The organism is Actinomadura craniellae (genome assembly GCF_003289645.1).
Lineage (GTDB): Bacteria > Actinomycetota > Actinomycetes > Streptosporangiales > Streptosporangiaceae > Actinomadura_D > Actinomadura_D craniellae.
In genome coordinates this window covers 115344-224564 of record NZ_QLYX01000013.1, presented here as the reverse complement: position 1 = coordinate 224564, position 109221 = coordinate 115344, and the positions used below count along the sequence as shown (strand labels likewise).

Annotated in this window: 117 protein-coding genes and 3 tRNA genes (2 of these 120 running past the window's edge); 45 read left to right on the top strand and 75 right to left on the bottom strand. The window is 73.0% G+C overall.

The window, feature by feature from the left end; genetic code table 11:
- Positions 1–583: the 3' portion of a trypsin-like serine peptidase gene (locus DPM19_RS25620; RefSeq protein ID WP_233510751.1), read on the top strand. It extends 317 nt beyond the left edge of the window; the window shows 583 of its 900 coding nt (coding positions 318–900); the start codon falls outside the window, past its left edge; its stop codon occupies positions 581–583.
- Between the two features lie 51 nt (positions 584–634).
- Positions 635–1108, top strand: a complete 474-nt coding sequence (locus DPM19_RS25615) for a GNAT family N-acetyltransferase (RefSeq protein ID WP_233510750.1) — start codon at positions 635–637, stop codon at positions 1106–1108.
- A gap of 10 nt (positions 1109–1118) precedes the next feature.
- On the opposite strand, the gene DPM19_RS25610 is transcribed toward DPM19_RS25615, so the two are convergent.
- From DPM19_RS25610 to DPM19_RS25600, 3 genes are all read right to left on the bottom strand, one after another.
- A complete protein-coding gene (locus DPM19_RS25610) occupies positions 1119–2546 on the bottom strand; it encodes an aldehyde dehydrogenase family protein (protein WP_111870565.1) in 1428 nt (475 codons plus the stop codon).
- A gap of 490 nt (positions 2547–3036) precedes the next feature.
- Complete coding sequence (locus DPM19_RS25605) at positions 3037–4254, bottom strand: ABC transporter substrate-binding protein (protein WP_111870564.1); 1218 nt, start codon at positions 4252–4254, stop codon at positions 3037–3039.
- Positions 4255–4739: 485 nt separating this feature from the next.
- Complete coding sequence (locus tag DPM19_RS25600; RefSeq protein ID WP_233510749.1) at positions 4740–5078, bottom strand: hypothetical protein; 339 nt, start codon at positions 5076–5078, stop codon at positions 4740–4742.
- Positions 5079–5459: 381 nt separating this feature from the next.
- Here DPM19_RS25600 and DPM19_RS25595 point away from each other — a divergent pair, with 381 nt between their 5' ends.
- The 5 genes from DPM19_RS25595 to DPM19_RS25575 all read left to right on the top strand — a co-directional run bounded on the left by DPM19_RS25595 (position 5460) and on the right by DPM19_RS25575 (position 11196).
- Positions 5460–7061, top strand: coding sequence for a PucR family transcriptional regulator (locus DPM19_RS25595; RefSeq protein ID WP_111870563.1), 1602 nt, complete (start codon positions 5460–5462; stop codon positions 7059–7061).
- 85 nt (positions 7062–7146) lie between these two features.
- Complete coding sequence (locus tag DPM19_RS25590) at positions 7147–8289, top strand: glutathione-independent formaldehyde dehydrogenase (protein ID WP_111870562.1); 1143 nt, start codon at positions 7147–7149, stop codon at positions 8287–8289.
- Positions 8290–8429: 140 nt separating this feature from the next.
- The gene (locus DPM19_RS25585; protein ID WP_111870561.1) at positions 8430–8654 is read left to right on the top strand and encodes a hypothetical protein; all 225 of its coding nucleotides are present in this window, start codon (positions 8430–8432) and stop codon (positions 8652–8654) included.
- A gap of 105 nt (positions 8655–8759) precedes the next feature.
- The gene (locus tag DPM19_RS25580; protein ID WP_111870560.1) at positions 8760–10043 is read left to right on the top strand and encodes a citrate synthase; all 1284 of its coding nucleotides are present in this window, start codon (positions 8760–8762) and stop codon (positions 10041–10043) included.
- A 70-nt stretch (positions 10044–10113) separates the two neighbouring features.
- The gene (locus tag DPM19_RS25575; protein WP_199485277.1) at positions 10114–11196 is read left to right on the top strand and encodes a glutamate--cysteine ligase; all 1083 of its coding nucleotides are present in this window, start codon (positions 10114–10116) and stop codon (positions 11194–11196) included.
- A 172-nt stretch (positions 11197–11368) separates the two neighbouring features.
- Here the strand turns inward: DPM19_RS25575 and DPM19_RS25570 are convergent, their stop codons facing one another.
- Positions 11369–11857, bottom strand: a complete 489-nt coding sequence (locus tag DPM19_RS25570) for a helix-turn-helix transcriptional regulator (protein ID WP_111870559.1) — start codon at positions 11855–11857, stop codon at positions 11369–11371.
- 114 nt (positions 11858–11971) lie between these two features.
- Here DPM19_RS25570 and pgeF point away from each other — a divergent pair, with 114 nt between their 5' ends.
- Together pgeF and DPM19_RS35420 are read left to right on the top strand one after the other, a co-directional pair.
- Entirely contained in the window at positions 11972–12688 is a 717-nt protein-coding gene (gene pgeF / locus DPM19_RS25565) for a peptidoglycan editing factor PgeF (protein ID WP_111870558.1), read from the top strand.
- A gap of 165 nt (positions 12689–12853) precedes the next feature.
- A complete protein-coding gene (locus DPM19_RS35420) occupies positions 12854–13969 on the top strand; it encodes a hypothetical protein (RefSeq protein ID WP_158566889.1) in 1116 nt (371 codons plus the stop codon).
- 29 nt (positions 13970–13998) lie between these two features.
- Here DPM19_RS35420 and DPM19_RS25560 read toward each other — a convergent pair whose 3' ends face one another.
- Positions 13999–14586 carry a hypothetical protein gene (locus DPM19_RS25560; RefSeq protein WP_111870557.1) on the bottom strand — a complete coding sequence of 196 codons (588 nt, stop codon included), beginning with the start codon at positions 14584–14586 and terminating at the stop codon, positions 13999–14001.
- 418 nt (positions 14587–15004) lie between these two features.
- On the opposite strand from DPM19_RS25560, the gene DPM19_RS25555 reads away from it, so the two are divergent.
- The 5 genes from DPM19_RS25555 to DPM19_RS25535 all read left to right on the top strand — a co-directional run bounded on the left by DPM19_RS25555 (position 15005) and on the right by DPM19_RS25535 (position 19408).
- A complete protein-coding gene (locus DPM19_RS25555; protein WP_111870556.1) occupies positions 15005–17437 on the top strand; it encodes a sensor histidine kinase in 2433 nt (810 codons plus the stop codon).
- A gap of 32 nt (positions 17438–17469) precedes the next feature.
- A complete protein-coding gene (locus DPM19_RS25550; RefSeq protein ID WP_111870615.1) occupies positions 17470–17841 on the top strand; it encodes a roadblock/LC7 domain-containing protein in 372 nt (123 codons plus the stop codon).
- Between the two features lie 69 nt (positions 17842–17910).
- Entirely contained in the window at positions 17911–18228 is a 318-nt protein-coding gene (locus DPM19_RS25545; protein ID WP_233510748.1) for a DUF742 domain-containing protein, read from the top strand.
- Entirely contained in the window at positions 18209–18823 is a 615-nt protein-coding gene (locus DPM19_RS25540; protein ID WP_111870554.1) for a GTP-binding protein, read from the top strand. Before DPM19_RS25545 ends, DPM19_RS25540 begins: the two co-directional genes overlap by 20 nt.
- Before the next feature lie 69 nt (positions 18824–18892).
- On the top strand, positions 18893–19408 hold the full coding sequence (locus DPM19_RS25535) for a PH domain-containing protein (RefSeq protein ID WP_233510746.1): 516 nt from the start codon (positions 18893–18895) through the stop codon (positions 19406–19408).
- 24 nt (positions 19409–19432) lie between these two features.
- Here the strand turns inward: DPM19_RS25535 and DPM19_RS25530 are convergent, their stop codons facing one another.
- Positions 19433–20155 carry a GNAT family N-acetyltransferase gene (locus DPM19_RS25530; RefSeq protein ID WP_158566888.1) on the bottom strand — a complete coding sequence of 241 codons (723 nt, stop codon included), beginning with the start codon at positions 20153–20155 and terminating at the stop codon, positions 19433–19435.
- 160 nt (positions 20156–20315) lie between these two features.
- On the opposite strand from DPM19_RS25530, the gene DPM19_RS25525 reads away from it, so the two are divergent.
- Entirely contained in the window at positions 20316–20576 is a 261-nt protein-coding gene (locus DPM19_RS25525) for a type II toxin -antitoxin system TacA 1-like antitoxin (RefSeq protein WP_111870552.1), read from the top strand.
- Positions 20577–20598: 22 nt separating this feature from the next.
- Here DPM19_RS25525 and DPM19_RS25520 read toward each other — a convergent pair whose 3' ends face one another.
- The 4 genes from DPM19_RS25520 to rlmN all read right to left on the bottom strand — a co-directional run bounded on the left by DPM19_RS25520 (position 20599) and on the right by rlmN (position 23627).
- Positions 20599–21030 (bottom strand): HIT family protein, encoded by a 432-nt coding sequence (locus tag DPM19_RS25520; RefSeq protein ID WP_111870551.1) that lies wholly within the window; start codon positions 21028–21030, stop codon positions 20599–20601.
- 113 nt (positions 21031–21143) lie between these two features.
- Positions 21144–21887 (bottom strand): DUF1963 domain-containing protein, encoded by a 744-nt coding sequence (locus DPM19_RS25515; RefSeq protein WP_111870550.1) that lies wholly within the window; start codon positions 21885–21887, stop codon positions 21144–21146.
- A gap of 89 nt (positions 21888–21976) precedes the next feature.
- A complete protein-coding gene (locus tag DPM19_RS25510; RefSeq protein ID WP_111870549.1) occupies positions 21977–22480 on the bottom strand; it encodes a DivIVA domain-containing protein in 504 nt (167 codons plus the stop codon).
- Positions 22481–22529: 49 nt separating this feature from the next.
- Positions 22530–23627: a 23S rRNA (adenine(2503)-C(2))-methyltransferase RlmN gene (gene rlmN, locus DPM19_RS25505; protein WP_111870548.1), complete on the bottom strand. Its 1098-nt coding sequence runs from the start codon at positions 23625–23627 to the stop codon at positions 22530–22532.
- Positions 23628–23763: 136 nt separating this feature from the next.
- Here rlmN and DPM19_RS25500 point away from each other — a divergent pair, with 136 nt between their 5' ends.
- A complete protein-coding gene (locus DPM19_RS25500) occupies positions 23764–24837 on the top strand; it encodes a suppressor of fused domain protein (protein WP_325050284.1) in 1074 nt (357 codons plus the stop codon).
- Here DPM19_RS25500 and DPM19_RS25495 read toward each other — a convergent pair.
- The 5 genes from DPM19_RS25495 to rpsB form a co-directional block, all read right to left on the bottom strand.
- Positions 24830–25720 carry a phosphatidate cytidylyltransferase gene (locus tag DPM19_RS25495; protein WP_233510743.1) on the bottom strand — a complete coding sequence of 297 codons (891 nt, stop codon included), beginning with the start codon at positions 25718–25720 and terminating at the stop codon, positions 24830–24832. The genes DPM19_RS25500 and DPM19_RS25495 overlap by 8 nt on opposite strands.
- A gap of 3 nt (positions 25721–25723) precedes the next feature.
- Positions 25724–26281, bottom strand: coding sequence for a ribosome recycling factor (gene frr / locus DPM19_RS25490; RefSeq protein ID WP_111870546.1), 558 nt, complete (start codon positions 26279–26281; stop codon positions 25724–25726).
- Between the two features lie 69 nt (positions 26282–26350).
- Positions 26351–27118 carry a UMP kinase gene (gene pyrH, locus DPM19_RS25485; protein WP_111870545.1) on the bottom strand — a complete coding sequence of 256 codons (768 nt, stop codon included), beginning with the start codon at positions 27116–27118 and terminating at the stop codon, positions 26351–26353.
- 41 nt (positions 27119–27159) lie between these two features.
- Entirely contained in the window at positions 27160–27996 is an 837-nt protein-coding gene (tsf, locus tag DPM19_RS25480; RefSeq protein WP_111870544.1) for a translation elongation factor Ts, read from the bottom strand.
- 70 nt (positions 27997–28066) lie between these two features.
- The gene (gene rpsB, locus DPM19_RS25475) at positions 28067–29008 is read right to left on the bottom strand and encodes a 30S ribosomal protein S2 (RefSeq protein ID WP_111870543.1); all 942 of its coding nucleotides are present in this window, start codon (positions 29006–29008) and stop codon (positions 28067–28069) included.
- Between the two features lie 341 nt (positions 29009–29349).
- Between rpsB and DPM19_RS25470 the strand changes: the two genes are divergently transcribed.
- Positions 29350–30171 carry a murein hydrolase activator EnvC family protein gene (locus DPM19_RS25470; protein WP_199485276.1) on the top strand — a complete coding sequence of 274 codons (822 nt, stop codon included), beginning with the start codon at positions 29350–29352 and terminating at the stop codon, positions 30169–30171.
- 101 nt (positions 30172–30272) lie between these two features.
- Here DPM19_RS25470 and DPM19_RS25465 read toward each other — a convergent pair whose 3' ends face one another.
- Positions 30273–31193 (bottom strand): tyrosine recombinase XerC, encoded by a 921-nt coding sequence (locus DPM19_RS25465; RefSeq protein ID WP_111870542.1) that lies wholly within the window; start codon positions 31191–31193, stop codon positions 30273–30275.
- 436 nt (positions 31194–31629) lie between these two features.
- On the opposite strand from DPM19_RS25465, the gene DPM19_RS25460 reads away from it, so the two are divergent.
- From DPM19_RS25460 to dprA, 3 genes are read left to right on the top strand one after another with little or no spacing between them, the layout of a single operon-like run.
- Positions 31630–31989 carry a YraN family protein gene (locus DPM19_RS25460; protein WP_111870541.1) on the top strand — a complete coding sequence of 120 codons (360 nt, stop codon included), beginning with the start codon at positions 31630–31632 and terminating at the stop codon, positions 31987–31989.
- 1 nt (position 31990) lies between these two features.
- Positions 31991–33553 (top strand): YifB family Mg chelatase-like AAA ATPase, encoded by a 1563-nt coding sequence (locus tag DPM19_RS25455; RefSeq protein WP_111870540.1) that lies wholly within the window; start codon positions 31991–31993, stop codon positions 33551–33553.
- Complete coding sequence (gene dprA / locus DPM19_RS25450; RefSeq protein WP_111870539.1) at positions 33550–34770, top strand: DNA-processing protein DprA; 1221 nt, start codon at positions 33550–33552, stop codon at positions 34768–34770. Before DPM19_RS25455 ends, dprA begins: the two co-directional genes overlap by 4 nt.
- A gap of 88 nt (positions 34771–34858) precedes the next feature.
- Here dprA and DPM19_RS25445 read toward each other — a convergent pair whose 3' ends face one another.
- The 17 genes from DPM19_RS25445 to smc all read right to left on the bottom strand — a co-directional run bounded on the left by DPM19_RS25445 (position 34859) and on the right by smc (position 53371).
- Positions 34859–35170, bottom strand: a complete 312-nt coding sequence (locus tag DPM19_RS25445; RefSeq protein ID WP_111870538.1) for a DUF2469 domain-containing protein — start codon at positions 35168–35170, stop codon at positions 34859–34861.
- 21 nt (positions 35171–35191) lie between these two features.
- The gene (locus DPM19_RS25440; RefSeq protein ID WP_111870611.1) at positions 35192–35977 is read right to left on the bottom strand and encodes a ribonuclease HII; all 786 of its coding nucleotides are present in this window, start codon (positions 35975–35977) and stop codon (positions 35192–35194) included.
- Between the two features lie 363 nt (positions 35978–36340).
- A complete protein-coding gene (gene lepB / locus DPM19_RS25435) occupies positions 36341–37303 on the bottom strand; it encodes a signal peptidase I (RefSeq protein WP_111870537.1) in 963 nt (320 codons plus the stop codon).
- A 160-nt stretch (positions 37304–37463) separates the two neighbouring features.
- Positions 37464–37814: a 50S ribosomal protein L19 gene (rplS, locus tag DPM19_RS25430; RefSeq protein ID WP_111870536.1), complete on the bottom strand. Its 351-nt coding sequence runs from the start codon at positions 37812–37814 to the stop codon at positions 37464–37466.
- A gap of 166 nt (positions 37815–37980) precedes the next feature.
- Positions 37981–38754: a tRNA (guanosine(37)-N1)-methyltransferase TrmD gene (gene trmD / locus DPM19_RS25425; RefSeq protein WP_111870535.1), complete on the bottom strand. Its 774-nt coding sequence runs from the start codon at positions 38752–38754 to the stop codon at positions 37981–37983.
- Positions 38755–38758: 4 nt separating this feature from the next.
- Complete coding sequence (gene rimM / locus DPM19_RS25420; RefSeq protein ID WP_111870534.1) at positions 38759–39280, bottom strand: ribosome maturation factor RimM; 522 nt, start codon at positions 39278–39280, stop codon at positions 38759–38761.
- Positions 39281–39284: 4 nt separating this feature from the next.
- On the bottom strand, positions 39285–39527 hold the full coding sequence (locus DPM19_RS25415) for an RNA-binding protein (RefSeq protein WP_111870533.1): 243 nt from the start codon (positions 39525–39527) through the stop codon (positions 39285–39287).
- Between the two features lies 1 nt (position 39528).
- Positions 39529–39981 carry a 30S ribosomal protein S16 gene (rpsP, locus tag DPM19_RS25410; RefSeq protein ID WP_111870610.1) on the bottom strand — a complete coding sequence of 151 codons (453 nt, stop codon included), beginning with the start codon at positions 39979–39981 and terminating at the stop codon, positions 39529–39531.
- Between the two features lie 178 nt (positions 39982–40159).
- Positions 40160–41704 (bottom strand): signal recognition particle protein, encoded by a 1545-nt coding sequence (gene ffh, locus DPM19_RS25405; protein ID WP_111870532.1) that lies wholly within the window; start codon positions 41702–41704, stop codon positions 40160–40162.
- Between the two features lie 73 nt (positions 41705–41777).
- Positions 41778–44051 (bottom strand): [protein-PII] uridylyltransferase, encoded by a 2274-nt coding sequence (locus tag DPM19_RS25400; RefSeq protein ID WP_111870531.1) that lies wholly within the window; start codon positions 44049–44051, stop codon positions 41778–41780.
- Positions 44052–44178: 127 nt separating this feature from the next.
- Positions 44179–44517 (bottom strand): P-II family nitrogen regulator, encoded by a 339-nt coding sequence (locus DPM19_RS25395; RefSeq protein ID WP_111870530.1) that lies wholly within the window; start codon positions 44515–44517, stop codon positions 44179–44181.
- On the bottom strand, positions 44514–45848 hold the full coding sequence (locus DPM19_RS25390; protein ID WP_111870529.1) for an ammonium transporter: 1335 nt from the start codon (positions 45846–45848) through the stop codon (positions 44514–44516). Before DPM19_RS25390 ends, DPM19_RS25395 begins: the two co-directional genes overlap by 4 nt.
- 214 nt (positions 45849–46062) lie before the next feature.
- Positions 46063–47217, bottom strand: coding sequence for a signal recognition particle-docking protein FtsY (gene ftsY, locus DPM19_RS25385; protein WP_111870528.1), 1155 nt, complete (start codon positions 47215–47217; stop codon positions 46063–46065).
- Between the two features lie 167 nt (positions 47218–47384).
- Positions 47385–48056, bottom strand: coding sequence for a DivIVA domain-containing protein (locus DPM19_RS25380; RefSeq protein WP_111870527.1), 672 nt, complete (start codon positions 48054–48056; stop codon positions 47385–47387).
- Positions 48053–49168: a globin domain-containing protein gene (locus DPM19_RS25375; protein WP_111870526.1), complete on the bottom strand. Its 1116-nt coding sequence runs from the start codon at positions 49166–49168 to the stop codon at positions 48053–48055. The genes DPM19_RS25380 and DPM19_RS25375 overlap by 4 nt, the downstream gene beginning before the upstream one ends.
- An 8-nt stretch (positions 49169–49176) precedes the next feature.
- On the bottom strand, positions 49177–49578 hold the full coding sequence (locus tag DPM19_RS25370) for a globin family protein (RefSeq protein ID WP_111870525.1): 402 nt from the start codon (positions 49576–49578) through the stop codon (positions 49177–49179).
- Between the two features lie 139 nt (positions 49579–49717).
- A complete protein-coding gene (gene smc / locus DPM19_RS25365) occupies positions 49718–53371 on the bottom strand; it encodes a chromosome segregation protein SMC (RefSeq protein WP_111870609.1) in 3654 nt (1217 codons plus the stop codon).
- A 241-nt stretch (positions 53372–53612) separates the two neighbouring features.
- Between smc and DPM19_RS25360 the strand changes: the two genes are divergently transcribed.
- Positions 53613–54278 carry a YoaK family protein gene (locus tag DPM19_RS25360; protein ID WP_158566887.1) on the top strand — a complete coding sequence of 222 codons (666 nt, stop codon included), beginning with the start codon at positions 53613–53615 and terminating at the stop codon, positions 54276–54278.
- Between the two features lie 208 nt (positions 54279–54486).
- On the opposite strand, the gene DPM19_RS25355 is transcribed toward DPM19_RS25360, so the two are convergent.
- The 10 genes from DPM19_RS25355 to recG all read right to left on the bottom strand — a co-directional run bounded on the left by DPM19_RS25355 (position 54487) and on the right by recG (position 62423).
- Positions 54487–54684, bottom strand: a complete 198-nt coding sequence (locus tag DPM19_RS25355; protein WP_111870523.1) for a hypothetical protein — start codon at positions 54682–54684, stop codon at positions 54487–54489.
- Between the two features lie 178 nt (positions 54685–54862).
- Positions 54863–55159, bottom strand: coding sequence for an acylphosphatase (locus DPM19_RS25350; protein WP_111870608.1), 297 nt, complete (start codon positions 55157–55159; stop codon positions 54863–54865).
- A complete protein-coding gene (gene mutM / locus DPM19_RS25345; RefSeq protein ID WP_111870522.1) occupies positions 55156–56025 on the bottom strand; it encodes a bifunctional DNA-formamidopyrimidine glycosylase/DNA-(apurinic or apyrimidinic site) lyase in 870 nt (289 codons plus the stop codon). Before mutM ends, DPM19_RS25350 begins: the two co-directional genes overlap by 4 nt.
- A gap of 4 nt (positions 56026–56029) precedes the next feature.
- Positions 56030–56770 carry a ribonuclease III gene (gene rnc, locus DPM19_RS25340; RefSeq protein ID WP_111870521.1) on the bottom strand — a complete coding sequence of 247 codons (741 nt, stop codon included), beginning with the start codon at positions 56768–56770 and terminating at the stop codon, positions 56030–56032.
- Positions 56771–57043: 273 nt separating this feature from the next.
- Entirely contained in the window at positions 57044–57220 is a 177-nt protein-coding gene (gene rpmF / locus DPM19_RS25335; protein WP_111870520.1) for a 50S ribosomal protein L32, read from the bottom strand.
- Position 57221: 1 nt separating this feature from the next.
- Positions 57222–57809: a YceD family protein gene (locus DPM19_RS25330; RefSeq protein WP_111870607.1), complete on the bottom strand. Its 588-nt coding sequence runs from the start codon at positions 57807–57809 to the stop codon at positions 57222–57224.
- A gap of 93 nt (positions 57810–57902) precedes the next feature.
- On the bottom strand, positions 57903–58382 hold the full coding sequence (gene coaD, locus DPM19_RS25325; protein WP_111870519.1) for a pantetheine-phosphate adenylyltransferase: 480 nt from the start codon (positions 58380–58382) through the stop codon (positions 57903–57905).
- A gap of 117 nt (positions 58383–58499) precedes the next feature.
- Positions 58500–59063 (bottom strand): 16S rRNA (guanine(966)-N(2))-methyltransferase RsmD, encoded by a 564-nt coding sequence (gene rsmD / locus DPM19_RS25320; protein ID WP_111870518.1) that lies wholly within the window; start codon positions 59061–59063, stop codon positions 58500–58502.
- Positions 59064–59164: 101 nt separating this feature from the next.
- The gene (locus DPM19_RS25315) at positions 59165–60049 is read right to left on the bottom strand and encodes a HEAT repeat domain-containing protein (RefSeq protein ID WP_111870517.1); all 885 of its coding nucleotides are present in this window, start codon (positions 60047–60049) and stop codon (positions 59165–59167) included.
- Positions 60050–60221: 172 nt separating this feature from the next.
- Positions 60222–62423, bottom strand: coding sequence for an ATP-dependent DNA helicase RecG (recG, locus tag DPM19_RS25310; protein ID WP_111870516.1), 2202 nt, complete (start codon positions 62421–62423; stop codon positions 60222–60224).
- A gap of 181 nt (positions 62424–62604) precedes the next feature.
- On the opposite strand from recG, the gene DPM19_RS25305 reads away from it, so the two are divergent.
- Positions 62605–62886 carry a hypothetical protein gene (locus DPM19_RS25305; RefSeq protein ID WP_111870515.1) on the top strand — a complete coding sequence of 94 codons (282 nt, stop codon included), beginning with the start codon at positions 62605–62607 and terminating at the stop codon, positions 62884–62886.
- A 111-nt stretch (positions 62887–62997) separates the two neighbouring features.
- On the opposite strand, the gene DPM19_RS25300 is transcribed toward DPM19_RS25305, so the two are convergent.
- Positions 62998–64578 (bottom strand): DAK2 domain-containing protein, encoded by a 1581-nt coding sequence (locus tag DPM19_RS25300; protein ID WP_111870514.1) that lies wholly within the window; start codon positions 64576–64578, stop codon positions 62998–63000.
- A gap of 311 nt (positions 64579–64889) precedes the next feature.
- Between DPM19_RS25300 and rpmB the strand changes: the two genes are divergently transcribed.
- Positions 64890–65084, top strand: coding sequence for a 50S ribosomal protein L28 (gene rpmB, locus DPM19_RS25295; RefSeq protein ID WP_111870513.1), 195 nt, complete (start codon positions 64890–64892; stop codon positions 65082–65084).
- A gap of 55 nt (positions 65085–65139) precedes the next feature.
- On the opposite strand, the gene DPM19_RS25290 is transcribed toward rpmB, so the two are convergent.
- The 4 genes from DPM19_RS25290 to DPM19_RS25275 all read right to left on the bottom strand — a co-directional run bounded on the left by DPM19_RS25290 (position 65140) and on the right by DPM19_RS25275 (position 68690).
- On the bottom strand, positions 65140–66213 hold the full coding sequence (locus DPM19_RS25290; RefSeq protein WP_146778986.1) for an SCO2583/SCO2584 N-terminal domain-containing protein: 1074 nt from the start codon (positions 66211–66213) through the stop codon (positions 65140–65142).
- A gap of 60 nt (positions 66214–66273) precedes the next feature.
- Complete coding sequence (gene thiD / locus DPM19_RS25285) at positions 66274–67083, bottom strand: bifunctional hydroxymethylpyrimidine kinase/phosphomethylpyrimidine kinase (RefSeq protein WP_111870511.1); 810 nt, start codon at positions 67081–67083, stop codon at positions 66274–66276.
- Positions 67084–67108: 25 nt separating this feature from the next.
- Positions 67109–67684, bottom strand: a complete 576-nt coding sequence (locus DPM19_RS25280) for a cellulose binding domain-containing protein (RefSeq protein WP_146778985.1) — start codon at positions 67682–67684, stop codon at positions 67109–67111.
- A gap of 79 nt (positions 67685–67763) precedes the next feature.
- Positions 67764–68690, bottom strand: a complete 927-nt coding sequence (locus tag DPM19_RS25275) for a thiamine-phosphate kinase (RefSeq protein ID WP_111870606.1) — start codon at positions 68688–68690, stop codon at positions 67764–67766.
- 83 nt (positions 68691–68773) lie between these two features.
- On the opposite strand from DPM19_RS25275, the gene DPM19_RS25270 reads away from it, so the two are divergent.
- Complete coding sequence (locus tag DPM19_RS25270) at positions 68774–69007, top strand: Lrp/AsnC ligand binding domain-containing protein (RefSeq protein WP_111870509.1); 234 nt, start codon at positions 68774–68776, stop codon at positions 69005–69007.
- An 8-nt stretch (positions 69008–69015) separates the two neighbouring features.
- Positions 69016–69501 carry a DUF3515 domain-containing protein gene (locus tag DPM19_RS25265; protein ID WP_233510734.1) on the top strand — a complete coding sequence of 162 codons (486 nt, stop codon included), beginning with the start codon at positions 69016–69018 and terminating at the stop codon, positions 69499–69501.
- A 4-nt stretch (positions 69502–69505) separates the two neighbouring features.
- Here DPM19_RS25265 and DPM19_RS25260 read toward each other — a convergent pair whose 3' ends face one another.
- The 4 genes from DPM19_RS25260 to DPM19_RS25245 form a co-directional block, all read right to left on the bottom strand.
- Positions 69506–70534, bottom strand: a complete 1029-nt coding sequence (locus DPM19_RS25260; RefSeq protein WP_199485274.1) for a S1C family serine protease — start codon at positions 70532–70534, stop codon at positions 69506–69508.
- Positions 70531–70797: a WhiB family transcriptional regulator gene (locus DPM19_RS25255; protein WP_325050283.1), complete on the bottom strand. Its 267-nt coding sequence runs from the start codon at positions 70795–70797 to the stop codon at positions 70531–70533. Before DPM19_RS25255 ends, DPM19_RS25260 begins: the two co-directional genes overlap by 4 nt.
- 148 nt (positions 70798–70945) lie before the next feature.
- Positions 70946–71782 (bottom strand): SDR family oxidoreductase, encoded by an 837-nt coding sequence (locus tag DPM19_RS25250; RefSeq protein WP_111870508.1) that lies wholly within the window; start codon positions 71780–71782, stop codon positions 70946–70948.
- 92 nt (positions 71783–71874) lie between these two features.
- On the bottom strand, positions 71875–75621 hold the full coding sequence (locus DPM19_RS25245; RefSeq protein WP_267900915.1) for a caspase family protein: 3747 nt from the start codon (positions 75619–75621) through the stop codon (positions 71875–71877).
- 183 nt (positions 75622–75804) lie between these two features.
- Between DPM19_RS25245 and DPM19_RS25240 the strand changes: the two genes are divergently transcribed.
- Both DPM19_RS25240 and DPM19_RS25235 read left to right on the top strand, forming a co-directional pair.
- Positions 75805–76953 (top strand): M48 family metalloprotease, encoded by a 1149-nt coding sequence (locus DPM19_RS25240; RefSeq protein ID WP_158566885.1) that lies wholly within the window; start codon positions 75805–75807, stop codon positions 76951–76953.
- Positions 76954–77022: 69 nt separating this feature from the next.
- Complete coding sequence (locus DPM19_RS25235) at positions 77023–77208, top strand: hypothetical protein (protein ID WP_111870505.1); 186 nt, start codon at positions 77023–77025, stop codon at positions 77206–77208.
- A 21-nt stretch (positions 77209–77229) separates the two neighbouring features.
- Here DPM19_RS25235 and DPM19_RS25230 read toward each other — a convergent pair.
- The 3 genes from DPM19_RS25230 to DPM19_RS25220 all read right to left on the bottom strand — a co-directional run bounded on the left by DPM19_RS25230 (position 77230) and on the right by DPM19_RS25220 (position 77473).
- A tRNA-Tyr gene (locus DPM19_RS25230) sits at positions 77230–77315 on the bottom strand.
- 5 nt (positions 77316–77320) lie between these two features.
- Positions 77321–77395, bottom strand: a tRNA-Leu gene (locus tag DPM19_RS25225).
- Between the two features lie 4 nt (positions 77396–77399).
- Positions 77400–77473 (bottom strand) — tRNA-Leu (locus tag DPM19_RS25220).
- A gap of 239 nt (positions 77474–77712) precedes the next feature.
- Between DPM19_RS25220 and DPM19_RS25215 the strand changes: the two genes are divergently transcribed.
- A complete protein-coding gene (locus tag DPM19_RS25215; RefSeq protein ID WP_111870504.1) occupies positions 77713–78576 on the top strand; it encodes an NAD(P)-dependent oxidoreductase in 864 nt (287 codons plus the stop codon).
- Between the two features lie 11 nt (positions 78577–78587).
- Here DPM19_RS25215 and DPM19_RS25210 read toward each other — a convergent pair whose 3' ends face one another.
- Positions 78588–79244 (bottom strand): acetamidase/formamidase family protein, encoded by a 657-nt coding sequence (locus DPM19_RS25210; protein WP_233510732.1) that lies wholly within the window; start codon positions 79242–79244, stop codon positions 78588–78590.
- Between the two features lie 162 nt (positions 79245–79406).
- Here DPM19_RS25210 and DPM19_RS25205 point away from each other — a divergent pair, with 162 nt between their 5' ends.
- Positions 79407–81251, top strand: a complete 1845-nt coding sequence (locus DPM19_RS25205; RefSeq protein WP_111870502.1) for a beta-propeller domain-containing protein — start codon at positions 79407–79409, stop codon at positions 81249–81251.
- On the opposite strand, the gene DPM19_RS25200 is transcribed toward DPM19_RS25205, so the two are convergent.
- Complete coding sequence (locus DPM19_RS25200; protein ID WP_111870501.1) at positions 81241–82089, bottom strand: hypothetical protein; 849 nt, start codon at positions 82087–82089, stop codon at positions 81241–81243. The genes DPM19_RS25205 and DPM19_RS25200 overlap by 11 nt on opposite strands.
- A gap of 216 nt (positions 82090–82305) precedes the next feature.
- Between DPM19_RS25200 and DPM19_RS25195 the strand changes: the two genes are divergently transcribed.
- From DPM19_RS25195 to DPM19_RS25185, 3 genes are all read left to right on the top strand, one after another.
- Positions 82306–83316 (top strand): D-alanine--D-alanine ligase family protein, encoded by a 1011-nt coding sequence (locus tag DPM19_RS25195; RefSeq protein ID WP_111870500.1) that lies wholly within the window; start codon positions 82306–82308, stop codon positions 83314–83316.
- A gap of 147 nt (positions 83317–83463) precedes the next feature.
- Positions 83464–84381 (top strand): hypothetical protein, encoded by a 918-nt coding sequence (locus tag DPM19_RS25190; protein WP_111870499.1) that lies wholly within the window; start codon positions 83464–83466, stop codon positions 84379–84381.
- Positions 84382–84413: 32 nt separating this feature from the next.
- Positions 84414–85109: a M15 family metallopeptidase gene (locus DPM19_RS25185; protein WP_111870498.1), complete on the top strand. Its 696-nt coding sequence runs from the start codon at positions 84414–84416 to the stop codon at positions 85107–85109.
- A gap of 8 nt (positions 85110–85117) precedes the next feature.
- On the opposite strand, the gene DPM19_RS25180 is transcribed toward DPM19_RS25185, so the two are convergent.
- Positions 85118–86128 (bottom strand): NAD(P)H-dependent glycerol-3-phosphate dehydrogenase, encoded by a 1011-nt coding sequence (locus DPM19_RS25180; protein WP_267900913.1) that lies wholly within the window; start codon positions 86126–86128, stop codon positions 85118–85120.
- On the bottom strand, positions 86125–86835 hold the full coding sequence (locus DPM19_RS25175) for a lysophospholipid acyltransferase family protein (protein ID WP_111870496.1): 711 nt from the start codon (positions 86833–86835) through the stop codon (positions 86125–86127). Before DPM19_RS25175 ends, DPM19_RS25180 begins: the two co-directional genes overlap by 4 nt.
- A 75-nt stretch (positions 86836–86910) precedes the next feature.
- On the opposite strand from DPM19_RS25175, the gene cofC reads away from it, so the two are divergent.
- Both cofC and DPM19_RS25165 read left to right on the top strand, forming a co-directional pair.
- Entirely contained in the window at positions 86911–87579 is a 669-nt protein-coding gene (gene cofC / locus DPM19_RS25170) for a 2-phospho-L-lactate guanylyltransferase (protein ID WP_111870495.1), read from the top strand.
- Positions 87580–87589: 10 nt separating this feature from the next.
- Positions 87590–87793 carry a hypothetical protein gene (locus DPM19_RS25165; protein ID WP_111870494.1) on the top strand — a complete coding sequence of 68 codons (204 nt, stop codon included), beginning with the start codon at positions 87590–87592 and terminating at the stop codon, positions 87791–87793.
- Positions 87794–87860: 67 nt separating this feature from the next.
- On the opposite strand, the gene DPM19_RS25160 is transcribed toward DPM19_RS25165, so the two are convergent.
- The 4 genes from DPM19_RS25160 to leuC all read right to left on the bottom strand — a co-directional run bounded on the left by DPM19_RS25160 (position 87861) and on the right by leuC (position 90625).
- On the bottom strand, positions 87861–88139 hold the full coding sequence (locus tag DPM19_RS25160; RefSeq protein WP_111870493.1) for an HU family DNA-binding protein: 279 nt from the start codon (positions 88137–88139) through the stop codon (positions 87861–87863).
- Positions 88140–88292: 153 nt separating this feature from the next.
- Positions 88293–88532, bottom strand: a complete 240-nt coding sequence (locus DPM19_RS25155; protein WP_111870492.1) for an SCO5555 family protein — start codon at positions 88530–88532, stop codon at positions 88293–88295.
- Positions 88533–88623: 91 nt separating this feature from the next.
- On the bottom strand, positions 88624–89211 hold the full coding sequence (gene leuD, locus DPM19_RS25150) for a 3-isopropylmalate dehydratase small subunit (protein WP_111870491.1): 588 nt from the start codon (positions 89209–89211) through the stop codon (positions 88624–88626).
- Positions 89212–89227: 16 nt separating this feature from the next.
- The gene (leuC, locus tag DPM19_RS25145; RefSeq protein ID WP_111870490.1) at positions 89228–90625 is read right to left on the bottom strand and encodes a 3-isopropylmalate dehydratase large subunit; all 1398 of its coding nucleotides are present in this window, start codon (positions 90623–90625) and stop codon (positions 89228–89230) included.
- A gap of 104 nt (positions 90626–90729) precedes the next feature.
- Here leuC and DPM19_RS25140 point away from each other — a divergent pair, with 104 nt between their 5' ends.
- Entirely contained in the window at positions 90730–91449 is a 720-nt protein-coding gene (locus DPM19_RS25140) for an IclR family transcriptional regulator (RefSeq protein WP_111870489.1), read from the top strand.
- Positions 91450–91604: 155 nt separating this feature from the next.
- Here DPM19_RS25140 and DPM19_RS25135 read toward each other — a convergent pair whose 3' ends face one another.
- Together DPM19_RS25135 and DPM19_RS25130 are read right to left on the bottom strand one after the other, a co-directional pair.
- Positions 91605–92513, bottom strand: a complete 909-nt coding sequence (locus DPM19_RS25135; protein ID WP_233510730.1) for an oxygenase MpaB family protein — start codon at positions 92511–92513, stop codon at positions 91605–91607.
- Between the two features lie 100 nt (positions 92514–92613).
- A complete protein-coding gene (locus DPM19_RS25130) occupies positions 92614–93627 on the bottom strand; it encodes a TlpA disulfide reductase family protein (protein ID WP_111870487.1) in 1014 nt (337 codons plus the stop codon).
- A gap of 69 nt (positions 93628–93696) precedes the next feature.
- Here DPM19_RS25130 and DPM19_RS25125 point away from each other — a divergent pair, with 69 nt between their 5' ends.
- Positions 93697–94329: a MerR family transcriptional regulator gene (locus DPM19_RS25125; protein WP_111870486.1), complete on the top strand. Its 633-nt coding sequence runs from the start codon at positions 93697–93699 to the stop codon at positions 94327–94329.
- 100 nt (positions 94330–94429) lie between these two features.
- On the opposite strand, the gene DPM19_RS25120 is transcribed toward DPM19_RS25125, so the two are convergent.
- Positions 94430–95131 carry a DJ-1/PfpI family protein gene (locus tag DPM19_RS25120; RefSeq protein ID WP_111870485.1) on the bottom strand — a complete coding sequence of 234 codons (702 nt, stop codon included), beginning with the start codon at positions 95129–95131 and terminating at the stop codon, positions 94430–94432.
- A 98-nt stretch (positions 95132–95229) separates the two neighbouring features.
- On the opposite strand from DPM19_RS25120, the gene DPM19_RS25115 reads away from it, so the two are divergent.
- The gene (locus DPM19_RS25115) at positions 95230–96198 is read left to right on the top strand and encodes a GlxA family transcriptional regulator (RefSeq protein ID WP_111870484.1); all 969 of its coding nucleotides are present in this window, start codon (positions 95230–95232) and stop codon (positions 96196–96198) included.
- Between the two features lie 55 nt (positions 96199–96253).
- On the top strand, positions 96254–96916 hold the full coding sequence (locus tag DPM19_RS25110; protein WP_111870483.1) for a hypothetical protein: 663 nt from the start codon (positions 96254–96256) through the stop codon (positions 96914–96916).
- A gap of 13 nt (positions 96917–96929) precedes the next feature.
- Here DPM19_RS25110 and DPM19_RS25105 read toward each other — a convergent pair whose 3' ends face one another.
- Entirely contained in the window at positions 96930–97322 is a 393-nt protein-coding gene (locus DPM19_RS25105; protein ID WP_111870482.1) for an ACT domain-containing protein, read from the bottom strand.
- Between the two features lie 193 nt (positions 97323–97515).
- Between DPM19_RS25105 and DPM19_RS25100 the strand changes: the two genes are divergently transcribed.
- Positions 97516–99543, top strand: a complete 2028-nt coding sequence (locus DPM19_RS25100; RefSeq protein WP_111870481.1) for a SpoIIE family protein phosphatase — start codon at positions 97516–97518, stop codon at positions 99541–99543.
- 38 nt (positions 99544–99581) lie between these two features.
- On the opposite strand, the gene DPM19_RS25095 is transcribed toward DPM19_RS25100, so the two are convergent.
- Entirely contained in the window at positions 99582–100139 is a 558-nt protein-coding gene (locus tag DPM19_RS25095) for a M15 family metallopeptidase (RefSeq protein WP_233510728.1), read from the bottom strand.
- Between the two features lie 196 nt (positions 100140–100335).
- On the opposite strand from DPM19_RS25095, the gene DPM19_RS25090 reads away from it, so the two are divergent.
- The gene (locus tag DPM19_RS25090; RefSeq protein ID WP_111870479.1) at positions 100336–101007 is read left to right on the top strand and encodes a response regulator transcription factor; all 672 of its coding nucleotides are present in this window, start codon (positions 100336–100338) and stop codon (positions 101005–101007) included.
- The gene (locus DPM19_RS25085) at positions 101004–102140 is read left to right on the top strand and encodes a sensor histidine kinase (RefSeq protein ID WP_233510725.1); all 1137 of its coding nucleotides are present in this window, start codon (positions 101004–101006) and stop codon (positions 102138–102140) included. The genes DPM19_RS25090 and DPM19_RS25085 overlap by 4 nt, the downstream gene beginning before the upstream one ends.
- A 24-nt stretch (positions 102141–102164) precedes the next feature.
- On the opposite strand, the gene DPM19_RS25080 is transcribed toward DPM19_RS25085, so the two are convergent.
- Both DPM19_RS25080 and DPM19_RS25075 read right to left on the bottom strand, forming a co-directional pair.
- Complete coding sequence (locus DPM19_RS25080) at positions 102165–103742, bottom strand: peptide chain release factor 3 (protein WP_233510724.1); 1578 nt, start codon at positions 103740–103742, stop codon at positions 102165–102167.
- 90 nt (positions 103743–103832) lie between these two features.
- On the bottom strand, positions 103833–104225 hold the full coding sequence (locus DPM19_RS25075) for an ATP-binding protein (protein ID WP_111870477.1): 393 nt from the start codon (positions 104223–104225) through the stop codon (positions 103833–103835).
- Between the two features lie 76 nt (positions 104226–104301).
- Between DPM19_RS25075 and DPM19_RS25070 the strand changes: the two genes are divergently transcribed.
- The 4 genes from DPM19_RS25070 to DPM19_RS25055 all read left to right on the top strand — a co-directional run bounded on the left by DPM19_RS25070 (position 104302) and on the right by DPM19_RS25055 (position 105835).
- On the top strand, positions 104302–105171 hold the full coding sequence (locus tag DPM19_RS25070; protein WP_111870476.1) for a helix-turn-helix domain-containing protein: 870 nt from the start codon (positions 104302–104304) through the stop codon (positions 105169–105171).
- On the top strand, positions 105162–105347 hold the full coding sequence (locus DPM19_RS25065) for a DUF397 domain-containing protein (RefSeq protein ID WP_111870475.1): 186 nt from the start codon (positions 105162–105164) through the stop codon (positions 105345–105347). The genes DPM19_RS25070 and DPM19_RS25065 overlap by 10 nt, the downstream gene beginning before the upstream one ends.
- Positions 105348–105369: 22 nt before the next feature.
- Positions 105370–105558 (top strand): DUF397 domain-containing protein, encoded by a 189-nt coding sequence (locus DPM19_RS25060; RefSeq protein ID WP_111870474.1) that lies wholly within the window; start codon positions 105370–105372, stop codon positions 105556–105558.
- A gap of 91 nt (positions 105559–105649) precedes the next feature.
- Complete coding sequence (locus DPM19_RS25055) at positions 105650–105835, top strand: DUF397 domain-containing protein (protein WP_111870473.1); 186 nt, start codon at positions 105650–105652, stop codon at positions 105833–105835.
- A gap of 204 nt (positions 105836–106039) precedes the next feature.
- Here DPM19_RS25055 and DPM19_RS25050 read toward each other — a convergent pair whose 3' ends face one another.
- The 5 genes from DPM19_RS25050 to DPM19_RS25030 form a co-directional block, all read right to left on the bottom strand.
- Complete coding sequence (locus tag DPM19_RS25050; protein ID WP_111870472.1) at positions 106040–106630, bottom strand: DUF6879 family protein; 591 nt, start codon at positions 106628–106630, stop codon at positions 106040–106042.
- Positions 106623–106892: a hypothetical protein gene (locus DPM19_RS25045; protein ID WP_111870471.1), complete on the bottom strand. Its 270-nt coding sequence runs from the start codon at positions 106890–106892 to the stop codon at positions 106623–106625. Before DPM19_RS25045 ends, DPM19_RS25050 begins: the two co-directional genes overlap by 8 nt.
- Before the next feature lie 289 nt (positions 106893–107181).
- Positions 107182–107721, bottom strand: a complete 540-nt coding sequence (locus tag DPM19_RS25040; RefSeq protein WP_199485273.1) for a DUF6879 family protein — start codon at positions 107719–107721, stop codon at positions 107182–107184.
- A 227-nt stretch (positions 107722–107948) separates the two neighbouring features.
- Positions 107949–108707: a hypothetical protein gene (locus DPM19_RS25035; protein WP_111870470.1), complete on the bottom strand. Its 759-nt coding sequence runs from the start codon at positions 108705–108707 to the stop codon at positions 107949–107951.
- Positions 108708–108821: 114 nt separating this feature from the next.
- Positions 108822–109221, bottom strand: the final stretch of a protein-coding gene (locus DPM19_RS25030) for a Cmx/CmrA family chloramphenicol efflux MFS transporter (protein WP_111870469.1). Its footprint extends 776 nt past the window's final position; 400 of the gene's 1176 nt are visible here — the last part of the coding sequence; its start codon lies off the right edge, out of view; the stop codon is at positions 108822–108824.

The following is a 109221-nucleotide window of genomic DNA, read 5'->3' as shown; positions in this document are numbered from 1 at the left end:
CACGGTGCGCAGCGCCAACCGCGACGTGGTCGTCACCGCGGGGCACTGCGTCAAGGACGGCACCGGAGCCTGGGCCGAAAACTGGATCTTCGTGCCGGGCTACCAGGACGGCGGCGGCCCGTATGGGGGCTTCACTGCGCGGCGGATGTTCGTGTCCGGCCGGTGGTCGCACCGCGCCGACGACAACTTCGACGTCGCCATGGTGGCGCTGGCCCCCGCCGACGGCCGGCACGTGACCGACGCCGTCGGCGCCCCGCGGATCGTGTTCGGCTGGCGCCGGGAGCGACGCGTCCACGTCTTCGGCTACCCGGCGGTGGGGCGCTACGACGGCGAGCGGCTCGCCTACTGCGCGGGCCGGACCCGCCGCGACCCGCACAGCTCCGCCGGCGGCCAGGGGCTGGCGTGCGACATGACCCGGGGGGCCAGCGGCGGGCCGTGGCTGACCCGGTTCGACTCCGCCACCGGAACGGGCCTGCTCGTCTCGATCAGCAGCTTCAAGTACGCCGGCGACTCCCGGACGATGTACGCACCCCGGTTCGGCCTCATCGCCCGCCGCCTTTACCTGCGAGCCCAGCGTGCTTAACGGACACGCCTCATTAACATCGCTCTAACACCGCCGACGTAACGTCGAAGCGTGAAGCAGATCAGCGTGTCCATCGAGGTCAGCCCCGCTTCGTACTACGACCCGGCCGTGGTGGCGCTGTGCGCCGAGCAGCAGACGGAACTGGAAGAGCGCTACGCGGGCACCGACGAGGCACCGCAAGGGATCGACCCGGAGGCCACCTTCCTGGTCGCCCGGATCGGTCGCGAGCCGGTCGGCTGCGCGGGCCTGCTTCCGCTCGGGCCGCGCATGGCCGAGGTCACCCGCATGTACGTCCGGCCCATCCACCGCGGCCAGGGGATCTCCCGGCTGCTGCTGGCCAGGGTGGAGGACCTGGCCCGGGAGCGGGAAGTGCGGCGGCTACGGCTGGAGACCGGCGACCTCCAGCCCGAGTCGATCGGGCTGTACCAGTCGGCCGGCTACACCCGGGTCCCCGCCTACGGCCGCTACGTCGGCTCGCCGCTGAGCCTCTGCTTCGAAAAGCACCTGTGGCCGGTCCGGTCCTGACCGACACGCCTCACAGTGGCAGGTCGGTGAGAATCAGCACCTTCTCGGCGGTGAAGTCGAACATCGCCGAGCGCAGCCCCTCCCGGCCCACGCCCGACTCCTTGACCCCGCCATAGGGCATCTGGTCGGCGCGGTAGGAGGGGACGTCGCCGATCACGACACCGCCCACCTCCAGTTCCCGGTTGGCCCGGAACGCCACGTCGAGCGAGCGGGTGAACACGCCCGCCTGCAGGCCGTACCGGGAGGCGTTGACCCGGCCGAACGCGTCGTCGAGCCCGTCGACCGGCGAGACGATCATGACCGGGCCGAAGACCTCCTCGCACTCCACCAGGGCTCCCTCGGGCACCTCGGTCAGGACGGTCGGGGCGAAGGTCGCGCCGTCCCGGGTGCCTCCGGTGCGGACCGTCGCTCCCCCGGCCACCGCCTCCTTCACCCAGGCCGCCACCCGCTCGGCCGCGTCCTCGCTGATCATCGGGCCGACCTGCGTCGTCTCGTCCCACGGGTCGCCGGTGACCAGCGCCTCGACGGCGCCGACCAGCTTCGGCAGGAAGGTCTCGTAGCCGGCGCGCTCCACGTACACCCGCTGGACGGCGATGCAGCTCTGCCCGGCCTGGTAGTTGGAGAACAACGCGATCCGCCCGGCCGCCCGGTCGAGGTCGGCGTCGGCGCAGACCACCACCGCCGCGTTGCCGCCGAGTTCCAGCGTGACGTGCTTGCGCGGCACGGCGTCCCGGATCATCCAGCCCACCGGGCCGGACCCGGTGAACGACACCACCGGCAGCCGGGGGTCCTCGGTCAGCGCGGCGGCCCGGTCGTTGGGCACCGGGAGCACCGAGAACATCCCGGCGGGCAGGTCCGTCTCGGCCAGCAGCTCGCCCAGCAGCAGCGCCGACAGCGGGGTCGCCGGAGCGGGCTTGACCACCACCGGGGCGCCCACCGCGATCGCCGGGGCGACCTTGTGCGCGGTCAGGTTGAGCGGGAAGTTGAACGGCGTGATCGCCAGCACCGGCCCGCGCGGCACCCGGGAGACATAGGCCAGCCGGCCCGCCGCCGCCGGCTCGGTGTCCAGCCGCTGCGTCTCCCCGCTCCAGCGCCGGGTCTCTTCAGCCGCAAACCGGAAGGTGGAGACCGCGCGGGCCACCTCGCCGCGCGCCCACAGCAGCGGCTTGCCGTTCTCGCCGGTGATCAGCCGGGCGATCTCCTCGGCGCGCTCGGCCAGCCGCCGGGAGACCTGGGCCAGCGCCTCGGCCCGGACGTGCAGGGGCAGCGCCGCCGCCTCGGCCCGCACGGCGTGGGCCGCGGCCACCGCCTCCGCCACCTGGGCCGGGGTGGCCACCGCCGCCGTCCCGACGACCCGGCCGTCGTACGGGTGGGTCACCGTGATCGTCTCGTCGCCGGTCGCGGGCCGTCCGGCCAGCCAGAAGGGGTGCACGCTCATGCGGATACGGTAGTGCGGCCCGTCCGCGTGGAACGTGCCGCCCCGTCCGCTGCGCAGCGTGACCGAACCTTGAGCAAGATCACCACAAGACAGAGGTTTTGCCGTGCTTTGCACCATCACTGAGCGCGACCACACCTGACTCCGCCTATAAAGGAATCACGTGGAGTCGACTCCGACCGGGTGAGGTGAGCGATCTCAGGGTGTTCGCGTGCGCCGATGGCGCACCCGCCCTGCCGGGCCCGCCGGGCCTGGAGCCGGCCACGGCCGCCGGAGCACTGGTACACAGACCGGTGCCGCCGGCGGGAGCGGTCACCGACCGCTGATCTCTCCACCGAGGAGGGGTGTCCTGGGCCATCGGGGGGAGGCCCGGGACGCCCGTCGGGCGCCGGGCCGGCCCGCTCCGCTCGCGGAGCGGCGAGCCGGCCAGCGCCCGCCCTGAAGGCGCGCCCGACGGGGGCGGTCGGGCGCGCCGGGGAGAGGTCCTCCGGGTTCAGGAGGGCGTCGGGTTGACGGCCTTCCGCCACGCCTGCGTCCATTCCGCATAGCCGGCGCACCCGCTCCCGCCGTCCTCGCCGCAGTCCCGTGCCGGGGTCCGGGCGAACACCACCTTGCCGATGTAGGACCGGTCGCCGACGTGGTAGGCGTTGCAGAACTCGGCCCGCAGCCGGTCGCGAGCGCACGCCTCGGGGTTGGCCGGCGCCACCCCGGTCCACTCGGCCACCTGCTGCTGGACGTCGGGCGACGACGTCCACTTGAGCCACTGGTACATGCAGCTGGGGTGCTGCGCCCGGGCGCCGACCATCCACGCGTCCTGCCAGCCGGTCACCCCCTCCTTGGGGGTCGCCGCGGCCACCGACCGGCCCGCCCGACCCAGCACGTCGACGTGGTAGGGCCAGCCCTGGCCGAGCACCGCGGCGCCACCGGCGAGGGCGCTGACCGCGTCCGCCGGATCCTGCCAGTGGCTCTGCACGTGCGGCCGCTGCCGGGCCAGCACCTGGCCGGCGGCCGCGAGCTGGTCCGGGGTGAGGGCGAACGGGTCGTCGATCTTCAGCTTCTTGTTGCGCGACTTCAGGTAGAGGGCCGCGTCGCCGAGGGTCAGCGGGGTGTCGCGGACGATCAGCCGGCGGCCGTACCGGCCGGCCTGCGCCGGGTCGAACACCGCCGCCCAGCTCGTCGGGGCAGGCTGGACGACCTTCGGGTCGTACACCAGCAGGTTGACGCCCCAGGCGAACGGGACCCCGTAGACGGTGTCGTCCCGCCGCAGCAGCGAGCGCAGCCGGGGTTCGAGGTCCTTGTAGCCGCCGACCAGGTCGGGGTTGACCGGCGCCACGTGCTTGCCGTCGATCAGCCGCCCGGCAGCCTCCGGCGGGACCGTCGCTCCGTCGTAGCGGCGCCCCGGGTCGGTCATCATGTCGACCAGATCCTCGACGGTGGGCGCCGTCCTGACGGTCACCTTGCACTTGGTGCGCTCTTCGAACGGGGTGACCCAGTCGACCCGCGGGTCGCTGGAACCGTTCTCGACGTAGCCGGGCAGCGCCACCAGGTTGAGCGTTCCCTCGCTCGCACCGATCGCGCGCGTCATCCCCACCGGGGCGACGGGCTTCTCCTCGCCGCGGAACGCGACGAGGACCACGGCGAGGACCGCGACGAGCGCCGCTCCGGCGGCGGCCCACCGCACGAGCGTGCTCCGCCCGCCAAGCTGCTTCATTCTGCTCCTGAAGTAACCGTTCCCCCGGGCCGTCCCGCCGCCGCTCCGCTTCCGGCGGACGAACATCCCATGCGCTTCCCGCGCGCGGCCCGGACCGTGGCAGCGTACCGGCACCTCCGCCGCCGGGTACCGCGCACCGCACATGCGCCGGCCCGACGGGTGCCCCGAACCGGCCGGCGGCTCCTTTTCGGTTTTGTTGCGGAAGTGGCGCGAGCAATTCGCCGGGCGCACCGCGGTGGGACTTCCCTCCGAGCGGTGCGAGGGGCAGCGCACCGACGTCTGCGACAGATATCGAGCGGGGGAACATTTATATTACCGTCGCGCATATTCTCAGCGGTCGAAGTCGCGGCAGAACACCGGAAATGCGACGAGACCCCGGCCGGGCAGAGGGGTGCCGCCGGCCGCACCACTCACGGGATCGCTGGAGAGGCTGGTGGTGCGGCCTTCTGCTCGGACCGGGGCCCCGAGGCTCCGGCGGGATGCGGTCAAGCGGGGGGGACAGCGATCACCTGGTGATGCCGCCTGGCCACGCGGCCGCCGGTACCCGGCCGGTCTGCGCCGCCCGGCTCCCATCGAGACGGAGGAAGGTTCGAAGGGTGCCGGGGGTCCGCCGGCCAGGGATCTGGGTGGATCGGGGCGCGCTGGATCATCTCGATGCGGGCGACGAGGCGCTGGGGGGTCTCGGCCTCTACGAAGTCGCCGATGTCGCGTTCTCGCGGTGGGAGCGCCCACCAGCGCCGGGTGAACAGCCCGAACCAGATGGACCAGTTCGGGTAGCACTCCCTGAGCTCTGCGACCTCGGCGGCGTGATCGTCAGCAGGCATTTCGCTGCTCCCTGCGACAGAAACCCTTTTCTATTCACCTCGTTTAAATGGAGGTAATGCGATTGTGTCGTATGACACAGATGGGGTCAACGCCCGTGGCTATTGTTTGTCGGATCGCCGGCGCAGGAAACCGACGGCGGAAACCTGCGGCTGGCAGAAGGTTCCTGCACCCGCGAAGAGCAGGGCCTGCGAAGATTCACAGATGGCATCGGCCGTGCACCGATCCGTCACCATCCCACGAGCGACTTTACCTTTATCGCACGATTTGTACGGTTACAGCAACTATTCTGCCCAACGCCTTTTTTGTCACCTCAAGGTGAGTCGAGCATCGCAACCTTCACTCTGTAATATTTTACTTTCAAAGCGTGACATGATGAAGGAGTGCTCCCCACCCTGGCCGAAGTGCTCGAACTGGACGCGGTGCGCCGCGGGCAGCCACGTGTGGTCGCCGGCCACGACCGGCTCGGCGCCCGGGTGCGCTGGGTGCACAGCGCCGAGGTGACCGACATCGCGCACCTGCTGCACGGCGGCGAACTGGTGCTGACGACCGGCATCGCACTGCCCGAGCAGCCGGCCCGACTGCGCGACTACGTCGCCGACCTGGCCGCGGTCGGCGCCAGCGGGCTCATGGTCGAGCTGGGCCGGCGCTGGGCCGGCGCTCTCCCACCCGCGCTGATCTCCGCGGCCGAGGAGCACGGCCTGGCGGTGGTCGTGCTGGCCCGCGAGACGATCTTCATCGACATCACCGAGTCGGTGCACGCTTACATCCTCGACGCCCAGCTGGCCGAGCTGCGCGCCTCCGAGCAGCTGCACGAGATCTTCACCCGGCTGTCGGTGGAGGGCGCATCGGCCGACGAAGTCGTACGCCAGACGGCGGTGCTCGGCGGACACCCGGTGGTGCTGGAGAACCTCGCGCACCAGGTGCTCGCCGCCGACGCGGCCGGCACCGACCCCACCGCGCTGCTGACCGGCTGGGAGACCCGGTCCCGGGCCGTCCGGCCCGCCGGGCGCACCGCCCACGACGCGACGTCCGGCTGGCTGGTCACCGTCGTCGGGGCGCGCGGCCAGGACTGGGGGCGGCTGATCCTGCGCTGCGCGGGCGCCCCCGCACCGCGCGACGTGGTGCTGGTCGAGCGCGCCGCGACCACCCTGGCGCTGGGGCGGCTGCTCGACCGGCACGCCGAGAGCCTGGAGCGCCGGGCGCACGGCACGATCATCGCGGGGATCCTCGCGCACGCCTACTCCGATCCGCGGGAGGCCGCCGCCCGGGCCCGGGCGCTGGGCGTGCCGCTGTCGGGGCGGCGGCTGATGGGCGTGGTCCTCCGGTCCCGCGTGGAGTCCGGATCGCTCGCCGAGCTCGCCGAGGCCGCCTCTGCGGCCTGCCGGGAAGGCGGCCTGTCGGCCCTGGTCGGGCTGCTCGACGAGGACGCCCCCCAGGCCCGGGTCGGCGTGCTGGTCTCGCTGCCCGCCCGGGCCGAGGCCGAGAGCGGGCTCGTGGAGCTGGCGGGCCGGCTGCGCAAGCACTGCGACCCGGCCCCGGTGGTGGCGGCCGGGTCGGTGGTCGAGTCGGTGCAGGACGTGCGCCGCTCGTTCCTGGAGGCCGAGCACGTCGCCGACGTGGCCGTCCGGGGCTCCGGCGACCGGCCCTTCTACCGGCTGCCCGACCTGCGGTTGCGCGGGCTGCTGCACCTGCTGCGCGACGACGCCCGGCTGCAGACCTTCGTGGAGCGGGAGCTCGGCTCGCTGCTGGAGTACGACGACCGGCACGGTACCGACCTCGTCCGCGCTCTGGGGTGCTACCTGGACGCCGGGCGCAACAAGGCGCTCGCCGCCCAGCGGTCCCATCTCTCCCGCCCGGCCTTCTACGAGCGGCTGCGCCGGGTCGAGCGGGTGCTCGGCGTCGGCCTGGACTCCCCCGAGTCCTGCACTTCCCTGCACGTCGCCCTGCTGGCCCTCGCCTCCATTCGCCCCGGCACCCCGTAAGAACTTTCTACACTTTTGTCCGATTTATGGCGATTTGGATGGGTAGGCAATTCACGGACGTCGTTCGGCGTGGAAGGGGGACACGGTGAAAGCGGTCGTTTACAAGGGGCCCTACACGGTGGCCGTGGAACAGGTCGAGGACCCACGGATCGAACAGCCCACCGATGCGATCGTGAAGGTCACCTCCTCGGCGATCTGCGGGTCGGACCTGCACATGTACGAGGGACGGACCGGCGCGGAGCCGGGCATCGTGTTCGGCCACGAGAACCTGGGGATCGTGCAGGAGGTCGGTGCCGGGGTCGTCGGCGTGCGGAAGGGCGACCGGGTCGTCATGCCGTTCAACGTGGCCTGCGGCTTCTGCAAGAACTGCACGGCCGGGCACACCGGCTTCTGCCTGACCGTGAACCCGGGCTTCGCCGGCGGGGCGTACGGCTACGTGGCGATGGGCCCCTACCGCGGCGGGCAGGCCGAGTACCTGCGGGTGCCGTTCGCGGACTTCAACTGCCTGCGGTTGCCCAGGGGCGACGAGCACGAGGACGACTTCGCCCTCCTGGCCGACATCTTCCCCACCGGATACCACGCGACGGAGCTGGCGCAGGTCGGCCGCGGTGAGACGGTGAGCGTGTTCGGTGCCGGGCCGGTCGGCCTGATGGCGGCCTACTCGGCGATGATCCGGGGTGCGGCACGGGTGTTCGTGATCGACCGGGTGCCCGACCGGCTGAAGCTCGCCGAGCACATCGGTGCGGTCCCCCTCGACTTCGGCCGTGGGGACGTCGTCGAGCTGATCAAGGACCAGACCGAGGGAGAGGGCACCGACAAGGGCATCGACGCGGTCGGCTACCAGGCGACCGTGCGCGAGGGTGGAGAGCAGCCCGCGGTGGTGCTCAACACGCTGGTGGAGGCCGTCCGCGCGACTGGAATGCTCGGTGTGGTCGGGCTGTACGTGCCGACGGACCCCGGCGGGCCGACGGAGGCCGCCCGGCACGGCGAACTGCTGTTCAAGATGGGCCGTTTCTTCGAGAAGGGCCAGCGGATGGGCACCGGCCAGGCCGACGTCAAGGCCTACAACCGGCAGCTGCGCGACCTGATCGTCGCCGGCCGGGCGCGGCCGAGCTTCGTGGTGTCCCACCGGCTGCCGCTCGATCTCGCCCCCGACGCCTACCAGCGGTTCGACAAGCGGGAGAGCGGCTGGACCAAGGTCCTGCTCAAGCCCGGGCAGCGCGCCTGAAGCGAGCGGAGTGGATCGCTCGTCCCGCGCGATCCACTCCGCCACGATGCGTCCAGATCGCCGTAACCGTCGGGCCTCCGGCAGGTATGAACATGTTGACACCGGTTCTTACCTTTTCCGTCCCCCCGGAGGTCCCTCCTGTGAGCGATGTCACCACGGTCAAGTCCCTCCTGCCGACCCGCAAGTGGTGGGCCGCGTTCGTCACCGCGTTCTCCGCCTTCCTGATCAGCTGGATCACGGCCGGGGAGTTCAGCAAGGAGATCCTGGTCATGCTGATCGGCGTGCTGGCGCAGGCGGCCGTCTCCTACCTGGTGCCCAACTCCGACGCCCCAGGTGGAGTACCCGTGAAGGTCAAGAAGACCTGAGGGGCGCCGGTGCCCGCCGAATCGGCACAGGGGAAAATCGAACGGCACACAACCACGATCTTGTCCGCCGGCCCCGACCGGGCGGGCGGAGACCAGGGAGGCCCCATGTCCGACATCGAGCTTCACCACGCCGACCGGCGACTGCCCCTCGATGTCACCCCCGCGTCGGAGGGACCGGCCGGTCTCGGCATCGGCAGCCTGCTCAAGGAGACGGGGTACGTCACCCTCGACCCGGGCTTCGTCAACACCGCCTCGTGCGCCTCCGCGATCACCTACATCGACGGCGACGCGGGGATCCTGCGCTACCGCGGTTACCCGATCGAGGAGCTGGCCGAGCATTCGTCGTTCATCGAGGTCTGCTACCTGCTGATCTACGGGGAGCTGCCGACCGCCGAGCAGCTCGGCTCCTTCTGGGAGAAGGTCTCCCAGCACACGATGCTGCACGAGGACTTCAAGTCGTTCTTCTCCGGCTTCCCGCGCGACGCCCATCCGATGGCGGTGCTGGCGTCCGCGGTCGGCGCGCTGTCGACCTTCTACCAGGACTCCCTGGACCCGTTCGACCCCGAGCAGGTCGACATCTCGAGCATCCGGTTGATCTCCAAACTGCCCACGATCGCGGCGTACGCGTACAAGACCTCGATCGGGCAGCCGCTGCTGTACCCGGACAACTCGCTCGGCTACACCGAGAACTTCCTGCGCATGACGTTCGGCGTCCCCACCCAGCCGTACGAGATCGACCCCGAGATCGCCCGGGTGCTCGACATGCTGTTCATCCTGCACGCCGACCACGAGCAGAACTGCTCGACCTCGACCGTGCGGCTGGTCGGGTCCAGCCAGGCCAACCTGTTCTCTTCCATCTCGGCCGGGGTGAACGCGCTGTGGGGCCCGCTGCACGGCGGCGCCAACCAGGCGGTGCTGGAGATGCTCCAGAACATCCACGACAGCGGTGACGACGTCGACACGTTCGTCCGCCGGGTGAAGGCCAAGGAGCCCGGGCTGAAGCTGATGGGCTTCGGGCACCGCGTCTACCGCAACTACGACCCGCGGGCCACGGTGGTCAAGCAGGCGACCCGCAAGGTGCTCGACCGGCTGGGCAGGCCGGACCCCCTGCTGGACGTGGCGATGCGCCTGGAGGAGGTGGCGCTGAGCGACGATTACTTCGTCGAGCGGAAGCTGTACCCCAACGTCGACTTCTACACCGGGGTGATCTACAAGGCGCTGGGCTTCCCCACCAACGCCTTCACCGTGCTGTTCGCGCTGGGCCGCCTGCCCGGCTGGATCGCCCAGTGGCGCGAGATGATGAGCGACTCCACCACCAAGATCGGACGCCCCCGCCAGGTCTACGTCGGTCCCCCCGAGCGGTCTTACGTGGAGGTCGCCGAGCGCTGACCCCCCGCCCGCACAGCGATAGACAGCCCGCAATTGTCATATATGTCGCAAATTGGGCAGGACATCAGGCGTGGGAGGGCGCAACCTCGGGGTGGAAGAGGAGCTGCTGCTGGTCGACCCGGACCGCGGTGAGCCCCGGGCGGTGGCACCCGCCGCGCTGCGGTTCGCCCACCCCGGGGAGCGCCTGGAAACCGAGCTGCAGCGGGAGCAGCTGGAGACGACCACCCGGCCGTGCCATGCGCTGGCCGACCTCGGCGAGCAGATCCGGGACGCCCGGCTGGCGGCCTCCCGGGCCGCCCGGAGCACCGGCGCCGAGGTCGCCGCGCTGGCCACCTCACCGGTGCGGGTACAGCCCTCCCTCACCCCGTCGGTCCGGTACCGCCGGATGGCCGCGGCGTACGCCCGCACCGCCGCCGAGCAGCTGACCTGTGGCTGCCATGTGCACGTGGAGGTGTCGTCGCCGGACGAGGGCATCGGTGTGCTCGACCGGATCCGGTCCTGGCTGGCGCCGCTGCTGGCGCTCAGCGCCAACTCCCCGTTCTGGCAGAGCCGGGACACCGGGTACGCCAGCTTCCGGCAGCAGGTCTGGGTGCGCTGGCCGTCCGCCGGGCCCACCGGGCTGTTCGGGTCGTTCCGGCGCTACCGGGCGGTGGTCGAGGACATGGTCGGCTCGGGGGTGCTGCTCGACGAGGGGATGATCTACTTCGACGCCCGGCTGTCCCGGCACTACCCCACGGTGGAGGTGCGGATCGCCGACGTGTGCCTGCGGGCCGACGACACGGTGCTGATCGCCGGCCTGGTCCGGGCACTGGTGGAGACCGCCGCCCGGCAGTGGCGGGCGGGCGAGCCCCCCGACCCGGTCCGCACCGAACTGCTCCGCCTGGCCGCCTGGCGGGCCAGCCGCTCGGCCCTGCACGGCGATCTCCTGCACCCCGTCACCCACCACCCCGTTCCCGCCCACCGGGTCGTCCGGGCGCTCCTGGCCCACGTGCGCCCCGCCCTGGCCGCGGCCGGCGACCTCAACACCGTGGAACACCTGCTCTGCGCCCTGCTGTGCCGGGGCAGCGGCGCCGACCTTCAGCGCGCCGCCCACCGCCGCACCCGCGACGTCGCCCAGGTCGTCTCCGACGCCATCACCTGCACCCTCTCTTGAGCCGGACGGCCCCATGGGCGTGCCGCCCGGCGGCCGTGGGGGTCGGCACGGCCGCCGGGCGGCGGGGCGGGCCCGCGTCGAGGACGGGCCGCCGGGGAGGGAGGCCGGCCGGTCCCCGCTCGCTCCGGCCGGCCTCCTGGTTCGGGGGGTGCGGGGCACCGCCCCGCCCGGTTCATGCGGCGCGCTGCCAGGGGAGGTAGTGGTCGGCGCGGTGCGGCGAGGCGGGGACGGTGGTGGACTCGACGGCCGCGATCCGGTCGAAGCGGAAGGCGCGGACGCCGCTGCGCAGGCGGCACCAGGCGACCAGGTACCAGTGGTCGCCGTGGACCAGGCAGGTGACCGGCTCGACCTCGCGCACGGTGGTCCGGGCGCCCGCGTCGCGGTAGTGCAGGCGGACGACCATGCGGTCGGTGATCGCGGCGGCGATCACCCGGGCCCGGTCGGCGGTGGTGCCGTCCAGCGGCTCGGTGAGGGTGGAGAGGGTGTCGGCGATGACGGCGTCGGCCGGGTGGACCTCGTCGATCAGGTGGCGGATCGCCCGGCGGGCGACGGTGGCCTGCGGGCCGGTGCCCAGGTGGGCGAGGGAGAGCGCCAGGGCGGCGATCTCGGCGGGCGTCAGGCTCGGCTGCGTACGGCTGGAGGACGTCACGACGTTAGCCATACTTCGATAATACGTTCGAACACTGACATTTTCGCCCCCTGTGCCGGCCCTCTTGACCTGCCCGTTAGATTCGGTCTCGCCACAGGTGACGGCAGGGGAACGGGAGGAGTGCCGATGCGTCTCGCCGAGGGGGTACGGGGGGTCTTCACCGACCGGCGGGGCGGGGTGAGCGCGGCTCCCTACGACGGCCGCAACCTCGGCGGCATGGTCGGCGACGACCCCGAAGCGGTACGGCGCAACCGGGCCGCGACCGCCGCCGAACTGGGTCTGGCTCCGGACCGGGTCGTCTACATGCGGCAGGTGCACGGCACCGGCGTCGCCTACGTCACCGAACCGTTCGACGGCGACCCGCCACCGCTGGACGCGGTCTTCACCGACCGGCCGGGGCTCGGGCTCGGCGTGCTGGTCGCCGACTGCGCACCGGTACTGCTCGCCGACCCCGTGGCGGGGGTGGTCGGCGCCGCCCACTCCGGGCGGGCCGGAACGGTCGCCGGGGTGGTGCCCGCGCTGGTGGCGGCGATGGCCGGGCGCGGCGCCGACCCGGGCCGGATGGTCGCGGCCATCGGCCCGCTGGCCTGCGGCCGGTGCTACGAGGTGCCCGCCGCGATGTGCGACGAGGTCGCCGCCACGATGCCCGCCGCCCGCTCGACCACCGCGCACGGCACCCCCGCGCTGGACCTGCGGGCGGGCATCTCCGCCCAGCTCGCGGCCGCGGGCGTCGCCGACGTCCGGCACGACGCGCGCTGCACGATCGAGAGCCCCGAGTTGTACTCCTACCGGCGGGAGCGGACCACCGGGCGGTTCGCGGGTTACGTCTGGCTGGAGGATTGAACCCGCCACCGATTCGGGGGTGTCCGAAAAGACAGGGTTTCACTACCGCGGTTGGGGCGCTCCACCGACTTTCGTAGGTTATCGTCGCGATCTAGAAAGCCTGCGTACAAAAGAACTCCCGTACCGTGCTCAACCCGGTCACCGCGCCGGATCGCGAGGAGCCCGATGACCCTCGTCCTGGTCGTGATGTGCATCGTCGTCGGCGTCATGGAGCTGTACGCCGGCCGGCAGAGCAAGCAGCAGGCCGCCGCCTTCGTCCGCCGGATCGAGGAGCTCAACGACCAGGTCAGCAAGCAGAACGGCGTCCTGACCACGGTCGGCGAGCGGCTGACGGCGGAGCTGGCCCGGGTCAAGAGCGAGGTCCTGCCGGGCATCGACTCCCGGCTGCGCGCCACCACCGGGCAGATCGACGAGCTCACCACGCTGCTGCGGCAGAACGACACCTACATCAAGGCGCAGGCCAACCGGCTGCACGACCTGGAGAACCAGCGGGTGACCCTGGCGGCGCTGCGGCGCAAGCTGGCCGAGCTGGAGACCTCGGTCCGCTCCGGCCCGCCGGTCGCGGACGAGAACCCGGCGACGGGCGGCCGGGTCGAGGCCGCCCTGTCACGGATCACCGACCTGGAGCGCAACGGCGACCGGATCCTCGAACTGCAGCGCGCCCTCACCCGCACCCTGGAGGACGTGGAGGACGTCGTCTCCGACCTGCTGGAGTTCACCACGGGAGAGCTCGACGAGTCGATGTCGGTCTCGCGCAACGGGCTGGCTCCCGCGATGCTGTCCGGCCGGCTGTGGAACCGCGACCCGCGGCTGCACGACGTGCTCACCGACGTCTACGAGCGCTGCGTCAAGGCGCACCGGCTCACCGTCCGCTTCCGGACCTCCGACGAGGAGCGCGGCCGGCTGCGCTACTTCCTCACCGGCCGCAACTCCGAGGAACTGGGCGGCGGCATCGCCGCGCTGCTGATCTCCATCGGCATGGACGTCACGCACGGCGGGCCGCGCGAGGTCCCCGCCGACGAGGCCGCCCTCCAGGCGCTGCTGCGCGCGGTGCACGAGAGCTCCGGCGCCACGGTCCAGCTCGGCCCGCTGGTCGTGGCGCGGACCCGCGAGGAACTGGTCTGCGCGGTGCTGACGCTCGCGCAGAGCCGCGAACTGGAGGACGACGAGCTGCTGTGGGACCCGGCCGGCGCGGTGGCCCGGCTCCGCCTCCTGCCCGGCCACCAGGTCTGGGACCTCACCGCCTGGGCCGCCGCTCCCCCCGCCGCCCCCTCCTCCTGAGGAGCCGGCGCACACCCGGTCCCCTCGGTTCAGGAGGCGGCGTAGGCGCGGACCGTGCGGGTGGCGCGGTCGTCGAAGCTGACCAGTAGCGGACAGCCGGCCGCTCCGGTGCGGGCGTCGAACTGGGCGCAGATCCCCAGTTCCGCCGCGGGGTCGAGAAGAACGACGTTCTCGACGGCGCGGGCCGCCTGGGCCGCCGGGGTCGCCGAGGCGGCGTCGGCCCCGTCGTAGAGCGTCTCGAAGGTGATCCGGCGGGCGTACCGGAGCAGTTCCACCGCGTCCACCACCCGGCTGCCGATGGCGGACGCCGAGCCCATCAGCACGACGCCGATGGACTGGACCTCCCGGCCCCGGACGTAGATCTCCCGATCGGGGGCGGGGACCGGCCCGCGGTCGCTCAGGTGCAACCCGAAGCCGGATTCCGGGGTCAGGAAGGCCGGCAGGCCGACCGAACCGGGCCCCCGGGGCACCCGCACGGACTCGGGCGTCATCCGCCAGCCGGGCAGGAAGACCCCGAGCCCGCGGAGCAGCAGCCGCCAGACCGTGGTGCCCGTGACATCGGTGACGACGCCCTCCGGCGACGGCGCGTCCACCTCTTGATCGTTCCCGGCGGCCATGCGGCCATCCTCCGCTGCGGTTTCCTCCCAGGCAAGGGCAATGCCCTGAAACCCCGACGACATAGGGGTTTTCAATGATCCATCCGATATTGGAACGTACTTGCACGTGCATTTGAGCATGCAGAGGCTCTTGCACACGGCCGGGAAGAGCGGCAACATGACCTCTCATCGGAGCATCGCTGTGACCGATGTAACAGGACTGCGCAGGTTTCCATGACGGTACTCAGGCCCACCCGGGCCTCCGCCCGCTGTCACGCGACCGCCGACGGAAACCGTGGCAGGCGCGCCACGGCCACACCGACGCGGTGACCCTGGTGTCCTACCAGCTGCGGCTGGCCGTGCCGGAGCGGGGCGGCGAGCCCACGTGACGAGCCCGCCGCGGCCCGAGCCGCGAACCGATCAAAGGAGCGTGACCCGCATGTCCCTGGCCCGGATCCGCCGTGGCTCCGCGCCGGCCCTGCCCCCCGCCGGGCCGCCCCGCCAACGGCGCGGGAGGGTCCGCTCGATCAGGCTCCGCATCGTGGGGCTCCTGGTGATCCCGCTGGTCTCCCTGCTGGCGCTGTGGGCGTTCGCGGCCTCCCTCACCCTCGACGCGGCCCTCGACAAGCGCTCCATCGACCGCATCATCGAGCGGTTCGGCAACCCGGCCCGGCAGATGACCGCCAGCCTGCAGGTGGAACGCTCACTGTCCGCCCTCGTCCTCGGCACCAGGGGCCGGATGGGCACCCGGGAGCTCGAACAGCAGCGCGCCAAGTCCGACGCGGCCCTGGCGGCCTTCCGCCGGACCGCGCTGACCGGCGAGAACAAGGAACACCTGGGCGGCATCCCCCCGTCCCACATCGACGATCTGGTCCCGCTGCTCGACCGGGTGCCCACGCTCCGGTCCGCGGTGGACGCCCGCCAGCTGACCCCGCTGGCCGCCATCAACGGCTACAACGCGGCCGTCGACGGCCTGAACCAGCTCTTCCGCAGCATCACGGTCTCCACCGACGTGCGGCTCCAGAAGCAGGGGTCGGCGCTCGTCACCCTGGGCTTCGCCTTCGACCACCTGCAACGCGAGAACGCGCTGATCACTGCCATCCAGGCCGGTGGCGGCCGGATGACCGTCGCCGACCACAGCGCCCTCGTGCAGTGGGTCGGCACGCAGCGGCTGCTGTTCTCCGCCGCCCTCGGCGAGCTGGGTTCCGAGCAGGGCGTCCTGGCACGGCAGCTGAGCCAGTCGCCCGACCTGGCGCGGCTGCGGGCGATCGAGGACGCCATCGTGAACACGCCGCGCCAGAGCCGGCTGCCCCTCGAGGCGGCGGGCTGGCAGCCGGCCTCGCTCAAGCTCACCACCGCCTGGGCGAACATCTCCCGGCAGTCGATCGTCAGCCAGCAGAAGGAGACCGAGCCCGTCGCGCAGCGGGTCCAGTACGAGCTCATCGCGGCCGCCGGGTTCGGGCTGCTGGCGGTCGTCATGTCGGTCCTGCTGTCGGTGCTGTTCGGCCGGCGGCTGATCCGCGAGCTGACCGGTCTCCAGGGGGCCGCCCGCGACCTGGCCGAGAACCGGCTGCCCGGGGTCGTCGCCCGGCTCCGCGGCGGCGAGGCCGTCGACGTCCAAGCCGAGGCGCCCCGGCTCGAGGTCGGCGGCACCACCGAGATCGCCCGGGTCGCCGACGCGTTCTCCCAGGTGCAGCGCACCGCGGTCGAGACCGCCGTCGGCGAGGCACACCTGCGCCGGGGCATCAGCCGGATCTTCCTCAACCTGGCCTGGCGCAGCCAGTCGCTGCTGCACCGCCAGCTCCGCATGCTCGACTCGATGGAACGCCGCACCACCGACCCGGAGGCGCTGGAGGACCTGTTCCGGCTCGACCACCTCACCACCCGCATGCGGCGGCACGCCGAGGGCCTGGTCATCCTCTCCGGCGCCCCGTCCAGCCGGAGCTGGAGCAAGCCGGTCCTGCTCGTCGACGTACTGCGCGGCGCGGTCGCGGAAGTCGAGGACTACACCCGGGTGGAGGTGGCCTCCTCCTCCCGAGCCGCGCTGGAGGGCTCGGCGGTCGCCGACGTCATCCACCTGCTCGCCGAGCTGGTCGAGAACGCCACCGCCTTCTCGCCGCCGCCCACCGAGGTCCTCGTCCGCGGCGAGACAGTCGCCAACGGGTTCGCGATCGACGTGATCGACCGGGGCATCGGGCTGACCCCCGAGGACCTCGCCGAGCTGAACGCCCGGCTCATCCGCCCGCCGGAGTTCGACCTGGCCGACAGCGACCGGCTGGGCCTGTTCGTGGTGGCCCAGCTCGCCTCCCGGCACGGTATCCAGGTGTCGCTCCAGCCGTCGGCGTACGGTGGCACCACCGCGGTCGTGCTGATCCCGAGCCGGCTCGTGGCGCAGATAGAGGACTTCGAGCTCGACCGGACCGCCTCCCGGCCCGCGGACTTCGAGCCCGACCGGACGGCCTCCGGGCCGCCCCTGCCCCACCAGTCCGACCGGCGGCCCTGGTTCCAACCTCAGGAGGACCCGTCCGCCGGGTCCGGGAACGGCCCCCACCCGGTCGGCGAGTTCCGGGAAGCTGCCCCGGTCACCCCGATCTTCGGCCCCGGCACCGCCCCGGAGCGCACCGCTCCGGCGTCCGTGCAGGCGCCCGAACCGACGGAGGGCGGGTTGCCGCGCCGGGTCCGGCAGGCCAACCTGGCCCCCCAGCTCCGCGAGTCCCCGTCCGCCCAGGAGGAGACCGGGCCGCAGGAGCGCCCGGCCGAAGAGAGCCAGAACCTGATGGCCGCACTGCAGAACGGGTGGCTGCGCGGCCGCGAAGACGAGAACGACGACGAGATCCCGCATGGACCGGGACGAGAATGGGGTGACTCGTGACGCAGTCGCGGGCAGTGAACGAGCTCAGCTGGATGCTGGACGACCTGATCGACCGGGTCGGCGAGGTCCGCAAGGCCGTGGTGTTGTCCAGGGACGGGCTGGTGATGGGCGCGTCCAGCGGCGTCGAGCGTAACGACGCCGAGTACCTGGCCGCCCTCGCCGCCGGGTTCTTCAGCCTGGCCAACGGCGCCCGGGAGCACTTCGAGTCCGGAGAGGTGCGCCAGACGCTCGTCGAGATGGAGAGCGGGCTGTTCTTCGTGGTGCCCGCCGGCTCCGGCAGCTGCCTGGCCCTGCTGAGTGACTCGGGGGCCAACGCCGGCCTGGTCGCCTACGAGATGGCCAGGCTGGTCACACGGGTCCGGCGGCATCTGTCCGCTGCTCCGCGTCCCGCCGGCGCCGAATGACCGATCATGAACCGTCGAGAGGAACGTTGGGTAGACGACGCGGCAGGGCCCGTCGTCCGGCCTTATGCAATGACGCGTGGCCGGACCCGGCCCACCACCGGCGTCCAGCTCGATGTCGTCGCCATCGTCGTAGGGACCGGCCTCGCAGTCACGGACACCACCCGCACGACACCCGAACGGCAGCGCCTGCTGGCCCTGTGCGGCCGGCCACAAGCCCTCGCCGACCTCGCCTCCGACCTGGACCTGCCGATCGGTGTGGTCCGCGTCCTGGTCGGTGACCTGATCGACCAGGGGCTGCTCCGGATCCAGCCCCAGCCGACCTCGTCCACCGCCCACCCTGACCAGCGCCTGCTCAGGAGAGTGCTCGATGACCTCCGCGCCCTATGACCCTGCCACCGACGGCCCCCGCGTCACCCTGAAGATCCTGGTGGCCGGCGGGTTCGGGGTGGGCAAGACCACCCTCGTCGGGACGGTCAGCGAGATCCGCCCGCTGCGCACCGAGGAGGTACTCACCGACGCGGGGGTCGGGATCGACGACCTCGACGGGGTGGAGGACAAGGCGACCACGACCGTCGCCATGGACTTCGGCCGCATCACCTTCCGGGACGGCGTCGCGCTCTACCTGTTCGGCACGCCGGGACAGAAACGCTTCTGGTTCATGTGGGACGAGCTGTCGCTGGGGGCGATCGGCGCGGTCGTGCTGGCCGACACCCGCCGGCTCAACGACAGCTTCGCCTCGATCGACTACTTCGAGCGGCGCGGCACGCCGTTCATCGTGGCGGTGAACTGCTTCGACGGCGCCCGCCGGTACCGGCTGGAGGAGATCCGCTCGGCGCTGGACGTCGACGTCCACGTGCCCGTGGTCCTGTGCGACGTGCGGCGGCGCGAGTCGGCCAAGGAGGTGCTCATCACGCTGGTCGAGCACTCGATCCGGTCGGGCGGCACGGCCGCCGCACGGGGTGACTCCCTTCCCATCGGGTGACGCCCCAGCCGGAGCCGGGTGGGCTACGGTGGAGGCGGCCCGACCATGCCGTCCCGAGGGCGCGTGCACATGAACATGCAGGACATGATGGTGGTCCGCGACTCCACGTCGCGGGCACTCGACCGGTACCTGATGTCGCACGAGGAGCACGTCATCGCCGTCCGCCGGCATCCGGCGGTGCTGCTGGCCCCGGTCGCCGAGGTCGTCGGCGGGCTGATCCTGGCGGGCGTCATCGGCTCCATGGGTTTCCCGTACATCTGGTGGCTCTGGCTGATCCTGGTGGGCCGGCTGCTGTGGCGGGTGATCGTCTGGTCGATCGAGTTCTTCGTGGTCACCGACCAGCGGGTGATGCTGCTCAGCGGCGTGCTCAACCGCCGGGTGGCGATGATGCCGCTGGGCAAGGTCGACGACATCCTGTTGCAGCGCTCCCTGGCCGGCCGGACGCTCGGCTACGGCGAGTTCGTCGTGGAGTCGGCCGGGCAGGACCAGGCGTTGCGGAACGTGAACTTCATGCCCTACCCCGAGCAGCTGTACCTGGAGGTCTCCTCGATGATCTTCGGTGCCGAGGATCTCTCCCCGGACTGACCGCACTCCCTGGTCACTCGCCGGTCACTCGCCGGTCGCGGAAGGCACCTCCCCGGCCCGGGCGAGGGGCCACAGGGGGACCTCCACCGGCCCGCCGGACAGCTGGTCGCGCAACCTTCCGTACTCGGGGTCGGAGCGCACCGCCTCGGGTCCCTCGCACTGCTCCACGTACTCGTCCAAGAAGCGGAGCAGGGCGTCTGCGGGCACCGCCGTCTGCTCGGGGTCCAGGCAGATCAGGAGCATCCCGCGGACCCTCGGCAAACCGGCGCCCAGCGACGGCTGGAAGTACGGCAGCGGCAGCACCCTGGCGCCGTGCCGCTCGTAGAACCGCACCCGGGCGGTCGGGTCGCCATGCCCCTCGCTTCCTCGGTGGAAGCGCGGGTCTTCGATCTCGGCGAGGGTCACGACCGGCTTCGTCGCCTCGCGCCAGCACGGCAGCGCGCGGCCGAGCAACCGGCCGCCCAGCCCGCCGCCGCGGATCCCTGGCCGGATCGCCAGGTAGGCCAGCAGCAGCACGCCGCTGGACGCCGAGTACTCGCCCAGCGCGCCGCCGATCGGCTCGCCATCGTTTAACGCGACCATGCCGAAGCAGCCCGGCAGCGGCAGCCTGAAGGCGGCCCGCATCTCCTCCAGGCCGCTCAGCTCAGCGGGCGGGAACGCCGGTTCCAGCACTTCCCGGTAGAAACGGTCGAAGGTGTCGTCATCAATCTCGGTGCACTCGGCAAACACAACGCCGTCATCGGTCATAAAGACATCGTCGTCGGGTAGAGCGGGCTTGGCCAGTCCCTGGTACGACCCGAACATCTCGGGCATCACTCTGGGGAGTGGCCACACATTCCTTCTCAGTGGGGATGCCGGGGCACACCGCCCGACGTAGCTTGAAGTTTCTGTCAGGAAGGAGACCGGCGTGTCCGTGTCTGCTCACCAGAACCTTCCCCCGTCCGCTCACCTCGCGTTCGAGTTGACCGAAGAGCAGGAGTTCATCGTCCGGAGGGCGGCCGAACTGCTGGGCTGGTCGGTGACCGAGTACATCCTCTGCACCGTCCTGGACCGGGCCGAACGAGACCTGTACGAGCACGCGGCCCAGCTCCATCACTCCGCCGCCACCACCCCGCCGCCGCTGACCGAGGGCGCCGCCGAAGCCCTCACCGCCGTCCTCGGCGCCTGACCGCACCCGGCCCGTTCCGCGCTCAGTGGGCGAGTGCGGCGCGCAGCCGTGCGGCGTAGCCGGCGGCCTCGGCGCCGTCGGCGTAGCGGTGCCGGGGCCAGAAGAAGCCCCGCAGGCCGTCCTTGCGTTCCCGCGGCACGATGTGGACGTGCAGGTGCGGGACGCTCTGGCTGACCCGGTTGTTCATCGCCACGAAGGAGCCGGCCGCCCCGAGGGTGTCCTCCATCGCCCGGGACAGCCGCTGGGCGTGCTGGAAGAACGGGCCGACCCGGTCCGGCGGCAGGTCGGGCAGCGTCTCGTGATGTTCCCTGGGGACCAGCAACGTGTGCCCCTTGAACAGCGGCCGGGCGTCCAGGAAGGCCACCGCGTCGGGCGCTTCCAGCACCAGGTGCGCGGGCCGCTCGCCCGCGATGATTTCGCAGAACACGCACGGTGCCGTCTCGTCCCGTCCCATGGCCGTCATTCTTCCGGGTCACGCGCGCGCTCCGTACCCTGCATTCCCTGCGTTCCCGGCCGGCCCCGGCCGTCTCGCGCGGCCAGAGCGACCGGGGCGGCCAGAGCGACCGGTCAGCGGGCCTGGAGGGTGAGCCAGGCGTGATCGACGGGCTCGTTCTCGCGGATGCGGAAGAAGATCCGGCCAGGGTCGCCCCAATGCCAGCCGAGCCGTTCGTCGGAGTCGAGTTGGAGCAGCGGGCTACGATCGTCCTCGGTCATCGGGGGCAGCACCAGCGCGGGCCAGCCGCCCACCTGGTGCATCGGCTCGTCCGGCCAGACGAACTGCGCCCAGGCCGCGTACAACTGCTCGTACACCGGCAGGACACCCGCGTAGTCGGCTTCCAGCCGGGCGAGCACCGGCTCCTGCGGCGCGGGCAGGGAGAGAAAGGGCTCGGCGCTCAGCGGCAACACGGGCCCGGCCGCGCTCCCGGTGCGCTCCAGCCCGCCGCCGACGACGACCCGCCAGCCGTCGCGCTGGGCCGGATCGTCGCCCCACGGCCGCGGCGTCCCGGCGGCGTAGTAGAACGCCGCCGAGCCCGCGGCGGGCAGTTCCGGCAGCCGGAGCACCGCCGCCAGTTCGGCGAAGTCGATCACTCCGAGGAAATCGAGGGGCCGGCCCGCCCAACTCGGCCAGTCGGCGCCGGCGGGCAGCACGGGGTCGCCGCCCAGTCTGGTGCCGGTGAGCGGCGCGGCACGGGCCGCCGTCAGCCGCAGGGCGGGGCGGGCGAGTTCCAGGACGGCGGTGACGACCTCGGGACCGAAGAAGGAACCGAACAGGGAGCGCAGTCGGTGGCGCTGAGCGACGATCCATTCCATACGCGGTAGCGTCCCCCGTGGAACCCGCCGTGACCAGACCCCGTGACCTTCTGTGGACAACCGTCCGCGGACTGTTGGCAACGAGGCGTTCAGTGTCCGTGCAGCCGCAGTTCATCGAGGGCCGCGGCGAGCCGGTCGAGGAAGTGGTCGACCTCCTGCTCGTCGTAGCCGTAGCCGAACCTCACCCGCCGGAACACGCATCCGGACACCTCGTGCGCAGCCACCGGCGGCCCCCCGGCGGAAAGCCCCGCCAGCACCCGGTCGAGCAAGTCGTCCACCTCGCGCGGGTCGTAACCGGGGCGCATCCCCGACCCGGAGAACCGGATGCCCTCGACCCAGGCCGCCAGCGAGCGGATCTGCGTCCGTCCGGGCGGCCGCGGAGGTCCGGCCGACCGCAGCCGCAGCTCCCACTCGCGCAGGCAGTCGTCCACCGATCGCTGGTCGTAGCCGCGTACCGCGACGTCGAAGCGGACCCGGCCGATCTGGTCCGCCGTGATCGCCCCGCCATCGCGCACCGAGCGCTCGATGAAGTCGAGCGCCGCGTCGACCTGACCGCGGTCGTAACCTCGCAGCACCACCGGGAAGCGGGGCATCAGCGGGCGGCCTCGGCTTCCGGGTCGGGGTGCGCGGCCACGTGGCTCCTCACTTCTCGGTGGCGGCCAGCTGACCGCAGGCGCCGTCGATCTCCCTCCCCCGGGTGTCGCGGACCGTCACCGGCACGCCCTGGGCTTCCAGCCGCGCGACGAACTCCTGCTCGTCCTGCGGCCGTGAGGCGGTCCACTTCGAACCCGGCGTCGGATTCAACGGAATGAGGTTGACATGCACGAGATGTCCGCGCAATAGCCGCCCAAGAAGGTCTGCGCGCCACGCTTGATCATTGATGTCACGAATCAGGGCGTACTCGATCGACACCCGCCGCCCGGTACGGTCCGCGTACGCCCAGGCGGCGTCGAGCACCTCGCGGACCTTCCAGCGGTTGTTCACCGGCACCAGTTCATCGCGCAACTCGTCGTCGGGGGCGTGCAACGACACCGCCAGCCGGACCGACAACCCCTCCGCCGCCAGCTTCTCGATCGCCGGAACCAGGCCGACCGTCGAGACCGTCACCGACCGCTGGGAGATGCCCAGCCCGTCCGGGGACGGGTCGGTGATGCGGCGCACCGCACCGAGCACGGCCCGGTAGTTGGCCAGCGGCTCCCCCATCCCCATGAAGACGATGTTGGAAACCCGGCCCGGACCGCCCGCGACCTCGCCGCGGGCCAGCACCCGGGCCCCGGCGGCGACCTGCTCGACGATCTCGGCGGTGGACAGGTTGCGGGTCAGCCCGGCCTGGCCGGTCGCGCAGAACGGGCAGTTCATCCCGCAGCCCGCCTGGGACGACACGCACATGGTCGCCCGGTCGGGGTAGCGCATCAGCACCGACTCGATCAGGGTGCCGTCGAAGGCCTTCCACAGCATCTTGCGCGTCATGCCACGGTCGCTGGTGAGCTCCCGGACGGAGGTGAGCAACCGCGGCAGCAGCTCCGCGGTGAGGCGGTCGCGCACCGCGGCCGGCAGGTCGGTCATCTCCGCCGGGTCGTCCACCAGCCGGGCGAAGTAGTGCCGGGACAGCTGGTCGGCGCGGAACGGTTTCTCCCCCAGCCCGGCCACCACCTCCCGGCGCTCGGCGGAGGTGAGGTCGGCGAGATGGCGCGGCGGCTTGGCGCGGCGCGGGGCGACGAAGGTGAGCGGAGCAGACATGGTCCTCCCAGTGTCGCGCACCGCGGGACATGCCGTCGCCGTGCGCCCGGGCGCCGGGCCCACTAGGGTCTCGCTCATGCCGGTTCTGCGTCGGGGATCACCTTCATCACAGGTCGCACCGAAGGTTCTGCTCAATGTGACCAGCCCGTACCGGAGCCGCCGGCTCGTGGTCGAGAGCGACGGCGTCACCACCGCGGCGTACCTGCGGGACGCGCGCGACACCGTGCTCGGCGCGGTCTGGATCGCCAACCACCGGTCCGCCCTGCCCGGGCTCGACCTGGCCCGGCTGAACGCCGGTCTCGCGCCGACGATGCCGGTGACCCGCACCAAGCACCCCCAGGGGCGGCCTCCCCTCGACCCCAAGACCCTCGAAGTGGTCTGGTTCGAGGAGGGCGACGGCGTCGCCGTGCTGGAGTCGGGTGAGCCGCTGTGCGTGCTCCCATGCTGGTCCGACATGGCCCGGGGCATCCCCGGCTACAGCCGTGACGCCACCGCGCAGACCCCGTTCGCGTTCCCGCTGGACGAGGACCTGGAGGAGTTCGAGCAGCGCATCCGCCAGTCGCGGGAGTACTGGGGGTGGCGGGCCGACCAGGCGGCCTGGGGCGGGTTCCAGCAGTCGGCGCTGGGGCACCTGCTGGGCCGGCTGGGGCCCGGCGGCTACTACTGGCACGACGTCGGGCGCGGTTTCGACGGGGGCGACGCGGCGCCGGTGCCGGTGGTCGGCGTCTCGGAGCGGCCGCCCCGCGGCGACCGCGACTTCACCGTGCTCAGCACCATCGGCATGAGCTGCCAGCGGATGCCCACCGTGGAGCTGTACGAGGACGACGTTTCGCCGCACGCGCGGGTCGAGCTGGCGGTGGCCGTCCGGCTGCCCAGCCAGCGCGCGGGAAGCATCTTCCCGTGGCTGGCGCAGTACCCCTGGCGGTCGGTGACCTGGTTCGCCCCGGGCGACGTCGTCCAGTGGTACCACGAGCCGCGGACGTTCCCGCTCGGCTCCGACTGGGCGGGCGTGCTGCTGCTCGACGAACCCGGCCGGCTGGCCGGCCCGCTGGGGCCCGACCTGACCGGGTTCACCGTGGGCGGCGATCCGGTCCGCTGGCTCTGGCTGGTGCCGATCACCGACGAGGAACGCCGCTACGCCAAGGCCGAGGGTTCGGACGCCCTGATCCGCAGGCTGGCCCGGCAGGGCCGCGAATGGGTGGTCAGCTGACCGCGGGGACGAACAGTTCCAGCAACAGCCACACCACCGGGGCGGTGGCGAGCAACGAGTCCAGGCGGTCCATCACCCCGCCGTGCTCGGGGAGCAGCGTGCCCATGTCCTTGATGCCGAGGTCCCGCTTGAGCATCGACTCGATCAGGTCGCCGAGCGTCGCCGAGCAGACCACCGCCGCACCGACGATCACGCCCTGCCAGACCTCGCCGCCGTCGAGCAGCCAGGGCACGAGGATCGCCCCGACCAGCATGCAGGAGAAGGCGGAGCCCGCGAAGCCCTCCCAGGTCTTCTTCGGGCTGATGGTGGGCGCCATCTTGTGCCGCCCCAGGAAGGCCCCGGCGAAGAACCCGCCGATGTCGCTGAACACCGTCACCGCAATGAAGATCACAATGCGGTCGGCGCCGTCCGCGGGGGCGAGCAGCAGCGCGACGACGCCCGCCATGAAGGCGATGTAGGTGACCGCGAACACGGTCGCGGTGGAGTCGCGCACATAGCCCTCGGCACCGGCCGGCATCCGCCAGACCAGCGCGACGAGCACCGTCAGCGCGAACGCGCCGACCAGCCCGGCGGGGCCGAGGAGGTACGCGCAGACGACGGTGGCGACCAGGCCCGCGCCGACCGGGGCCAGCGGCACCCGGATGTCACGGGCGGCGAAGCCCCGGGTCAGCTCCTGCAGGCCGATGCCCAGGAAGAGCACCATGACGGCCAGGAAGATCTGTTCGACGGTGTAGACGGTGACCAGCACCAGGGCGCCCAGGCCCGCCCCGACGCCGATGGCGACGGGCAGGTTGCGACCCCCGCGCTTGGTCACGGCGTCCGGCCTCGTCTCATCGGCCGGCGGCACCTCTTCGTCGGGTGCCGGGCCGGACTCCAGCGCCAACTCCTAGACCTCGAGAAGTTCGGCCTTCTTGTGCTCGAGAAGTTCATCGATCTTGGCGACGTACTTGTGCGTCGCGTCGTCGAGTTCCTTCTCGGCACGCCTGACCTCGTCCTCACCGGCCTCGCCGTCCTTGGCCAGCTTGTCGAGCGTGTCCTTGGTCCGGCGCCGCACGTTGCGGATGGAGACCCTGCTGTCCTCGGCCTTGCCGCCGGCGACCTTGATGAACTCCTTGCGGCGCTCCTCGGACAGCTCGGGGAAGACCACCCGGATGACGTTGCCGTCGTTGGACGGGTTCACGCCGAGGTCGCTGTCGCGGATCGCCCGCTCCACCGCCGCCATCGACGACTTGTCGAAGACCTGCACGATGACCATGCGCGGCTCGGGCAGGGTGAACGAGGCGAGCTGGTTGATCGGCGTCGGAGTCCCGTAGTACTCCGCAGTGATCTTGTTGAACATCGCGGGGGTGACCCGGCCGGTGCGGATCGCGGCGAAGTCGTCTTTGGCGACCGCGACCGCCTTCTCCATCTTCTCCTCGGCTTCGAGGAGGATCTCGTCGATCACTTCGGCTCCCGTCACACTCTGTCGTCGCCGGGCCGCTGCCGGACCCGTCCGACCCTGAATTCGGCCAGATCAGTCGTTGGCCGGGCTGACCAGGGTGCCGATCTTCTCACCCCGGACGGCCCGCAGGATGTTCCCCTGGCCCATCAGGTCGAAGACCACGATGGGCAGCCCGTTGTCCATGCAGAGGCTGATGGCCGTGGCATCCATGACCTTCAGTTCCCGGCGTAGCACCTCACCGTAGTCCAACCGGTCGAATTTCACCGCTTCGGGATTCTTCCGTGGATCGGCGTCGTAGACCCCGTCGACCTGGGTTCCCTTGAGAACCGCGTCCGCGCCGACCTCCAGCGCCCGCTGTGCGGCGCAGGTGTCGGTGGAGAAGAACGGCTGGCCGAGACCCGCACCGAAGATCACGACCCGCCCCTTCTCCAGGTGCCTGATGGCCCGGCGCGGGATGTACGGTTCGGCCACCTGACCCATCGTGATCGCGGTCTGCACCCGGGTGTCGAGACCGAGCTTCTCGCAGAAGTCCTGGAGCGCCAGGCAGTTGATCACGGTGCCGAGCATGCCCATGTAGTCGCCGCGGGCCCGGTCCATGCCCCGCTCGGACAGTTGCGCGCCCCGGAACATGTTGCCGCCGCCGCACACCACGGCGACCTGCACGCCCTCGCGCACGGCCTCGGCGATCGCCTTGGCCACGTGCTGCACCACGGACGGGTCGATGCCGAGCGGCTCGGGCCCGGCGAAGGCTTCACCGGAGAGCTTGAGCAGCACCCGCCGCCAGCCCGCCCGGGGCGGCGAAGGGGCCGCCGGCGTGTCAGTGTTCGGGTTCTCCTGCACGGCGGCGGCCTCCTCGTCGTCTGCTTTTCCGGCCTGCGGTCTCAGGCCTGTCCCACCTTGAAGCGGGCGAACCGGCGAACCGACACCCCCGCCTCCTGGAGGACCTTGGCGATCGTCTTCTTGTTGTCCTTGACGAACGCCTGCTCGACCAGGACGAAGTCCTTGAAGTAAGCGTTGACCCGACCCTCAACGATCTTGGGGATGGCCTGCTCGGGCTTGCCCTCGTCGCGGGTGATCTGCTCGGCGAGCGCCCGCTCCTTCTCGATCGCCTCGGCGGGGACGTCGTCCCGGGTGAGGTACTTGGGGGCCATCGCCGCGATCTGCTGCGCGATGTCCTTGGCGACCTCGGGGTTCTCAGCGTCGAGCTCGACCAGCACACCGGTGGTCGGCGGCAGGGACGGGTCGGACTTGTGCAGGTAGCTGGCCACGTAGGCACCCTGGAAGTGGGCGAACCGGCGCAGCTCCAGCTTCTCGCCGATCTTCGCGCTGTTCTCCTCGATCAGCGCCTGGACCGTCTTGCCGGGCTCGATCTCGGCGCCGAGCAGGGCCGGGGCGTCGGCCGCGCCGCTCCGGGCGGCGAACTCGACGATCTTGCCGGCCAGCTCGATGAACTGCTCGTTCTTGGCGACGAAGTCAGTCTCGCAGTTGAGCTCTAGGAGCGCGCCGTCGCCGGAACCGTTGAAGTGCTCGACGACCAGGCCGTTGCCGGCGGTGCGCTCGGCGCGCTTGCCGACGTCCTTGGCGCCCTTGAGGCGCAGCAACTCGACGGCCTTGTCGAAGTCGCCCTCCGCCTCGGTGAGCGCGTTCTTGCAGGCCATCATGCCGGAGCCGGTCAGCTCACGGAGCCGCTTGACGTCCGCGGCGGTGAAGTTCGCCATCGCTGTTGTCTCTTTCGTGTTCGCGGTCCGGCGGCCGCCTCACCCGAGGCGGCCGCCGCCATGCATGGGGTCAGGCCTGCTCGGCTTCGGCGGGCGCCTCGGCCTCCGTGGTGGCCTCCGTGGTGGCCTCCGTGGTGGCCTCCGCGACCTCAGCGGCCTCCGCGACCTCAGCGGTCTCCGTGGCCTCTCCGGCCTCCGCGGCGGGGGCCTCCGCCGCCTCCTTGTTGCTCTCCAGCAGTTCGCGCTCCCACTCGGGCAGCGGCTCGGCCGCGGCGGCGCCCGCGGCGGCCGGCTTCTCGTCACCGCCGGACGCCGCGCCGGCGCGGGCGATCAGGCCGTCGGCGACCGCGTCGGCGACCACCCGGGTCAGCAGGCTGACGCTGCGGATGGCGTCGTCGTTGCCCGGGATCGGGTAGTCGACCTCGTCGGGGTCGCAGTTGGTGTCGAGGATCGCCACCACCGGGATGCCCAGCTTGCGGGCCTCGTTGACGGCGATGTGCTCCTTCTTGGTGTCCACGATCCACACGGCGCTCGGGACCTTCGCCATGTCGCGGATACCGCCCAGGGTGCGCTCGAGCTTGTCCTTCTCGCGCTTGAGGCCGAGGAGCTCCTTCTTGGTCATGCCGGAGCCCGCGACGTCGTCGTAGTTGATCTCCTCCAGCTCCTTGAGCCGGGTGAGCCGCTTGTGGACGGTCGAGAAGTTGGTGAGCATGCCGCCCAGCCAGCGCTGGTTGACGTAGGGCATGCCGACCCGGGTCGCCTGCTCGGAGATGGCCTCCTGGCCCTGCTTCTTGGTGCCGACGAACAGGATCGTGCCGCCGTGCGCGACCGTCGCCTTGATGAACTCGTAGGCGCGGTCGATGTAGGACAGCGACTGCTGCAGGTCGATGATGTAGATGCCGTTGCGCTCGGTGAAGATGAAGCGCTTCATCTTCGGGTTCCAGCGCCGCGTCTGGTGGCCGAAGTGAACGCCGCTCTCCAGCAACTGTCGCATCGTGACGACGGGTGCCATGCCCGTACTCCTGTCCGGCCCGGTGCGGGCCATGTCTCGGTTGTCCGCCTGTGCCCGGGCACACCCCGCCGCGACAGGGTCGCGGACCGAGAGATGAGCCCCGCCCTGCTCTGCCGGGTGGCCGGGTGGGTCTGCCCCACCTGGCCACCCGCGCCAGAGACTCGGCGGCGGGCGGGCACATGAATTCGGCCGATCGTTCGCGTCTGATGACACTTCCGGCGGCCGTACACCCAAGTCTATGGGATGACCGGGCGGGACGGGGAATCAACCGCTCGGCCACGGTTATCCACAATCGCCGCGCGGGCTGCCCTGGGCGGCGGGCGGGGGCACACGCTGAGGCCATGGCTCTCCTCGCCCTGCTCTGCGCCGCCGTCCTCGCCGCCCACCACGCCCAGGCGCCCGCCCCCGGCGGGTCGGGCCCCCGCGCGCCCGCCGCGCGGGCCGCACCCGCACCCGCACCCGCACCCGCACCCGCACCCGCACCCGCACCCGACAAGCCCGTGTCCTGGCAGTGGCCGCTGCGGCCGGTTCCGGTCGTCCTCCGGGGGTTCTCCGCGCCGCCGGAGCCCTGGCTCCCCGGGCACCGGGGAGTCGATCTGGCCGCCCGGCCCGGGCAGCCGGTGCACGCCGCCGGCCCTGGCCTGGTCTCCTACGCGGCGCGGCTGGCCGGGCAGGGCGTGGTCGCGATCACGCACGGGGAACTGCGCACCACCTACCTACCGGTCGACGCCTCGGTGCGGGCCGGGCAACGGGTGGCGCCCGGGCAACCCCTCGGCCGGGTGGCAGAGCCGGACAGGCCAGGCGGGCCAGGCGGGTTCGGCGCGCCGGGCCGGCACTGCCCGGTGCCATGCCTGCACTGGGGCCTGCTACGGGGCCGGAGCTATCTCGACCCGCTCTCCCTGGTGCACGGCCGTGTCAGGCTGCTGCCACGCTGGCCACCGCATCAGCCGCCCGGCCGGCCCGCTCCCGCGGCCCGCCCGGCCGCCGGAACGTCTCCCGCCGGCGGGTACACGACCGTGGCGGCGGGCGGCGGCATGGTCGCGGGGCTGCTCGTCGGGCTGGGCCTGGCCTTCACCCGGCGGCGAACTCCGGGCCGGCGCCGCCTTCCGCCGGACGTCATCGACCTGCGCCGCGAACGCGTCCGCCGCCGCCCGCCGGCCTGACCCACGTCCGCAGCCGGATCGGGCCCGGGCATGGGATCGGGCATGGGATCGGTCTCCCCGCGCCGGCGAGCCGACTCGAACGGCGGGGCCGGGGGCTTCCCTCAGGCGCGGGGGTGGGCCTGGCGGTGGACGTGCTTGAGCCGCTCGGCCGACACCTGGGTGTAGAGCTGGGTGGTCTGCAACGAGGCGTGGCCGAGGATCTCCTGGACGCTGCGCAGGTCGGCGCCGCCCTCAAGGAGATGGGTGGCCGCGGTGTGCCGTAGCCCGTGCGGGCCGAGGTCGGGCAGGTCGTCGCCGGCTTCGGCGATCCGGGCGTGCACCAGCCGCCGGGCGCTGGTCGGGTGCAGCCGGCCACCCCGGGAGCCGAGGAAGAGTGCGGGGCCGCTGTGCTCGCCGGCGAGCGCGGGCCGGCCGGCGGTCAGCCAGGCGTCGACGGCACGCAGTGCGGGCGCTCCCACCGGCACCACCCGCTCCTTGCCGCCCTTGCCGAGTACCCTGACCGCCGCCCGGTCCCGGTCGAGGTCGTCGACGTCCAGCCCGCACAGCTCGCTCACCCGGATCCCGGTGGCGTACAGCAGTTCGAGGACCGCCCGGTCCCGGAACCCGACGGGGTCGGCCGGCACCACCGCGTCCAGCAGTGCGGTGGCCTCGTCCTGGCGCATCACCCTGGGCAGCGGGCGGGTCCGCCGGGGGGTGCCGAGCAACCGCCCGGGGTCCTCGCCGAGCAGTCCCCGGCGGTGCGCGTACGCGGTGAAGGCGCGGGCCGCGGCCGTCCGCCGGGCCAGGGTCGAGCGCGCCCGGCCGAGCGCGTGCTGGCGGGCCAGCCAGCCCCGCAGCAGCTCGACGTCGATCGAGCCGGGGCCGGTGATCCCCACCCGCGCCGCGTACGCGAACAGGTCGGCGAGGTCGGCGAGGTAGTTGCGGACCGTGTGCGGCGACAGGTCCCGTTCCGCCCGCAGATGCCGCCCGAACTCATCGAGCGCCTCCGCCAGCGCCCGGGGCAGTGGATCGTCCGGTTTCACGGACCCACCGTGCGCTTCATCCTCCTCGGACGCAACCTCCCCCGCCCACTCCGGCCGCCCTCGCGCCGGGTGCCGTTCGTGCCAGGCAGCTCGGTGGGCATGCCCCGCTCCACGCTCCGGGGCCTGTCGGTGCTGCCGATCCTCGCCGCCCGAACGCTCGCCCCGGCGTCGGCCGAAGCGCTGGAGGCCGTGGCGTGGCGGCGCGTTCAAGGCTCCGCGGGCCCTACGCGCCCCGGAGCGCGCGACAACGGGGGTAGAAGGCCCCCCGCCGGCATGTAGGCACAGCCGGTCGCATGGTGCTCCTCACCCGCCTTCCGATGATCATCCGGTGACCACTTTGCGCTGCATCCCGAGCACGCATGGTTATCCACAGAACGATGTTCCACTGTCGGGCGGGAGGCCGCGCCAGGCACCGTCGGAGGCGGAGGTGAGGCGGATGAGCGCCAAGAAGACACTGGGCCGCCAGGGCGAAGACGCCGCGGTGCGCTACCTGACCACCCGGCTCGGCTGGACGGTCGTCGAGCGCAACTGGCGATGCCCCGAGGGAGAGCTCGACATCATCGCCTACGACGGCCGCCAGCACGTGGTCTGCGAGGTCAAGACACGGCGGGACGCCGCGTTCGGCACGCCCGTCGAGGGGGTCGGCCGGGCCAAGGCCGCCCGGCTGCGCCGGCTGGCCGGGCGGTGGGGCGCCACGCACGGCATCCACACCGCCGGGATCCGGGTCGACGTGATCGGGCTGCTCGGCACCGCCGGCGACGGGTTCACCCTCGACCACCTGCGGGGGGTGTGCTGACATGGCACTCGCCAGGACGCGCTCGGTCGCGCTGGTCGGCATGGAGGGCTTCGTCGTCGACGTCGAGGCCGCCATCACCAGCGGGGTGCCGGGGCTGCATCTGGTGGGGCTGCCCGACGCGGCGCTCGCCGAGGCCCGTGACCGGGTCCGGGCGGCCATCTTCAATTCGGGCGAGACCTGGCCCAACAGGCACGTCACGGTCTCCCTCTTCCCGGCCAGCCTGCCCAAGCGGGGGTCGAGCTTCGACCTGGCCATCGCGGTCGCGATGCTGGCCGCCGCCGGGGCGGCACCCCAGTCCTCCTGCCACGGCCTGGTCATGATCGGTGAGCTGGGGCTGGACGGGCGGATCCGGACGGTGCCGGGGGTGCTCCCCGCGGTGCTGGCGGCGGCCGGGGCCGGCTGCCGGACGGTGGTCGTCCCCCGGCCCAACGCCGACGAGGCGATGCTCGTCCCCGACACCGAAGTGATCGCTGTCGGCACGCTGCGGGCGCTGATGTGCCGGCTCCGCGGCGAGCCGCCGCCCGTGGAGGAGGAGCAGGCCGAACCGCCCCTCCCAACCGTGCCCCACCCCGAGGGGGCGGCGCTGCGGCTGCGGGACCGTCGTGCGGATCTCGACCTGTCCGACGTCCGCGGTCAGGCCGACGGCCGGCGAGCCCTGGAGATCAGTGCCGCCGGAGGTCATCACCTGTTGCTGGCCGGGCCGCCGGGCTGCGGCAAGACCATGCTCGCCGAGCGGCTGCCGACGCTGCTGCCCCCGCTGGACCAGGAGGCGGCCCTAGAAGCCAGCGCGATCCACTCGGTGGCGGGCACGCTGCCACCGGGGCGGCCACTGATCGACCGGCCGCCCTTCTGCGCGCCGCACCACACCGCCACCCGGGCCGCCATGGTGGGCAGCGGCTCCGGCCGGCTGCTCCAGCCCGGGGCCGCCTCCCTGGCCCATCACGGGGTCCTGTTCCTGGACGAAGCCCCCGAGTTCAGCGGTGGGGTGCTCGACGCGCTCCGGCAGCCGCTGGAGGCGGGCGAGGTGACGATCTCCCGGGCGGGCGGCAGCGCCCGGTTCCCCGCCCAGTTCATGCTGGTCCTCGCGGCCAACCCCTGCCCCTGCGCGGCGGCCAAGCAGATCGACTGCAGTTGTCCCGCGTCGGTGCGGCACCGGTATCTGGCCCGGATCTCCGGGCCGCTGCTCGACCGCATCGATCTGAAACTGGAGCTCCAGGCGGCCACCCAGAACGAGTTGCGCTACGACCTGGAGGTCGCGGAGTCCAGCGCGGTGGTCGCCGAACGGGTGCTGGAGGCCCGCGAGCGCGCCGCCAAGCGGCTGGCGGGCTCGCCCTGGCGGGTGAACGCCGAGGTTCCGGGGCCGGAGTTGCGGCGACGGTTCACCCCGCCGCCGGAAGCGATGCTCCCGGTCGATCGGGCCCTGGGCGCCGGGACGCTCAGCGCCCGGGGGCTCGACCGGGTGCTGCGTGTGGCGTGGAGCTGCGCCGACCTCGCCGGCCGGGACATCCCGGCGGCCTCGGACGTCGGCAGCGCCCTCGACCTGTGGAGCGGGAGGGCCGCATGAGCGCCGCCGCGGAGGAACGGTTCGCCCGGGCCACGCTCTGCGCCGTCGCCGAACCGGGAGACGCGCTGCTCGGCCGGCTGGTCGAGCGGCTGGGGCCGGCCGGAGCCGTTGACGCGATCCGCACCGGTGCGGCCCCGGCCGGCATCGTTTCCGGGGAGCGGGCCGGGCTACGCCTCGCCGAACGGTTGGAAAGCTGGCGCATCCGGCTGGGCGGCGCCGATCCGGAGGCCGACCGCGAGGTGGCCGACCGGCTGGGGCTGCGGCTGGTCTGCCCGGGCGACACCGAATGGCCCACCACGCTCAACGATCTCGGTCACCGGCGGCCGTACGCGCTCTGGCTGCGCGGCCCCATGGACCTGCGCTTCGGCTGCCTGCGTTCGGTCGCCGTGGTGGGGGCGCGAGCCGCCACCTCCTACGGAACGCGGGTCGCCGCCGAACTGGGCGCGGACCTGGCTCGGGCCGGGTGGACGGTGGTCAGCGGCGGGGCCCTCGGCATCGACGCCGCCGCCCACCGGGGAGCGCTCGCCGCGGACGGTCCGACCGTCGGGGTCTTCGCCAACGGGGTCGACCGGCCCTACCCGTCCCGCAACGACGGCCTGTTCGCCGAAATGGCCGAACGCGCCCTGCTGGTCACCGAGTCACCACCCGGGGTGCGGCCGACCCGGCTGCGCTTCCTCGTCCGCAACCGGGTGATCGCGGCGTTGAGCCGGGGCACCGTGGTGGTCGAGGCCGAGATCCGCAGCGGTGCCCGCAACACCGCCACCCATGCACGCGAGCTGGGGCGGGCGGTCATGGCCGTGCCCGGCCCGGTCACCTCGCGCGGTTCGCGGGGCTGCCACCAGTTGCTCCGTGACGAGCCGCCCGCCCGGTGCGTGACCTCGGCCGCCGAGGTGATCGAGGAGGTCGGCAGCATCGGCGACGATCTGGCTCCGCGCCCCCGTGGGCCGGTGCTTCCCCACGACGAGCTCGAACCCCTCACCCGGCAGGTGCTGGAGGCCGTCCCGGCCCGGGGCTCCGCGGGGTTGGCGCAGATCGCGGTCCGCGCCGGGGTCGACACCGCCACCGCCCACGGCCTGCTCGGCGTGCTCGCGGCCGGCGGCTTCGTGGAACGTTGTGGCCAGGGCTGGCGCATGCCCCACCGCCCGGCCCGCCGGGGACCTTCAGGGGGCGCCGAGCCCCACCCGTCCCGTTCTTCCGGGCAGGGGGTCCGGCCCTGAGCACCGCCCGAGCGGCGTCAGCCGCGCGTCTACTCCGCGTCCACCTGCGCCATCGTCCGTCCCGGCCCTGAGCGCCGGCCGAACCGCGTTAGTTGCGCGGGAGTTCGAGGTCGCTCTTGGCCAGTTCCTCGACGTTGACGTCCTTGAAGGTGACCACCCGAACGTTCTTGACGAACCGCGCCGGGCGGTACATGTCCCAGACCCAGGCGTCCTGCATCGTGACCTCGAAGAACACCTCGCCGTTGTCGGTGCTGCGCACCTGGAGGTCCACGGAGTTGGTGAGATAGAACCGCCGTTCGGTCTCGACGACGTAGCTGAACAAGCCGACGACGTCGCGGTACTCGCGATAGAGCTGGAGCTCCATCTCGGTCTCGTACTTTTCGAGATCCTCTGCGCTCACGGTTCCTCCCCGCTTGCCTGATCAGGCGACGTCGGCCGGATCGGCCACACCAACAAGATCTGCACCGTGCGGAGCAGTGTCCCCGGGCGCCCCGGATTCATTCTTGCGCATCCGCGCATCGGGGGTTCCGTCCTTCCGCATGGTGGTCACGTCCTCCTGCAGCCGTGCGATGTTCACGAACGAGAAGCGGTGCTCGGCGCACGGGCCGTGCGCGGCCAGCGCGGCCGTGTGCTCCCGGGTGCCGTAACCCTTGTGCACGTCGAAGCCGTACTCGGGGAAGCGCTCGTGCAGCTCGCCCATCAGCCGGTCGCGGGTCACCTTGGCGACGACCGAGGCCGCGGCCACGCAGGCGGCGACCTGATCGCCCTTGGGGATCGCCAGCCCGGGTACGTCCAGGCCGGGAATCCGGAACCCGTCGCTGAGCGCGTAGGCCGGGCGGACGGTCAGTGCGGCCAGGGCCCGCCGCATCCCGGTGATGTTGCACCGGTGCAGCCCGATCCGGTCGATGTCGCGGGATGGGACGACCACCACGCTCCACGCCCGTGCCCGGGCCACGATCCGCGCGTAGATCTCCTCCCGGCGGCGGGGGGTGAGCAGCTTGGAGTCGGCCAGCCCCTCGATCCGGTCACGCCGTCCGGCCGGCAGGATCACCGCGGCGATCACCATGGGACCCGCGCAGGCTCCCCGTCCGGCCTCGTCGACACCGGCCACCGGAGTGAACCCGCCGTGTTCGAGCGCGCGCTCGTAGGCGTACAGCCCGGCGTCACGGCGCGGTGTGTACCGGGGCGGGCGCCGTAGACCCGTCATCGTCACCTCGGCTCCATGAGGACAAGCCTAGGCCGTCCTCGCCGGCGCCGGGGCGGCGCACAGGACCCTCGCCCCGTACGTCCACCCTGACCTCACCCGGCGGGTGAGCCCCGGAGCGCTCCGGCCACCCGGCCACACGGTCCCATCCCGGGCATCGGCCGAACCGCCCGGGCGAGGACGGATCCCCGCCCGGCCATCCCGGTCGGCGACGTGGACGGCCGAGCAGCCCAGGCGAGGACCGGATGCCCTGGCCTCGTCCGGACGAGCGGCCTCGGCGGTGACCCGGCAACTTCGTCCCAACGGCGTCAACCGGCCCTGCCCGAACGAGTGGCCTCCGGTGGCAACGCCGATGGACCGGGAGGCTCAGTTCCGGCGGGAGTGCCGGTACCGGCGGAACCGGCGGTGCGTCCAGGTGAGGGGAAGGGCGGTGACCAGACCCAGCACCATGGGAGTGGCCGGGGCGAGTGCGGCGGCGGCGCTCAGCGCCGGCTGCTGGAAGGTCTTGGGAATCGGCAGGGTGTCGATGCGGTTCAGCGGCCAGACGACGACGAAGGCCCGGCCGATCACGCGGGACTCGGGAATCGCGCCGCCGCCCGGGTCGCCCCGGTGCTGCCGTGAGTCGTAGGAGACCTCGCGGTGGTCGCCCATCACCCAGAGCTGCCCCTGGCCCACCGTCACGTCGAAGGCGTCGTTGGACGGCTTGTTCTGCTGCCCGCTGAACGCGTCGGTGTACAGGTAGGACCGTTCGTCCAGCGGCACCCCGTTGACGGTCATCCGGCCCTGGGCGTCGCAGCACTTGACCCGGTCGCCGGGGACCCCGATGACCCGCTTGATGTAGTCCTTCTCCTGGGGCACCACCCCGAAGGCGCTGCCGACCGCCCGGAGCGCACGCATCACGGGGTTGGACGGCTGCTCGTACTGGACCTCGGGGTCCCAGGAGTCGAGCCCGTTGAAAACGACGATGTCACCGCGTTCGACATCGCGAGTGCGGTAGACGATCTTGTTGACCAGCACCCGGTCGCCGATCTGGAGTGTGTTCTCCATCGAGGCCGACGGGATGTAGAAGGCCTGGACCGCGAAAGCCTTGATGATCAGGGCCAGTACCAGCGCGACCCCGATGAGGACCGGCAGTTCCTTCCAGAAGGAGCCCTGCTTCTTGCCCTCGTCATCAGCCGGGTCCGGCTCGTCGACCGGCCACTTCTCCTCCGGCACCGCACCTTCGGCCTCGGAACGCACGTCTCTCCGATCGTCCTCGGGCGCATCGGGATCGCCGCCGCCGGTACGGGCCGCCTCGAGATCCCGTAGGTCCCGGTCATCGTCTGTCATCGGGTCGAGCCTAATAGGTGCGCAACGGCAGGTGGCCAAACGCTCCACCGTGTTGCGCACCGCCCTGAGCGTACGACCCCGCCGGTAAGGGGCGGGTAAGGCTCGGTACATGAACGCCCCGGGCCGTCGGCGGGACGGGCCGGGGCGGGCATGACGAGCCTCAGAAGTCGCGCTTCTCCTTGATGCGCGCCGCCTTGCCGCGCAGGTTGCGCAGGTAGTAGAGCTTGGCGCGGCGGACGTCACCTCGGGTGACGACCTCGATCTTGTCAATGGAGGGGCTGTTCAGCGGGAAGGTGCGCTCCACCCCGACGCTGTAGCTGACCTTGCGGACCGTGAAGGTCTCGCGGGCGCCACCGCCCTGCCGCCGGATCACCACGCCCTGGAAGACCTGGATCCGGCTCCGGTTGCCTTCCGTCACGCGCACGTGCACCTTCAGCGTGTCACCGGGGCGGAAGTCGGGGATGTCCGACCGCATCGCGGCCTTTTCGATCTCCTGGATCAGGGTGTGCATGACTGCGAATCCTTGTGGTCGAACGCGGACACCAGAGGCCCCGGTGAACATGGTGGGGGCGTTGCGCCGCGGAGTGCGGGTCTTGCCGGGAAGTCATGAGGTGCCCAGCACGAAGCCGGGCGACGCTCTAGTGTGCCACAGGATCTCGGTCCACCGGAAAACGGTGTCAGGGCTCCCCGTCAGGTTCCTGGTCGTACCCGGCCTCCCGCAACACCCGGCGGTCGTGGTCGTCCAGCCCGGTGAGACGGGCCACCAGGTCGGGCCGGTGGGCCGCCGTCCGGCGCAGCGCCTGGTCCCGCCGCCAGCGGGCGATGGCGCCGTGGTTCCCCGACAGCAGCACTTCGGGAACGGGACGGTCGCGCCAGACGGGCGGCTTGGTGTAGATGGGCCCTTCCAGCAGGGTCTCCATCGCGCCGGGCGCGAACGAGTCGTCGGTGACCGAGTCGAGGTTGCCCAGCACCCCGGGCAGCAACCTGCTGACGGCCTCGACCATCACCAGCACCGCCACCTCACCGCCGGCGAGCACGTAGTCGCCGATGCCGACCTCGTCGACCGGCATCCGCTCGCGGGCCGCCGCGACGACCCGGGAGTCGATGCCCTCGTACCGCCCGCAGGCGAACAGCAGCCAGGGCTCGGCGGCGTACTCCACCGCGAGCGCCTGGGTGAACGGCCGCCCGCTGGGTGTGGGCACGACCAGCCGCGGCGTCACGGGCGGTGGCGCGATGGTGTCGAGCGCCTCACCCCAGGGCTCGGGTTTCATCACCATCCCGGGCCCACCGCCGTACGGGGTGTCGTCCACCGTCCGGTGCCGGTCGTGGGTCCACTCGCGCAGATCGTGCACGGTGACGTCGACGAGCCCCCGCCGCCGGGCCTTGCCGAGCAGCGAGACGTCGAGCGGGGCGAAGTACTCGGGAAAGATCGAGACGATGTCGATGCGCATGGCGTCAGTCGAGCAGGCCCGGCGGCGGATCGATCACCAGCCGGCCGGCGGCCACGTCGACCTCGGGCACGAGCGCGGCCACGAAGGGCACCAGCGCCTCGTCACCGGCACCAGCACCGGCACCGGCACCACGGCGGATGACCAGCAGGTCCTGGCCCTGGTGCCGGATCTCGGTCACGGTGCCCACCGGCACGCCCTGCGCGGTCACCACGGAGAGCCCGATCAGTTGCTGATCGTGGAACTCGTCGGGGTCGTCACCGAGTGGGATCTCGCCCAGCTCGACGACCAGCCAGGTGCCGCGCAGCGCCTCGGCGGCATCGCGGTCACCGACCCCGGCCAGGTTCAGCAGCAGCGTGCCGGAGTGCCAGCGGGCCCGCTCGATGGTGAGGGGGCCGGCCTGCTCGGGATCCGTGGCGAGCTCGGTTCCCGGTGCGAACCGGGAATCGGGATCGTCCGTGCGGACGTCGATCGTGACCTCGCCACGAATCCCGTGCGGCCGGCCGATCCGGCCGACGACGACCTGCATGTCCTCAGCGGACCTCGTTGACGTCGAGCAGGTCCACCCGCACGTACCGGCCCCCGGAGAGGGCGCTGACCACGGTGCGGAGAGCCTTGGCGGTGCGCCCGCTGCGGCCGATGACCTTGCCGAGGTCCTCGGGGTGCACGCGCACCTCCAGGACCCGGCCGCCCCGGATCCGGCGCGGGCGTACCCGGACTTCGTCCGGATGCTCCACGATGCCCCGGACCAGGTGCTCGAGCGCTTCTTCGAGCACTTTAGGCCTCGCCGGCTTCGCTGCTCTCGGCGGCCGGAGCGGCGGCCTCGGACTTCTTCGGCTCGGACTTCTTCTTGGCCTTCGGAGTCGTGGCGGCGCCCTCGTCCTCCTTGTAGGCCTCCTTGACGGCCTCGGCGAAGACGGCCTTCTTGTCGGCCCTGGGCGCGGCCACCTTGAGGGTGCCCTCGGCACCGGGCTCGCCCTTGAACTTCTGCCAGTCGCCGGTGATCTTGAGGAGGGTGAGGACCGGCTCGGTCGGCTGCGCGCCGACTCCGAGCCAGTACTGCGCCCGCTCGGAGTCGACCTCGATCAGCGAGGGCTCCTCCTTCGGGTGGTACTTGCCGATCTCCTCGATGGCCCGGCCGTCACGCTTGGTGCGGGCATCGGCGACGATGATCCGGTACTGCGGGTTCCGGATCTTCCCCAGACGCTTGAGCTTGATCTTGACTGCCACGGGTGTGGTGTTCTCCAGCTTCGACATGGAGAGCGGGGACGACCCCAGGTGGGGACCGGGATCTACCGCTCGATGGACTCCGGGCCGCAAGACGAGAGAGGGCGCCTGCGGACATCGGGTTTCCAGCTCGCCATTGTGCCAGACGCTTTGCGCAAAGGCGCAATCGATCAGCCGGGCGTCACTTCTTCTTGGGCGGCTGGAGATTGCCCAGATCGGGCATCTGGAACCCCGGCGGCAGTTGGCCGGACAGCCCGGGCGGCAGGCTCGGGGGCAGCGCGGCCTGCTGCGGCGCCGCGCCGCCGGCCCCGGGCCCGCCGGCCCGCTTGCGCGGGTCGCCGCTGCGCTGCCGGCCCTTCTTCTTGCCCTTGGCGGCGGCCTTGGCCCCCTTGCGTCGGGTGCCGGGCATCCCGGGGATGCCCATCCCGCCGGCCATCTGGCGCATCATCTTCTGCGCCTCGAAGAAGCGGGTCACCAGGGCGCCGACCTCGCCCACGGTGACGCCGGAGCCCTTGGCGATGCGGGCCCGCCGCGAACCATTGATGATCTTGGGGGCGGAACGCTCGCCCGGGGTCATCGAGCGGATGATCGCCGCCACCCGGTCGAGGTCCTTGTCGTCGATGTTGCCGACCTGGTCGCGCATCTGGCCCATGCCGGGGAGCATGCCCAGCAGGTTGCCGATCGGGCCCAGCTTGCGGATCATCATCATCTGCTCGAGGAAGTCGTCGAGCGTGAAGTCCTCGCCGGAGGCGAACTTGGTCGTCATCTTGGCGGCCTGGTCGGCGTCGAACGCCTTCTCCGCCTGCTCGATCAGGGTGAGGATGTCGCCCATGTCGAGGATGCGCCCGGCCATCCGGTCGGGGTGGAAGACATCGAAGTCCTCCAGCTTCTCGCCGGTCGACGCGAACATGATGGGCCGGCCGGTGATGTGCCGCACCGACAGCGCGGCACCGCCGCGCGCGTCGCCGTCGAGCTTGGTGAGCACCACGCCGTCGAAGCCCACCCCGTCGAGGAACGCCTGGGCGGTCGTGACGGCGTCCTGACCGATCATCGCGTCGACGACGAACAGGATCTCGTCCGGCTCGACCGCGTCCCGGATGTCGGCGGCCTGCTGCATCATCTCGGCGTCGACGCCCAGCCGACCGGCGGTGTCGATCACGACCACGTCGTGCTGGGCGTGCCGGGCCTGTTCGATGGAGCGCCGGGCCACCTCGATCGGGTCGCCCACCCCGTTGCCGGGCTCGGGGGCGAACACCGCCACCCCGGCCCGCTCCCCCACCACTTCGAGCTGCTGCACCGCGTTGGGCCGCTGCAGGTCGGCCGCCACCAGCAGCGGAGCGTGCCCCTCGGACTTGAGCCAGCGGCCCAGCTTGCCCGCCAGCGTCGTCTTACCGGCGCCCTGGAGGCCCGCGAGCATGATCACGGTCGGCGGGCGCTTGGCGAACCGGACCCGCCGGGTCTCGCCGCCGAGGATGTTGATGAGCTCGTCGTTGACGATCTTGACAACCTGCTGGGCCGGGTTCAGCGCCTGCGAGACCTCGGCCCCGCGCGCCCGTTCCCTGATCTGGGCGATGAAGTCCTTCACCACCGGCAGCGCGACGTCCGCCTCCAGCAGCGCGACGCGGATCTCGCGGGCGGTCGCGTTGATGTCGGACTCGGAGAGCCTGCCCTTGCTGCGCAGCGACGAGAAGACCGTCGTCAACCGGTCGGAGAGCGTCTCGAACACGTGTCTGGACCCGTCCTAGAAGCCAAAGGGAACGAACTTCAGAGTATCGGGTGCCGCCGGGGGTCCCGCGCGGTCAGCGCAGAGCGGCCAGCACCTTCTCCCGAACCTCCGCGAGCACGGGCTCCGCGGCGAGCGGCAGGCCGTCCTCGCCCACGACGTAGAACACGTCCACGGCGTCCGCGCCGAGGGTGTCCACCCGGGCGCCCCGCATCCGCAGGCCGCACTCGCCCAACGCCTGGCCGACCCGCCACAGCAGGCCGGGCCGGTCGTGTGCGCGCACCTCCACGACGGTCGCGGTCGCGGAGGCGTCGTCGACGATCGTCACCCGGGGCGGGGGGACGGCCACGCCCGGCCGGCGGCGCACCGACGCCGCCCGGCGTTCCAGCCGTTCGGCGACGTCGAGCCGGCCGGCCAGCACCCGACGCAGGTCGGCCTCCAGCGCGGCCGGGTCGGGCGGGGAGCCGAACTCGGGCACGGCGGTGAAGGTCAGGACGGCCGTGCCCGCGTCCTGGGAGGCCACCGCCCGGGCCGTGCGGACGACCAGCCGGTGCAGCGCGAGGACTCCAGCCGCCCGCCACAGCAGCCCGGGCCGGTCGGGGACGGCCACGGTCACCCGGGAACCGGCGATCCGGACCGCCCCGCCGCCGTGCCGGGCCAGCGCGAGCTGGTCCGCGGTCGGCTCGAAGGGCGGCGGCAGCGCCCGGCCGGCCAGCGCCGCACCGGCCCGGCGGACCAGGTCGTCGATCAGCCGGGCCTTCCAGTTCCCCCAGGCCGCGGGGCCCGTCGCCTGGGCGTCGGCCACGGCCAGCGCGGCCAGCAGTTCCAGCACGGTGTGGTCGCCCACCGCCTCGACCACCGTGGACACCGTCACCGGGTCCTCCAGGTCGCGCCGGGTGGCGGTGTCGGGCAGCAGCAGGTGGTGCCGGACGACGGTTTCGAGGACGTCCACGTCGGCGGGCTTGAAGCCCATCCGGGTCGCGATGTCGCGGGTCATCGCCGCCCCGACGACCGAGTGGTCGCCCGGCTGTCCCTTGCCGATGTCGTGCAGCAGTGCGCCGACGAGCAGCAGGTCGGGCCGGGCCACGTCGCGGGTCAGCGCGGCGGCGCCGGCCGCGGCCTCCACCAGGTGCCGGTCGACGGTGAAGCGGTGCACGGCGTTGCGCTGCGGGCGGTTGCGCACGTGCGCCCAGTCGGGGAGCATCCGGACGATCAGCCCCGCCTGGTCCAGCGCCTCCCAGACGCCGATCGCGGCCGGCCCCGCGCCCAGCAGCGCGACCAGTGCGTTGCGGGCCTCGGCGGGCCAGGGCACCGGCAGCGGGCCGACCCGCTCGGCCAGCCGCTCGACGGTGGCCGGGGCCAGCGGCATGCCCGCCTGGGCCGCGGCCGCGGCGACGCGCAGCACGATGGTGGGGTCGTCCAGGTCGGCGCCGCGGGCCAGCGCCACCTCGTCGCCGTGCTCGACGACCCCGTCGGCCAGCGGGCGGCGCTCGATCCGGACGCCGCGGCGGCGCGGGGCGCAGAACCGGTCGACGCTGCGCCACACGTGGTCGGCGGAGTAGGTGATCGTCCGTCCGGCCTCGACGAGGATGCGCAGCAGGGCGTTGCCGTCGGGCAGCCCGAGCGCCGCCGCCACCGCCTCCTGGTCCTGCAGTTGCAGGCGGTCGGCGGACCGTCCGGTGACCTCGTGCAGGGCGTGCCGGACGTCGAGCAGCAGCCCGTAGGCGGTGCGGGCGCGCGCGTCGGGCCCGGGCGCCGCCCAGGACGCGGCGACCGCGTGGATCATGTGCACGTCGCGGAGCCCGCCCCGGGCGTCCTTGAGGTCGGGTTCGAGCAGGAAGGCCAGCTCGCCCTTGGTCTCCCAGCGGCGCCGCGTCAGCTCCGCCAGCCCGGCCAGCCGGGTCCGCGCGTCGGCCCGCCAGTCGGCGAGCACCCCGGCCCGCAGCTCGTCGGCCAGCGCGCGGTCGCCGGCGATCCGGCGGGCCGCCAGCAGGCCGGGCGCCGCCTTGAGGTCCGCGCGCGCCACCGAGCGGCCCTCCTCGACCGTGCGGACGGAGTGGTCCAGCCGCAGCCCGGAGTCCCAGATCGGGTACCAGAGGCGATCGGCCACCTCGGCGATGTCGTCCCGCCCGCGGTGCACCAGTACCAGGTCGAGGTCGCCGCCGGGGGTCAGCTCGCGTCGGGCGTGGCTGCCCACGGCGATCAGCGCGACCTGCGGCTCGTCGCCGAGCAGCCCGGCCAGCCAGCGGTCGAGTTCGTCGGCCCGGGCGGCGCGGGCGGCGGCGTAGGACTGCCGCACCCGCTCGGTCCGGGTGCCGCCCGCGGGCGGCACGGCCACGTCAAAGCTCATCGGCTCGCTCCTCGTCCCTCGCTTCGCTCCAGCACGGGGGAAGGGGTGCTCCGGGCCGGCCGGCCCGGAGCACCCCTTCTCATTCGCGCCTGGAGCGATTCCCCCGAGTTCCCCGATCACACCGTGGCTAGAGCGCCTCGACGCCGGTCTCGCCGGTGCGCACCCGGACGACGGTCTCGACCGGGACGATCCACACCTTGCCGTCGCCGATCTTGCCCGTCTGGGCGGCCTTGACGATGACGTCCAGAACGTCTGCGGAGTCCTCGTCGTCGACCAGCACCTCGACCCGGAGCTTGGGCACCACGTCGACCTTGTACTCGGCGCCGCGGTAGACCTCGGTGTGGCCCTTCTGCCGGCCGTAGCCGCTGGCCTCGCTGATCGTCAGGCCCTTGACCCCGTAGGTCTCCAGGGCCGCCTTGACCTCGTCGAGCTTGAACGGCTTGATCACTGCGGTGATCAGCTTCATGCGTCCGCCTCCACCTTCTGCGCGGAGCCCACCGGGGCCGCGGACGACGAGCCGGCGCCACCACCGTGGATGCTGCCGAAGTCGTAGGCGGTCTCCGCGTGGGCAACACTGTCGATGCCCGAAACCTCGTCCTCTTCACCGATCCGGAAGCCCATCGTGAGGTCCAGGACCTTACCGATGATGAAGGTGACGATGAAGGAGTAGGCGATGGTCGCGACGACCGCGATCGCCTGCTTGCCCAGCAGGCCGACGCCGCCGCCGGCCAGCAGGCCGTCCGCGCCGGCCTCGTTGACCGCCGTGGTGGCGAGGATGCCGATCAGCAGGGCGCCGATGACACCGCCGACCAGGTGGACGCCGACCACGTCGAGCGAGTCGTCGTAGCCCAGCTTGTACTTGAGGCTGACCGCCAGGGCGCAGACGGCGCCGGCGACCAGGCCGAGCACGATCGCCCCGAGCGGGGTGATGAACGCGCAGGCCGGGGTGACGGCGACCAGGCCGGCCACCACGCCGGAGGCGATGCCGAGGGTGGTGGAGCTGCCGTCACGGATCTTCTCGACGACGATCCAGGCGAACCCGGCCGCACCGGTGGCGACCAGCGTGTTGATGAACGCCACCGCGGCGGTGCCGTTGGCCCCGAGCGCGGAGCCCGCGTTGAAGCCGAACCAGCCGAACCACAGCAGGCCCGCGCCCAGCAGGACGAACGGCAGGTTGTGCGGGCGCATCGGCTCCCGCGGCCAGCCCTTGCGCTTGCCGAGCACCAGCGCGAGCGCCAGTGCCGCCGCACCGGCGTTGATGTGGACCACCGTGCCGCCGGCGAAGTCCAGTGCGCCGACCCCGGCTCCGATCCAGCCGCCCTCGCCGTCCTCGGGGCCGAAGAACCAGACCCAGTGGGCGATGGGCAGGTAGACGATCGTGACCCAGATCAGGGTGAACACGACCCACGCCCCGAACTTGGCCCGGTCCGCGATCGCGCCGCTGATGAGGGCGACGGTGATGATGGCGAACGTCGCCTGGAAGGCCACGAACACCAGGGACGGGATGCCGGTCCCGTCGTCCAGTGTCGCCGATGTCTCAAGGCCGACGAGCCCCCAGTCGCCCAGGCCACCGATGAACGAGTTCAGCCCGCCGCCGTCGGTGAAGGCGAGGGAGTACCCGTAGACGACCCAGACCATGCTCACGACGGCGATGCTGACGAAGCTCATCATCATCATGTTGAGGACGCTCTTGGCCCGGCTCATGCCTCCATAGAAGAAGGCCAGTCCCGGGGTCATGAGCAGGACGAGCGCGGTACTCGTCAGCAACCAGGCGGTGCTACCGCTATCGATCTTCATCTCGGAGAGAGCCCCTCCTCGGCACGGAACTTGCGAATGGGTAGAGGTTCCGGCTCAGGGGTTTCACCCGAGATGCCCGCGTGTTTCGACTATGTGAAACCCGGCGGCGCCATGTTTCTAAGGTGTTTCCAAACCCTCACTCTTGTTGCGTTCCAATAGGTGATGATTCCCAAAGTTGGTGTGATTTGCCCCATATATCAAACCCGTAACCTTTTCACTCCCCGAGGATCGCGTCCACGAACGCCTCCGGCTCGAACGGGGCGAGGTCGTCGGGCCCCTCGCCGAGACCGACCAGCTTCACCGGGACGCCCAGCTCGCGCTGCACCTGGACCACGATGCCGCCCTTGGCCGTGCCGTCGAGCTTGGTCAGCACGATGCCGGTGACATCGACCACCTCGGCGAACACCCGGGCCTGGCGGAGCCCGTTCTGGCCGGTGGTGGCGTCGAGGACGAGCAGCACCTCGTCCACCGTGGCCTGCTTCTCCACCACCCGCTTGACCTTGCCGAGCTCGTCCATCAGGCCGGTCTTGGTGTGCAGCCGGCCCGCGGTGTCGACGATCACCGCGTCGACCTTGGTCTCGACGCCCTGCTTGACGGCCTCGAACGCGACACTGGCCGGGTCGGCGCCCTCCTCGCCGCGGACCACCTCGGCGCCCACCCGGGAACCCCAGGTGACGAGCTGGTCGGCGGCGGCGGCGCGGAAGGTGTCGGCCGCGCCGAGCAGCACGGTGCGGCCGTCGCCGACCAGCACCCGGGCCAGCTTGCCGCACGTGGTGGTCTTGCCGGTGCCGTTGACGCCGACGACCATCAGCACGGCGGGCCGGGTGCCGTGCGGCTCGGTGCGCAGCCCGCGCGGCAGGTCGGGGCCGATCTGGGCGACGAGCTCGCCCTTGAGCAGTTCCCGCACCTCCCCGGGGGTGCGGGAGCCCAGCACCTGCACCTTGGTCCGCAGGTCCTCAACGATCTGCCGGGCGGGGGCGACGCCGATGTCCGCGCCGATCAGCGCGTCCTCGATCTCCTCCCAGGCCTCGTCGTCGAGCGTGTCGCGGGACAGCAGGGCGAGCATCGTGCGGCCGAAGGCCGTCTGCGACCGGGCCAGCCGGGCGCGCAGCCGGACGAGCCGGCCGGCCGAGGGCGGCGGCAGCTCGATCGCGGGCGCGGGCGGCGCCTCCTCGACCGGCGGGGCCGTCGCGGTGGGCGCGGCCTCGCGTTCCAGGACTCCCGTCCCGGCGCCGCCGGCGGTGCCCTCGCCCGGAGGCGGGGGCGGCGGCGTCTTGCGGCGGCCGGGGCGCAGGAACGCCACCCCGCCAACCACGACGGCGAGCACGGCCAGGGCCGCGATGAGCACGATGAGAGTAATGGGATCCATAGGCCTCCCAGTTTCGCAGAACGCGGCGGGGTCGCCGAAGTCAGCCGTTCACGTCGAACTTGACCGTGTCACCGCTGATCGAGGTCACCGTGATCCGGGCCCGCCCCACCCGGGCGGTCCGGCTCGGGGCGACGGTGACCGGGGCGGAGCCCAGGGTCCCCCGCCGCTCAGGAACCCGCCGTGGGCGGCTCGGCCCGCACCGCCGCGGCCGCGTCGTGCTCGGATCGCTCCCACTCCTCCACGTTGCGCAGCAGCGCCTCCAGGTAGGACTTCAGGTGGCTGCGGTAGACGCCGCTGAACGTCCGCAGGTAGGCGATCTCGCGCTCCAGGTCGCGGCGCTCGCCGGCCGGCAGGGGCTCGCCGGAGGAGGCGATCGCCGCGGCGGCGCCGGTGGCCTGCTGGTGGGCCTCCTCCAGTACCAGGGCGGCGCGCGCCCGGGCGTCGGCCAGGATCTCGTCGCGGTGCCGCCGGGCCTCCTGGGCCAGTTCCCGGCTGTAGCGCTCGGCGTCCTCGACGTACCGGTCGGCAGTCTGCTGGGCCTGCGAGAGCACCCGCACGGCCTGGATGTGGGCGTCCTCGGCGGGCAGCGCGGTGACCGCCCCCGCGGCGCCCTCGGCCAGGTGCCGGCGCAGCCGGGCGGTCTCGTCGGCCAGCGCGGCCTTCTCCGCCAGGATCTGGGCGAGTTCCCGCTCGACCTGGTGGAGGAACGCCCGGACCCGGTCCTCGTCGAAGCCCCGGCGGCCCAGCGGGGCGCGCGGGAAGACGACGGACTGCAGTTCGCCGGGGGTCAGGCGGGGCGGTCCCCCGCCGAAGCGCACCGGCAGATCGGGCGAGGTCATCGGTCTCCTCCGAAGGTCTCGAACCTGATGCGCCCGCCGGGCACGCCCAGCCGCAGCAACCGGTCCGCGGTCTGCTCGACCATGTCGGGCGGCCCGCACAGGTACGCGTCGTGCCCGCTCCAGTTCCCGGCGCGCGCCACCACGTCCGGCAGCAGACCGTGCTCGAACGCGCCCCCGGGGTCCTCGTCGGAGACGGCGGCCGTCACCGTCAGCCAGGGCGACTCCGCCGCCCGCTTGCGGAGGTCCTCCAGGTCGTAAAGCGCGTCGGCGGTCCGCGCGCCGAAGTACAGCCGGACGCGCGGCGGCACGGGGCGCTGCCCGATCTCCTCCATGATCGCCTTGAGCGGGGCCAGCCCGGTACTGCCCGCCACCAGCAGGACGTCGCGGGGGGAGTCGGCGTCCAGGGTCAGCGAGCCCACCGGTGCGCCCAGCCGCAGCCGGTCGCCGACCTGGACGTTCCGCGCCAGCACCGTGCTGACCGGGCCGCCGTCGATCAGGCGGACGTGGAAGTCGATCGTCTGGTCCGAGCGCGGGGCGTTGGCCATCGAGTAGTAGCGCCACTGCCGCAGCCGGCCCGGGGCCTCCACCGCCACCGACTGGCCGGGCCGGTACGGCAGCGGCCGGTCGGGCACCGCGCGCAGCACGGTGATGTCGAACCGGCGCCGTTCGATGCCGATGACCTGGGCGTTCCACCAGGCCGGCCAGACCAGCGAGTCGTCGTCGGCGGCGTCGTTCATGACCTTGGCGACCAGGCTGTACGCCGAGTTCCAGTCCTCGGCGAGGTCGTCGTTCCAGTCCTCGCCGAGGAAGTACCGCAGGGTGGCCAGCAGGCTGGCGCCGACCTGGGGGTAGTGCTCGGCCACGATCCCGAACTTGCGGTGGTCGCGGCCGAGTTGCTGGAGGAACGGCACCAGCGCGGGCAGGTCGTCGACATGGGAGACGATGCGGCCCAGCGCGGCCAGCAGGCGGTCGCGCTGGGCGCTCATCCCGACCGGGAACATGTCGCGCAGGTGCGGGTTGCGCACGAACAGGTCGGCGTAGAAGAACAGCGCGACCGCGTCGCCCTGCCGCGCGACCTGCCCGAAACTGTCCTTCAGCCGTTGGGCGTCCATCCGGCCGCCTAACCTTCTCGGCCGGCCGCCGCCATGGTGTCGGCGACCACCCCGTAGGCGGCCGACCAGTCCTGTTCCAGGGTCTCGTCCCACTCCGGGCCGCTGAAGTGGCGGAGCGTCGCCAGGAGGCTGGCGCCCACCACGGGGTAGTGGTCGTCGGTCACGCCGTATCCGCGGTGCCGGCGGCCGAGGTCCTGCAGGTAGGGGACCAGGTCGGGGACGTTGTCGACCAGGCCGACGATCTGCGTCAGCGCGGTGAGCAGCATCTCGTGCTGCTTGGCCATGGACGCGGGGAACATCGGGCGCAGCGCGGGGTCGCGCTCGAACAGGTCGGCGTAGAAGTAGGCCGCCACGTCGTCGCCGTTTCCGGCGACCAGGGCGAAATTTTCTTTCAGAAGCTGAGGGTTCATGGTTGCTTCTCCACGGGGGTTTTGTCCCTATTGCTAACGGATCTTTTGCCCGCCCGCAACCGCCTTCGGAGAATTCGCCGCTCAGCCCCTCGCCACCCGTCCGTCTCCGCAGTCATACGGACCCCGCACGGACCGGGGTTCAGGCCGATTCGGCCTCGCGCATGCGCTGGCTGATGACCTGCGTCACGCCGTCGCCCCGCATGCTCACGCCGTAGAGCGCGTCGGCGCCCTCCATCGTGCGCTTCTGGTGGGTGATGATGATCAACTGCGACGACTCGCGCAGCTCCTCCAGGATGCCGAGCAGCCGCTGGGTGTTGGTGTCGTCGAGCGCCGCCTCCACCTCGTCGAGGACGTAGAACGGCGACGGCCGGGCCTTGAACACCGCGACCAGGATCGCGATCGCCACCAGCGAGCGCTCACCACCCGACAGCAGCGACAGCCGCTTGACCTTCTTGCCCGGCGGCCGGGCCTCGACCTCGACCCCGGTCGTCAGCATGTCGTCCGGCTCGGTCAGCGTGAGCCGCCCCTCACCGCCGGGGAACAGCCGGCCGAAGATCCGCTCGAACTCCCGGGCGGTGTCGGCGAACGCCGCCGCGAACACCTGCTGCACCCGGTCGTCGACCTCCTTCACGACCGTCAGCAGGTCGCGGCGGGTCTTCTTGAGGTCCTCCAGCTGCGAGGTGAGGAACGCGTGCCGCTCCTCCAGCGCGGCGAACTCCTCCAGGGCCAGCGGATTGACCTTGCCCAGCTGGGTGAGCTGGCGCTCGGCGGCCTTGGCCCGCTTCTCCTGGACGGCCCGGTCATAGGGTTGCGGCACCGCGTCCTCAGCGGCCTCGGGGCCCGGCGGGATGGGCTGGTCGGGCCCGTACTCGGCCACCAGGGCCACCACCTCCAGGCCGTACTCCTCCAGCGCCCGCGTCTCGAGCTGCTCCAGCCGCAGCCGCTGCTCGGCACGCGTCACCTCGCTGCCGTGCACCACGCTGACCAGCCGCTCCAGCCGGGTCGACAGCTCGCGCACCTGGGTGCGCACCACCTTCAGCTCGGCCTCGCGGGCGGCGCGGGCCTGCTCGGCGGCCTCCCGCTCGGCCACCGCCGCGGCCAGCGAGCGCTCGATGAGCTCCAGCGCGGCCCGGGCACCGGTCACCACGGCCCGGGCGACCCGCGCCTCCCGCTCCCGGCGAATTCGGCGGGCCTCGGCCTGAGCGCGCTCCTCGCGCTCCCGCTGGGCGCCCCGCTCCAGCGCCTCGGCCCGGCCCGCGATGGCCCTGACCCGCTCCTCCGCGGTGCGCACCGCCAGCCGCGCCTCCAACTCGGCGGCACGCAGGTCCTGCACCCGGGCGGCGAGCTCGTCGCGCGGGCCGGTGTCGTCGTCCTCGGCCACGGGCTCGGCCTCGGCCGAGGCCAGCCGGTCCGCCAGCTCGGCGTGGGCCGCGGCATCGCGCTCGCGCGCCTCCCGGGCCGCCTCGACCGCCGTCGTCAGCCGGTCGACCTCCTGCCGGGCGGCCTGCGCGGCGGCCTGGAGCCGGGCGACGTGCTTGGCCTCCTGAGCCGCCGCCGCATCGGCCTCGCGCAGCCGGGCCCGGACCCGGTCGAGGCCGGACTGCGCCTGGTTGACCCCCGAGCGGGCCCGGGTCACCTCGGCCTGGGCGGCCTCCAGCGCGGCCTGGACGGCCTGCTCGGCCGCGGTGGCGTCCGCCAGCGCGGCGGCGGTCTCGGCGGCCCGCTCCCGGGCCGCAGCCAGGTCCTCGGCCGCCTGGTCGATCGTGCCGCGCATCTGCAGCGGGCTCTGCCCGCCGGCGGCGCCCCCGGCCGCCCAGTCGGCACCGAGCAGGTCGCCGTCGCGGGTGACCGCGCGCAACCCGGGCCGGCCCTGGACCAGCCGCCGGGCGGCGGCCAGATCCTCGACCACCACCACACCGGCCAGCAGCCGCCGGACCGCCCCCGCCACCGGGCCGGTCGCGGCCACCAGGTCGGCCGCGTACCGCCCGCCGGCGGGCGGCGGCTCCGGCGCGGCCCCGTCGGCGGGAGCCCCGCCGATCACCAGCCCGGCCCGGCCGGCGTCCCGCTCGCGCAGCAGGGCCAGCGCGGCCTCGGCGGTGGCGAGGGAGTCGACCGCGACCGCCTCCGTCGCGGCGCCCAGCGCGGCGGCCACCGCGGCCTCGGCACCCGGCTCGACCGCCAGCAGCGCGGCCAGCGGGCCGAGCACACCCGCCAGGTCGGCCGCCAGCAGCGTCTCGCCGCCGTCGGCCGCGCCCGCCAGGGCCAGTTCCAGCGCCTCGATCCGGGCCTGCAACGCGGTGACGTCGCGCTGCGCGGCCTGGTCGGCCGACCGGGTGGCGGCGATGCGTTCCCTGGCCGCCTTCAGCTCCCGGCGCGGCCCGTCGACCGCGGCCTCCGCCGCCTCGGCCGCGGCCTTCGCCTCGGCCAGGGCCTCCTGGGCCAGCTCGTGGTCGGCGGCGAGCTCGGGGTCCTCGGCGACCCGGGCCTCGTACGCCTCGTGCTCGGTCCAGGCCGCCTCGGCCCGCTCCTCGGCCTCGGCCCGCGACGACAGCAGCCGGCCGATCTCGGCCTCGCCCGCCTGCGCCTTCCCGGCCAGCGCCTCGACCCGGCCGCGCAGCCGGGCCAGCCCCTCGCGGCGGTCGGCCGCGGCGCGCGCGGCGTCCTGCAGCCGGCGCTCCTCGGCCTTGAGCGCGTTCTCGGTCTCGGTGCGCGCATGCTCCTCGGCCGACAGGGCCAGCCGCGCCTCCTCCAGCTCCGCGCGCAGCTCCTCCTCCTGCTCGCGGATCTCGGCGGCCTCGCGCTCCATCTCCTCGGGGTCACGGCCGCGCCGCTCCTCCCGGCCGGACTCGGCGGCGTGCCGGTGCCGCTCCGCGGCCAGGTCGGCCACCCCGCGCAGCCGCTCGCGCAGCGAGGAAAGCCGGAACCAGGTCTCCTGCGCCCGGGCAAGCTGCGGCTCGGCCGCCTGGGCCTCCGCCTCCAGCGTGGCCTCGCGCTCCTGCGACTCCTGCAGGGCCTGCTCGGTCTCGGCCCGGCGCTCCCGGACCGCGGCCTCGTCGGCGGCCTCCTGCTCCAGCCGGGTGCGGAGGGTGACCAGGTCGTCGGCGAGCAGCCGCAACCGGGCGTCGCGCACCTCGGCCTGGATCACCGCGGCCCGGCGGGCGATCTCGGCCTGCCGGCCGAGCGGCTTGAGCTGGCGGCGCAACTCCCCGGTGAGGTCCTGGACGCGGGTGAGGTTGGCCTGCATCGCGTCCAGCTTGCGCAGCGCCTTCTCCTTGCGCTTGCGGTGCTTGAGGACGCCGGCCGCCTCCTCGATGACCGCCCGCCGCCCGTCCGGGCCCGAGTTGAGGGCGGCGTCGAGCATGCCCTGCCCGATGATGACGTGCATCTCACGGCCGATACCGGAGTCCGAGAGCAGTTCCTGGACGTCGAGCAGCCGGCACGCGTCACCGTTGATCGAGTACTCGCTCTGCCCCGACCGGAACATCAGCCGGCTGATGGTGACCTCGGTGTAGTCGATCGGCAGGGCCCCGTCGGAGTTGTCGATCGTCAGCACCACCTCGGCCCGGCCGAGCGGCGGCCGGCTGGCGGTGCCGGCGAAGATGACGTCCTCCATCTTGCCGCCGCGCAGCGACTTGGCGCCCTGCTCGCCCATCACCCAGGCCAGCGCGTCGACGACGTTGGACTTGCCGGAGCCGTTGGGGCCGACCACACAGGTGATGCCGGGCTCGAACCGCAGCGTGGTGGAGGACGCGAAGGACTTGAAACCGCGCAGCGTCAGGGTCTTCAGGTACACGCCCGCGCACACTCCTCACCGGCTCGTCCCCCCAGGACGGCTCCCCCGTCCCCGCTTCCACCTCGCCGAACGATACCGGCCCTCCCGCCCCACCACCGGAATCACGGCATTCCGTGCCCCCACCGGCCCCCGCCGGCCCTCCGCCGGCCCCATCGGTCCCGGCGTACCGCCGGATCCGGGGGGAAACTCCCCGAAGCCCGGTGACGGAGGCGGCGAGCCCGCTCACTGCCAGTATCGGCGTATGCCGCACGCTCGCGCACCGGACTCCCTGCCGCTCCTCCTGCTGGCCGTCACGGTGCTCACCGGGATGCTGGACGCCGCCGGGTACCTGGCCCTGGGGGAGGTGTTCGTCGCGAACATGACCGGCAACGTGGTCTTCCTCGGCCTCAGCCTGGGCGCGCCGAGCCGGGAGGCGCTCCTGCCCTCGTTCCTGGCGCTGGCGGCCTTCTGCTGCGGCGCCCTGCTCGGCGGACGGGTGGGCCGCCGGGCGGCCGGGCAGGCGGATCGCTGCCGGCTGCTCGCCGGCTGCATCGCGATCGAAGCCGGTGCGGTGGCCGCCGTGGCGATCCTGGTGCACGTGTTCGGAGTGCACCGCCCCTGGGCCCCGCCCCTGCTGATCGTCATGCTCGCCCTGACCGTCGGCGGGCAGAACGCGGTGGTCCTCCGGATGCGGGTACAGGATCTGACGACGACCGTCGTCACGGTGACCATCACCCGGTTGATGGGCGAGGCGGGCTCCCTGCCCTCGCAGCAGGCCTGGCGGGCCGGCTCCGTGGCGGCGCTGGTCTGCGGGGCGTTCGCCGGCGGCCTGCTCATCGCCCGGACCTCCCTGGAGACCCTGCTCTGGCTGACCGGGACGGGACTGGGCCTGTGCTCGGTGGCCGCCTACCTGGCGAGCCGCCGGTGAAGGACCCACGTTCCGCAAGCTCAGTCCGCGAGATCACCCGCAACGTGCGCCACGGCCGGCCCGGCGTTACCGTCCGAGGCCGTGCCGACCCCGACCACGCCGTCGGATGACCGAAGGCATACACCATGCAAATTCGGGGCAAATAACTACAAACAGAAGGGACGCCATCGTCGGCGTCCCAGCATTCTCTGTTCCGAGCCGACCGCGATCAGGTCAGCGCAGGTTCGCGGTCCTGTACACCCACGGAAAGAACATCGTCGTGCGTGGGCGTCGCCAGCGCGTCGTTCTCGGCCTGGAGCCGAACGAGCTCGGCTTCCAGATCACGTACTCGCTGCTGAAGACGCCGCATTTCCGCGACCATCCGGGGGTCGGGACCGCCGACGTGGCCGAGTAGAGCCTTCGCCATGATTAAGGGTCCTCCACGCTGAGTAACCAGCAGGGATAGCGCACGAGAAAAGACCGAACCCGATGCGCGTATCGTCTAGAGTCGCACCGCCCGGAGTGTCGGTCAAGATGAACAATCACGGGCCGGTAACGTCCTTGCCCCACAAGTTTAGCAGGTGCTCACGGGCCTTCCCGACCGGTCACCTTTCCTGGAATCCGGCCAGGTCACCCCGGGGTTCGCTCCACAGTTCCACCACGCCGGCCACCTCTCCGGGAGTGTCGGGGCCGCGCAGCAGTTCCAGCAGCCGCTCGCAGTCCTCCCGTGCCCCCTCGGCCACGACCTCGACCCGGCCGTCACGAAGGTTGGCCGCCGAGCCCACCAGCCCGAGCTCCAGCGCCCGCGACCGCACCCACCAGCGGAAACCGACCCCCTGTACCCGGCCGCGGGCCCATGCCGTCAGCCGCACTCTCCCCACCCGCCCGATCGTCGGCGTCATGCCCGGGCCCGGCGCGGGCGGGGCTGGCAGGTGGGGCAACTGAACGACGAACGGTTCATGAAGACATCGCGGCGGATGGGTGTGCCGCACCGGCCGCACGGCAGATCCCGGCGGCCGTAGGCGTCCAGCGAGCGATCGAAGTACCCGCTCTCGCCGTCGACGTTGACGTAGAGGCTGTCGAACGAGGTGCCGCCGGCGGCGAGCGCGGCGGCCATCACCTCACGCACGGCGGCCAGCAGCCGGGTGACCTCGGCCCGGGTCAGCGTCTCGGTGGGGCGCGCCCAGTGCAGCCGCGCCCGCCACAGCGCCTCGTCCGCGTAGATGTTGCCCACCCCGCTGATCAGCGACTGGTCGAGCAGCGCGCGCTTCACGCCGGTGCGGCGGCGGCGCAGCGCCCGGAAGAACGCCTCGTCGTCGAAGGCGTCCTCCAGCGGGTCGGCGGCGATGTGCGCGACGGGCTCCGGCACGGTGCCGCCGAAGGCGTCCGGCACCAGTTCGGCGACGAGCAGGTGCCCGAAGGTGCGCTGGTCGACGAAGCGCACGTCCGCTCCCCCGTCGGCGAACGTCGCCCGGACCCGCAGGTGCCGCTCGTCCGGCCGGTCCGGCTCACCCACCAGCAGCTGGCCGCTCATCCCCAGGTGCGCCAGCAGCGCAGTGCCGTCGTCGAGCGGAAGCCACAGGTACTTGCCGCGGCGGCGGGTCCCCGTGACGGTCCGGCCGGCCAGCCGGCCGGTGAAGTCGGCCGCGCCGGCCAGATGCCGGCGCACCGCGCGCGGGTGCAGCACCGCGGCCGTACCGATCACGCGGCCGGTGACCCAGCGGTCGAGACCGCTGCGGACCACCTCCACCTCGGGCAGTTCGGGCACCGCGCTACTCCGTCCCGGCGGCCGAACCGGGCTGGCGCTCGACGGCGATCCGCCGGATGGCGGTCCAGGCCGCTTCCGCCGCGTGTTGCTCGGCCTCCTTCTTGCTGCGCCCCTGGCCCGACCCGTAGACCTCGCCGCCGACGCGCACCGCGGCGCGGAACGTCTTCTGGTGGTCGGGACCGCTCTCGTCGACCAGGTACTCCGGCACGCCCAGTTCCTCGGTCGCGGTGAGCTCCTGCAGCGAGGTCTTCCAGTCGAGCCCGGCGCCGAGCCCGGCCGACCGGGCGATGAGCGGGTCGAAAAGCCGGTGCACCAGGGCGAACGCCTCGTCCAGCCCGCGGTCGAGGTAGACCGCCCCGATCAGGGCCTCCAGGGTGTCGGCGAGGATCGAGTCCTTGTCGCGCCCGCCGGTGCCCTCCTCGCCCCGGCCGAGCCGGATGTGCGCGCCGACCCCCAGCGAGCGGGCCACCCCGGCCAGCGCCCGCATGTTGACGACGGCGGCGCGCAGCTTGGCGAGCTGCCCCTCCGGCAGGTCGGGGTGGTCGCGGAACAGGGTGTCGGTGACGACCAGCCCCAGCACCGAGTCGCCCAGGAACTCCAGCCGCTCGTTGGTGGGCAGCCCGCCGTTCTCGTAGGCGTACGAGCGGTGGGTCAGGGCGCGTTCCAGCCGGGCGGGGTCGATCTTGACGCCCAGTGCCTCCTCCAGCGCGGCGCGCGGCGCCGGCTCGGTTCCGCGGGCGCTCACGCCCGCTCCCGGATCGTGCTCACGGTGCCTCCTCGCAGGCCCGCGGGGACGCGTGACATCTCACGAGAACGCCGGAACGTCGCGCGGGTGGGAGTCCGCGCGCACAGGGTTCCGCGAAGACGAGGTGCGCGCCGGGCGGGGTGCGTCCCCGGCGTACACCACGGCCTCGGGCGCCCCGGCAGGATGTCACCCGCCGAGCGGGCGTCGCTTCCGTCGGTGCATCCCGGTCCGGACGGCGTCTCGCCGGAGCGAGACGCCGTCACGGCGCGAGGTTCAGGCCGGCGTGATGACCTGACGCCGGTTGTAGGTTCCACAGGTCGGGCACGCGGTGTGCGGCAGCTTGGGGTCGCGGCACTGCGGGCAGTTGACAAGGGTCGGCGCAGTGGTCTTCCACTGCGAGCGACGGTGCCGCGTGTTGCTGCGCGACTTCTTCCGCTTCGGGACGGCCACCTCAGCCCTCCTGGCTTTCTTCTCGTTGGTCTCTTAGGCCCTCAAGTGCCGCCCACCGGGGGTCGACGGCGTCGTGACGGTGGTCCGGGCCGGCGTCCGCCAGCCGCACCCCGCATTCGGCGCACAGGCCGGGACAGTCGTCCCGGCACAGCGGGGACAGCGGCAGTGCGAGCACCACCGCGTCCCGGAGCACCGGCTCGAGATCGATGAAATCTCCGTCGAGACGGTACTCGTCCTCCCCGGACTCCCCGCCGGAACGGGTGTCAGAGTAGACGAAGAGCTCCTGGAACTCCGCCTCGAAGATCGAGGAGATCGGGTCCAGGCAGCGCGCGCACTCCCCCACCAGGGGGACCCGCGCCGTGCCCGTGACGAGCACGCCCTCCATCACCGCCTCCAGCCGGATGTCCAGCTCGAGGTCCGCGTCCTTGGGGACGCCGACCATTTCGACGCCGAGATCCTCCGGTGCCGGCACGGTCAGTCGCTCGGTACGCATCGATCCCGGTCGGCGACCCAAAGCCTTGGTGTCGAGCGCGAGCGGGTGACGGGGATCGAGGCGAGACAGGGTTTCCTGCTTTCGTGGGACTGCCATGAGATACCGGGAATCCACGCCGTCGGGCATGGCCGAACCCCCAGGGTACCGAAGACCTGTGAGCGGCCCCAACTCGACGGGGCCGGGGCGGGTTCAGCCCTGGCTCATCCGCTCCACCAGCCGGGTGTGGACGAGCTCCGGGACGAGCCCGGAGATGTCCCCACCATACTTGACGACTTCTTTCATCAGGCTGGAGGAAAGGAATGCGTACAGCGGGTTGGTCGCCATGAACATGGTCTCGACCCCGGACATCCGGTGGTTCATCTGCGCGATCTGGAGTTCGTAGTCGAAGTCGCTGACCGCCCGCAGCCCCCGCACGATCACCGGGATGTCGTGTTCCTTGCAGTAGTCCACGGTCAGCCCGTGGAACTTGTCGACCTTGACGTTGCCGTACTCCTTGGTGACCGCGGTCATCATGTCGACGCGCTCATCGACCGTGAAAAGGCTGGTTTTGGAGACGTTGATCAGTACTGCCACGACGACCTCGTCGTAGAGACGGGAGGCCCGGCTGATGATGTCCAGGTGCCCATTGGTGACGGGATCGAAAGACCCCGGACAGACGACACGGCGCACGAGGTGAAATCCCTCCGGATCCGGATGTGACCTGCGGCGCGACGCTACCAAATCGGGTCAGTAACCCCTTTGGGCGCCTCACCCGTTACGAAGCGCCCTAATCACCCACCCCGGCGGTCACCCCCCGGCTCGGGCGTACCAGAAAGTGGCCTCCCCGTACCGGCGGTCGCGATCAGGGGCATAACCGGTGGGCCAGCGCAGCGCCGGACCGCGGGTCGGGCGCTCCACCGCGACCAGCGCGCCGTCCGCCAGCCAGCCGTGCTCGTGCAGCGCGGCCAGCAGATCCTCGACCGCCCGGTCGGCCAGCGCGTACGGCGGGTCGGCGAAGATCAGGTCGTACGGCTCGGCGGGCGGGCGGCGTACCACCCGCTCCACCCGGTCGGCGACCACTTCGGCGCCGGGCAGGTCCAGTGCCGCGACATTGGCCCGGACCACCCGCACCGCCTTGGGGTGCGACTCGACCAGCAGTGCGTGCGCGGCGCCCCGTGACAGCGCCTCCAGTCCGACCGCACCCGACCCGGCGTACAGGTCGGCCGCGCGCAACCCGTCCAGCGGGCCGAGCAGCGCCTGCACGGTGGAGAACAGCCCTTCCCGGGCCCGGTCGCTGGTCGGCCGGGTGTCCCGGCCCTGCGGCACGGCCAGCCGCCGCCCACCTGCGCTCCCCGCGATCACCCGGCTCATAGGGGAAAGCATAGGCAGGTGATCCTTCGACTTCCGGGTGCTGTGCCACCTCGAAAGCCGAAGGATCACGGGAGGGCGCAGGCCGTTCCGCGCCGAGCCGGTCAGGCGAGGGCCCAGCGGACCTGGGTGCGGACGCCGGGGTCGGGGTCGGCGAGGGCCTCGGTGAGGGCGGTGACCACCTCGGGGTGGTCGGCGGCCCACTGCTCCAGGGAGAGGACGGCGGTGCGGCGGACGTCGACGATGCGGTCGCGCAGGGCGAGGATCAGCGGCTGTACCGCAACCTCGGGTGACGCTCCGGCCAGGGCGGCCGCGGCGCGCTTGCGGACCTGCCAGCTGGGGTGGGCGATCGCCGTGACGACCCGGCCGGTCAGCGATTCGGGCAGGCCGAGTTCGACGGTGGCGTCCAGGGCGGCCAGCCGGACGACGGGGTCACGGTCGGCGAGGAGCTGTTCCAGCGCGGGGAGGCCGGCGGGCAGGGCGAGCCGGGAGAGACCGTCGGCGACCGCCACCCGGACGTCCCGGGAGGGGTCGTCGGCCGCTTCGCCGACGAGGGCGACGGCCCGCAGCGCGACCAGCCCGCGGACGGCCTGCATCCGCTGGTGGGGCTCGCCGTCCTCCAGTCCCCGGGTGTACAGCTCGCGGGTGCCCTCGGTCAGGGTGTCGAGCAGGTCGGCGGCGGTCCGGCGGACCTGGGAGTCGCGGCCCTGGACGGCGGCCAGCAGCAGCGCCTTGATGCCGTCCTCCCCGATGTAGAGGTCGGGGGCCGCGGCGAGGGCGTCGGCGGCCAGGGAGCGGACTCCGGGGTCGGGGTCGGCGAGCGCCCAGGCCAGGGCGTTCCCGCCGGCGCGCGGTGCGGTGGCGGCGACGAGCGCGACGGCGGAGCGCCTGATCGCCGGGTCGGGGTGGCGCAGCCGCTCTTCGAGGTCGGCGGGGTCGAGGTGGGCCGGGTGGGCCGGGTGGGCGGAGTCGGGCGGGGCGATGGTCATGACGTTGCCTCCTGTGGGCCGTCGAGGTCCGGACGGGGTCGGGATCAGCGACGGCGACACAGGGCGCTGGCCTGCCGGCGAAGGTCGACGTGCAGGCGAGCGATCAGCGGCGGCGACATGTTCTCCATGTTCACCGCGCCCCGGCGATTAGTCAACTTAATAAGTAGGAATTCTATGCCTTCTCCAGGTACTCGGCGCGCTCGGCGTCGAGCAGGGCGGTGAGCTCGGCGGCCAGGCCGGGATGGGCGGCGAGGTCGGGGTCCGCGGCGACCAGGGCGGTGGCCTCCTCGCGGGCCTGCCTGATCACCTCCTCGTCGCGCAGCAGGGTGAGCAGCCGCAGGCTGGACCCGCGCCCGGCCTGGGCGGCTCCCAGGACGTCCCCCTCGCGGCGCTGTTCCAGGTCGAGCCGGGAGAGCTCGAAGCCGTCGGTGGTGGAGGCCACCGCGTCCAGGCGCTCGCGGGCCCGGCTGCCGATCGCCGCCTCGGTGACCAGCAGGCACAGGCCCGGCAGCGAGCCCCGGCCGACCCGGCCGCGGAGCTGGTGGAGCTGGGAGACGCCGAAGCGGTCGGCGTCCATGATCACCATGACGGTGGCGTTGGGAACGTCCACCCCGACCTCGATCACGGTGGTGGCGAGCAGGACGTCCAGTTCCCCGGCGCCGAAGCTCCGCATCACCGCGTCCTTCTCGTCGGGGTGCAGCCGGCCGTGCAGCACACCGAGGCGCAGCCCGGGCAGCAGTTCCTGCTCCAGCCGGGGCAGCAGGTCGAGCACGGCCAGCGGCGGGCGGGTGGCAGGCTCGCCGTCCGGCTCGCCGGGTGGCGGCCCGGCCTCGTCGCCTTCCTGGCCGCCGATCCGGGGGCACACGACATAGGTCTGCCGGCCCTGCGCGGCCTCCTCGGCGATCCGCCGCCAGGCGCGGTCGAAGAAGGATGGCAGCTCCGGCGGCACCACGTGCGTGCTGATCTCGCTGCGGCCGGCCGGCAACTGGTCCAGCACCGAGGTCTCCAGGTCGCCGAAGACCGTCATCGCGACCGTGCGCGGGATCGGGGTGGCGGTCATGACCAGGACGTGCGGGCGCCCGCCCTGCACCTTCTCGCGCAGCGCGTCGCGCTGCTCGACACCGAACCGGTGCTGCTCGTCCACCACGACCAGGCCCAGGTCGGCGAACTGGACGTGCTCCTGGAGCAGGGCGTGGGTGCCGACCACGATGCCCGCGGCGCCGGAGGCCGCCTCCAGCAGCGCCGCCCGCCGCGCCTTGGCGCCCTGGGAGCCGGTCAGCAGTTCCACCCGGGTGGCGTGGTCGGCGCCGCCCAGCCGGCCGGCCTCGGCGAGCTCGCCGAGCATCTTGGTGATGGAGCGGTGGTGCTGCTGGGCCAGCACCTCGGTCGGCGCCAGCAGTGCGGCCTGCCCGCCGCCGTCCACCACCTGGAGCATCGCCCGCAGCGCGATCATCGTCTTGCCGGCGCCCACGTCGCCCTGGAGCAGCCGGTGCATGGGGTGCTCCCGGGCGAGGTCCGCGGCGATCTCCTCCCCCACCCGGACCTGGCCCTCGGTGAGGGTGAACGGCAACCGCCGGTCGAACTCGTCCAGCAGACCGCCGGCGACGCGGGCCCGGGGCCGGGCGGGGAGCGCGGCCGCGGCCAGCCGGCGCTGGGCCAGCGCGACCTGGAGGACGAACGCCTCGTCCCACTTGAGGCGCCGGCGGGCGCGGCCCAGCTCGGCGGTGTCCTGCGGCCGGTGGATGCCCCCGTACGCCTCCTTCAGCCCGACGAAGCCGTACTTGCCCAGCAGGGACCCGGGCATCGGATCGGGGCCGAGGTCGAGGTGCTTGAGGACGAGCTCGACACAGTCGGCGATCTTCCACGACTCCAGGCCCTTGGTGGCCGGGTAGATGGGGATGAGCTCCTCGGCGAACTCCCGGGCGGCGGCGTCGGCGTCCCGGGCCTGGACCAGCCGGTGCTCGGGGTGCGCGAGCTGGCGCTGGGCCCGGCCGCCGCGGGGCCGGTAGGTGGTCACCTTGCCGGAGAACAGGGCGTGGGTGCCCGGGGCGAGCTCGCGCTCGGCCCGGTACGCCCCCTTGCGCCCGAAGTAGGTGAGCTTCAGCTCGCCGCGCCCGTCGGTGACGGTGACCTCCAGCAGGTACCCCGGCTGCCGGGGGATCTCCCGCCCCTGCACCTTGACCACCTCGGCCATCACGGTGACGTGCTCGCCGTCCTGCACCCCGACCAGGTCGGTCAGCTCGCCGCGCCGGGCGTACCGCCGCGGGTAGTGGCGCAGCAGGTCGCCGACCGTGTGCAGGTCGAGCCCCTTCACCAGCACCTTGGCCGTCCGGTCACCCACGACCTTGTACAACGGCTCGTCGAGTTTCGCCACGCCCCTTTTCTACCGTGCCCGGGTGACGTCCGCCCGCCGCTCTGCCGGGAGGCCGTGGGAACGACGAGTGGCCACATTAAAACCGGGCAAAGGTAAAGATTCCTGGCTCAACTTGCATAAGACGGCAAAGTAGGCACAAGGTGAGGGAGTGGTCTAAATCACTACAGGGGGAAGTTTAAAGATGGACACCACAGTGATGGCGGAACCCGTCTCCAGCGAGGAGGCGCGACTGGAGGAACTGGCCTCGCGGCTGGGAGAGGAAGGGATCTACAGCCGGCTGACCACCCCGATCGGCATGCCGCCGAGCCTGCACGTGCTGAACCCGCAGGTTCCCACCGCCGAGGAGCACGTGATCGTCGACCGGTCGTGGTTCTGGTGGGCCTGGGCGCAGCGGATCTCGCCCGCCTCCGACCTGGACGGCGCCATCGCCTGCATCCGCCGGGTACTCGGCCTCGCCGCATGAACCGGCCCCCGGCCGGATCTCCCCGCCGGCGCCCGTCCCCGGCGGGCGCCTCCCGATGACGCGCGGCGCGGGCGGTTCCCCCCACCGCCCGCGCCGCACACCAAACCGGGGCTACTCGACCCCGATGAGGAGCGGGCACCGCTCCTGACCGCCGGCGTAGACGACGACCTCGACGCCGGGACGGGCCTCCCGCAACCGCCCCTCCAACGCCCCGGCCAGCCCGGGCGGGGCATGGGCACCGAAGATGATCGTGACGAGCTCGCCGCCGCCGGACAGCATCCGGTCCAGCACCGACCAGGCGACCTCGTCCGCACGGGCGCCGATCACCGCCACATCGCCCTCGATCATGCCGAGCACGTCGCCGGGACGGCAGACACCGACGGTGGTGAACGCCTCGGCCCCGGCGATCTCCAGATGGGCGAACCGGGTCGCCCCCGCGGCACGGGTCATCGCGATGACGTCCTCGTCGAACCGGCGCAGCGCGTCATGCACGGCCAGCGCGGCCAGCCCCTGCACCGAGGCCCGGGTCGGCACCACGGCCAGCCGCACCCCGCTGTCGCGAGCGCGCTCGGCCGCCGCCTCGGCCACCGCGAGCACGTCGGGCCCGTTGGGCAGCACCGCCACCTCGTCCCCGGCCGCGAGCATCGCCTCCAGCAACACCGCCACCGAGGGGACCGCGCCCGGCTCCCGGCGGACCACCCGGGCGCCGGCCTCCTCGAACAGCGCCGCCAGCCCGCCGGCCGCGGTGACCGCCACCACGCCCCGGCCGGTGCAGGGCGGCCGGCCCGCCTCCCCGGCGGCGGCCTGGAGGTAGGACACCCGGATGCGGTGCGCCCGGCCGGCCGCGAGCCCGGCCTCGATCGCGGCGCCCGCGTCGTCGACGTGGACGTGGACGTTCCACAGCCCGCCGCCGCCGACCACCACGAGCGAGTCGCCGAGCCGGTCGAGCGCCTCGCGCAGCGCGGGGATCGCCCGGTCCGGGGCGTCCAAGAGGTACATCACCTCGTAGCCGGGGCCGGCCGGCGGGCCCAGGGGCGCCGGGGACAGCGTGCGGGCCGGTACCTCGTAGCGTTCCGGGAACTCCGCGGTGACCACCGCGGCCAGCGCGTCGAGCACCACGCACAACCCCGCCGCGCCCGCGTCCACCACCCCGCTGCGGGCCAGCGCGTCGAGCTGCCCGGTGGTGCGGCGCAGCGCCCGGCGGGCCCCGGCCGCGGCGGCCCGTGCCACAGCGGCCAGGTCCGGGCCGGCCCGCTCGCACTCCGCGGCGGCGGCCTGGAGGACGCTGAGGATCGTCCCCTCCACCGGGTGCTCGACGGCCTCGCGGGCCAGCCCGGCGGCGTGCCGCAGCGCGGCCGAGAGCGCGGCGCCGTCGGCCGGCCCGCCGGTGGACTCCGCCAGCCCGCGGAACACCTGGCTGAGGATCACCCCGGAGTTGCCCCGGGCACCCAGCAGGGCGCCCCGGGCGAGGGCCTGCCAGACCGCCGCCGTCCCGGCGCCCGGGGGCAGCTCGCCGGCCGCCTCCGCAGCGGCGCGCACGGTGAGGTGCAGGTTGGTGCCGGTGTCGCCGTCGGCGACCGGGAACACGTTGATGGCGTCGATCTCGCCCCTGGTCCGGCCCAGCGCCTCGGCCGCCAGCCCTGCCCACCGGCGCAGCGCCACCGCGTCGAGGACGTCGAGAACACCGCTCACGCCCACCTCCCGTCGTGCCCGGGAGATTATGGTGCGCCGGTCGCGCCCGCGCTATGGGGCGGGTGACAGGGTCCGTGGCAGGGCTAGTGACAGGGCTGGCGACAGGGCTGGCGACAGGGCTGGCGACAGGGCTGGCGACGGAGCCGGCGCTGAGGCCGGGGCGCGGCCGGTGATGCGGGCGGTTGATTCGCCTAGTCACCGCGCGATCGGCTACCCTGATTCGACACGTCCCGTGAGGGGCGTTTTTCGCGAGCGCCCGCCGAACGGCCGGGCACCGCGACCACGTTTCTCGACACCACTTGGAGTTTCCCGTGGCTTCCGTTTGCGACGTCTGCGGCAAGGGACCCGGGTTCGGCATGCGCGTCTCCCACTCGCACCGCCGCACCCCGCGCCGCTGGAACCCCAACATCCAGCGCGTCCGCGCGGTGGTCAACGGCACGACCAAGCGCATCAACGCCTGCACCTCGTGCATCAAGGCCGGCAAGGTCGTCCGCCCGACCGTCTAAGCCGAGCACCACCAAGGGCCGGTGCCTGCGCACCGGCCCTTCGCCATGCCCGGGGTCAGACCCGGGTGGCCTCGGCGCATCCCTCTTCCTCGACCGCCTTGCGGGACATGTCATAGGGGTCGACGGGCGCTCCGGTGGCCTGCGGCCCGCTGGCCGGGGAACCGAAGTACGGACGCAGCCACCCCTCGTCCCAGCCGCACTCGGCCCCGGCGGCACTCGAGTCGGTGCTGGTGACCACCAGCTTGCCGAAGGTGACCTGGAAGCGCTCGGGGTCGTAGAAGTCGACGTCCATCGTGCGCCGGACGACCACCCTGGCCAGGTCGCCTCCGGCGGCCGGCCGTACCGCGTAGACGAACAGGTAGTCCACGTGCACCCGCAGCTGACCCGCTCGGACGGCCCGATAGGTCGTGGTGCCGTGCACCTTCACCACCGGTCCGTGCACCTTCGCCCGCTGGGGGTCGAAGCGGACCGCGTAGTGGAGCGGGTTGTTCTTCTCCGACGGCCGGTCGAACGCCCGCCGCATCTTCGCCAGCAGTCCGGGGCTCTTCGGGTCGGTGAGGTCGAAGAGCAGCTTGGGGCGGGCGCCGCCCCAGACCTCCCGCTCCAGATGCATCGAGCCGAGCACGCCCTTGGTCATCTCCAGCCGGTGCCGCACCTCGGTGGCGGTGAAGCCCGCGGCGGCCCGGGCCTGGGGCAGCCGGATGCCGGCGGCGTTGTCGGCGTACTTCTCCGCGGGCGACCCGCGGAACGGGGCCTCGGGCGGCGGCGCGTACGGGTTCGAGTTCGGGTTCGCGTTCGCCTCCGGTGCGGCGTCCGAGGTGGACCGGCCGCCTGCGGGGGGTCGCAGCCACATCAGGGCGACCAGGACCCCCACCGCCACGACGACGACCAGCAGCCCGGTCAGCACCTGCTTCGGGCCGGTCCGGTACTCCGGTGACCGCCACTGCCGGACCATCTCCCGGCGGCGGCGCCGCGCGGCGCGGGCGGCCCGCAGCCGGGTCAGCGGGCCGGGTCGTTTGGCGCGTTCCCGCGCGGACGGTTCGAAGATGGACGCGCCCCGGATGAAATCCTCGTCCAGCATCTGATCATCGGGGAACTTCTCGTCGGCCACCCCGGCCTGCCTTTCCACCAGAGGCCAGCACCACGCGTGGCCAGGGGCAGAATGCCAGAAATGATCAGCTTTCCCCCGTTATTCCGGGAAGTTCAGCCGGGATTCGCGCGACCGCCAGCCATGATCGACCGGACCGATCCCGGAACCCAGCGGGAAGCCCGCCGCAATCGCCCCCGTCACGTACTCCTTGGCCAGCCGGACCGCTGTCACCACGTCCTCGCCCCGGGCCAGGTGGGACGCGATCGCGGAAGCCAGCGTGCAGCCCGTGCCGTGGGTGTGCCGGTTGTCGTGCCGCTCGGCGGCGAAGCGGTACTCGGTGGTGCCGTCGGACAGCAGGTCCACCGGCGCGCCCGGCAGGTGCCCGCCCTTGATCAGCGCCCAGCGCGGGCCGAGCGCCAGCACGGCCTCGGCGGCCTCGTGCAGCCCGCTCTCGTCGACCACCTTGACCCCGGTGAGCTGCTCGACCTCCCACAGGTTGGGGGTGGCGACGGTGGCGACGGGCAGCAGCGCGGTGCGGACCGCGCCGACGGCCTCGGGGGCGAGCAGTGGATCGCCGTGCTTGGACACCCCGACCGGATCGACCACCACCGGGGCGGTCACCCCGGCCAGCACCTCGGCGACCGTCTCGACCAGCGCGGACGAGGCGAGCATCCCGGTCTTGACCGCGTCGGCCCCGATGTCGGAGAGCACCGAGTCGAGTTGGGCGCGCACCGCCTCGGGCGGCAGTTCCCAGTAGCCCTGGACGCCCAGCGAGTTCTGCGCGGTCACCGCGGCGACCACGCTCATCCCGTGCACGCCGAGGGCCAGCATCGTCTTGAGGTCGGCCTGGATGCCGGCGCCGCCGCCGGAGTCGGAACCGGCCACGGTCAGCGCGAGCGGAGGGGTCATACCGCCCAGGTTAGAGGCCTCGGGATCAGGCCAGGACGCAGCGGGTGCGGTTGATCAGGCAGGCGGAGGGCTTGCTGGCCGCGCCCTGGGCCACGAAGCCGATCCGGACGCGCTGGCCGGGCTGGATGGCCCCGCCGCGCAGGGTCGCCACCGTGCCGGTCTTGACCAGGACGGCGTTGCTGACCGACAGCACCTTGGCATTGGGGATCTTGAAGGCGAGGGTCCAGCCGTCCACCGGCTTCGCGCCGTGGTTGGCGATCGTGACCGTGCCCTCGAAGCCGGTTTCGAGGCGCCGGGTGGCGCGGAAGGCGACCAGGAGGCCCTTGCGGGTGTTCCGGCTGGTCCGCTCGTTCGCGCCACGGGCCGCGCCGTCGTCCTGGGCGTCGGCCCGGGGCTGGTTCTGAGCCGGTGTGCCGCCCGCGAAGTTCAGCGAGATCTGCGAGGTGCTGACCGCGGCCACCACGACGCCGACGGCAACGATCAACGCGGTGATCGGCAGCAGTGGCAGCGAGAGCAGCCAGCCCAGCCGCCGCTTCGCCGGAGGCTCCTCGACCTCGGGTACAAGGTCGGCCTCGTCCGCAAGCTTGGTGTGTCGTCCCATCCCGTCCTCTTCGATCACAGGAAGGTATATCAAAACAGCACCAAGCACGCCCACAAGACGAGTAACGCGGGGACGGGAATTATCCGTTCTTGTCAGGGAAGTGGTCCCAGCCGCCGCGACCGTACTCGGCCCCGTCGACCAGCACCCCGGTGCCCTCGGCCACCCGTCCGATCGCCCGCCAGCCGTCCGGTAGCCGAGTGGCCTGCGGGAACGTTCCAGCGAAGGCGTGGTCCTCACCGCCGGTCAGCACGTGGTGCCGCCCGTCGGGGCCCAGCCGCGCGGGCACCGGCAGCGCGGCCCCGTCCAGTTCGATCCGCACACCGCTCGCCGCCGCGATGTGACCAAGATCCTGGACGAGCCCGTCGCTGACGTCCAGCAGCGCGGTCGCACCGTGCTCGGCCGCCTCCGTGCCGGCCTCGTACGGCGGGCGCGGCCGGCGGTGGGCGTCGACCAGTTCGGGATCGCACGCGCCGCCGGCGAGCAGTTGCGCCAGCCCGGCCGCCGCGTATCCCAGCCTGCCCCGGACGGCGACGACGTCGCCCGGGCGGGCCCCCGACCGGGTGAGCGGGCGGCGCCCGCCGAGGTCGCCGAGCGCGGTGATCGCCAGCACGACGGAGCCGGCGCGCACCACGTCGCCGCCGGCCACCGAGGCCCCGACCAGGTCGCACTCGTCGCGCAGCCCGTCGGCCAGCGTCTGCGCCCACTCGACCGCGGTGTGCGCGGGCGCGCCGAACCCGACCAGCAGCGCGGTCGGGCGGGCGCCCATCGCCACCACGTCGGCCAGGTTCTGCGCCGCCGCCTTGCGGCCGATGTCGTAGGGCCCGGACCAGTCGAGCCGGAAGTGCCGCCCCTCCACCAGGAGGTCGGTGGTGGCCACCACCCGGCCGTCCGGGGCGTTCACCACGGCGGCGTCGTCACCGGGGCCCAGTGCCACCGACGGACCCGATGTGAGACGCTGAGTGATACCGGCAATGAGCCCGAACTCGCCCAAATCTCCGATAGTGATGGGGCACCTCCGCCGGGGACAGTGTTCAGGATCCACGGTACGGTGACCGTTCGACGAAACTTTCTCCGCCCGGGGAGGACGTGATGGTGCAGGCCTACATCCTCATCCAGACAGAGGTCGGCAAGGCCGCCGATGTGGCCGGCGAGATCCGCGGCATCACCGGCGTGGCCCAGGCGGAGGACGTGACCGGGCCCTACGACGTGATCGTCCGGGCCGAGGCGCGCAACGTCGACGAACTCGGCAAGCTGGTCGTCGCGCAGATCCAGACCGTCGAGGGCATCACCCGCACCCTCACCTGCCCGATCGTGCACATCTAGGACCCTGCGTGGCGCCCCATCCGACCGGACGGCTCGGCCGCGGCCTGGCCGTCCTCGCCCTGGCCCCGCTGCTCGCCGGGTTGCCGGCGGGGTGCGGCGCCGGGGCCGTCCAGGTGCCCGACACCTCCCCCGACCCGGCGGCGGCCCGGCTGTGCGCCGGTCTCCGGCTGCCCGCCCGGGTGCACGGGCAGGAGCGCCGCGACGTCGAACCCGAGTCGCCCCGCACCGCCGCCTGGGGCACGCCCGCGATCGCACTGCGCTGCGGGGTGCCCCGGCCGCCCCTGCTGCGGCCCACCTCCCAGCTCGTCACGGTGAACGGGGTCAACTGGTTCCCCCAGCCCCCCGGCCGGCCGGTCACCTTCACCGCGGTCGGCCGCCAGGCGTACGTGGAGGTGACCGTCCCACCCAGGTACCACCCGGCCGGCGACGTCCTGGTGGAACTCGGGGACGCGATCAAAACCACCGTCCCCGAACTCCCCGAGGGCCGCATCTGAGCGGTCAGCTGGGGAGGTCGCCGAGCTTGACGTTCGCCGTGATGGTCCGGCCGCCGCGGTGCAGGGTGACCGGGACGGTGTCGCCCGGGTCGTGCGACTGCAGGGCGCCCAGCAGGTCCTCCACGGAGGTGATGCGGCGGTCGCTGATCCGGGTGATGACGTCACCGCGGGCGATGCCCGCCTTCGCGGCCGGGCCGCCCCGGGTGGCCTCCGTCACGACGATGCCCCGCTCGACCCCGACGCCGAACGCCTCGGCGATCTGCGGGGTGAGCCGGCCCGGGACGACGCCCAGGTAGGCGTGGTCGGCGCGGCCGGTGGTCAGCAGTTCGTCGACGGTGTCCACCACCGTGCGGGCGGGAATGGCGAAGCCGATCGACACCGCGCCCGTCGCGGGCGGCAGGTACGCCTCGTTGATCCCGATGATCTCGCCCTTGGCGTTGGCCAGCGCGCCGCCGGAGTTGCCCGGGGAGATGGCGGCGTCGGTCTGGATCAGGTCGACCAGCGACCGGGTCTCGCGCGCCGACCCGGGGATCTGGCGGGCCAGCCCGGAGATGATGCCGGCCGTCACGCTGCCCTCGAAGCCGAGCGGGCTGCCGATCGCGACCACGTCCTCCCCCACCTGGGGCAGCGCGGACTGGAACGTGGCGGGCGGCAGGTCGGTGCGGTCGGCCCGGACCACCGCGAGGTCGGTCGACCGGTCGGCCGCGGCGACCTTCCCGCCGATCCGGCTGCCGTCAGCCAGCGCCACCTGCACCTTCCGGGCGCCGCGGACCACGTGCTCGTTGGTGACGATCACGCCGCCGTCCCGGTAGACGACGCCGCTGCCGCTGCCGGAGGAGGTCAGGATGGTGACCACCGAGGGCTGGAGCGCGGTGACGACGCCCGGCCACTCCCCGTCCTGGCGGGCGCCCGCGGTCGCCCCCGTCTCGGTTGCGGTCTCCTCCCCGATGCACCCGCCGGCGACCAGCAGCGCGAGCGTGCAGAACAGCACCGGCAGCGCCAGGCGCCACGGCGCCGCGACCCGCCCGGTCAACGAGCCCGCCGGTACAGGCGGTCGCGCTCCTCGCCGGTGGTCCCGGCCCAGACGCCGTGCCGCTGCCTGGTCGCCAGCGCGTAGTCCAGGCACTCCACGCGGACGGGACAGCCCCGGCAGACCTCCGCCGCCCGGCGGGTCTGCTCCTCGGCGGGGCGCAGCGTGCCGACGGGGAAGAACAGTTCGGGGTCCTCCGTGCGGCACGCCGCCCAGGCCATCCAGGCGGCCGAGAGGTCCGCGTGGCGGAGGTCGGTAGTGGACATCCGGTACACCTCAGGGACGGAAGATCGGGCTCGGCTGTGCCCCCCGTGCCCGGTGTCGCGTCCCCCATTCCGGCTGCTTGCGAGGTCGGATACATCTAGCCCGGAACAACGGACTTCGTTTACTTTCCGGCGGCTTCTCCGCGGCCGCTCAACGGAAGTCCGCGGCGTGGTCGCGCGCCCACTCCCGGAACGTGCGCGCCGGGGCCCCGGTGAGTTCCCCGACCGTGGCGGTGACCGGCTCCGGGTTCGCCGCCATGGCCGCGTGCGCCGCGAGGATCTCGTCCACCGTCGCGGGCGGCATGACGGTGACCAGCATCGACCGCGCCTCCGCCGGAGTGATCTCCTCGAAGCGGGCCGGGCGGCCGGTCGCCTCCCCGATCAGGCGCACCTGCTCGGCCTGGGTCAGGGCCTGCGGGCCGGTCAGGCCGTAACCGCGCCCGCCGTGCCCGGCCCCGGTCAGCACGCGGGCGCCCACGGCCGCGATGTCCCGCTCGTGGATCAGCGACCGCGCCGCCGCCGCGTGCACCCACCGGACGGCACCCGCGGAGCGGATCTCGTCCGCCCACATCAGGGTGTTGGCCGCGAACCCGCTGGGCCGCAGGAAGGTCCACTCCAGGCCGGACGCCTCGATCAGCCGCTCCATCATCGTGTGCGACCCGAGGATGGACCCGCCCGGTTCGGCGGGGACGCCGAGCGCCGACAGGTACACGATCCGCCGGGCGTGCTCGGCGATCACCTTGAGCGATCCGGCCGCGGCGTGGTCGGCCGCGAGGGTCGGCCAGACCAGGAACACCGCGTCGACCCCGGCCAGCGCCGGGCGCAGCGAGTCCGGGTCGGCGAGGTCCCCGCGCACGACCTCGACGCCCTCGGGCGGCGCGGCCCGGCCCGGATCGCGGACCAGCGCCCGCACCCGCTCTCCCGCCGCCGCCAGCTCCGCCACGACGTTCCGTCCCACCCTGCCGGTCGCCCCTGTCACCAGGATCATCGGATCTCCCCTTCCGCTCGCCGTCCCGTCGGGGACCAGCCTGCGACCTCAAGCAAGGTCGAGGTCAACCTCGCGGCGAGCGGTGTTCCGGCTCAGTACCCTTCCCGGTTCCGGCGGGCGGCGCCGGCGTACCGGAAGCAGATCACCTCGTCCCCGATGGTCACCACCAGGTACCCGTCCGGAGTGAGCTCCAGCGCACCGACCGGAAAATACTGGTCGATCCGGTCCAGTTGCCGGCGGGACACCGCGTCCCAGACCCGGACGACGCCGTCGTCCCCTCCCGTGAGGACGACGGTCCGACCGTCCACCCGGCCGCCGGTCACCGCCCGCACCGTGCCCTGATGTGCCGGGGTGTCGTGGCTGATCCGGTCGTCCGCCATGCTCCGCCACGACAGCGTGCCGTCGGGATTGCCGGTCACCGTCACCGGATGGACACCGACCACCACCGTCACACCGACCTGCCGGGGCGGTGTCCCGCTCGGCGCGGCCGGAATCTCGATCCGCCCGGCCGGGACGTCCCACAGCCAGGGCGACTCCTCGCCCCGCCGCAGCAGCACCGCCGGCCGGTCGCCCAGCATCCCCGGCTCGATCTCGGTCACCGGAACCCCGCCGGTCCGTAGCTCTCCGAGCAGTTCGGCCGTCTGCAGCGAGAGCGCGACCACCCAGCCCTTGCCGTGCGGCGCCACGACGGCGTGTTCCTTCCCCACCCGCACCACACCCGTCGGGACGACCGGGCCGGGCATGTACGCGCTGTTCCTCCGCGGATCCCTGTCCCGGGGCACGGCGGCCCACCACGGTCGCCAGGTGAGCGGGGGCGCCCCGGGCGGCGTGTCCAGGAGCGAGGCCAGGTCGTACCGGCCCCACCGGACCGCGTGGAGGGCCAGCAGGGAACGGCGGCGGGGCGGCGGGACGCGCCAGGCCCAGAGGAACAGGCTCCGCAGATCCCCGTCCGGCCAGTCCCGTTCCGGGAGTTCCGCCAAGCCGTCGGCGCGGAGCAGGAACTCCACGTCACCGAGGAGGTCGGGCAGGCGGTCCGCCAGGGTGGCGTGCTCGGCGGCGTGCCGCAGGACGTACGGCTCGGCCAGGTCCCAGCGGCGGCGGGGCCAGGAGGTGACGGCGCGGGCGGGCGCGGGGCCGACAGGAGCGGAGCCCGCGGGGGCCCAGTCCGCGGGGGCCGAGACGGACGGCGGACTGGAGGAGAGCGGGGCGAGCAGCGCATCGAGCAGGGCGCTCTCCGCGGCGGACCCGCCCGCGGCCCGCCCGCGCAGGTGCTCGGCGAGACCGGCATGGAACAGCCGGTACAGCGTCGTCCCGTCGGTGTCCGTGGAACGCCGCAGGTAGAACCGCGCCGCCGCCAACGCCGCGCTCACCTCGGCGGGGGCCGGAACCGCCGAGGCGATGAAAGGAACGTCCTCCGCGGGCGGGTCGGCGCGGGGGTCGCTCGCCGGGCCCGCCGCAGGACCCGGTGCGGCGTATTTGAGCCAGCGGGCAGCCCTTCCCGCTGGGGCGTCGGCGGGGGCGTCTCCGGCGTCCACCGGCCCGCGGGCCGGCATCTCCGCGACCATCCGCTGGGCGGCCCCCAGCAGCTCGACGGCCCCGGGACCGAGCCGGATCTCGTGGTCGCTGTCCTGGTCGACCATCAGTGACCAGGACCTGTCGGGCCAGGCCGCCGCCAGTTCGGCGAAGGTCATCGTCCGGGATCCGCGCGTCGATGGCCTGCTGTACGCCACCACATGTACGCGGCCGTCCACCGAGGTGGACCTGAACTTGCCCGCACCGTCCGCGGGCGGGAGCCGGATCCGGGCGGTGCGCAGGACATGGAAGAGGTCCTTCTCGCCGTGTTCCGCGGCGAGGCCCAGCTTCTCGTACAGCAGGCCGGGCCACGGTACGGAATACGACACCGCCCGCCGGTCCAGCAGGTTCAGGGCTTCGCCGAGGGAGGAGTCCTCCAGCCACTCCACCAGAGCCCTCACCGTCGTGATCCGTACGGCGGACCGGCTCAGCGGCTTCGGCGCCGCCGGTGACGGGAGGCGGGCGAACTCGGCGCCGAAGAGCGGCGCGCAGCGGGCGGCGACGGTGGCGGGCATGCCCTCGCCGCGGGCGAAGGCGAGGGCGGTCAGCACGGGGCGCAACCAGGGGGTGCCGGTGTGGCCGCCCAGGTCGAGCTCGAAGACCTGGGGCAGGGTGCGCGGGACCCGGCGGCCGGTGGCGGCGGCGCGCACCGGGTCGGTCTCGGCTTCGGCGCCGTCGGTGGCGAAATGCTGGGTGTACAGGCCGGCGACCAGGAACTCGCCCCAGCGCTCCTCGCCCTCGGCGGGCGGGGCGGCGAGGGTCTTGGCGACCTCGGCGGCGAAGGCGCCGCGGACCGCCCCGGCGTCGAGGTAGCCGGGGTGGGCGCGGAGCAGCTCGGAGACGTAGGTCTCCAGCTCGCCGCGGAGCACGCCCCGGTCGACCTGGTCGAGGTCGAGCAGGCCGTCGCCGGTCCGGGCGAGGTCCAGCAGTTCCTCGAAACCCCAGGGCCGGGTGCCGACCAGCAGCCGGCAGGCCGGGGAGCCGTCGGGGCGGAGTGCCGCGGCCAGCGGGAGCAGCAGGTCGGCCAGCACCTCGACCGGGTGGTCGGCCTCGTCCAGCGCGTCCAGCACGACGGCCGGTGCCTCCGGCAGGCCGGCCAGCGCTCTGGTCAGGTCGGCAGGCGAGGTGGCCGGCAGGCCGAGCTGGCGCCCCACCGAGGCCGTGATCTCGGCGAGCCCGCGCTGCCGGGCGTGCACCGCGGCCAGCCGGTCGAGTTGCCAGGGGGCCTGCTCGATCCGGTTCCAGACCTCTTTGGTCGCCGACCGCAGCCGGGGGTGCGCGGCGCAGACCAGCACGCCCAGCAGCGCCGACTTGCCCACACCGGGGCTGCCGGTCACCACCCGCAGCGCGCCCGTCCCGTGCCCGACCAGCCAGGGCACCAGGGTGCGCAGTTCCGCCCGCCGGCCGCTGAAGCACCCGGCGGCGCCGGAGCCGGCCGCCCGGTGGCCGGAGGCGCGCTCGTAGAAGTGGGCGGCGTCCAGCGCCTCGTCGACGTCGTCGAGGAACGGGGCGACCGCGGCGTCCACCTCGGCCCGGGCCCGCCGGGCGGGGCTGGGCGGGTAGGCGGGGTTGGGGAAGAACGGCAGGTCGGGCGGGTCGGCCGTGACGTCCAGCAGGCTGCCGGTGACCTGCTGGGAGTCGCCGTCGTCGGCCGCGGTGAGCCGGTCGACCTCCAGCCGCACCGCCCGCGCCACCGCGGTGAACGGGGCGTGTTCCAGTGCCGGGTCGATGTCGAGCTCGCCGCGGCCGAGCGCCTCCAGGACGTGCACCAGCGCCCGGGTCAGCCGGCCGTCGTAGGCGGACCGGCCCGGGGCGGCCGCGCCGAGCACCCAGGCGCGGTTCGAGCCGTCCCCGCGCAGGCCCTGCCAGGGCAGCCTGGCCGCCTGCCCGGCCTGGCAGACGTCGAGCAGGAACAGGGTCGGCGGCCGGGAGCCGTGGTCCTCGATGGCGGCCAGCCAGGACTCCACGTCGCCCAGCGGGTGGTGGCGGCCGTCGGGGCCGACGACGTACAGCCGGCCGGTGCCGTCGGCGGTCTGGCCGTGCGAGATCACGTGGATCACCAGGACGTCGTCGGGGGCGGCGGCGGAGATCGTCTGGTGTACCGCGGTGCCCAGGTCCTCGCCGGTCAGCGGGGCCGGCTCGGTGCACTCGTAGCCGAGCGCGCCCAGCGCCGTGCGGAGCCGTTCCGCCAGTTCGGGGGCGAACGGCAGGGCGTCCCGACGGCCGCCGAACGAACCCACCCCGACACTCAACGCCCGCCGTGTCACGACCACCCACCCCGTGCCGTCGCCCTCTGCCACCGAGTAAAACCCATCCGTACCGGAAAATGCGGGCTCGTTGCGGGTTCGTGAGGCGGCCGGATGCGGCGCGTTGACGCGGCGGGCGTCCTCCGGTTATCTCTGGCCTCAGCTCGTTCCCCTCACACCCCCTCGCACCCGGAGGCGTCCCCGTTGCGCGAACCGCCCGACCGGCACGCCGATCCGGCCGAACCCGGCGCACCGGGCACCTCGGCGGCCAAGCCCGGCCCTGCGGACGCACCGCCGGCCACGCCCGGTCCCCAGGACACGCCGCCGGCCACACCCGGCCCACCAGACGCACCGCCGGCCACGCCCGGCCCCCAGAGCAAGCCGCCGGCCACGCCCGGCCCACCGGACGTCCTGGTGGCCGGGGCCGACCCGTCGGGCACCGCGCCGGCCAAGCCCGGTTCGCCGGGCGGAGCCGGCCGCCGCACGGCGGAGCGGGGGCGCGGTGGCGCGCTCGCGTACGCCGGGCTGGTTCCGGTGGCGGTGGCGGCCGGGCTGGTGGTGGGTCCACCGGCGTACGTCGCGTACCTGCTGTGGCCGCTCGCCCCGCTGGTGCTGGTGGCCGTCTGGTGGCTGCCCGCCCCGCTGTACCTCCTGGCGGGGGTGCGGCGGGCGCTGGCCGTCCCGCTGTACGGGTGCCGGGTTCCCACCGACACGGAGGCCGGGCGGCTGCGCGACCCCTGGCGGGCGGTGCTCGACCGGGCCGGGCAGGATCAGGGCCGCCACCCGCTGCTGGTGGTCGACTCCGCCGAGCTGAACGCCGGGTCGACCGGCGGCGGGATCGTGACGGTCACCTCCCACGCCGCGGGCGAGCTGGAGCCGGGTGAGCTGGCGGCGGTGCTCGCCCACGAGCTGGGGCACCGGCTGGCCGGGCCGTCCCGGGTCCTGGAGTTCGGGTACGCGGTGCTGCTGGCGCCGGTCCGGGCGATGGAGCGGGCCGGTCGCGGCGCCCGGTGGTCGGTCCGCGCGGCGCATCGGGGAGCGCGCCGCTGGGGCACCCCGGCCGGGTACGTGGGGGTCGGGCTGCTGGCCGTGCTGGCGGCGGTGGTGTCCGTGGCCGCGGCCGTCCCGGGTGCCGTCGCGTTCGCGGGGCTGCGCCTGGCCGGGATGACCGGCCCCCGCGCGGAGTACGCCGCCGACCGGGCCGCGGCCGCGCTGGGGCTGGGCCCGGATCTGCTCGCCCTGCTGGAGCGGCGCATCGACGTCGGCGAGTACGGTCCGGCGCGGCGTTCGCGCGCGACCATCCCCGACCGCGCCCAGCGGCTCCGCCGCACCCTTCCCGACCTCCCGGCCTGACCGCGGGGCGGTTCGGCCGTTTTGCAGGGGGTAAGGGGGATTCCTGAGCCGAGGGCGGGCGGGACGGAGGTGAGCACCGTGCCGGAGGAGCGCAACGGTACTTCTCCGCGGGTCGAGAAGACGGGGCCGCCGCTGAGCATCCAGGGCGAGGAGATCGAGTGGGGGCCGGGCCTCCACCCCGCGGTCGATGACGACACCCCGCCGGAGTTCGCGCACGCCGACGAGCCGTCCGACGACGACGTCGAGCCGGGCTGAGGTCCCGGTGGTGGGGCGGGGTGGTGGGGCGGGCGGGATTCGAACCCGCTCAGCGCGAGGCACCCGGTTTACAGCCGGGCCCGGCTCTCCCACTCCGGCGCCGCCCCTGGAGTGCCCCCGACAGGATTCGAACCTGCACCATCTTCGTCCTCAACGAAGCGCCTCTACCTGATTGGACTACGAGGGCATCGTGCGGCTCCCGGGATTCGAACCCGGAACATCCACTTCCTGAAAGTGGCCCCTCTACCTGTTGGAGCAGAGCCGCGGGTGATCGAGGAAGGCGTCACTCGGACCTGCGGCCGGCAGATCTCAGCGAGCGGGATACCGGCCGGGGCGGGCGAGGGACGCCGAGGGCAGTCGATAGTGAAGTCGCCGCGCGTTCATGGCCGGTCCTCCTCTCGGGCCCCTGGGGGTGCTGACGTCCTTCACAGTGCCAGACCCCGCAAAACCGGCGCAACGCATTTTCCGCCCGGCCCACCACATGACGGATGAAAGGATCAGACCATGACCATCACCTCAGTGGCGGTGCTCGGCACCGGAATCATGGGCGCGGCGATGGCCCGCAACCTCGCCCGGGCCGGGCACGACGTGCGGGCGTGGAACCGGACCCGGTCGAAGGCCGAGCCGCTGGCGGCCGACGGGGTGCGGGTGGTCGACGATCCGGCCGAGGCCGTCGCGGGCGCCGACGTGGTCCTGACGATCCTGTTCGACGGCCGGACCGTGCTGGAGACCATGCGCCAGGCGGCCCCGGCGCTGCGGCCGGGCACCCTCTGGGCGCAGTCCACGACCGTCTCCCTGGACGACGTCGACGAGCTGGGCGGATTCGCCGTCGACCACGGTCTGATCTTCGTTGACGCTCCGGTGCTCGGCACCCGGCAACCGGCCGAGGCGGGCCGGCTGCTCGTGCTCGCCGCCGCGCCCGAGGCCGTCCGCCCGGCGCTCGCCCCGGTCTTCGACACGATCGGCGCCCGGACGACCTGGGTCGGCGACGACGGCACGACCGGCGCGGCCACCCGGCTCAAGCTGGTCTGCAACAGCTGGGTGCTCGCCGTCACCAACGGGATCGCGGAGGCCCTCTCGCTCGCCCAGGGGCTCGACGTCGATCCGAAGGCGTTCCTGGGCGCGATCGCGGGCGGCCCGCTGGACATGGGCTACCTGCAGGTCAAGGCCGCCGCCATCATGTCGGGCGACTTCACCCCGAGCTTCGCGACGGTCACCGCCGAGAAGGACGCCCGGCTGATCCTCGCCGCGGCGGAGCGGGCCGGGATCAGCATGGACGTGGCCGCCGCCGGCGCCGAGCGCTTCCGCCGCGCCGTCGAGCGCGGCCACGGCGACGAGGACATGGCAGCGTCCTACTTCGCCGGCTAGACCGGCCGGGCTCAGGCCACCTGGTCGGGGTCGGGCATCAGCAGCGGGCTGGTGACCCGGAACCGCTCGATGCCCCGCTTGGTGAGGTTGACCCGGATGTCGATCCAGCCGGCCGGCCCGTCCGGGCGGCAGTCGGGGGCGCCCCGCTCCGGGAAGTGCAGGTCGCCCACCGAGAGCTTGGCCCCGGGCACGTGCACCGGGAGCAGGATCCGGGAGCCCGCGGTGAGCCGGGCAACGTCGCAGCGGCCGATCTCCTGCCCCCGGGCGGCCGAGCGCAGCGCCCGGGCGGCGATCCGCGGGTAGGCGTCCAGGCCGGGGCGGACGTGCCCCAGCAGCGCGCCCTCGGGTTCGGGGTCGGCGATGCCCAGGGCCGTGGCGGCGGGGGCGCAGCCGAGCACCCCGGGGTGGGCGCCGCCGGCGTAGTGCCCGTCGGCCCGGCCGACACCGAGCACGTCGACCACGATGACGTCACCGGGCTCGGCGCCCAGTACGGAGAGCGGGCCGCACAGCACGGCCTCGGTGCCGGCCCGGGCGGCCTCGCAGTCCATCCGGACGGAGCCGCCGGAGATCAGCTCGGCCACGGCGGGGAGCTCGGGGTGCCATCGGTTGTGTCCGGGCACGGCCTGGGTGGACCGTCCGGTGGTGAACTCTGGCGCGGAGAGCAACAACAGGCACATCCCTTTCTACCGGTGAGTAGCGCAAGGAAATCTTGCCCCTCTCCCTGTTTCTGCGCCGTTTCGTTGTTCTTAAGCGTCCGTAAGGACCGACTCACCAACTTGACCACTTACTTCTGTCCGGAACCAGAGGATCATCCCGTACGTCCAACGCCCATGCGCCCCCGCCGCCCGCTCGCCACCGCCCTGGCGGCCGCGCTCGCCGCCGGATGCCTCGGCGGCGACGCCTTCCGGTTCCCCGCAGCCCCCGACCCGCCGATCCGGCTGGTGGGCTTCCCCAGCTGTGTCGCGCTGCTCACCGAGCTGCGCCGGGCCGCCGAGCCGCTGGTGGGGCCGTACGGCCTGCCCGGTGACGGCCCCATCCGGAGCGAGGGCCGGGCCGCCGCCGGGGCGGCGCCCGCCGCCCCGTCCCCGCCCGCGTACTCGGGGACCACCGTGCACGAGGCGGGCGTGGACGAGCCCGACCAGGTGAAGACCGACGGCCGCCGGATCGTCGCGCTCTCCCAGGAGCGGCTGCTGGTGATCGACGCCGCCTCCCGCCGGATCCTGCACCGGCTGCCCCTGCCCGGCGTGTTCACCGGCGACCTGCTGCTCAGCGGCGACCGGGCACTGGTGATCGTCCGGGACGAGGCCACCGGGATCCGCGGCGTCCCCCGCCCCGGCCGGACCCGGCTGCTGCTGGTCGACCTGGCCGGAGCACCCCGCGTCCTGGGCGAGCTGAGCACCCGGGCGCACCTGGTGGACGCCCGGCAGACCGGCACGCTGGCCCGGATCGTCGTCCGGTCCGGCCCGCGCTTCGGCTTCCCCACGCCCGGGATGGCCGCCTCCAGCTCCGACATCGTCCAGGACAACCGCCGGCACGTCCGCACGGCGCCGCTGGACGCCTGGCTGCCCGCCTTCGAGGTGCGGACCGGCGCCGCCCCGCCCCGGACCGTCCGGCCGCCGTGCGACCGGGTCAGCCGGCCCGCCGCCTACACCGGCACGTCCATGCTCACCGTGCTGACCGTCGACCTGACCGGGAACCTGCGCGATCTCGCCCCGGTCAGCATCGCCGCGGCCGGCGACACCGTCTACGCCACCGCGACGAGCCTGTACATCGCCGGCGCCCCGCCGCTGCGGCCCGGCCCCGCCGACGGGCCGCGACCTCGGTTCGACGGCAAGCGGCTCCGGCCCGAGGAGCAGCACACGGACGTGCACCGGTTCGAGGTCGCCGGGCCGGGCGGCCGGCTCCGGCACACCGCCTCCGGCTCCGTGCCGGGCACGCTGATCGGCCAGTACGCGCTGTCGGAGCACGACGGGCGGCTGCGGGTCGCCACCACCCGCCTGATGGCGGCCGGCACCGGCCGCGCCGAGAGCGAGGTGACGGTACTGGAGCGGCACGGCTCCCGGCTCGCCCCCGTGGGCCGGATCGGCGGGCTGGGCCGCGGCGAGCACATCTACGCCGTGCGGTTCGTCGGCGACCTCGGGTACGTGGTGACCTTCCGCCAGATCGACCCGCTCTACGCGCTGGACCTGCGCGACCCCCGCGCCCCCCGGCTGACCGGCGAACTCAAGATCACCGGCTACTCGTCCCATCTGCTTCCCGTCGCGCCGGGCCGGCTGCTCGGCGTCGGGCAGGACGCCGACCGCACCGGCCGGCCCCTAGGCGTCCAGGTGTCGCTGTTCGACGTCACCGGCCCGCCCCGCAAGGTGGCCGGCCACCAGGTGCCCGGCACCGGCTCAGAGGTCGAGTCCGACCCACACGCGCTGCTGTACTGGCCGCCCACCGGGCTCGCCGTCGTTCCGGTCACCTCGCACCGCGAGGGCACCGGCCAGGCACTCGTCCTCGCCGTGCGCGACGGCGGGATCAGCCTGACCGGCACGCTGCGGCACCCCCGGGGACTGCCGATCCGCCGGGCGCTGGTGATCGGCGACACGCTGTGGACGATCTCCGGCGCCGGGGCCCGCGCACACCACGCGGGCACCCTGGCCACCCAGGGCTGGCTGGCGTTCAGGGACTGATCCGCCACCTCGATCGCCGGCGGCCCGGATGCGCCCCGCCCCGGATGCCCCGCGCCCCGGCAGGAGCGAAAACGCCCTCCTCGCACATGCGCACTCGTACCGAGACGGTGGCGGCGATGACACCGCGGCCGTCAGGCGACACCCGGGCACCGGCTTCGATGACCCCTCCGTCCGGCTGCCGGACGGCGACGACCGTGTCACACCCACGGCGCAGGGCCTGGAGGATCGCGACGCACGCCGACCCCGAGGCGCACGAGGACTCGGCCGTCAGGGTCCCCGTGGCGCGCACGTGGACCACGGGCGATATCTCGATCTCGGCTCCGCGGGGCCGGTGGAACACCACTCCGGCGGCCGGCAGGGAGAGCAGCCCGGACCTCCGCAACCACCGGTGGGCCTCCGCCCGCACCGCCCGCGGCGGCGCGTCGCCGACGAGCAGGTGAGTGATCCCGTCGAGCATGACGACGGTGGCGTTGCCCGCCCGCCGCGGCGCCCTGACCGCCACGGGAACGTCCAGTTCGACGAGATCCCCGTTCGTGTCGGCCCGGATCGGGACGGACGCGCCGCTGACCTCCAGCACCTGCCGGTTCGGCCGGCCGCCACGGGCCAGGTACCAGGCGAGCGCCCCCGCCGCGTTACCGCAGAACTCACCACCCATCATCTGCAACCGGGCATCGGCCGCAGGGGTGGTGGGCGGCTCGACGAACCCCACCTGCTCGATGTCCCGGCGCGCCGCCATCAGCCGCTCGGCCAGTACCGGCTGCCGGTCGCGCGCCACCCTGGTGAAGATCAGCAGTGTCACGTTCCCCGACGGCGCCAGCACCGCGTACTCAAGTCGCATGACGTGACTTTCCGTGCGTCGCCGGCTCCGCCCCCCAGGATGACCGGCGCCGGCCGGCCAGACCAGGGAAAAGTGCACTCTCCCGGGCGGTCGGCCCGGGCGCCGGCCACCGGTGTCCGCTAAGGTCAGCGCTCCCTGTCGTCCATCTTTCGCTCTTGCTACCCTGCTGCCGGTGCGGGCCGGCTTCCACCGCCCAAGACGACGATGGGGTGCTTGATGCGGGTAGCGGTGCTGTTCGGGGGCGCGAGCCGGGAACGAGACGTCTCGACGGCGAGCGCCGCCCAGGTCTTCTCGGCCCTCCGTGCGCGCGGGCACGCGGTCACCGCGATCGACACGGCGAAGGGGGCGCTCAAGCCCGCCGAAGTCGAGGTGTTCCTCAACTCGACGGTCACCGACACCCCGCCCGAGCTCAGCGACATACCGCCGACGGACCTGACCGCGCACTTCACGATGCCGGGCGGCGAACTCCACGGGTTCGACGTCGTGTTCCTCGCCCTGCACGGCGGTGCCGGAGAGGACGGCACCCTCCAGGCCCTGCTCGACTCGGCCGGTATCCGCTACACCGGCAGCGGGGTCCTGGGCAGCGCCGTCGCGATGGACAAGGACCTCTCCAAGCGGCTCTTCCACTTCGCGGGCGTCCCCACGCCCGACTGGATCATGGCGCCCGCGGACGTCGCCACGGTGGCCGACCAGGTCGGTTTTCCCGCGATCGTGAAGCCCAACACGGAGGGATCCACCATCGGGCTCACCGTGGTGAACGAGCCGGAGCAGCTCGACGACGCCGTGCGCGAGGCCTCCCGGTTCGGTCCCGACGTAATGATCGAGAAGTTCGTCCCAGGTCGTGAGTTCGTCGTCGGAGTGGTCGACGGGCAGCCACTGGCCGTGGGCGAGATCGACCCGCAGCACAGCGAGATCTTCGACTACCGCAGCAAGTACCAGGTCGGTGGCGCCATCGAGACCTTCCCCGCAGATCTGCCCGAGCGGCTGGCGGCGGAGATGCGGCGGCTGGCCGTGCTGGCGCACCGGGCACTCAAACTGGGCGCCTACAGCCGGATCGACTTCCGGATGGACCCCGACGAGCGCATCTGGTGCCTTGAGGCGAACACCCTGCCGGGCATGACCGCGACCAGCCTGCTACCGCAGTCGGCCGCCGCCGAAGGCATCGACTTCCCCGAGTTGTGCGAGCGCCTGTGCGCCCTGGCCCTGGAACCCCCCGCGGTGACCTGACACCGCACCGACCCGAGAGGGTGAAGCCCGATCCTCGACGTCAGCCGCCGCAGCCGCCGAGCCATCACCCACCTCACCCGCAGCAAGGCCCGTGCCGGTTGGACGCTGACCGCACTGGCCCTGCTGGGCTATCTCGCCGCCAACGGTGTGGACCCCCTCAAACAGTTCTTCCTGATCCTCATCGGCGTCACGGCGGGCGCGATCTTCCTGCCCGAACTCGGCGACGACCTCTGGAAGATGAACGCGGACCAGGTCCGCAGGACCGTCCCCGACCACCGCATCGTGGAGTTACAGCGCTCCCTCATCGGGGCCAAGTGCACCTCCCCGGAATGGGCCGGCATCGTCTGGCGTGAAGGTCTGAACCCGCTGATCGAAGCCGGCCGCAAACCCCACCAGATCGTCTGGGACGCCAAGTACGACATCTCGATCCACATCAACGGCCAGCTCCTCGACGGCACGCCCTACCACCGGGTCGAGACGCTCAGCCGGGCCCGGCGCGTCCTCCCCGCCGTCCGCCCACGCCGCTACTGGGTGAGCGCCGCCCGTACCGAAGAAGCGCTGCTCACCGAATTCGGCATCCCCAACTGCCTGGTCCGAGAACTGATCACCATTCCGTCGGTGGACCCGACCCGCTGGCGAGACCTGGTGGCCGCCGCGTGCCAGGTGCGGATGGCCATCAACGGCACCTACCTCCAGGTGCAGACCGAGCCCGCCGAGGGGCTGCTGGACGTGGTGCGCTGGTACATCGACATGCCGTCGGAAGAGTGGGCCGGCGGCCTCGTCCCCTACACCCTGCAGTTCGACTTCCCGCTGCAGCAGACCGAGCGCAGCTTCCCGATCATCTTCAACGGCTACTACAGCGCGGGCACCACGGAGATCAGCCTGCGGCTCAGCGACGATTCGGAGACGCACCGGCTCGAATGCTCGCCGTTCATCGCGCACGGTCTCGGCAGTTACGGTGGCGACCTGGTCCGGGGGGACGGCGGCAACCCCCAGTTCAGCATGTTCTCCACCCCTAGCTCCAGCCTGCTGTGGCCCGGATCAGGGGTGCTTTTCCACTGGTGAGGGGCGAGGCCGGGAAGGGAAAGGATGACGTCATGCGCTGGTTGATCGACTGCACCGAGATCGCGATACCGGAACTCCCCGGGCTACCGCCGCTTCCCCTGCCTCCCGCTCCCGGCCGGTCCGGCCCTCCGCTGCCGGCCGTGGCCGAGGCTTCGGTACCGCTGGTGGAACTCGACGGGCGGATCGCGACCTTCCCCGTCTACTCGTGGCTGGGGTTCGACACGGCGCCGCGCCGGGCACTGGCCCGCCTCGACGTGGCCGAGCGGCTGCTGCGGGCGCAACGCCGCCTGCCCGCGGATTTCGACCTCATCGTGATCGACGCCTGGCGGCCCCTGCCGTTCCAGTCCGAACTGCTCGACCACTACCGGCGGACCGGTGAGGCGGACCCGGCCGGCTTCGTGGCCGACCCCGATGACGTCCACCAGGTCCCGCCGCACGTGACCGGCGGAGCGGTGGATCTGACCCTCGGCTGGCGGGGGGCGCCGCTGGGGCTCGGCACCGACTTCGACGCGTTCGTCCCGGCGGCGGCCACCGCCGCCTTCGAGACCGACGGTGGCGATCACCGGGTCCGGAACCTGCGCAGGTTGCTCGGCCGGGTGCTGGCGGAGGAGGGCTTCGTGCCCGACCCGCTCGAATGGTGGCACTGGTCCTACGGCGACCAGTGGTGGGCCGCACGGACCGGCGCTCCGGCCGCCCTCTTCGGCGCGGTCACCCACCCTGACGGCTGAAAACGCGGTCAGACGCCGTACCGCTCCGGCTTGGGGGAACGCGACATCAGCAGGGCGGCGGCCTCGGCGATCGACATCCCGTGGTGCATGACCGCGGCCACCAGCTCGGTGATCGGCATCTCCACGCTGTGCTTGCGGGCCAGCTCCAGCACGGCCTCCGACGACTTCACGCCCTCGGCCGTCTGCTTGGTCACCGAGATCACCTGTTCGAGGGTCATGCCCCGGCCCAGGTTCTCACCGAACGTGCGGTTGCGCGACAGCGGCGAGCTGCAGGTCGCGATGAGGTCGCCCATCCCGGCCAGCCCGGCGAAGGTGTGCTCGTCGGCGCCCAGCGCCGCGCCCAGCCGGGCGATCTCGGCCAGCCCCCGGGTCATCAGCATCGCCCGGGTGCTGTCACCGAAGCCCAGCCCCACCGCGATGCCCACACAGAGCGCGATCACGTTCTTGACCGCGCCGCCCAGCTCGCAGCCGACCACGTCGGGGTTGGTGTAGATGCGGAAGTACGGCGTCATGCAGGCGGCCTGGATGCGCCGCGCGGTCTCCTCGTCGGAGCAGGCGGCCACGGCCGCGCCGGGCTGGCCGGCGGCGATCTCCCGGGCCAGGTTGGGGCCGCAGACGGCGGCGACCCGCTCCTCCGGAACGTCGGCCACCTCCTGGATGACCTCCGACATCCGGCGGGTGGTGCCCAGCTCGACGCCCTTCATCAGGCTCACCAGCGCCGCGTCGGACGGCAGCAGCGGGGCCCACACCGTCAGGTTCGCGCGCAGCGTCTGCGACGGCACGGCCAGCGCGACGATGTCGGCACCGGCCAGCGCCTCGGCCGGGTCGGTGGTGGCGCGTATCCCGGGCGGCAGCTCCACGCCCGGCAGGTAGTCGGGGTTCTCCCGGCGCTCGTTGATCGACTCGATGGTCCCGGGGCGGCGGCCCCACAGGGTGACCTCGGTGCCGGCATCACGGAGCACCTTGGCGAACACGGTTCCCCAGGAACCGGCGCCCATCACTGCGGCTCGGGCGGTCAAGAGGCCTTCTTCCGGGGATCGTAGAGCTCCTTGGGCGGCTCTTCCCCTCGCAGCTCACCCAGCAGATCGGCGATGGCCCGCATGATATCCGCGGTGGCGTCCCGCAGCACCTCGGCGGTCACCGGAACGTCCGCGTACCTGGACAGGTCCACCGGCGGGCCGGCCACCACACGCATCGTCCGGCGCGGCAGCAGCCTCGGCCGCCTGCTGCCGTAGGGCAGCACGTCCTGCGCGCCCCAGTGCGCGATCGGCACCACCGGGGCGCCGGAGGCCAGGGCCAGCCGGGCGGCGCCGGTGCGGCCGGTCATCGGCCACAGTTCCGGATCGCGCGTGCAGGTGCCCTCGGGATAGAACATCAGGCACTCGCCCGCGCGCAGCGCCTCCCGTGCGGGCTCCAGCGCCTGCCCCGCGTCCAGTTGCCCCCGGCGTACCGCGATCTGCCCGCAGCCGCGCAGCACCGCGCCCACGATCGGCACGGTGAACAGGGTGGACTTGGCGAGGTAGACGGGGAAGCGCCCCGACGCGTACACGAAGTGGCCGAGGGCCAGCGGGTCGGCCCAGGAGAGGTGGTTGGCCGCGACGATCACCCCGCCGCGCCGGGGAACGTTCTCCCGGCCGCGCCAGTCACGCTTCAGCAGCGAGACGAGCAGCGGGCGCAGCACGGCGATCACGAACCCGCGCCAGCGCGGCGAGTATCCGTGACTCATGCCCTTCCTCCTCTCCCCCGGAACGTGGGGTGCCCATCAGTGTCGCCGGTACCTGCGCATAGTGTCGAGTTCGCGATGTCGAGTCCTGCTGATCTCATGTGGTCGCTCGTGGTGCCGGTGAAGGTGCTGGCCCGGGCGAAATCCCGGATGGCCGCCGCGGCCGGGGCGCACCGGGCCGAACTGGCGCTCGCGGTGGCCGCCGACACGGTCGCGGCGGCACTGCGCTGCCCCCGGGTGGGGGCCGTCGTGGTGGTGACCGACGATCCGCTGGCCGCCCGGGAACTGGCCGCGCTGGGCGCCCGGACGGTGCCCGACGAGCCCGACGAGGGGCTGAACCCGGCGCTGGTGCACGGCGCCCGGCTCGCCCGGCTCGCCGCTCCCGGCGCGGGGGTCGGCGCCCTGTCGGCCGACCTGCCCGCGCTGCGGCCCGGCGAACTGGGCCGGGCGCTCGACGCGGCGGCCCGGGCGCCCCAGGCCTTCGTGCCGGACGCCGCGTCCGTCGGGACCACCCTCTACACCGTCCGGCCGGGGGTCGCCTTCGCCCCGGCCTTCGGCACCGGCTCGCGCGAGCGGCACCGCGCCCGGGGGGCGGTGGAACTCGCCCCGGGCGGCATCGAGACCGTGCGGCGTGACGTCGACACCCCCGAGGACCTGCGCGCCGCCCTCGCGCTGGGCACCGGCCCCCGCACCGCCGAGGTCGCCGCCCGGTTCCACCCGGCCCCGCCGCGCGGGGCTGCTCGGTAGGGTGCGGAGCATGCAGGGGACGGTGCGGACGTACGAGGCCGCCACACGGTCGGGCAGCGTGCTGCTCGACGACGGCACCCAGCTCGACTTCGATGCCGAGGCGTTCGCCGCGGGCGGTCTGCGGCTGCTGCGCTTCGGCCAGCGGGTCAACCTGGCGGTCGAGGACGGCCGGATCACGGTGATCACGCTCTCCACCTTCCCACTGCCCCACTGACCGCGAATACGTCGGCGCCCGGGGGTCGCACCTGACGATGCGATCCCCGGGCGCCGACGCGAACGCCTTACTTCTTGCCTGCCACCAGGTTCTTGAAGTCGGCACCGGCGCGGAACTTCGGCACCGACGTCGCCGGGACATCGATGGCTTTGCCGGTCGCCGGATTGCGGGCCGTACGGGCAGGCCGGTCGGCCTTCTCGAACGAACCGAATCCAGTGATCGCGACCTTGTCGCCCTTGGCGACGGCGTCCTGGATCGTCTCCAGGATGGCGTCGACGGCCTCGGCTGCAGCCTTCTTGCTGCCCAGCCGGTCAGAAATGGCGTCGACCAGCTCACGCTTGTTCATTGGGTACTCCTCCAGTTCCCCCTTGCCCCGACGAAACTAGGGGACCATGGGCGGACACACAATCACCTGCAAGCAATACTTCCCGTGTCGCAGGCGTTTTTGTCGCCCTTTGCCCCCTCCAACGAGATCATCGGACCATCGGTGGTCACTCCGCTACCTTCCGGTGCTCCTCGTACCCTCGAAATCCTCCAGAAACGCGGCCAGCCTGCGTGCGGCCAGGTCAGCGTCCCGCTTGGCCAGGTCCGTGATCGCCAGGAGGTGGCGGATGAGGCGCTGCCGGGGCTCCGGCGGCAGCGGCGCGACCAACCGGTGGGCGTCGCGGAGGCGGCGCGCCAGCAGGGTCAGCGCAGGGTCGTCCCAGGCGGGTTCCGACCAGCCGGACTCCGTACTCACCGCACCCCCAGAGAACGCACGAGCGTGTCGCCGGACAGGGTTGATTCTTCCCTGTCCGGCGACACGCTCGTGCGTCAGGTCCCTCGCGGGCTCAGAGTGTCGCCGGCAACCAGGCCGGACGGGCCTCCTCGTAGGCCGTGATGCCGTCGGCGTGGCGGAGGGTCAGCCCGATGTCGTCCAGGCCCTCCATCAGCCGCCAGCGGGTGTAGTCGTCGATCTCGAACGGGGCGTCGACCCCGCCGCCATGGACCCGGCGGGCGCCGAGGTCCACGGTGATCTCGGTGGTCGGGTCGGCCTCGACCGCCGACTGCAGGGTCTCGACGTCGGTCTCCGGCAGGATCACCGGCAGCAGCCCCATCTTGGTGGAGTTGTTGCGGAAGATGTCGCCGAAGCGCGGCGCGATCACGACGCGGAAGCCGTACTGCTGCAGCGCCCAGACGGCGTGCTCCCGGGAGGACCCGGTGCCGAAGTCGGGCCCGGCGACCAGGATGCCGGCGCCCGCGTAGACCGGGTCGTTCAGCACGAACGAGGGGTCCTCGCGCCAGGCGGCGAACAGGCCCTTCTCGAAGCCGGTGCGGCTGACCTGCTTCAGCCAGACCGCGGGGATGATCTGGTCGGTGTCGACGTTGCTCCGGCGCAGCGGGACGGCGCGACCGGTGTAGGTGGTGAACGCTTCCATCGGGATCTCTCCAGGTCTACAGGTCGGCGGGCGCGGCCAGGCGGCCGGTGACGGCGGTCGCGGCGGCGACGGCGGGCGAGACCAGGTGGGTGCGCCCGCCCTTGCCCTGCCGGCCCTCGAAGTTGCGGTTGGAGGTGGAGGCGCTGCGCTCGCCCGGCTTGAGCTGGTCGGGGTTCATGCCCAGGCACATGGAGCAGCCCGCCTCGCGCCACTCGGCGCCGGCCGCGGTGAAGACCTCGTGCAGGCCCTCCTCCTGCGCCTGCGCCTTGACCTTCATCGAGCCGGGGACGACCAGCATGCGGACGCCGTCGGCGACCTTCCGGCCCGTGAGCACGTCCGCGGCGGCCCGCAGGTCCTCGATCCGGCCGTTGGTGCAGGAGCCCACGAAGACGGTGTCGACGGCGATCTCACGCAGCGGGGTGCCGGCGGCCAGGCCCATGTACTCCAGGGCCCGCTCGGCGGCCGAGCGCTGGATCGGGTCGGCGTAGGACGCCGGGTCGGGCACGCTCGCGCCGAGCGGGGCGCCCTGGCCGGGGTTGGTGCCCCAGGTGACGAACGGGGTCAGGGTGGTCGCGTCGATCACGACCTCCTTGTCGAAGACCGCGTCGTCGTCGGTGCGCAGCGACGTCCAGTACGCGACGGCGGCGTCCCAGTCGGCGCCCTGCGGGGCGTGCGGGCGGCCCTTGAGGTAGGCGAAGGTGGTCTCGTCCGGGGCGATCATGCCGGCCCGGGCGCCCGCCTCGATGGACATGTTGCAGACCGTCATCCGGCCTTCCATCGACAGCGCGCGGATCGCCTCGCCGCGGTACTCGATGATGTGGCCCTGGCCGCCGCCGGTGCCGATCTCGGCGATGACCGCCAGGATGAGGTCCTTGGCGGTGACGCCCGCGGGCAGCGCGCCCTCGACCGTGACGGCCATGGTCTTCGGCTTGATCTGCGGCAGCGTCTGGGTGGCGAGCACGTGCTCGACCTCGCTGGTGCCGATGCCGAACGCGAGCGCGCCGAACGCGCCGTGCGTGGAGGTGTGCGAGTCGCCGCACACCACGGTCATGCCCGGCTGGGTCAGCCCGAGCTGCGGGCCGATGACGTGCACGATGCCCTGGCCGGCGTCGCCCATCGGGTGCAGCCGGACGCCGAACTCGGCGCAGTTCTTGCGCAGGGTCTCGACCTGGGTGCGCGAGACGGGGTCGGCGATCGGCGCCAGGATGTTCTGGGTGGGGACGTTGTGGTCCTCGGTAGCGATCGTCAGGTCGGGGCGGCGCACCGGCCGCTGGGCCATCCGCAGCCCGTCGAACGCCTGCGGGCTGGTGACCTCGTGCAGCAGGTGCAGGTCGATGTAGAGGAGGTCCGGCTCGCCCTCGGCACGCCGTACGACATGCGCGTCGTACACCTTGTCGGCCAATGTACGGCCCATCGCTCCCACCTCATCTGTGCTCGGCTGATTTGTTCGGCGCCATCCGCGGCGCTTGACCGCCCCTTGAATTTGCATCTCACATTTCAAGACGGCAGTATCGAAGCATGGACAACTCTAGCGGAGTCGGCGTGCTCGACAAAGCCGTTCTCGTACTCAACGCCCTGGAAGCCGGCCCCGCGTCCCTCGCCCAGCTCGTGCAGACCACCGGCCTGGCCCGGCCGACCGCCCACCGGCTCGCCGTCGCGCTGGAGCACCACCGGCTCGTGCACCGCGACACCCAGGGCCGTTTCATCCTCGGCCCCCGGCTGGCCGAACTGGCCGCGGCGGCGGGCGAGGACCGGCTGCTGGCCATCGCCCAGCCCGTGCTGACCCGGCTGCGCGACCGCACCGGCGAGAGCGCCCAGCTCTACCGGCGGCAGGGGGACGTCCGGGTGTGCGTGGCCGCCGCCGAGCGCAGCAGCGGGCTGCGCGACACCGTCCCGGTCGGCGCGGCGCTGCCGATGACGGCGGGCTCGGCCGCGCAGATCCTGCTGGCCTGGGAGGAGCCCGACCGGCTGCACCGCGGCCTGCGCGGCGCCAAGTTCGAGGCCACCACGCTGGCGGCGGTGCGGCGGCGCGGCTGGGCGCAGAGCGTCGGCGAGCGCGAGCAGGGCGTCGGCTCGGTGTCCGCCCCGATCCGCGGCGCGGGCGGCCGGGTGGTCGCCGCGATCTCGGTGTCCGGCCCGCTGGAACGCCTCACCCGCTCCCCCGGCCGGCTGCACGCCCCCGCCGTCCTGGCCGCCGCCGAGCAGGTCTCCGAGGCCATGCGCCGCACGATTACCTGACCTTCGGATCGGACGTCCGGCCGGCGCCCCGCGACCGCCCTCAAGTCGCGGCCGGCGCTCGGCCGGCGTCCCGGAGGTGACCTCCGATGGACGGGCCGGGACCATGTCAGGCCCCGGCCCGACGCCTTCCGGAGCCGGGCCGGCCCCGACTCGGGTCACATCGGGCGGTGGGCGAGTGCCTTCTGCAGCCTTTCCTGGGCGCGGGCGGCCTCGCGGGCGCGGTAGGCGATGGGCATGTAGCGGACGCGCTCGGGCAGGGTGGGCTCGGTGCGGGCGATCAGCCCGCCGAGCGCCTTCAGCCGCCGCTCGTCGGCGGCCGACCAGCGCAGGCCCAGCTTCCTGCGGGCCGCCGGCGGCAGGGTGCCGGTGGTGATGAACCGGCCGACCCGTCCCGTCATCGCGTGGGCCGGGCCGAGGATCGGCCGCAGCAGCCGGTGCGTGCCGGGCGGCACCTGGTCCATCATCTCCAGGACGTCCCGGGCCACCCGGTGTCCCACCAGGGTGTTCTCGACCATGTCGTCGAAGTAGGCCCAGTACTCGGGGATGCTCCCGGGCAGCATCCGCTCGGGCACCCGCAGGATGCGGCCGAGGTGCATGAACTCTTCGAAGATCTGCTGCTCCCGCTCGGGGGTGAGCGGCTCGACGGAGAAGTAGCGGGCCGCGGTCACCCCGGCGTAGAAGCCGGTCAGATGCACCCAGGCCCAGCCCTCCGCGCCCAGTGCGTGGTGCTTGCGGCCCTCCTCGTCCACGGCGCTGAGGCTCTTGTGCATCTCGCGCAGCCGGTGGCCCTCGGCGATCGCCTCCTGGCCTCCGTACACCCAGGTCTGCACCGAGGCGAAGCTGCGCGCCGCCCGGCCCACCGGGTCGGTGCGGAAGCTCGACAGCTGGTCGACCACCGTGCCGATCGTGGGGTGCATGGACTGCAGGATGAACGCCGCGTTGCCCGCGAGCGCCGAAACGTAGAGGCCGATCGTGTCCCACATGATCGAGCCGGGTCCGAACGGCTCCGGCTCCTCTCCGCGGGGGAGCGCGACCGGGCGGCTTTCCAGGATCGTCATCGCCATCGACCTCCTGACGATAGGGGGCTGGATCCTCTGCAAGTACTTACTTACAAGAGTACCCGAGGAGCGCCCGACCACAACCCGTGCACCGGATCTTTCCGTTTCACACCCGGTCCGCGGCGGTGGGCAGCGGCCGGTACAGCGGGACGCCCGCCTCCTCCAGCTCGGCGCGGAGGGCGAAGTAGCCGTCGCCGAAGGGGTCCTCGCCGAGCAGCGGCATCAGGCCGCGCCTGATCGCCACGTCGTGCGGGGCCAGCGCGGCGGCCTCGGCCACGTGCCGGCGGGCGGCCTCCACCCGGCCCTCCCGGGCCAGCCAGGCGGCCAGCCGGGCGTGCGCGCGGGCGCGCTGCTCACCGGGGGTGGCGGCCCGCAGCCGGGTGTGCTCCGGGCCGACCCCGGCGTCGCCGTGCAGCACCCAGCGGCGCAGCGCCTCGCGGGACGCCTGGGAGTCCAGGCCGTTCATCGAGCGGAAGAGGTCGGTCGCGGTCTGGGTGTCCTGCGGGCGGGCGATCCGGCCCTCCTCGTCGATCCACACCACGGTCGGCACGTTGATCACGCCGTACAGCTCGGCCACCGCGCCCTCGGTGTCGACGAGCGCCGGGTGTGCGTCCCCCGCCGCCTCGATCCACGGCCGGGCGTCGGCGGCGGACCGGTCGGCGGCCACGCTCACCACGGTCAGGCCGTGCGGTTCCAGCTCGGCGTGCCGCTGCGCCCAGGCCGGCAGGTCGTACCGGCAGCCGCACCAGGACGCCCAGAAGACCAGGGCGACCTTGCGCCCGCGCAGGTCGGACAGGGACAGCCCGTCGAGGGTGAACCCGGGCGCCTCCTCGCCGGCCGGCCTCCCGGCGGGCGCGTCGGCGAGGGCCACGGCCCGCTCGGCCTCGTCGACGACCGCGACCTTCCCCACCAGCGCCGCGAAGGCCGCCACGTCGACGCCGTCGGGGGTCTCGGCGCCGGCCGCCCGGTGGACGGGCAGGCAGGCGTCGCCGCGGCACCAGCCGTGCGGCTCGCGCTCCCAGCCGAACAGCGGCCGGCCGGACGGCGCGAGCAGCCGGCCGGTCCCGTCCGGCCGCGCGTCCAGGGTGGTGGTGCCGGTCTCGTCGATGACGGTGAACATGATTCCCTCCTTGGATATTTTCACTATCCAATCATTGGATAGCTGTAGTATCCAGTCAAGGGGGTGGCCATGAAGATCTCCGAACTCGCCGAGCGCAGCGGCCTGACCGTCCAGACGATCAAGTTCTACATCCGCTCCGGGCTGCTGCCCCGGGGCACCGTGACCGCCGCCACCCGGGCCGAGTACGACGGGCGGCACCTGGAGCGGCTGCGGCTGATCCGGGCGCTGCGGGAGGTCGGCGACCTGCCCGTCGCCGCCGTCCAGAAGATCGTCCAGGCGCTCGACGAGGAGGCCCCGCTGCACGACCTGCTGGGCACCGTGCAGTACGCGCTCGGCCCGCACCCCGAACCGACCGAGGAGGACCCGGACCGGCAGGCGGCCCGCGCCGCCGCGGACGCGCTGGTCACCGAGCTGGGCTGGCGGGTCTCCTCCCGGGCCCCGGCCCGCGACCTGCTCGCCGAGACCTTCGCCGCGCTGGCCCGGCTCGGCCGGCCGGTCGACCCCGCCGCGCTCGCACCCTACGTCGAGGCGGCCCGGAACCTCGCCGAGCACGAGGCCGGCCAGGTGTCGGCGGACGAGCCCCGGGACCAGGCGGTGCTCACCATGCTCGTCGGCACGGTGTTCCACGAGCGGATCCTGACGGCCCTGCACCGGCTGGCCCAGGAGGACGCCTCCGCCCGGCGCTTCGCCCCACGCTCCTGACACCGGACCGCTGACACGTCGTTCCCGCGCCCCGGCCGGCGGAGCCCGGCGCGGCCCCCACCGGGAGATGCTCGCCCGCGGCCGGGCCGCCGCCCCGGGATCAGGCGAGCAGGCGGGCGGCCAGCTCCGGGCGGTCGCGCACCGCGGCCTCGACGCTCCGGTCCGACCAGCCGTCGAGGACGGCCGCCTCCGGGCCCGACCAGTCGATCGGCCCCAGCGGCGGTTCCGGGTCGTACTCGATGCCGAGCTGGACCAGCCTGGTCATCTCGTCCCCGGCCAGCCGCCGCACCAGGTGCAGGGCCATGTCGATGCCCGCCGACACCCCCGCCGCGGTGACGAAGCGGCCGTCCTCCACCCACCGCTCGGCCACCGGGACGGCGCCCAGCCGGGCGAGGACGTCCCGGTAGGCCCAGTGCGTGGCGGCCCGGCGCCCGTCCAGCAGCCCGGCCCCGGCCAGCAGCAGCGAGCCGGTGCAGACCGACCCGACGATCTCCGCCGGCTCCGCCACCCGGCGCAGGTAGTCCAGCAGTTCCTCGTCGGCCAGCGCCCGCAGGGTCGGCACGTCGCCGCCCGGCACGATCACCGCGTACGGGTCGGGGACCTCGGCGAAGGTGTGGCTCGCGGCGAGCAGGAGCGGCGTGTCGGTGCCCACCGGGCGGGTGTGCGCGCCGACGACGACCGGGCGGAACCCGAGGCCGGTCTGCTCCAGCACGGAGAACACCTGGAGCGGGCCGACCAGGTCGAGCGGGGTCAGGCCGGGATAGAGGACGAACGCGACGGTCCTGCTCTGTGTCTCGGTCATGCCCCGAACTCTGCGGCCGATCCGGGTACCCCTCGGGCAGGATGTCTGAAATCCTGCGACCCCTGGCAAAAGGACATGGAGATCCGCTCGTGCGACGCATGGTGATCATCGGGTACGACGGGGCGGAACTGCTCGACATCGCCTGCCCCGCCGACGTGTTCGACACGGCCGCCTGGTTCGGGGCGCGGCCCGGGTACCGGGTCGAGTTCGTCAGCCTGGGCGGGCGTCCCGTGCGCTGCTCGAACGGCCTCGCCCTGGCCGCCGCGCCGCTGGAGGCCGTGCGCGGCCCGCTCGACACGGTGCTCGCCGCCGGCGGGCTCGGCCACACCGGCGCGGCCGCCGACGCCCGCGTCCTCACCCACCTGCGCCGGCTGGCCGGGCTGAGCCGGCGGGTGGCGTCGGTGTGCACCGGGGCGACCCTGCTGGCCGCCGCCGGGCTGCTCGACGGGCGGCGGGCCACCACGCACTGGATGTTCGCCGCCGAACTCGCCCAGCGGTACCCGGCCGTCGAGGTCGACCCCGCCCCGCTCTACGTCCGGGACGGCAACGTGCTCACCTCCGCCGGGGTCACCAGCGCGCTGGACCTGTCGCTGGCGATGGTCGAGGACGACCACGGGCCGGAACTGTCCCGCGCCGTCGCCCGGTCCCTGGTCACCTACCTGCAGCGGCCCGGCAACCAGGCGCAGGTCAGCATGTTCCTGGCCGCTCCCCCGCCCGAGCACGAGACCGTCCGCAAAGTCATGGCGCACATCGCCGACCGGCCCGGCGACGACTTGGGCTCCGCCGCGCTGGCCCGGCTCGCCGGGGTGAGCGCCCGGCACCTGACCCGGCTGTTCCGCGACCAGCTCGGCACCACACCGGCCCGGCACGTCCGCGCCGTGCGCGCCGAGACCGCCGCCCACCTGCTGGTCTCCACCCGGCTGCCGCTGGACGCGGTGGCCCGGCGGTGCGGCTTCGGCTGCACCGAGACGCTGCGCCAGGCGTTCGCCGAGCGCTACGCGACCTCGCCGTCCGCCTACCGCCGGGCGCACCGCGCCTCGGCGGGGACGCTCCGGGCAGCCGGTTGACGCCGGCGCGCCGGCGTTCATCATGGGGCGAACGCACCGCCCACAGGACGGCACGATGACGCCCGCGCGCTCCGATAGAACCGCCGCCGACCGCCTCCTCGCAGTCGCGACGCCCGCCTTCGGCCTGGCCGCCCTCGGCGGCGGGCTGCTCTGCCTGCCCACCGCGACGCGGCACGCCGGGGCGGCGCTGGTCGTCCTGGCGGCGGGCCTGCTGGTGTTCGTCGCAGGCATGATCGTGGCGGCGATGCAGCACCCCGGCGAGCCCCGGCGGCTGCGCGCCCTGCCGGTCCTGCTCCTGGCCGTCGCGGCGGCCTGCGCCTCGCTCGGCCTGCTGGCGGGCATCGCCGCGGGCACCTCCCGCACCGCCGGGTACGTCTGGCACCACGGGCAGGACGTGTCCGTGACGACCACCCGCCGCGCCCAGCGACTGTCCCAGCGCGGCGCGGACCGCCGCGTCTACCGCGACTCCGCCTGGACGGCCGGCGGGCGCTCCCGGACGGGCCGGCTGGAGACCGGCCTCAGCGCGCCCGCCCGGGACGGCGCGGGCCGGATCGCGGCGCGCGCCGCGGGCGGCCGGGCCTACACCCGGGACGCCGTGGACGGCGGGCCCGCCCCCGTGTACCGGTACGGGCGGCTGCCCGCGGGCCGGCTGGCCCTGGCCCTGCCGGTGGGGCTCCTCGCCGGTCTCGTGCTGGCCCGGTCTTCCTGGTGGCGCTGAGCGGCGGCCCGGATCAGGGGCGCGGGGTCAGGTCGCTCAGGTCCACCGGATGCCCAGCGCGTTCCAGCGCCGCGACGGCGGCGGTCACGTCCTCCTCCGGGACGAGCACCAGGTCCGCGTGGTAGGTGGAGGCGACGAAAACGGGGATCCCGGCCCCGGCCAGCGGGCCGGTGATCGCGGCCAGCGCGCCCGGCGCGCCGAGGTCGCGCGGATCGTCGCCGCCGTACAGGCCCACCCAGCGCCGGCCCGGGTCGTTCCCCCACGCCTCGCGCACCACGGTCAGCCCCTCAGGCGCCCGCACCAGCGCGATCCACTCGTCGTCCTCGGGGAACACGGCCTGCGGCGCGTACCCCACCGAGAACCGGGAGGGCACGACCCGCAACCGCTGGGGAGTCGATGAGCTCATACCGCCCACCCTAGGGACCCCTACCGTCAGAACAGCCCGAGAACTTCGCGATAGCCGCCGGCCCGGCGGGAAGAACCACGTCTCCTCCTTCGTCGCCGGCGAGCCGTGGACCAACCGGCAAAGCGGCTCCGGAGAGCGCGTTCCGCCAGGTCATGGAGTTGACGGCAGCCGCCGGCCGGGCTCGAATATACGGATGGACGACCACACCCCCACGGCGGGCGGCGTGGCCGAGGAGGGGGCTCCGGCGATCGTCCTGCTCGACGCCGCGGGCGCCGTGGCCGGCTGGTCCCGGGCGGCGGAGGCGCTCCTCGGCCACCGGGCCGACGACGTTCTCGGGCGTTCCGTCGCGGTCCTGCTCACGCCCGGCGACCGCGCGGGGCGGATCTCGGCGTGGATCGAGCGGTTCGGCGAGCGGGAGCACTGGTCGGGGCCCATCGAGGCCCGCCACCGCGACGGGCACGCGATCCTGGTGCACGCGGAGGTCTCCCGGCTGCACGCCCGCGGCGGGGCGGCCCACCGGCTGCTGTCGGTGACGCCCGCGAGCGCGGCCGTCTCCGGGATCTCGATGCTGGAGCCGTTCATCAACCGTTCCTCCGTGGCCCTGTGCATCTGGGACCGTGACCTGCGGTGCGTCTGGCTGAACGAGGCGGCGCAGCGGCTGCAGGGCTTCTTCCCCCAGTACCAGGTCGGCCGCTCGCTGGCCGAGCCCCTGGCGGGAGCCGACGCCCGGGCCTCGGCGGAACGGGTGCGGGCGGTGCTCGCCGACGGCGTCCCCCGCGTCGACCGCGAATCCCACTGGGTCTCGGCCGACCGGAGCGAGGAACGCACCCTGTCCATCTCGTTGTTCCGCATCGAGGGCGCGGACGGGCGGCCGCTGGGCGTGTGCTCGCTGACCCTGGACATCACCCACAGCCGGGCCCGCGAACGCCTGGCCCTGCTCCGCGAGGCCAGCGTCCGGATCGGCACCACGCTCGACGTCAGGAAGACCGCGCAGGAGCTGGCGGAGCTGGCCGTGCCGGCGCTGGCCGACTACGTCACGGTCGACCTCGCCGAGGCGGCCCTGCCGGACGACGAACCGCTGCGGCTGCTGGCCGCCACGGAGGAGAGCATCCCGGTGTTCCGCCGGGCGGGCATGGCGTCCATCCACCCGGACTTCCCCGAGGCCCTCTACCTGCTCGGCGACGCGGTCTACGTCGCCCCGTCGTCCGCCTTCACCGAGGTCCTGAACTCGGGCCGGTCCCACTTCGAACCCGTTCTGGACACCGTGCCGGGACGCTGGCTCGACGACGACCGGCTGGAGGTCATCCACGACACCGGCATGCACAGCCTGATCATCGTGCCGCTCCGGGCGCGCGGTGACATCCTGGGCATCGCCGTGTTCGTCCGCACCGACAACCCCGCGCCGTTCACCGGGGACGACCTGACGCTCGCCGAGGAGCTCGTCGCCCGTGCCGCGCTGAGCCTGGACAACGCCCGCCGCTACACCCGCGAGCGCACCGCGTCCCTCGCGCTGCAACGGCACCTCCTGCCGCAGCGGCTGCCGGACTGCGACGCCCTCGAGCTGGCCTCCCACTACCTGCCGTCCGACCTGCACGGCGGCGTCGGAGGCGACTGGTTCGACACGATCCCCCTGTCCGGCTCCCGCATCGCCCTGGTCGTCGGCGACGTGACCGGCCACGGCATCAACGCCGCCGCGCGGATGGGGCGACTGCGCACCGCCGTGCGCACCCTCGCGTACATGGAACTGCCGCCCGCCCGGCTGCTCACCCACCTCGACAACCTGGTCGCGCAGATGGGCGAGGGAAACGACCTGGCGGACATCGCCCTCGCCACCTGCCTGTACGCCGTCTACGACCCGGACACCCGGCAGTGCACCGTGGCCGCCGCCGGGCACCCTCCGCTCGCGCTCGTCGACCCGTCCGGCGCCGTCACCTTCCCCCGCCTGCCCACCGGCACCCCCATCGGCCTGGGCGTGGCGGACTACGAGTCGGTCCGGTTCGAGCTCGCCGAGGGCACCCTGCTCGTCCTCTACACCGACGGCCTGATCGAGACCCGCGACGCCGACCTCGACGCCGGCATGGACCGGCTGCGCGCCGCCCTCGCCCGGTTCGACCTCCCGCTGGGGGACCTCTGCACCGCCGTCATCGGCGCCATGACGACGGACGTGCGCGACGACGACGTCACCCTCCTCGTGGCCCGCACCCGCGCGCCGGGCGGCTGATTCCGGCTGGACGGGGCGGCGGCCGTTCCGTGCGGGCCTCAGCCGGCGGCGTCGGGCAGGAGGGGCGGGCAGGTGCCGCCCGGGTGGGTTCGCAGTTCGAAATGCCACACCTCGTTGGCGTACACCTGGCACAGGCCGTGGTCGGCGCCGTGCTGGATCAGCCAGTAGGCCGCGGCGGTGGGGCCGACGTCGACGGCCTCGCCCGTCACGTGCGCGGACTCCTCGGGGGTGCTGACGAAGCGCCGCGCCTCCGCGCGGCTCCCGTACGTCCTGACCGCCTCGTCGAGCAGGCGCCGCTGGTGCTCCTCGCTCCGCCAGCCCGAGGTGACGTGGAAGGCGATGCCGTCGTCCCGGGCGTCCTCGGCCGCCGCCTGAAGCGCTTTCAGCAGGCGGGCGTCCAGCTTTCCGACCGCCGCGTATCCGGTGTCGAACGGGGTGATGTTCCGGCCCGGTGGAATGGGGCCGTCGCCGCCGGGCGGGGAATGCGGGGCGGTGGTGCCGCCCATGGCTATCAGCAATGGAACGAGGGCGGCGCAGACCAGTGTGACCAGCAGAAACCAGTACCGGCGCCGTCCAGTGAGCAGAGCTGGCCTCATCCGCATTACTTCCTCCGGTTCGCACATGTCCAGCGAGTTCCGTGGCAGTGAAGCGCGCACCGTGTTGCGCGGCCGTTTCGATTTCCCGATACGTTTTCGATAGGGCTTCTCGCGTTCAATGAGCACCGGCGGCCGGTCGTAGACTGGGCCGGCGCGGGCCGGTGCGGCCAGGCCGGCCGTGAACGGGGGAGGCCGGATGCGGGTGCTGGTGGTCGAGGACGAGCGTTACCTCGCCGAGGCGGTGCAGGCCGGGCTGCGGCTGGAGGCGATCGCCGCCGACATCGTGGGGGACGGCGACTCGGCGCTGGAGCGGCTGGCCGTGCACGAGTACGACGTGGTCGTGCTCGACCGCGACATCCCCGGCACGCACGGCGACGACGTCTGCCGGGCCATCGTCGGGCGGCGGCTCGGCTGCCGGGTGCTCATGCTCACGGCGGCCCGGCACCTCGACGAGAAGGTCTCCGGGTTTGAGATCGGGGCCGACGACTACCTCACCAAGCCCTTCGACCTGCGGGAACTCGTCGTCCGGCTGCGTTCGCTGGGCCGCCGCGGCCGGAGCGCTCCCCCGGTCGTCGAGCACGCGGGGATCCGGCTCGACCCGTTCCGGCGGGAGGTCTTCCGCGCCGGCCACTACGTCTCCCTCACCCGCAAGCAGTTCGCCGTGCTGGAAGTCCTGATGAACGCGCGCGGCGGCGTCGTCAGCGCCGAGACCCTGCTCGAACGGGCCTGGGACGAGAACGCCGACCCGTTCACCAACGCCGTCCGCATCACGATCTCCGCCCTGCGCAAGCGGCTCGGCGAGCCGGCGGTCATCCACACGGTGCCCGGGGTCGGCTACCGGCTCGACCCGGCGGGCCCCGGCCGGTGAGCGGCGTGGCGGCGGCCCGCCGGCGGGCGCCCGGCCCGGTCAGGCTGACCGTCCGGATGAAACTGACCCTCAGCTACGCGCTGTTCCTCGTGATCGCCGGGGGCCTGGCGCTGGGCGTCATCTACGTGGCGATGCGCTACGTCCCCAACTACCCGCTGATCGCCGCGAACCCGCGGGACACGACCCCCGTGCCCGCCCGGGCGGAGATCCTGGAATCGCTGGTGACCGTCTCCGGGTACGTCCTCGCGCTCATGGCGGTCATCGGCCTCGGCGGCGGCTGGCTGATCGCGGGCCGGGTGCTGCAACCGCTGCAGGACATCACCCGGGCCGCGCACCGGGCCGCGGGCGGCTCGCTGGACCACCGCGTCGGGCTGCACGGGCCCCGCGACGAGTTCACGGACCTGTCGGACGCCTTCGACCACATGCTCGACCGTCTCCAGCGGTCCTTCGAGTCGCAGCGGCGCTTCGCCGCGAACGCCTCGCACGAGCTGCACACCCCGCTCACCGTCACCCGGACCATGCTGGACGTGGCGATCGCCGACCCCGCCGGGCAGGACTACCCTCGCCTGGTCTCCCGGCTGCACGACACCAACCAGCGCGGCATCGAGATCGTCGACGCCCTGCTCCAGCTCTCCGCGCTCGGCCACGCCCCGCCGCCCACCCGGCCGGTCGACCTGGCCCGCACGGCCGCCGAGGCCGCCGCGACCGTCCGCGCCGAGGCCGGGAGCCGCGGCGTCGCCCTCTCCGAGGAGCACCGGCCCGTCCTCGTCACCGGCAACGACGTGCTGCTGCACCAGCTCGCGGTCAACCTCCTGCAGAACGCCCTGCGGCACAACCTGCCCGCCGGCGGACGGGCCACCCTGTCGACCGGCCCGGACCCCCGCGACCCGGGCCGCGCGCTGCTGACCGTCTCCAACAGCGGGCCGCCGCTCACCGGGGCGGTCGACGCCCTCACCGAGCCTTTTCTCCGCGGCCGGGGCCGGACGGCCGAGGCCGGTCCGGGGCGCCGCGGGCACGGTCTCGGGCTCGCCATCGTCGCGAGCATCACGGACGTCCACGGCGGCGACCTCCGCCTGGACCCCAACCCCGGCGGCGGGCTCACGGTCCGGGTCTCGCTCCCCGCCCACCACTAGGCGGACGCGTTCACCGCCCCGCCGTCAGTCGTCGGCGCCGGCGGCCAGCAGCGGGACGAGGGTGAGGTCGGGGTGCTCGCGCTCGACGGCGCGCAGCCGCCACTTGTCGGGGAAGACGGCCAGCAGAGAGCCGTCCAGGGTGCGGGTGAGGACTTCGACGCCGCGCAGCCGGGCCAGGGCCGGGGCCGAGTCGGGGTCGGTGCGGCGGGCGACGGTGTAGTCCAGGCGGTTCATCTCGACGGGGGCGTTGAACTCGTGCTCCATCCGGTGCGCGACGACCTCGAACTGGAGCGGGCCGACCGCGGCCAGCACGGGGGCCTGGTCGCCGCGCAGGTCGCTGCGCAGCACCTGGACGGCGCCCTCGGCGTCGAGCTGGTCGATGCCCTTGCGGAACTGCTTGGCCTTGCTGTTGTCCCTGGTGCGGACCACCATGAAGTGCTCGGGGGCGAACGCCGGGATCGGCGGGAAGACCACCGGGCCCCGGGCGTAGAGGGTGTCGCCGACGGTGAGGCCGGCCGCGTTCGTCAGGCCGATCACGTCGCCGGGGTAGGCGACGTCCACGGTGGAGCGGTCGCGGCCGAACACCGTCTGGGCGTACTTGGTGACCAGCGGGCGGCCGGTGGGGGCGTGGGTGAGGGTCATGCCGCGCTCGAACTTCCCGGAGTAGACCCGGATGAACGCCAGCCGGTCGCGGTGCGCCCGGTCCATCCCGGCCTGCACCTTGAACACCTGGCCGGCGAACGGGGCGTCCACCGGGCGGGGCGTGCCGTCCTCACCCGGGCGGGGGGACGGGGCGGGGGCCAGCGCGCGGACAGTCTCCAGCAGGGCGCGCACCCCGAAGTTCGGCAGGGCCGCCCCGAACAGCACCGGGGTGTCGGAGCCGGACCGGAACGCGGCGTCGTCCAGGTCGGCGCCGATCTCGTCCAGCAGGGCCAGTTCCTCCTGGGCGGCCTGCCACGCCTTGCCCTCCTCGGCGGCGGCGCGCCCGGCCGGGACGACCTCCTCGGTGGCCAGGCCCGCCCCGCCGGGCGCCCGCCCGTAACGGGTGTAGTCGCCGGTGGCGCGGTCGACCAGCCCGCGGAAGTCCCCGGCGACCCCGACCGGCCAGTTCAGCGGGGCGGGGCGCAGGCCGATCCGCTGCTCCACCTCGTCCAGCAGTTCCAGGGGTTCGCGGCCGGGCCGGTCCCACTTGTTCACGAACGTGATCACCGGGACGCCGCGGGCGCGGCACACGTCGAACAGCTTGAGGGTCTGCGCCTCCAGGCCCTTGGCGGAGTCCAGCAGCATGATGGCGGCGTCCACGGCGGCCAGCACCCGGTAGGTGTCCTCGGAGAAGTCCGCGTGGCCCGGGGTGTCCAGCAGGTTCAGCAGCGCGTCGCCGAACTCGAACCGCAGCACCGCCGAGGTGATCGAGATGCCCCGGGAGCGCTCGATCTCCATCCAGTCGGAGGTCACCCCGCGGCGGCCCGACTTGCCGTGCACCGCCCCGGCCTCGCCGATCGCCGCCGCGTGCAGCGCCAGCGCCTCGGTGAGGGTGGACTTGCCGGCGTCCGGATGGCTGATCACCGCGAACGTCCGCCGCCGCGCCGCCTCTGTCTCCACGTCCCGCGACGACACCGCGCCCCGCCCTTCCCAGCGACCGAAAACCCCGTTCACCCTACCGACGACCTGAGGTGATACGGACCTGCGGAGTCACGGGTCGAGCACCGCGAACACCACCTTGCCCGCGCCGCCGGCCAGCGGCCGGACGCCCCAGTGCCGGGCGACCCGCTCCACGATGAACAGGCCGCGCCCCGACTCGCTGTTCGCGTCGGCCGCGCAGACGTGCGGGACGTCGCCGGAGGTGTCCTGCACCTCCAGCCAGAGCGCCCCGCCGTCGGCCCGGCTCAGCCGCACCGTCACCTCGTCGTCGGCGGTGGTCCCGTACCGGATCGCGTTGGTGACGAGCTCGCTCGCCACCAGGCACGGCACCTCGTCGTCCACCTCCCACCGCCCCAGCGTGAGCCGCACGAACCCGCGCACCTCCGCCACCGCCTCCAACCGCCGCTTGACCACGATCTCCCCGCGCGCCGCCGCCTCGTCCATGACCGCTCCTAACTTTCCGTGGCGTACGGCCTACATTGAGACACTTTTCTGCCTACGATGTGCCTACCGCCCATAGATGGCAGGCAGCGGCAGACAGCTGATCAGAACCGGCAAATTCCATCGAGAGGCAGGAACTATGCCCCCTCGGCGACAGCGCCCCCGAGAGTCCCCCGCACTCGTCGCCTTCGGTCGTCAGATGCGCCGGATGCGGGAGGCCAAAGGAGTCAAGCAGGAGACCATCGCTCACCTGACGAAGGTGAGCGGACCGCAGGTGAGCCGGATCGAAGCCGGCAAGAAGCGTGCCACACGATCATTCGTAGAGATCGTGGACGACTACCTGGATGCGGACGGCTCACTCGTCAGCCTGTGGGAGGACCTGAACAAAGACGGCCACCCGGTGCCGATCTGGTTCGACTGGCCCAAGATCGAAGCAGATGCAGCAATGCTGATCTGCTGGGAGCATTCTGTGATGCCGGGACTGGGGCAAACTCCGGCTTACGCATTAGCGATTCTGCAAGGCAACCAGGAGGCCGCGGACGCTCGGCTCAGCCGTCAGACCATCCTCACCAGTGACGACGGAACCGCTCTGCCAACACTGGTGTTGCTCATCGATGAGCAAGCGCTTCATCGACTGGTCGGTACCGCTGAGATCATGAAAGAGCAGCTAGAGCACCTACTGATCATGAGCGCACTGCCCAACGTCACGGTTCAAGTAGTGTTGGCAAGTGGCGAGCACGACGGCAATATGGGCGCGTTCGCGGTGGCAACGATGGCGGATCGCAGTGAGATCGCTTACATCGATACAGCGGTACGCGGCATCACAACAGACGACCCGGCGGAGTTGTCCACCCTAGCGCGAACTCTAGTCGCTCTCCGTTCACGGGCACTCACGGAACAGATGTCATGTGAACTGATTAGGAAGGTGGTCCAAGAAAAATGGACCTGACCAACGCCAGGTGGCGCAGAAGCAGCTACAGCGGTTCCAACGGCGGCAACTGCGTGGAACTCGCCGCCTTCCCCGGCATGGTCGCGATACGCGACAGCAAGGACCCGAACGGACCCGTCCTACTCGCGCCCCCCACCACGCTGCGCGCCGCCCTACGGACGGCCACCAGCGCCTAACCGTCAAGGTGGCCACGAAACGATGGACGACATGACGAATCTCGTGTGGCGCAAAGCGTCCCGAAGCCTGAACAACGGTGGCGACTGCGTCGAAATCGCTGGGCTTACCGGCCTGGTGGCAGTGCGTGACAGCAAGGACCCCGAGGGCCCCGTGCTGCTGGTGACCCCCGCCGCACTACGCACCGTCGTGCTGGCGGCCACCACTGGCTGAACATCGCTACGCCTCCGCCCTCCAAGAGCGGCTGACGTAACCGGTAGCCGACGAAAGCGACGCGCACCTCTACGCGAGAGGCCCTGGAACGATGGACCTGAGCAACCTCGCCTGGCGCAAGGCCAGCCGAAGCAGCGAAAACGGCGGCAACTGCATCGAACTCGCCGCCCTCCCCGGCATGGTCGCGATACGCGACAGCAAGGACCCGAACGGACCCGTCCTACTCGCGACCCCCACCACGCTGCGTGCCGCCCTACGAGCGGCCACCAGCGCCTAATACCTGTCTCGAAGCAAGGTCAACAGCCCCCCACGGCATCGGCATCAACTGCGCCCACCCTCCTGAGTGGCCCCTACCAGGGTGATCCTTCAGCATCCAAGGCGCTATGGCGCACCGGATGCTGAAGGATCACCCGCCAGACGAGAGCGATCACGAGGGGGGACGCGCCTGGCGGGGCGGGCTCGCACCGGTCGGTCCTCTCGGTCAGCCGGTGCCGCCGGGTGCCGGCAGCGGGGCTATCTCGCGGTCGAAGTAGGTGCGCAGGTCCTCGCCCTTGGCGTGGAGTTCGGCGAGTTCGCGGTGGCAGGCGGCGATCACGCCGGGGTCGTCGTGCCGGCGCCCGCCCGAGTGCGTGCCGGTGCCGTCGTACAGCACCTCGTACATCACCTCGGTACCGAGGAACACCAGTTCGGGCAGGGTCCGGCCGGTCTCCAGGTGGCGGATCTCGGCGGCGTCCAGTACCCGGACGTCCTGGGCACCGGCCTCGGCCCTGGGCCGCAGCGCATGCAACTCCCACTGCACGTAGGGGGTGACGGGCCGCTCGACGACCCGGAGCCGGTGGCTGCCCCGCCCGCTCACTGTGGCGGGCCGTTGCTCCTCGATCAGGGCGAGGGCGCGGCCCCAGTCACCGGAGATCATCGCGACCCAGCCGGGGTCCTCGGGCTCGCGGAAGGTCTGGATGCGCTCCAGCTTCCAGAACGCCCCGTCGATCCGCTCGTGATGCCGCCAGAAGTCGTCGAGATAGCCCTGCGCGTCCAGATCGACGGCAGGGAGATCCCGTACCCGCTCAAGCATCGGGAATGTCCGGCTTCGCAGCGATCACCATGTTCCGTGGAAGCACCACGAGCCGTTCGTCGTCTCCAATCGACACCCCGGGCGGCAGTTGTCTGGCGTACTGAGCGGTCAGATCCCGGCCGATCACTGCGACATCGCCGTTGTCCAGCTCCCAGATGTCGGGGCAGGTGGGGTCTGCGTTGGTGTTGCCTAACTCACCTGCGGACTTGCCCAGCCTGCGCCTGAATCCCGCGGCCGGATCAGCCTCCCACGGACGTGCCATAACGGACTTACCTCACCTTCATGAGCGAGAAGTCGTTAAATTGTTACACGCCGTCCGGGGCCGAACAAGGCCGCTCCAACTCGGGCAGCAGGCCGTTACCGCCAGGACAACCGCCACGTCCGTCGTCGGTCACCCACGTGCCATCCCGCCGTCTCGGCCAGGGCCTTGCTGGAGAGGCCGGCCCTCTCACGGATCTCGTGAAGCCGGTCCGCAAGGGCCCGCCGCGCCGACTGGACGCCGGGAGGCCGCGAAGGGGGAAACTGCATGGGACGACGCGAAGTCCGGAGAGTCAGCCGAGCCGGAACTCGGCGTGGTCGGTGGCCCGTTCCCACACGGCCGTGAACGACGCCCCGACGGCCTTGACGACCTCGGCGTCATCGGTGAACTGCTTGCCGGTCGGCCTTCCCTCGCCGTCGAACAGGTTGAACAGCACACGTTCCCCGTCGATCAGCCAAAAGTCGTTTCCCGGCACCAGCAGGTCCGAGGCCCGCGAGCGCGGCAGCCAGCGCAGGTGCTCCCCCGCCGCAACGTTCTGCCAGGAGGCCGCGTGCTCGAAGGCGATGTACTCCGTGACCGGCACCGACACGATCCGCGCGCGACGGATCAGCACTCCTCGCGCGGCGGTCGCCGCCGTCAGGTCCCACCAGGGATGCTCCTCACGTGGCAGCTCGGCACGGTGCTCCCGCCACCAGAGGTACCTCTCGTCTTCGGTGTCCAGCGCGTAGGAGTCGCGCAACTCAAGGTGGTCGAGGCCGACAGAGGCCGAACCGAACAGCTCGGCCCAGCCCTCGACTCCCAGCGTTGCGGGGAGATCCACCATCGCGCGCATCAAGACCCTCCAACCTGTCCACAGCCTCCCGCAGGAAGGGGGCCATCCGCAGCGGCATCCGTACAACCGCCGCATCGTCACGGTCACTCGATTTTCGGGTCACGGTGACGCCGTACCGGATGAGGTCGGGACCGGTCGGCCGCGCTTCGAAGATGAAAGGCCTCTCATGCCGTTCTCATCGAGGCGGCCACCACGAGTCCGCGGAATGCGGGGCGGGCGGCCCGGGCTCAGCGCAGGCGGACCACCATGCGGTCCGCATCGGGGTCGTGCGTGAAGGTCACCATGCGGGCGAGGACGGCGAGGGCCAGCAGGCACGCTCCCATCTCCATGGCCTCCTCCAGGCTCGTGCCGAGCGCGTACACCTCGTGCGCCCCCTGCCGGTTCGCCCACCCGTTGAACGCCTCCACGACGAGCGCCCCGGTGACGTAGACCGCCAGTGCTCCGAGGAGGCCCAGCCGCTGGTCGCGCGGGAGGCGGCGGGCCCACAGCACGGCCAGTACCGCGCCGGTCAGCGCCATCGCCGCGCCCGGCAGCACCCACGTGTACGTCGGCAGGGACAGGCCGAGGCCGCCCGCCCACTCCTGGCCGAGCCCGGCGAGGCGCTCGTGGACCTGGACCGTCTCGTCGAAGCTCAGCCACGCCGCGGCCGCGGCCAGTGCCAGCCATGACGGCCGGCCCGGCCGGGCGCCCGGGGCGGTGAGCAGCGCCGCCACGATCGCCGCGCCCGCCACCGAGAGCAGCAGCGCGCTGTTCCACCAGGACGCCAGGTTGCCCTCCGCGCCCACGTTGAACACCATCCTGAGCGCGGGTACCGGTGCAACGTACTCGTGGTAGCTCCGGACGGCGAGATCCACGACGATCAGGAGCGCGGTGGCGCCGGCCGCGACCAGCAGCGGGCCGCGCGCGTGTCGCCGGCGTGCCGCGGCGGCCCGTTCCCGCGCTCGGAAGTCGGAGTCGGCCGGGCGGTGGGGGGTCCCGTGATTCATGCGGCGTGAAGCTAGCGGCGGAAGATGAGAGACGCCGGCCTGCGCGGTCGGGCGGGTACGGCGGCGTTCGACGGGCCTCCGGCGTCCCTCGATGTTCGGGGGTGTTCGCACGCGTCACCGGAGCGCCTCGCCGCTCCGACCGGCGATCACGGTGCGCAGGGGGAAGGCGACGAGCAGCGCGCCGGCGACGAGGAGCCCGCTCGCCCAGAGCGGCCCGAGGTCGCCGGCCGCGGTGCCGAGGGTGGCCGCGGCGATCAGGGGTCCGGCGGTGGCGCCGACGTTGAGAGCCGCGGTCGCGTAGGAGCCGGCCATGGTGGGGGCTCCCGCCGCCGCGTAGAGGACCCGTGTGATCAGCGTGCTGCCCACCGCGAACGACAGCGCGCCCTGGAGGAACACGAGGGCGAGCAGGGCGGCCGGCTCGCCGGCCAGCACGGCCGTGGCCGGCCAGCCGATGAGGAGCAGCGGACCGCCGGCCGCGATGACCAGGCCGGGGCGCTGGTCGGACAGCCGGCCG

What these genes read in the sequence shown, in the direction of transcription:
- DPM19_RS25610 (WP_111870565.1), bottom strand. Translation starts at nt 2,546, where the DNA reads ATGAGCGTGCACCCCTTCTGGCTGGCCGGACGGCCCGCGACCGGCGAC.
- DPM19_RS25605 (WP_111870564.1), bottom strand. Translation starts at nt 4,254, where the DNA reads ATGAAGCAGCTTGGCGGGCGGAGCACGCTCGTGCGGTGGGCCGCCGCC.
- DPM19_RS25600 (WP_233510749.1), bottom strand. Translation starts at nt 5,078, where the DNA reads ATGCCTGCTGACGATCACGCCGCCGAGGTCGCAGAGCTCAGGGAGTGC.
- DPM19_RS25580 (WP_111870560.1), top strand. Translation starts at nt 8,760, where the DNA reads ATGTCCGACATCGAGCTTCACCACGCCGACCGGCGACTGCCCCTCGAT.
- DPM19_RS25570 (WP_111870559.1), bottom strand. Translation starts at nt 11,857, where the DNA reads ATGGCTAACGTCGTGACGTCCTCCAGCCGTACGCAGCCGAGCCTGACG.
- pgeF (WP_111870558.1), top strand. Translation starts at nt 11,972, where the DNA reads ATGCGTCTCGCCGAGGGGGTACGGGGGGTCTTCACCGACCGGCGGGGC.
- DPM19_RS35420 (WP_158566889.1), top strand. Translation starts at nt 12,854, where the DNA reads ATGACCCTCGTCCTGGTCGTGATGTGCATCGTCGTCGGCGTCATGGAG.
- DPM19_RS25560 (WP_111870557.1), bottom strand. Translation starts at nt 14,586, where the DNA reads ATGGCCGCCGGGAACGATCAAGAGGTGGACGCGCCGTCGCCGGAGGGC.
- DPM19_RS25555 (WP_111870556.1), top strand. Translation starts at nt 15,005, where the DNA reads ATGTCCCTGGCCCGGATCCGCCGTGGCTCCGCGCCGGCCCTGCCCCCC.
- DPM19_RS25550 (WP_111870615.1), top strand. Translation starts at nt 17,470, where the DNA reads ATGCTGGACGACCTGATCGACCGGGTCGGCGAGGTCCGCAAGGCCGTG.
- DPM19_RS25545 (WP_233510748.1), top strand. Translation starts at nt 17,911, where the DNA reads ATGACGCGTGGCCGGACCCGGCCCACCACCGGCGTCCAGCTCGATGTC.
- DPM19_RS25540 (WP_111870554.1), top strand. Translation starts at nt 18,209, where the DNA reads ATGACCTCCGCGCCCTATGACCCTGCCACCGACGGCCCCCGCGTCACC.
- DPM19_RS25535 (WP_233510746.1), top strand. Translation starts at nt 18,893, where the DNA reads ATGAACATGCAGGACATGATGGTGGTCCGCGACTCCACGTCGCGGGCA.
- DPM19_RS25530 (WP_158566888.1), bottom strand. Translation starts at nt 20,155, where the DNA reads ATGACCGATGACGGCGTTGTGTTTGCCGAGTGCACCGAGATTGATGAC.
- DPM19_RS25520 (WP_111870551.1), bottom strand. Translation starts at nt 21,030, where the DNA reads ATGGGACGGGACGAGACGGCACCGTGCGTGTTCTGCGAAATCATCGCG.
- DPM19_RS25515 (WP_111870550.1), bottom strand. Translation starts at nt 21,887, where the DNA reads ATGGAATGGATCGTCGCTCAGCGCCACCGACTGCGCTCCCTGTTCGGT.
- DPM19_RS25510 (WP_111870549.1), bottom strand. Translation starts at nt 22,480, where the DNA reads ATGCCCCGCTTCCCGGTGGTGCTGCGAGGTTACGACCGCGGTCAGGTC.
- rlmN (WP_111870548.1), bottom strand. Translation starts at nt 23,627, where the DNA reads ATGTCTGCTCCGCTCACCTTCGTCGCCCCGCGCCGCGCCAAGCCGCCG.
- tsf (WP_111870544.1), bottom strand. Translation starts at nt 27,996, where the DNA reads ATGGCGAACTTCACCGCCGCGGACGTCAAGCGGCTCCGTGAGCTGACC.
- rpsB (WP_111870543.1), bottom strand. Translation starts at nt 29,008, where the DNA reads ATGGCACCCGTCGTCACGATGCGACAGTTGCTGGAGAGCGGCGTTCAC.
- DPM19_RS25470 (WP_199485276.1), top strand. Translation starts at nt 29,350, where the DNA reads ATGGCTCTCCTCGCCCTGCTCTGCGCCGCCGTCCTCGCCGCCCACCAC.
- DPM19_RS25460 (WP_111870541.1), top strand. Translation starts at nt 31,630, where the DNA reads ATGAGCGCCAAGAAGACACTGGGCCGCCAGGGCGAAGACGCCGCGGTG.
- DPM19_RS25455 (WP_111870540.1), top strand. Translation starts at nt 31,991, where the DNA reads ATGGCACTCGCCAGGACGCGCTCGGTCGCGCTGGTCGGCATGGAGGGC.
- dprA (WP_111870539.1), top strand. Translation starts at nt 33,550, where the DNA reads ATGAGCGCCGCCGCGGAGGAACGGTTCGCCCGGGCCACGCTCTGCGCC.
- DPM19_RS25440 (WP_111870611.1), bottom strand. Translation starts at nt 35,977, where the DNA reads ATGACGGGTCTACGGCGCCCGCCCCGGTACACACCGCGCCGTGACGCC.
- lepB (WP_111870537.1), bottom strand. Translation starts at nt 37,303, where the DNA reads ATGACAGACGATGACCGGGACCTACGGGATCTCGAGGCGGCCCGTACC.
- rplS (WP_111870536.1), bottom strand. Translation starts at nt 37,814, where the DNA reads ATGCACACCCTGATCCAGGAGATCGAAAAGGCCGCGATGCGGTCGGAC.
- trmD (WP_111870535.1), bottom strand. Translation starts at nt 38,754, where the DNA reads ATGCGCATCGACATCGTCTCGATCTTTCCCGAGTACTTCGCCCCGCTC.
- rimM (WP_111870534.1), bottom strand. Translation starts at nt 39,280, where the DNA reads ATGCAGGTCGTCGTCGGCCGGATCGGCCGGCCGCACGGGATTCGTGGC.
- DPM19_RS25400 (WP_111870531.1), bottom strand. Translation starts at nt 44,051, where the DNA reads ATGAGCTTTGACGTGGCCGTGCCGCCCGCGGGCGGCACCCGGACCGAG.
- DPM19_RS25395 (WP_111870530.1), bottom strand. Translation starts at nt 44,517, where the DNA reads ATGAAGCTGATCACCGCAGTGATCAAGCCGTTCAAGCTCGACGAGGTC.
- DPM19_RS25390 (WP_111870529.1), bottom strand. Translation starts at nt 45,848, where the DNA reads ATGAAGATCGATAGCGGTAGCACCGCCTGGTTGCTGACGAGTACCGCG.
- ftsY (WP_111870528.1), bottom strand. Translation starts at nt 47,217, where the DNA reads ATGGATCCCATTACTCTCATCGTGCTCATCGCGGCCCTGGCCGTGCTC.
- DPM19_RS25380 (WP_111870527.1), bottom strand. Translation starts at nt 48,056, where the DNA reads ATGACCTCGCCCGATCTGCCGGTGCGCTTCGGCGGGGGACCGCCCCGC.
- DPM19_RS25375 (WP_111870526.1), bottom strand. Translation starts at nt 49,168, where the DNA reads ATGGACGCCCAACGGCTGAAGGACAGTTTCGGGCAGGTCGCGCGGCAG.
- DPM19_RS25370 (WP_111870525.1), bottom strand. Translation starts at nt 49,578, where the DNA reads ATGAACCCTCAGCTTCTGAAAGAAAATTTCGCCCTGGTCGCCGGAAAC.
- DPM19_RS25360 (WP_158566887.1), top strand. Translation starts at nt 53,613, where the DNA reads ATGCCGCACGCTCGCGCACCGGACTCCCTGCCGCTCCTCCTGCTGGCC.
- DPM19_RS25355 (WP_111870523.1), bottom strand. Translation starts at nt 54,684, where the DNA reads ATGGCGAAGGCTCTACTCGGCCACGTCGGCGGTCCCGACCCCCGGATG.
- DPM19_RS25350 (WP_111870608.1), bottom strand. Translation starts at nt 55,159, where the DNA reads ATGACGCCGACGATCGGGCGGGTGGGGAGAGTGCGGCTGACGGCATGG.
- DPM19_RS25330 (WP_111870607.1), bottom strand. Translation starts at nt 57,809, where the DNA reads ATGGCAGTCCCACGAAAGCAGGAAACCCTGTCTCGCCTCGATCCCCGT.
- rsmD (WP_111870518.1), bottom strand. Translation starts at nt 59,063, where the DNA reads ATGAGCCGGGTGATCGCGGGGAGCGCAGGTGGGCGGCGGCTGGCCGTG.
- DPM19_RS25315 (WP_111870517.1), bottom strand. Translation starts at nt 60,049, where the DNA reads ATGACCATCGCCCCGCCCGACTCCGCCCACCCGGCCCACCCGGCCCAC.
- DPM19_RS25305 (WP_111870515.1), top strand. Translation starts at nt 62,605, where the DNA reads ATGGACACCACAGTGATGGCGGAACCCGTCTCCAGCGAGGAGGCGCGA.
- thiD (WP_111870511.1), bottom strand. Translation starts at nt 67,083, where the DNA reads ATGACCCCTCCGCTCGCGCTGACCGTGGCCGGTTCCGACTCCGGCGGC.
- DPM19_RS25280 (WP_146778985.1), bottom strand. Translation starts at nt 67,684, where the DNA reads ATGGGACGACACACCAAGCTTGCGGACGAGGCCGACCTTGTACCCGAG.
- DPM19_RS25270 (WP_111870509.1), top strand. Translation starts at nt 68,774, where the DNA reads ATGGTGCAGGCCTACATCCTCATCCAGACAGAGGTCGGCAAGGCCGCC.
- DPM19_RS25255 (WP_325050283.1), bottom strand. Translation starts at nt 70,797, where the DNA reads ATGTCCACTACCGACCTCCGCCACGCGGACCTCTCGGCCGCCTGGATG.
- DPM19_RS25250 (WP_111870508.1), bottom strand. Translation starts at nt 71,782, where the DNA reads ATGATCCTGGTGACAGGGGCGACCGGCAGGGTGGGACGGAACGTCGTG.
- DPM19_RS25215 (WP_111870504.1), top strand. Translation starts at nt 77,713, where the DNA reads ATGACCATCACCTCAGTGGCGGTGCTCGGCACCGGAATCATGGGCGCG.
- DPM19_RS25205 (WP_111870502.1), top strand. Translation starts at nt 79,407, where the DNA reads ATGCGCCCCCGCCGCCCGCTCGCCACCGCCCTGGCGGCCGCGCTCGCC.
- DPM19_RS25200 (WP_111870501.1), bottom strand. Translation starts at nt 82,089, where the DNA reads ATGCGACTTGAGTACGCGGTGCTGGCGCCGTCGGGGAACGTGACACTG.
- DPM19_RS25195 (WP_111870500.1), top strand. Translation starts at nt 82,306, where the DNA reads ATGCGGGTAGCGGTGCTGTTCGGGGGCGCGAGCCGGGAACGAGACGTC.
- DPM19_RS25185 (WP_111870498.1), top strand. Translation starts at nt 84,414, where the DNA reads ATGCGCTGGTTGATCGACTGCACCGAGATCGCGATACCGGAACTCCCC.
- DPM19_RS25175 (WP_111870496.1), bottom strand. Translation starts at nt 86,835, where the DNA reads ATGAGTCACGGATACTCGCCGCGCTGGCGCGGGTTCGTGATCGCCGTG.
- cofC (WP_111870495.1), top strand. Translation starts at nt 86,911, where the DNA reads ATGTCGAGTCCTGCTGATCTCATGTGGTCGCTCGTGGTGCCGGTGAAG.
- DPM19_RS25165 (WP_111870494.1), top strand. Translation starts at nt 87,590, where the DNA reads ATGCAGGGGACGGTGCGGACGTACGAGGCCGCCACACGGTCGGGCAGC.
- DPM19_RS25160 (WP_111870493.1), bottom strand. Translation starts at nt 88,139, where the DNA reads ATGAACAAGCGTGAGCTGGTCGACGCCATTTCTGACCGGCTGGGCAGC.
- leuD (WP_111870491.1), bottom strand. Translation starts at nt 89,211, where the DNA reads ATGGAAGCGTTCACCACCTACACCGGTCGCGCCGTCCCGCTGCGCCGG.
- leuC (WP_111870490.1), bottom strand. Translation starts at nt 90,625, where the DNA reads ATGGGCCGTACATTGGCCGACAAGGTGTACGACGCGCATGTCGTACGG.
- DPM19_RS25140 (WP_111870489.1), top strand. Translation starts at nt 90,730, where the DNA reads ATGGACAACTCTAGCGGAGTCGGCGTGCTCGACAAAGCCGTTCTCGTA.
- DPM19_RS25135 (WP_233510730.1), bottom strand. Translation starts at nt 92,513, where the DNA reads ATGGCGATGACGATCCTGGAAAGCCGCCCGGTCGCGCTCCCCCGCGGA.
- DPM19_RS25130 (WP_111870487.1), bottom strand. Translation starts at nt 93,627, where the DNA reads ATGTTCACCGTCATCGACGAGACCGGCACCACCACCCTGGACGCGCGG.
- DPM19_RS25125 (WP_111870486.1), top strand. Translation starts at nt 93,697, where the DNA reads ATGAAGATCTCCGAACTCGCCGAGCGCAGCGGCCTGACCGTCCAGACG.
- DPM19_RS25120 (WP_111870485.1), bottom strand. Translation starts at nt 95,131, where the DNA reads ATGACCGAGACACAGAGCAGGACCGTCGCGTTCGTCCTCTATCCCGGC.
- DPM19_RS25115 (WP_111870484.1), top strand. Translation starts at nt 95,230, where the DNA reads ATGGTGATCATCGGGTACGACGGGGCGGAACTGCTCGACATCGCCTGC.
- DPM19_RS25110 (WP_111870483.1), top strand. Translation starts at nt 96,254, where the DNA reads ATGACGCCCGCGCGCTCCGATAGAACCGCCGCCGACCGCCTCCTCGCA.
- DPM19_RS25105 (WP_111870482.1), bottom strand. Translation starts at nt 97,322, where the DNA reads ATGAGCTCATCGACTCCCCAGCGGTTGCGGGTCGTGCCCTCCCGGTTC.
- DPM19_RS25100 (WP_111870481.1), top strand. Translation starts at nt 97,516, where the DNA reads ATGGACGACCACACCCCCACGGCGGGCGGCGTGGCCGAGGAGGGGGCT.
- DPM19_RS25095 (WP_233510728.1), bottom strand. Translation starts at nt 100,139, where the DNA reads ATGAGGCCAGCTCTGCTCACTGGACGGCGCCGGTACTGGTTTCTGCTG.
- DPM19_RS25090 (WP_111870479.1), top strand. Translation starts at nt 100,336, where the DNA reads ATGCGGGTGCTGGTGGTCGAGGACGAGCGTTACCTCGCCGAGGCGGTG.
- DPM19_RS25075 (WP_111870477.1), bottom strand. Translation starts at nt 104,225, where the DNA reads ATGGACGAGGCGGCGGCGCGCGGGGAGATCGTGGTCAAGCGGCGGTTG.
- DPM19_RS25070 (WP_111870476.1), top strand. Translation starts at nt 104,302, where the DNA reads ATGGCAGGCAGCGGCAGACAGCTGATCAGAACCGGCAAATTCCATCGA.
- DPM19_RS25065 (WP_111870475.1), top strand. Translation starts at nt 105,162, where the DNA reads ATGGACCTGACCAACGCCAGGTGGCGCAGAAGCAGCTACAGCGGTTCC.
- DPM19_RS25060 (WP_111870474.1), top strand. Translation starts at nt 105,370, where the DNA reads ATGGACGACATGACGAATCTCGTGTGGCGCAAAGCGTCCCGAAGCCTG.
- DPM19_RS25055 (WP_111870473.1), top strand. Translation starts at nt 105,650, where the DNA reads ATGGACCTGAGCAACCTCGCCTGGCGCAAGGCCAGCCGAAGCAGCGAA.
- DPM19_RS25050 (WP_111870472.1), bottom strand. Translation starts at nt 106,630, where the DNA reads ATGCTTGAGCGGGTACGGGATCTCCCTGCCGTCGATCTGGACGCGCAG.
- DPM19_RS25045 (WP_111870471.1), bottom strand. Translation starts at nt 106,892, where the DNA reads ATGGCACGTCCGTGGGAGGCTGATCCGGCCGCGGGATTCAGGCGCAGG.
- DPM19_RS25040 (WP_199485273.1), bottom strand. Translation starts at nt 107,721, where the DNA reads ATGCGCGCGATGGTGGATCTCCCCGCAACGCTGGGAGTCGAGGGCTGG.
- DPM19_RS25035 (WP_111870470.1), bottom strand. Translation starts at nt 108,707, where the DNA reads ATGAATCACGGGACCCCCCACCGCCCGGCCGACTCCGACTTCCGAGCG.